79 protein-coding genes and 2 tRNA genes (1 of these 81 running past the window's edge) are annotated in these 115,343 nt (G+C 42.7%); 39 read left to right on the forward strand and 42 right to left on the reverse strand.

Annotated elements, in window-relative coordinates; genetic code table 11:
• The first annotated feature begins 286 nt into the window (after positions 1-286).
• Both EOO49_RS09200 and EOO49_RS09205 read left to right on the forward strand, forming a co-directional pair.
• Positions 287-715 carry a helix-turn-helix transcriptional regulator gene (locus EOO49_RS09200; RefSeq protein WP_290844912.1) on the forward strand — a complete coding sequence of 143 codons (429 nt, stop codon included), beginning with the start codon at positions 287-289 and terminating at the stop codon, positions 713-715.
• Positions 716-870: 155 nt separating this feature from the next.
• Complete coding sequence (locus tag EOO49_RS09205) at positions 871-2,448, forward strand: SIR2 family protein (protein WP_290844914.1); 1,578 nt, start codon at positions 871-873, stop codon at positions 2,446-2,448.
• Positions 2,449-3,289: 841 nt separating this feature from the next.
• Here the strand turns inward: EOO49_RS09205 and EOO49_RS09210 are convergent.
• The 4 genes from EOO49_RS09210 to EOO49_RS09225 all read right to left on the reverse strand — a co-directional run bounded on the left by EOO49_RS09210 (position 3,290) and on the right by EOO49_RS09225 (position 7,684).
• Positions 3,290-4,933, reverse strand: coding sequence for a M56 family metallopeptidase (locus EOO49_RS09210; RefSeq protein ID WP_290844916.1), 1,644 nt, complete (start codon positions 4,931-4,933; stop codon positions 3,290-3,292).
• The gene (locus EOO49_RS09215) at positions 4,930-5,301 is read right to left on the reverse strand and encodes a BlaI/MecI/CopY family transcriptional regulator (protein WP_290844918.1); all 372 of its coding nucleotides are present in this window, start codon (positions 5,299-5,301) and stop codon (positions 4,930-4,932) included. The genes EOO49_RS09210 and EOO49_RS09215 overlap by 4 nt, the downstream gene beginning before the upstream one ends.
• Before the next feature lie 74 nt (positions 5,302-5,375).
• On the reverse strand, positions 5,376-5,852 hold the full coding sequence (locus EOO49_RS09220) for a hypothetical protein (RefSeq protein WP_290844920.1): 477 nt from the start codon (positions 5,850-5,852) through the stop codon (positions 5,376-5,378).
• A gap of 443 nt (positions 5,853-6,295) precedes the next feature.
• On the reverse strand, positions 6,296-7,684 hold the full coding sequence (locus EOO49_RS09225) for a dipeptidase (RefSeq protein ID WP_290844922.1): 1,389 nt from the start codon (positions 7,682-7,684) through the stop codon (positions 6,296-6,298).
• A gap of 133 nt (positions 7,685-7,817) precedes the next feature.
• Between EOO49_RS09225 and EOO49_RS09230 the strand changes: the two genes are divergently transcribed.
• A tRNA-Leu gene (locus tag EOO49_RS09230) sits at positions 7,818-7,899 on the forward strand.
• An 89-nt stretch (positions 7,900-7,988) separates the two neighbouring features.
• On the opposite strand, the gene EOO49_RS09235 is transcribed toward EOO49_RS09230, so the two are convergent.
• Both EOO49_RS09235 and EOO49_RS09240 read right to left on the reverse strand, forming a co-directional pair.
• Positions 7,989-9,257, reverse strand: coding sequence for a hypothetical protein (locus EOO49_RS09235; RefSeq protein ID WP_290844924.1), 1,269 nt, complete (start codon positions 9,255-9,257; stop codon positions 7,989-7,991).
• Positions 9,254-10,255 (reverse strand): nucleoid-associated protein, encoded by a 1,002-nt coding sequence (locus EOO49_RS09240; RefSeq protein WP_290844926.1) that lies wholly within the window; start codon positions 10,253-10,255, stop codon positions 9,254-9,256. The genes EOO49_RS09235 and EOO49_RS09240 overlap by 4 nt, the downstream gene beginning before the upstream one ends.
• A gap of 295 nt (positions 10,256-10,550) precedes the next feature.
• Here EOO49_RS09240 and EOO49_RS09245 point away from each other — a divergent pair, with 295 nt between their 5' ends.
• The 5 genes from EOO49_RS09245 (at position 10,551) to EOO49_RS09265 (ending at position 20,157) form a co-directional block, all read left to right on the forward strand.
• Positions 10,551-13,142, forward strand: coding sequence for a TrlF family AAA-like ATPase (locus EOO49_RS09245; RefSeq protein ID WP_290844928.1), 2,592 nt, complete (start codon positions 10,551-10,553; stop codon positions 13,140-13,142).
• 243 nt (positions 13,143-13,385) lie between these two features.
• Complete coding sequence (locus EOO49_RS09250; RefSeq protein ID WP_290844930.1) at positions 13,386-16,856, forward strand: hypothetical protein; 3,471 nt, start codon at positions 13,386-13,388, stop codon at positions 16,854-16,856.
• A 39-nt stretch (positions 16,857-16,895) separates the two neighbouring features.
• Positions 16,896-18,269, forward strand: a complete 1,374-nt coding sequence (locus EOO49_RS09255) for a hypothetical protein (RefSeq protein WP_290844932.1) — start codon at positions 16,896-16,898, stop codon at positions 18,267-18,269.
• Entirely contained in the window at positions 18,253-18,927 is a 675-nt protein-coding gene (locus tag EOO49_RS09260) for a hypothetical protein (protein WP_290844934.1), read from the forward strand. Before EOO49_RS09255 ends, EOO49_RS09260 begins: the two co-directional genes overlap by 17 nt.
• Positions 18,928-18,978: 51 nt before the next feature.
• Positions 18,979-20,157 carry a hypothetical protein gene (locus tag EOO49_RS09265; protein ID WP_290844936.1) on the forward strand — a complete coding sequence of 393 codons (1,179 nt, stop codon included), beginning with the start codon at positions 18,979-18,981 and terminating at the stop codon, positions 20,155-20,157.
• A gap of 122 nt (positions 20,158-20,279) precedes the next feature.
• On the opposite strand, the gene EOO49_RS09270 is transcribed toward EOO49_RS09265, so the two are convergent.
• Positions 20,280-20,516 carry a helix-turn-helix transcriptional regulator gene (locus tag EOO49_RS09270; RefSeq protein WP_290844938.1) on the reverse strand — a complete coding sequence of 79 codons (237 nt, stop codon included), beginning with the start codon at positions 20,514-20,516 and terminating at the stop codon, positions 20,280-20,282.
• Positions 20,517-20,805: 289 nt separating this feature from the next.
• Between EOO49_RS09270 and EOO49_RS09275 the strand changes: the two genes are divergently transcribed.
• From EOO49_RS09275 to EOO49_RS09285, 3 genes are all read left to right on the forward strand, one after another.
• On the forward strand, positions 20,806-21,261 hold the full coding sequence (locus EOO49_RS09275; protein WP_290844940.1) for a hypothetical protein: 456 nt from the start codon (positions 20,806-20,808) through the stop codon (positions 21,259-21,261).
• Between the two features lie 22 nt (positions 21,262-21,283).
• Positions 21,284-21,775, forward strand: coding sequence for a hypothetical protein (locus EOO49_RS09280; RefSeq protein WP_290844942.1), 492 nt, complete (start codon positions 21,284-21,286; stop codon positions 21,773-21,775).
• Between the two features lie 132 nt (positions 21,776-21,907).
• Positions 21,908-22,186: a helix-turn-helix domain-containing protein gene (locus EOO49_RS09285; protein WP_290844944.1), complete on the forward strand. Its 279-nt coding sequence runs from the start codon at positions 21,908-21,910 to the stop codon at positions 22,184-22,186.
• A 122-nt stretch (positions 22,187-22,308) separates the two neighbouring features.
• On the opposite strand, the gene EOO49_RS09290 is transcribed toward EOO49_RS09285, so the two are convergent.
• From EOO49_RS09290 to EOO49_RS09315, 6 genes are all read right to left on the reverse strand, one after another.
• Positions 22,309-22,995: a hypothetical protein gene (locus EOO49_RS09290; RefSeq protein ID WP_290844946.1), complete on the reverse strand. Its 687-nt coding sequence runs from the start codon at positions 22,993-22,995 to the stop codon at positions 22,309-22,311.
• 78 nt (positions 22,996-23,073) lie between these two features.
• Entirely contained in the window at positions 23,074-23,574 is a 501-nt protein-coding gene (locus EOO49_RS09295) for a hypothetical protein (protein WP_290844948.1), read from the reverse strand.
• Positions 23,575-23,581: 7 nt separating this feature from the next.
• Positions 23,582-23,860 carry a helix-turn-helix domain-containing protein gene (locus EOO49_RS09300; RefSeq protein WP_290844949.1) on the reverse strand — a complete coding sequence of 93 codons (279 nt, stop codon included), beginning with the start codon at positions 23,858-23,860 and terminating at the stop codon, positions 23,582-23,584.
• Between the two features lie 77 nt (positions 23,861-23,937).
• Positions 23,938-24,516: a hypothetical protein gene (locus EOO49_RS09305; RefSeq protein ID WP_290844951.1), complete on the reverse strand. Its 579-nt coding sequence runs from the start codon at positions 24,514-24,516 to the stop codon at positions 23,938-23,940.
• Positions 24,513-25,820 (reverse strand): tyrosine-type recombinase/integrase, encoded by a 1,308-nt coding sequence (locus EOO49_RS09310; RefSeq protein WP_290844953.1) that lies wholly within the window; start codon positions 25,818-25,820, stop codon positions 24,513-24,515. Before EOO49_RS09310 ends, EOO49_RS09305 begins: the two co-directional genes overlap by 4 nt.
• Before the next feature lie 571 nt (positions 25,821-26,391).
• Complete coding sequence (locus EOO49_RS09315; RefSeq protein WP_290844955.1) at positions 26,392-27,936, reverse strand: recombinase family protein; 1,545 nt, start codon at positions 27,934-27,936, stop codon at positions 26,392-26,394.
• Positions 27,937-28,580: 644 nt separating this feature from the next.
• On the opposite strand from EOO49_RS09315, the gene EOO49_RS09320 reads away from it, so the two are divergent.
• The 6 genes from EOO49_RS09320 (at position 28,581) to EOO49_RS09345 (ending at position 39,129) form a co-directional block, all read left to right on the forward strand.
• Positions 28,581-31,559, forward strand: a complete 2,979-nt coding sequence (locus EOO49_RS09320; RefSeq protein ID WP_290844957.1) for a TM0106 family RecB-like putative nuclease — start codon at positions 28,581-28,583, stop codon at positions 31,557-31,559.
• A 459-nt stretch (positions 31,560-32,018) separates the two neighbouring features.
• Positions 32,019-33,245 (forward strand): ABC-three component system protein, encoded by a 1,227-nt coding sequence (locus tag EOO49_RS09325; RefSeq protein ID WP_290844959.1) that lies wholly within the window; start codon positions 32,019-32,021, stop codon positions 33,243-33,245.
• Positions 33,242-33,694 (forward strand): three component ABC system middle component, encoded by a 453-nt coding sequence (locus tag EOO49_RS09330; RefSeq protein WP_290844961.1) that lies wholly within the window; start codon positions 33,242-33,244, stop codon positions 33,692-33,694. The genes EOO49_RS09325 and EOO49_RS09330 overlap by 4 nt, the downstream gene beginning before the upstream one ends.
• Positions 33,691-35,553, forward strand: a complete 1,863-nt coding sequence (locus EOO49_RS09335) for a DUF3732 domain-containing protein (protein ID WP_290844963.1) — start codon at positions 33,691-33,693, stop codon at positions 35,551-35,553. The genes EOO49_RS09330 and EOO49_RS09335 overlap by 4 nt, the downstream gene beginning before the upstream one ends.
• Positions 35,550-36,584 (forward strand): nucleoid-associated protein, encoded by a 1,035-nt coding sequence (locus EOO49_RS09340; protein ID WP_290844965.1) that lies wholly within the window; start codon positions 35,550-35,552, stop codon positions 36,582-36,584. Before EOO49_RS09335 ends, EOO49_RS09340 begins: the two co-directional genes overlap by 4 nt.
• A 115-nt stretch (positions 36,585-36,699) precedes the next feature.
• A complete protein-coding gene (locus tag EOO49_RS09345) occupies positions 36,700-39,129 on the forward strand; it encodes an ATP-binding protein (protein WP_290844967.1) in 2,430 nt (809 codons plus the stop codon).
• Between the two features lie 88 nt (positions 39,130-39,217).
• Here EOO49_RS09345 and EOO49_RS09350 read toward each other — a convergent pair whose 3' ends face one another.
• A complete protein-coding gene (locus EOO49_RS09350; RefSeq protein ID WP_290844969.1) occupies positions 39,218-41,824 on the reverse strand; it encodes an AAA family ATPase in 2,607 nt (868 codons plus the stop codon).
• Between the two features lie 152 nt (positions 41,825-41,976).
• A complete protein-coding gene (locus EOO49_RS09355; protein WP_290844971.1) occupies positions 41,977-42,768 on the reverse strand; it encodes a hypothetical protein in 792 nt (263 codons plus the stop codon).
• Between the two features lie 164 nt (positions 42,769-42,932).
• On the opposite strand from EOO49_RS09355, the gene EOO49_RS09360 reads away from it, so the two are divergent.
• The 5 genes from EOO49_RS09360 to EOO49_RS09380 all read left to right on the forward strand — a co-directional run bounded on the left by EOO49_RS09360 (position 42,933) and on the right by EOO49_RS09380 (position 53,472).
• Positions 42,933-47,780 (forward strand): RecQ family ATP-dependent DNA helicase, encoded by a 4,848-nt coding sequence (locus EOO49_RS09360; RefSeq protein WP_290845124.1) that lies wholly within the window; start codon positions 42,933-42,935, stop codon positions 47,778-47,780.
• Positions 47,781-48,555: 775 nt separating this feature from the next.
• On the forward strand, positions 48,556-50,706 hold the full coding sequence (locus tag EOO49_RS09365) for an AAA family ATPase (RefSeq protein WP_290844973.1): 2,151 nt from the start codon (positions 48,556-48,558) through the stop codon (positions 50,704-50,706).
• A gap of 1 nt (position 50,707) precedes the next feature.
• Positions 50,708-51,697 (forward strand): hypothetical protein, encoded by a 990-nt coding sequence (locus tag EOO49_RS09370; RefSeq protein WP_290844975.1) that lies wholly within the window; start codon positions 50,708-50,710, stop codon positions 51,695-51,697.
• A gap of 489 nt (positions 51,698-52,186) precedes the next feature.
• A complete protein-coding gene (locus EOO49_RS09375) occupies positions 52,187-53,074 on the forward strand; it encodes a TlpA disulfide reductase family protein (protein ID WP_290844977.1) in 888 nt (295 codons plus the stop codon).
• A gap of 101 nt (positions 53,075-53,175) precedes the next feature.
• On the forward strand, positions 53,176-53,472 hold the full coding sequence (locus tag EOO49_RS09380; RefSeq protein ID WP_290844979.1) for a hypothetical protein: 297 nt from the start codon (positions 53,176-53,178) through the stop codon (positions 53,470-53,472).
• A gap of 169 nt (positions 53,473-53,641) precedes the next feature.
• Here EOO49_RS09380 and EOO49_RS09385 read toward each other — a convergent pair whose 3' ends face one another.
• The 11 genes from EOO49_RS09385 to EOO49_RS09435 all read right to left on the reverse strand — a co-directional run bounded on the left by EOO49_RS09385 (position 53,642) and on the right by EOO49_RS09435 (position 68,075).
• Entirely contained in the window at positions 53,642-54,124 is a 483-nt protein-coding gene (locus tag EOO49_RS09385; protein WP_290844980.1) for a hypothetical protein, read from the reverse strand.
• A gap of 344 nt (positions 54,125-54,468) precedes the next feature.
• Positions 54,469-56,247 carry a DUF885 family protein gene (locus EOO49_RS09390; protein WP_290844982.1) on the reverse strand — a complete coding sequence of 593 codons (1,779 nt, stop codon included), beginning with the start codon at positions 56,245-56,247 and terminating at the stop codon, positions 54,469-54,471.
• Between the two features lies 1 nt (position 56,248).
• Positions 56,249-56,602, reverse strand: a complete 354-nt coding sequence (locus EOO49_RS09395; protein ID WP_290844984.1) for a nuclear transport factor 2 family protein — start codon at positions 56,600-56,602, stop codon at positions 56,249-56,251.
• Positions 56,603-56,641: 39 nt separating this feature from the next.
• The gene (locus EOO49_RS09400) at positions 56,642-56,944 is read right to left on the reverse strand and encodes a GIY-YIG nuclease family protein (protein WP_290844986.1); all 303 of its coding nucleotides are present in this window, start codon (positions 56,942-56,944) and stop codon (positions 56,642-56,644) included.
• A gap of 69 nt (positions 56,945-57,013) precedes the next feature.
• A complete protein-coding gene (locus EOO49_RS09405; RefSeq protein WP_290844988.1) occupies positions 57,014-58,867 on the reverse strand; it encodes a cytochrome c peroxidase in 1,854 nt (617 codons plus the stop codon).
• A gap of 6 nt (positions 58,868-58,873) precedes the next feature.
• The gene (locus tag EOO49_RS09410) at positions 58,874-59,788 is read right to left on the reverse strand and encodes a leucine-rich repeat domain-containing protein (protein WP_290844990.1); all 915 of its coding nucleotides are present in this window, start codon (positions 59,786-59,788) and stop codon (positions 58,874-58,876) included.
• 79 nt (positions 59,789-59,867) lie between these two features.
• Entirely contained in the window at positions 59,868-63,182 is a 3,315-nt protein-coding gene (locus tag EOO49_RS09415; RefSeq protein WP_290844993.1) for an alkaline phosphatase PhoX, read from the reverse strand.
• Positions 63,183-63,433: 251 nt separating this feature from the next.
• Positions 63,434-64,306: a pseudouridine synthase gene (locus EOO49_RS09420; protein ID WP_290844995.1), complete on the reverse strand. Its 873-nt coding sequence runs from the start codon at positions 64,304-64,306 to the stop codon at positions 63,434-63,436.
• Positions 64,307-64,962: 656 nt separating this feature from the next.
• Positions 64,963-65,919, reverse strand: coding sequence for a geranylgeranylglycerol-phosphate geranylgeranyltransferase (locus EOO49_RS09425; protein ID WP_290844997.1), 957 nt, complete (start codon positions 65,917-65,919; stop codon positions 64,963-64,965).
• Positions 65,920-65,973: 54 nt separating this feature from the next.
• On the reverse strand, positions 65,974-66,912 hold the full coding sequence (locus tag EOO49_RS09430) for a mevalonate kinase (RefSeq protein ID WP_290844999.1): 939 nt from the start codon (positions 66,910-66,912) through the stop codon (positions 65,974-65,976).
• 80 nt (positions 66,913-66,992) lie between these two features.
• Positions 66,993-68,075 (reverse strand): diphosphomevalonate decarboxylase, encoded by a 1,083-nt coding sequence (locus EOO49_RS09435; RefSeq protein ID WP_290845001.1) that lies wholly within the window; start codon positions 68,073-68,075, stop codon positions 66,993-66,995.
• 108 nt (positions 68,076-68,183) lie between these two features.
• Here EOO49_RS09435 and EOO49_RS09440 point away from each other — a divergent pair, with 108 nt between their 5' ends.
• Complete coding sequence (locus EOO49_RS09440) at positions 68,184-68,660, forward strand: TspO/MBR family protein (RefSeq protein ID WP_290845003.1); 477 nt, start codon at positions 68,184-68,186, stop codon at positions 68,658-68,660.
• 250 nt (positions 68,661-68,910) lie between these two features.
• Here EOO49_RS09440 and EOO49_RS09445 read toward each other — a convergent pair whose 3' ends face one another.
• From EOO49_RS09445 to EOO49_RS09455, 3 genes are all read right to left on the reverse strand, one after another.
• Complete coding sequence (locus EOO49_RS09445; RefSeq protein WP_290845004.1) at positions 68,911-72,426, reverse strand: choice-of-anchor L domain-containing protein; 3,516 nt, start codon at positions 72,424-72,426, stop codon at positions 68,911-68,913.
• Positions 72,427-72,734: 308 nt separating this feature from the next.
• Positions 72,735-73,943: an NAD(P)/FAD-dependent oxidoreductase gene (locus EOO49_RS09450; RefSeq protein WP_290845005.1), complete on the reverse strand. Its 1,209-nt coding sequence runs from the start codon at positions 73,941-73,943 to the stop codon at positions 72,735-72,737.
• Entirely contained in the window at positions 73,940-74,617 is a 678-nt protein-coding gene (locus tag EOO49_RS09455; protein ID WP_290845007.1) for a glycerophosphodiester phosphodiesterase family protein, read from the reverse strand. The genes EOO49_RS09450 and EOO49_RS09455 overlap by 4 nt, the downstream gene beginning before the upstream one ends.
• 143 nt (positions 74,618-74,760) lie before the next feature.
• On the opposite strand from EOO49_RS09455, the gene EOO49_RS09460 reads away from it, so the two are divergent.
• A complete protein-coding gene (locus EOO49_RS09460) occupies positions 74,761-75,027 on the forward strand; it encodes a hypothetical protein (RefSeq protein ID WP_290845009.1) in 267 nt (88 codons plus the stop codon).
• A 28-nt stretch (positions 75,028-75,055) separates the two neighbouring features.
• Here EOO49_RS09460 and EOO49_RS09465 read toward each other — a convergent pair whose 3' ends face one another.
• The 3 genes from EOO49_RS09465 to EOO49_RS09475 form a co-directional block, all read right to left on the reverse strand.
• A complete protein-coding gene (locus EOO49_RS09465) occupies positions 75,056-76,537 on the reverse strand; it encodes an FAD-binding protein (protein ID WP_290845011.1) in 1,482 nt (493 codons plus the stop codon).
• 2 nt (positions 76,538-76,539) lie between these two features.
• Positions 76,540-78,162, reverse strand: coding sequence for an alpha-amylase family glycosyl hydrolase (locus EOO49_RS09470; RefSeq protein ID WP_290845125.1), 1,623 nt, complete (start codon positions 78,160-78,162; stop codon positions 76,540-76,542).
• 461 nt (positions 78,163-78,623) lie between these two features.
• Positions 78,624-79,037 (reverse strand): helix-turn-helix domain-containing protein, encoded by a 414-nt coding sequence (locus tag EOO49_RS09475; RefSeq protein WP_290845013.1) that lies wholly within the window; start codon positions 79,035-79,037, stop codon positions 78,624-78,626.
• Positions 79,038-79,199: 162 nt separating this feature from the next.
• Here EOO49_RS09475 and EOO49_RS09480 point away from each other — a divergent pair, with 162 nt between their 5' ends.
• A complete protein-coding gene (locus EOO49_RS09480; RefSeq protein ID WP_290845015.1) occupies positions 79,200-80,201 on the forward strand; it encodes an NADP-dependent oxidoreductase in 1,002 nt (333 codons plus the stop codon).
• A gap of 18 nt (positions 80,202-80,219) precedes the next feature.
• Here the strand turns inward: EOO49_RS09480 and EOO49_RS09485 are convergent, their stop codons facing one another.
• The 7 genes from EOO49_RS09485 to EOO49_RS09515 form a co-directional block, all read right to left on the reverse strand.
• The gene (locus tag EOO49_RS09485; protein ID WP_290845017.1) at positions 80,220-80,609 is read right to left on the reverse strand and encodes a DUF1398 family protein; all 390 of its coding nucleotides are present in this window, start codon (positions 80,607-80,609) and stop codon (positions 80,220-80,222) included.
• Between the two features lie 197 nt (positions 80,610-80,806).
• Complete coding sequence (locus EOO49_RS09490) at positions 80,807-82,636, reverse strand: glycoside hydrolase family 13 protein (RefSeq protein ID WP_290845020.1); 1,830 nt, start codon at positions 82,634-82,636, stop codon at positions 80,807-80,809.
• An 88-nt stretch (positions 82,637-82,724) separates the two neighbouring features.
• Positions 82,725-83,126, reverse strand: a complete 402-nt coding sequence (locus tag EOO49_RS09495) for a GxxExxY protein (protein WP_290845021.1) — start codon at positions 83,124-83,126, stop codon at positions 82,725-82,727.
• A 129-nt stretch (positions 83,127-83,255) separates the two neighbouring features.
• On the reverse strand, positions 83,256-85,556 hold the full coding sequence (locus EOO49_RS09500) for a glycoside hydrolase family 65 protein (RefSeq protein ID WP_290845022.1): 2,301 nt from the start codon (positions 85,554-85,556) through the stop codon (positions 83,256-83,258).
• Between the two features lie 129 nt (positions 85,557-85,685).
• On the reverse strand, positions 85,686-86,342 hold the full coding sequence (gene pgmB / locus EOO49_RS09505) for a beta-phosphoglucomutase (protein ID WP_290845024.1): 657 nt from the start codon (positions 86,340-86,342) through the stop codon (positions 85,686-85,688).
• The gene (locus EOO49_RS09510) at positions 86,339-87,853 is read right to left on the reverse strand and encodes an MFS transporter (protein WP_290845026.1); all 1,515 of its coding nucleotides are present in this window, start codon (positions 87,851-87,853) and stop codon (positions 86,339-86,341) included. The genes pgmB and EOO49_RS09510 overlap by 4 nt, the downstream gene beginning before the upstream one ends.
• 344 nt (positions 87,854-88,197) lie before the next feature.
• Positions 88,198-89,235 carry a LacI family DNA-binding transcriptional regulator gene (locus EOO49_RS09515; protein WP_290845028.1) on the reverse strand — a complete coding sequence of 346 codons (1,038 nt, stop codon included), beginning with the start codon at positions 89,233-89,235 and terminating at the stop codon, positions 88,198-88,200.
• A 227-nt stretch (positions 89,236-89,462) separates the two neighbouring features.
• Between EOO49_RS09515 and EOO49_RS09520 the strand changes: the two genes are divergently transcribed.
• The 5 genes from EOO49_RS09520 to EOO49_RS09540 all read left to right on the forward strand — a co-directional run bounded on the left by EOO49_RS09520 (position 89,463) and on the right by EOO49_RS09540 (position 101,082).
• Positions 89,463-92,411, forward strand: coding sequence for a TonB-dependent receptor (locus tag EOO49_RS09520; RefSeq protein ID WP_290845030.1), 2,949 nt, complete (start codon positions 89,463-89,465; stop codon positions 92,409-92,411).
• Between the two features lie 9 nt (positions 92,412-92,420).
• A complete protein-coding gene (locus EOO49_RS09525) occupies positions 92,421-94,028 on the forward strand; it encodes a RagB/SusD family nutrient uptake outer membrane protein (RefSeq protein ID WP_290845032.1) in 1,608 nt (535 codons plus the stop codon).
• An 18-nt stretch (positions 94,029-94,046) separates the two neighbouring features.
• On the forward strand, positions 94,047-95,126 hold the full coding sequence (locus EOO49_RS09530; RefSeq protein ID WP_290845034.1) for a SusE domain-containing protein: 1,080 nt from the start codon (positions 94,047-94,049) through the stop codon (positions 95,124-95,126).
• Between the two features lie 58 nt (positions 95,127-95,184).
• Positions 95,185-98,040 carry an alpha-amylase family glycosyl hydrolase gene (locus EOO49_RS09535; protein ID WP_290845036.1) on the forward strand — a complete coding sequence of 952 codons (2,856 nt, stop codon included), beginning with the start codon at positions 95,185-95,187 and terminating at the stop codon, positions 98,038-98,040.
• 120 nt (positions 98,041-98,160) lie between these two features.
• Positions 98,161-101,082: an AsmA-like C-terminal region-containing protein gene (locus EOO49_RS09540; RefSeq protein ID WP_290845039.1), complete on the forward strand. Its 2,922-nt coding sequence runs from the start codon at positions 98,161-98,163 to the stop codon at positions 101,080-101,082.
• 753 nt (positions 101,083-101,835) lie between these two features.
• On the opposite strand, the gene EOO49_RS09545 is transcribed toward EOO49_RS09540, so the two are convergent.
• Positions 101,836-103,419 (reverse strand): hypothetical protein, encoded by a 1,584-nt coding sequence (locus EOO49_RS09545; protein WP_290845041.1) that lies wholly within the window; start codon positions 103,417-103,419, stop codon positions 101,836-101,838.
• Positions 103,420-103,486: 67 nt separating this feature from the next.
• On the opposite strand from EOO49_RS09545, the gene EOO49_RS09550 reads away from it, so the two are divergent.
• Together EOO49_RS09550 and EOO49_RS09555 are read left to right on the forward strand one after the other, a co-directional pair.
• Positions 103,487-103,831 (forward strand): heavy metal-associated domain-containing protein, encoded by a 345-nt coding sequence (locus EOO49_RS09550; RefSeq protein ID WP_290845044.1) that lies wholly within the window; start codon positions 103,487-103,489, stop codon positions 103,829-103,831.
• A 149-nt stretch (positions 103,832-103,980) separates the two neighbouring features.
• Positions 103,981-104,295: a hypothetical protein gene (locus EOO49_RS09555; protein WP_290845045.1), complete on the forward strand. Its 315-nt coding sequence runs from the start codon at positions 103,981-103,983 to the stop codon at positions 104,293-104,295.
• A gap of 46 nt (positions 104,296-104,341) precedes the next feature.
• Here EOO49_RS09555 and EOO49_RS09560 read toward each other — a convergent pair whose 3' ends face one another.
• Together EOO49_RS09560 and EOO49_RS09565 are read right to left on the reverse strand one after the other, a co-directional pair.
• Positions 104,342-107,512 carry a hypothetical protein gene (locus EOO49_RS09560; protein WP_290845047.1) on the reverse strand — a complete coding sequence of 1,057 codons (3,171 nt, stop codon included), beginning with the start codon at positions 107,510-107,512 and terminating at the stop codon, positions 104,342-104,344.
• 606 nt (positions 107,513-108,118) lie between these two features.
• Positions 108,119-108,191 (reverse strand) — tRNA-Phe (locus EOO49_RS09565).
• 88 nt (positions 108,192-108,279) lie between these two features.
• Between EOO49_RS09565 and EOO49_RS09570 the strand changes: the two genes are divergently transcribed.
• From EOO49_RS09570 to EOO49_RS09600, 7 genes are all read left to right on the forward strand, one after another.
• Positions 108,280-109,011 (forward strand): type III pantothenate kinase, encoded by a 732-nt coding sequence (locus EOO49_RS09570; protein WP_290845050.1) that lies wholly within the window; start codon positions 108,280-108,282, stop codon positions 109,009-109,011.
• Positions 109,004-110,275, forward strand: coding sequence for a hypothetical protein (locus EOO49_RS09575; protein ID WP_290845052.1), 1,272 nt, complete (start codon positions 109,004-109,006; stop codon positions 110,273-110,275). The genes EOO49_RS09570 and EOO49_RS09575 overlap by 8 nt, the downstream gene beginning before the upstream one ends.
• A 12-nt stretch (positions 110,276-110,287) precedes the next feature.
• On the forward strand, positions 110,288-111,574 hold the full coding sequence (locus EOO49_RS09580) for a hypothetical protein (RefSeq protein ID WP_290845054.1): 1,287 nt from the start codon (positions 110,288-110,290) through the stop codon (positions 111,572-111,574).
• The gene (gene lptC, locus EOO49_RS09585; protein WP_290845056.1) at positions 111,574-112,125 is read left to right on the forward strand and encodes an LPS export ABC transporter periplasmic protein LptC; all 552 of its coding nucleotides are present in this window, start codon (positions 111,574-111,576) and stop codon (positions 112,123-112,125) included. Before EOO49_RS09580 ends, lptC begins: the two co-directional genes overlap by 1 nt.
• Before the next feature lies 1 nt (position 112,126).
• On the forward strand, positions 112,127-112,330 hold the full coding sequence (locus EOO49_RS09590; RefSeq protein WP_290845058.1) for a hypothetical protein: 204 nt from the start codon (positions 112,127-112,129) through the stop codon (positions 112,328-112,330).
• A 3-nt stretch (positions 112,331-112,333) separates the two neighbouring features.
• A complete protein-coding gene (locus tag EOO49_RS09595; protein ID WP_290845060.1) occupies positions 112,334-113,587 on the forward strand; it encodes a hemolysin family protein in 1,254 nt (417 codons plus the stop codon).
• A gap of 201 nt (positions 113,588-113,788) precedes the next feature.
• Positions 113,789-115,343, forward strand: partial view of a peptidylprolyl isomerase gene (locus EOO49_RS09600; protein WP_290845062.1) — the 5' portion only. Its footprint extends 503 nt past the window's final position; only the first 1,555 of its 2,058 coding nucleotides appear in the window; the start codon lies at positions 113,789-113,791; the stop codon falls past the right edge of the window.

Below are 115,343 nucleotides of genomic sequence, written 5' to 3' on the forward strand. Positions count from 1 at the left end.
TGGCAGATCGGCCCCTTAAGACCTCTTCGACACAATGGAGCTTAAAATCATAACTGTGCTTTACTTTTCTTTCCATAGGATACCCCAAAATTGTGTCTAACTTTTTGGGTGCAGTTCAATATGTGTAAGAAAAGATATTTTTAAAAAACTCACACAAACTTTCGTTTTGCGATTGCAGGCGTAAACGAATCACTTTTCCACGCGCTTCCCTATCCTGATTGTTGGTAACTTACCACCAAAGCCAACCTTCAATTTTTTTATATTTACCAAAACAAACATTTTCACCATGGAAACGCCTTCTAAATCTCACATCGGTCGTAAAATCTCCCGCATCCGTGAATTGCGAGGCATGAAACAGGAAGCTTTGGCCCAGGCTTTGGGCATGAGCCAGCAATCGATCTCGATTTTGGAGAACAGCGAGGAAGTCGATGATAAGCGTTTGAAGGACGTCGCGGAGGCGCTTGGCGTTAGTGCGGAGGCGATCAAGAATTTTTCGGATGAAGCCGTGATAAATTATTTCAACAGTTTCAACGATACGGATTTCAGCAACAGCCAAGGCATTAGTTTTGGAACCTTCGGCGCTAACCATTGCAATTTTAATCCGTTGGATAAATTAATTGAGGTTTTTGCGGAAAAGGAAAAGCTTTATGAACGTTTGCTTGACGCCGAGCGGGAGAAGAATGTTTATCTTGAGAGGATGTTGGATAAGAAATAGAGAACTTTAAAAAGTCGCTGAGGGCGACTTTTTTGTTTTATGAAAATCGTATTCTGGTAAAGACTTTTATATTTGTTTGGTAAGGGTATTGGTATTGGCCTTCCTTTATCGTTTAGCTGTGATTGCAATTCGTAACATCAACATCAAAGTCAACAATGAACATATTTTCAAATCAGTTCAAGGAGCATGTATCAAAATTCTCAACTTCTCCTTTTTTATTCGTGGGATCGGGATTTTCCAGAAGATATCTAGGACTTCCTACTTGGGAACTGTTGTTAGTAGAGGCGTGTGAAAACCTTAAATTGACAAAGCCCTATAATTTTTACAAATCTAATGGTGATTCAAACCTCCCAAAGGTTGCATCTTTAATAGGTAGTGAATTTAATGAAATTTGGTGGAGTTATCCAGAGTTCGAGAAAAGTAGAGAGCGCTTCGAAGCCTTGGCTGAAACTAAATTTTCTCCCTTGAAATTCGAAATATCTGAAATGATTAATTCAAAGACAGCTTTAATTACAAGTGAAATCGTTGAAAAGGAAATAAAACTTCTAAAAAAGATTAATATTGATGGGATTATTACCACTAATTGGGACCAATTATTAGAGCAAACTTTTTCAGATTTCAATCGGTTCATTGGTCAAGAAGAATTAATTTTTTCTGAACTATATTCTATCGGAGAAATTTATAAAATACACGGCTGTTCATCAAAACCCAACTCTCTAGTTTTAACAGAAGAAGATTATCTCAATTTTGAGGGAAGAAATGAGTATTTAGCTGCGAAATTGCTCACAATTTTCATCGAAAACCCCATCATTTTTATCGGTTACAGCCTAGATGATAAAAATATCCAGTCAATTTTGAAGTCGATAATTAAATGTCTGACTAAAGAAAAAATTGATAAACTTAAAGATCGACTGATTTTCTGTCAATGGAATCCCGATGTTACGGAAACTACAATGGTTGACAACACTATATTGATTTCGGACACGGTAATTCCACTAAAGTTAATTACTCTAAATGACTTTACTGAACTCTACACTGTGCTAGCCAATAACAAGCGCAAACTTCCAATTAAGATTTTACGCCAGATGAAAGGGATGGTTTATGATTTTGTAAAATCAAATACTTCCAAATCAAAAATATATGTTACTGACAATCTAGATGATATTGAAAATGTCCACGAAGCCGAATTTGTTTACGGTGTCGGATTGAAGGATCGTTTCGCGGAAGTTGGTATCAAAGGAATCGATTTAAAAGATGTGCTATCAGATGTCATAGTACCAAGAGATTGGGATTCATTAAAGATATCCACTTTATGTCTTCCCTTTTTGACCGGAAAGTATATTCCATATTTTAAGCATCTCAGTGCTGCAAAATTGCTCAACAGTGATGGGAAACTAGATGAAAACATTGATATTGACCAATTTTCTCCAGAATTTATAAAAAAGGTAAATGAGGTAAAAAATGAATCGTTCTATCCTACTGCGAGCTATCAAAAAAAGAAAGCAGAAATCAATAGAAATTTCCCAACATTTCAATCATTGGTAGCTACTAATAATGATTTACATATTTTAATGTACGCCCCATTACTTACGCCAAAAAAATTAGATCTAAATGACCTGAAAATCTATCTCGAAGATAAAATTCAATTGATAAATGACAGCAAACTTGGAACTCACTTCCGAAAATTAATTTGTCTTTATGACTATTTAGAGTTTAAAAACAACCATAACTAACCGCCATCAATTGAACCTTAAAAGTGTAAAAGCCTCTTGTCAATTGGGAGAAAAATCGATTTACCCGACGCTCACCGTGAAACGGAAAAAAGTTTTTCTTGTATAATAGTCCTTGTAGTAAAGGTGTAGCGCTGTTCTCGACCAGTCCGTCGAGACGAGATGGTATCATCGTGAAAAAAACTCTTCTGTAAAACAAGAATTTCCAAGCGAGCACGCCTTTTGCGCAGCGCGCAAGCAAAAGGCCAATAAATACTTCCAATCAGTTCGCGGCATCAGCGTTTTGGCGGGCACCTGACGCCTTGCAAATTCCCGCAAATGGAAGCTGTTTGAGCCACCCAAACAGAAAGTCGTTTCGAGAGAAAGTTCCGGCGAGTTCTTTCATTTGCGGAATTTGCAAGGCTGTCAGGTCGCCAAAACGGTGTAGCCGCAAGGCATTTTTGGTTCTTTTGTTGCCAGACAAAAGAACTCCCCGCCGGACAGGCGACGAAAGAAATTCAAAGCCAACGGTGGCGCAGCCGCCGCAAAAAAAAAACTCGGTGGCGCAGCCGCCGCAAAAAAATCGAAGTAAAAACAGCGCAGCTGTTTTAATCAGGATTTCAAGAGCGAGATTGGTTCCGTAAATACCAATTAAGAAAAAAACTAAAAGGTGATTTTACGGGAAAAATAGCCCGGATAACGGCAACTAGCCTTTCGCAGAAAAAACCAACTTTTTCTTAGGTTGCAACAGCGACCGAAGGAAGCTCGTTGCAACCTCTAGAAAAACTGGTTTTTTAAAGAAAGCTAGTGCCAGTTAGCCGGAAACAGCTCAAAAAAAAATCCGCTAAAACAGCGGATTCCAATGTCATTTCCCATTAACCTCCAAAGGCAAGTGATACTCGCTTTTAACAGCATTGCCACCATCTTTGGCAGGAATCCAATCAGGAGAATTCTTTATGGCGCGAACCGCTTCGACGCCAAGCGATTCCGTATCCGCTTTGACCACCGAAACATCGGTTATCTTGCCACTCGCTTCGATGGAAAATTTGATTACCAAACGCTCTTTTCCTTTGAAATTGGCGGGCGTTTTGAACTCTTTGTTGAAGAATTCGTAGAATTTTTCCATGCCGCCAGGAAAGGTTGCGGGCTCATTCGGAATCTGGGAATGCTCCTGTTTTAGGGTCGAATTTCCTTTTTCGTCGAAACTCCATTCCAGCACCTGCGGATAAGTCGTTTTCTCGAGTTGTCCGAAACCTTTTTCAGTGTAAAGACTCACCTGGTTGGGCTGCGGGAATTTCTTGGAGCGAGCGTTTTTGTGCACGATCGAACTTTGTGTCAAAACGAAGTCTGAGGCTTTGTGCTTTTTGAGCTCGCTGTTTTGGACGTGTTTTCCGTCGATCCAGACCGCGTATTGGTTGGGTTGCCCGAATTGCGCCAGTTGTTTTTCGCTGAGTTTCGTCCTTGAGATTTTTGGCGGCGGCGGCGGCAATTTCCAGATCTGGTCATTCGTGAGTTCGCTAAAGCGTTTCGTTTCTTTGGAACCGTCGGCGTTTTTGATGTGGAAAGTCGTGTTCGCATAATAGGAACCTACGCTCGAGATGTCGCGAGGAGCTGGCGGTGGCGGCGGAGGTGGCGGCGGCAAGGTTTGGGCGATTCCCTCAAATCCGAAGAAAGAGAAGAGAAGCGCAAAGGTGAGTGTCGCGCCCAGTGTTTGCGCAACTTTCCTGATTGGGGAAATGGTTTTTGTCATCATGATCATTCGTTTTTTTGTGATTGAAAAATTGAAACTGCTGGCCAACGCAAAATGGTTGGTAAAATGGGCTTTCGAAAGTAGAAGTTCCTGGTACGAAATGCTGTCGTGATTGGCGACAACGGCTTGGTCGGCGAGGAATTCGTGGTTGAGTTTTATGGTTTTTTTGTACAAGACCAACATCGGATTGAACCAGAAAATAATTCTCAGGATCTCGACAAACAAGATGTCGATCGAGTGTTTCTGCTTGGCGTGTGTGAGTTCGTGCGTAAAAAGTTCGGCCTCGATGCTGCGTTTTTGGAACTCGTGTGCGTTGACGAAAATACAATTGAGAAACGTGTGCGGAAGTATTTCGGAGTCGACCAAAACATAAGTCACGCCGTCTCGTCTCAGTGTTTTATTGCTTATGACTTGTGTCGTGATCTGCATCAGATTTCTGGCGAAGCGGATTCCGAAAAGCAAAACTCCAATCGCGTAAATCGTCCAAAGAGAAAGTTGCAGATAATCTGTCGGGTTTTCGGACGCCACGATTTGGGTTGGCTCGATCGACATCGGAACAAGCAAAGCCTGACGCGCGATTGGAACCACATTTTCGGTCTCGACGGGAATCGTCACAAACGGCATCGCAAGTGAAAATACAAGTGCCGACAAAAGGAAAAACCTGTTGAAAACGTGTGTTTTCGAGTTTTCGAGGACTAATTTATGAACCGCGAAAAGTGCGATTTGGCAAAAAACCGACGTGATCAGGAAGTTCGTCATTGCTGTTTCTTTTTGATTTGTTCGTCAATCAAAGACCTGAGTTCCTTGAGTTCGTTTTCGGAAAGATTCGTTTCTGTCGTGAAAAACGATGCAAATTGGGAAGCCGAATTGCCAAAAAAATTCTGGATCAATCCGTTGACGTGTTTCGAGAAATAGTCGTTTTTCCGGACCAGCGGAAAATATTGTCGCGAATTCCCAATTTCCTCATAACCGACAAATTTCTTGTCAGACATTCGCTTGAGCAGCGTCGCAACCGTAGTTGGCGCGGGTTTCGGCTCTTGGTAAGCTTCGAGCAATTCCTTCATGAACGCTTTTTTGAGCTTCCACAGATGCTGCATGAGTTGTTCTTCGGCGGTTGTTAGTGTCATATCAGTTCGTTATTCAACATTCGTTATTCAATATTCGTTGTTCAAATTCTCGTCCAACATTCTTTTTCAATATTTTATCGCGATAAATCCGAGTAAACGATCGGGCTGCATTGGGCAAATTTTTCAGATGCCGAAATCGGGAATTTGTGGTTTTTGAGAAATTCCGACAGCAATTCCCGAAAACGGTTTTCTTTGTATTCGGAAAGTGGATTTTTGCCGAAATCGAACAGAAAATAGTCGACAGTTCCATCTTTCTCCATGTAAATCCGGTTGAAACAGCGCGTTTTCGTTTCCCATGAAAAGTTGTTTTGAGACAGGAATTTTCCGAAATCCTCGAAGAATTTCACATAAGCTTGTTGCAATTGCTGCTGTTCCGACTCAGATTTGAAAACGGCCAGTTTCGGGTCGGAATGCACCGCGCTCTTGTAGGTTTTATCAAGTGTTTCCGATGGAACGCCCAAGGTTTTGGCCTCGCTGAATTTTAAAACCTGGGTTTGTGCTTCCGACAGAAAACACGACAAAATCAGTAACAAGAAAAGGATTTGTTTCATCTGCCATTATTAATTATTACTTATTCATTATTTCTCCCGTAGACAATGCCTTTGACCGAATCTTTCTGTTTCCAGAAACCTTGCTTTAGTCCGGCAACTGTTTTATTGAAACAAAATAAGAAACACGATAGGAAATAGGGAAACGATATTTTTCATTCTACAAACCTAGACTCGTTTCTACAAATGTAGAATAAAACTACTTACGTCCGACGACGTTGGGTAAAATTTTTGATTTGGACGGATTGTTGTTGCTTTTGAGCGATTTGCGTTAGGGATGGCAGCGGCATCCTTTTGGGCGGCGCGCTAGCAGCCGAACAAAAGATACAGCGGACAGCCCGGCGGCGGCGTATCAGAAAGAAGTGGCGGAATCATTTTTTCCCGCCGCCGCAACGCCCCAAAAAAAAATCCGCGGATGAGGCGGATTTTAGCTGTTTGAAGCAAAATTATTTGGACAATTCCACGAAATGTTTGTAAAACAGCGGAATCGTTTCGATGCCTTTCAGGTAATTGAAGATGCCGAAGTGTTCGTTTGGCGAATGGATCGCGTCCGAATCGAGGCCGAATCCCATCATGATCGTCTTGCTTTTGAGCTCTTTTTCGAACAAAGCGACAATTGGGATCGAACCGCCCGAGCGCACCGGAATCGGTTTCACGCCAAAGCTTTCGTTGTAGGCTTTTGCCGCGGCCTGGTATCCGATGGAATCTGTCGGCGTTACGTAACCTTGTCCGCCGTGATGTGGCGTGACTTTGACTTTCACCGATTTTGGAGCGATCGAAGTGAAGTGTTTCGTGAACAATTCGGTGATTTCTTCCCAGTCCTGATTCGGAACCAAACGCATCGAGATTTTTGCAAAAGCTTTGCTCGCGATCACGGTTTTTGCGCCTTCACCTTGGTAGCCGCCCCAAATTCCGTTCACGTCCAAGGTTGGGCGGATCGAGTTGCGTTCGTTGGTCACATATCCGGATTCTCCGTAAATGTCTTCGATGTCGAGCGCTTTCTTGTAGTTTTCGAGCGAGAACGGCGCTTTCGCCATTTCGTCTCTTTCCTCACGCGACAATTCCTCGACGTTGTCATAAAATCCCAGAATCGTGATGTGGTTGTTTTCGTCGTGCAATGAGGCGATCATTTTCGCCAGAATGTTTATCGGGTTGGCGACCGCACCGCCGTAAAGTCCGGAATGCAGATCGCGGTTCGGGCCGGTGACCTCGACTTCTACGTAACTCAATCCTCGCAAACCGGTCGTGATCGACGGTTGTTGGTTCGAGATCATTCCCGTGTCTGAAATCAAGATTACATCGTTTTTGAGTTTTTCCTGATTGCGTTCGACGAACCAGCCCAAACTTTTCGAACCGACTTCTTCTTCGCCTTCGATCATGAATTTCACGTTGCAAGGCAAAGTATTCGTGCGCACCATGTATTCCAGGGCTTTCACGTGCGTGTACATCTGACCTTTGTCGTCACAGGCACCTCGCGCGAAAATCGCACCGTCGGGATGGATTTCGGTTTTCTTGATCACGGGCTCGAACGGAGGCGACGTCCACAAATCCATTGGATCTGGCGGTTGCACGTCATAATGTCCGTAAACCAAAACGGTCGGCAAAACAGGATCGATGATCTTTTCGCCGTAAACGATCGGATAACCTGGCGTGTCGCAAATCTCGACTTTGTCGCATCCGGCTTCCTCGAGGCTCTTTTTGACGGCCTCGCTCATGTCGATCACGTCTTGCGAATAAGCGCTGTCGGCAGAAACCGACGGTATTTTCAGTAAATCTATTAACTCGTTGATAAAGCGATCCTTGTGCTGTTGCACGTAGGGTTTTATGTCGTCCATGAAGGATAGGATTGGTTATTCCTCAAAAGTAGCAAAAAGAAATAAATCAAATTTTTCGGCAAATCGGTTTGCAATTTCAATTCTATGCTTATATTTGCACCCACCAAAGCAGCAGAGATGTTGCCCATCAACAGCGGGTGTGGTGAAATTGGTAGACACGCCAGACTTAGGATCTGGTGCCGCAAGGTGTGTAGGTTCGAGTCCTATCACCCGCACTTTTTGAAACGCAAATTCTTAATTATCAAGAATTTGCGTTTTTTCTTTTTGGGAGTTGCCCAACCTCAGCCCAACGATGTTGAAAACTTTATGATTTAGGAGCAATCACATGATTTCGAAAAAAACTTACTGCCACCAAAATCGTCAAAGAGATCAATACGATTCCCGTGCTTGGAATATGCTCGATTGTGAGAATATAATCGATAATTGCCAAATTTGCGATATTCAATGCCCAGAAGTAGATTTCTGCAATTTTTTCCAAAATCGAAACCCTTCCGTCAAATTGGGACTTGACATCTTCAAAAAAAACTTTTTCATTTTCGTGGTCTGAAAAAAAGTTGTTCTCAATTATGAGGTTATAGTCAAACTCGAAGATTTTCTTGATTTGCTTCAAATCTTGAAATTGCAGACGCAGCAGATAACATATATAGATGCTAGTTACTGAAAGTGCGATCGCGATAAACCAGAGATAAAATACATTGTCGGTGATTTTATCGACAGCAAGTAAGCTAGCACATAATGCAATCGGCAATGCGATTATCTGTTGGGTTAATTTCCCGAGAATGTCCGACAAGTCTTTAAAAAATTTGGACTTGATGTCGCTATAGTCTTTTTTGATTTTGTCAATCGATAAATTATTGAGATAAACGTCGAAATTCAGTTTTGACTTCTCGACAATTGTGGCAAGATTTTCGAAAATGGATGCGAAACGACTTTCTTTCGGAATGTCAGACGCATATTTGATCAGGGCAACTTTCAGAAACTTTACTAAATTTTTGGTAGGCTCGTCAAAGCATTCGATGAAAGATGATAATCCATGGGAAAGGTTGATCGTCTCGCTGAATTGTGGGATTACTTTCTCATATTCAATCGTCAATCGTCCCTTTTCTGTCAAACTGACTAGTACGATTTTTCTGGCTGTTCTATTGTAAGAGTCTACGAAGTGCAGAGAATTATCAATTTCTTTCTCTTGATTTTTCAAAAATTCCTCGAACTTCAGGTAGGCGAGTATGTTTTCAAAGAAATAATTTGTGTTTTGGGGAAGGAAGTTCAAATATGTCTGCCCCTCGACAAAACTAAGTGCTTCCTTACTGCTGTAAATCAAAATGTTCGATTCGATACTAAACCCCGAGGACTCCAAAAAAAACCGCTTGCTCAGAAAGACTTTTGTTTTGAAGCTGGTTAGTAGAAATCTGAACTCGTGGGCTGTCGCATCTTTGACAATTCCCAGAGCAATTAAGCCTTTCTCAATGTCCTCATTTGGATTCATGGACAAATACGTGGAATCGGCGGAAAGATTTTCCGCCTTGTCCAATAAAGCAACAAGAGATTTATGATGTTCTAACGCGTTACTCATTCTTCTGCCCTCAATGCGGCCGCTAATCTTTCTGACTCGATTATGACCTGGTTAGGATTGTCTTCAGATGCAAAAACTTTTGTCCCCAAATCTCCTCGAGAAAATTTGAGGTTTATGCCGTCCTTGTTAATGGAAAGTTGAATGAATTTGCGCAATGCTCGTTTGTCGTATCTAAATTCGCTGTCGATGCTTATGTTGTTCAAATCTGCATACTCGCGAATTATATGGCGATTTCCATACACCTGTTCGCCAACCGTGCTGATACTTATTTCTTTTCGTGGATTTCCTCTTGCAATTTCAAAAACCATGTCTCGAACCTCATCGACAGAGTACGGCTGATTGGTTTCGTCATCGATCGGTAGTGGCAGATTGCTGATAATGTCATACAACGCTTTTGTAAATTCAGAGCTGCTCTGCAATTGAAGTACACAAATCCAGTCCGTAAAGTAGTCGGAAACTTCCTGTTGGCGAAGTTGCGTAAATGTCAAATAGTTCTGTTCGGAATTGAGGAGACGCTCATTTATACGGCATGCCATTGCCAAATGGCTAGTATCTAAATATTCGATTCTTCCAATCGTGTATGACGTGCCTTCACGTCTCAATATTTTGCCTTCAACATCTCGAATTAAAAATATCCCCACGAATGGCGTTCCGTTCGAGGTGTACTCGCAAAACAAGACATATCCTCCTTTTGCGGCAATTTTGCGGCGTATGATCTGGGCAAGATTGCCAATGGCATCCGTGGTAAAATCGATAAAATCCTGTGCAGTTCGACTTCCGACAATGTAATCATCGAATCGAACCGGGAAATATTTTCCGGGAGAGCGGTCGAATTGAGCGTTAAGGAGCTTGTCGCTGGAATAACTGCCCAGTAGCGATGAGATCAATTCGTTAGAGTCATCATCGATCGTTAGTAATTCCGTTGATGCAATAACCTCGGTGGCTTCCCTTCCAGAGGTTTTTTGTAGTTCATGGACAATAATTTTTTGGAGATTCATATCTTCTATTTGCTTGGTTTAATAGTACGGCGTTGCCGTCAAGAAAACAGAGGGTAGAATTTGTTAGTCCTGTAAATTGATGCGGTAAGGGAAAATTTAGTCGGGTTAAATTTAAATAAAAAAATTCAAGGGACTAATTATTTCGCCTCTGAACTGAGAAGTAGTGCCAAAAAGCGACCTGATCGGGTGATCGATCGAGAGAAACTGATATATTCGTTATTCCGAAACAAATTACCAGTATTTCCAGACCTTCTGAATTTCTAACTTTTAATTGCGATTAATCGCTAAATATTTTATGTCACAAATCTATCGAGGATCAGAATGGCGAAAATGGGATTTGCACTTTCATACTCCTTCGTCGTATGACTATCAAAATTTATCGGTCACGAATGAGGCTATTGTTGATGGCTTATTCGCCAATGGCATTGCCGTCGTGGCAATTACCGATCACAACATAATTGATGTTTCAAGAATTCGGGAATTGAAGAGGTTAGGGGCAGTGAGAGGGATTACCGTTCTTCCGGGAATAGAATTTCTCGCTGAGGCAAGAGGTAGTGACCCTATCCACTACATCGGGATTTTTTCTGAGGACTGCGATTTAGATTTATTGTGGGGACAACTGGAGCACAAAACTGAATTGTTCAGGATCAAAACGGGTGAGAAAAAGTTTAACGAAGTTTACTGTGTCTTGCAAGATACAGTGAATCTTATCAAGGAGTTAGGCGGCTTAGTTACTATTCACGCTGGAAGCAAATCCAACACCGTCGAAAATATTACGAATTCGTTGCCACACACCATCGCCCAAAAAATTGAAATAGCTATGGCTGTTGATTTTTACGAACTGGGAAAACCGCAGGATAAAACTGGTTACATAAACACTGTTTTTCCCGCGATTGGAAAGCACATTCCAATGATAATCGCATCAGACAATCACAACATTACAAAATACATATTGAAGGAAAACTGTTGGATAAAGGCTGATCCGACATTTGAGGGCTTAAAACAGGTTGTTTTTGAACCGAAAGAAAGAGTTCGGATTCAGGCAGGAAAGCCGCAGGAAAAATTTGGGTATCAAGTTATAGATCACGTCATCATTTCACACAGGGATTTTTCTGGTGCAAAAATTTACCTGAATCAAAACTTGAATTCCATTATAGGTGGACGGTCTACTGGAAAATCAATTTTACTCGGAGCGATTGCAAAAAAATTACATTGCGGAAAAGAGGTAAAATTTGAAAATCGGGAATACGAGGAGTACGTTGAGCAAATTGTGTCAGAGATGACGATAATTTGGAGAGATGGAATCGAGGATGATCAAAGGAATATTGAATATTTTCCTCAAAGCTATATGCACCGACTGGCCAGAAATAGTGATAAAGAGCTTGATAATTTGGTAGAGGAAATTATTACTCAAGATGAACACAAAGCGAACCTTCTCAAGAATTACGCGGATTTTAGCAGAAATAACAGCTCCGAGATAATGGCAAAGATTAGCATGCTTTTCCAAACACTTTCTGACTACCACGGAAACTTGCGAAGCGTGCGAGAAATTGGAGATCAAGCGGGAATACTCAAAGAAAGGTTAAGCCTTTCAACTCAGATTGAGGCGTTGAGGAGTACATTGCAAATCTCGGCGGAAGAATTGACAGAATACAATACTCTGGTCAACAAGTTTAACTATAATACAAATCAAATATCTTTTGCTCAAACGGAGATACTAAAACTTTCAAATCTGGAAAGACGTTCCATTACCAATGATAGCATCGAGTTTGAATTTAACGATTACCGAGATGTTTTGAAAAGTCAGATACAGTCAATATTTAATAATTTGAAAGACAGCTATCAAAAAGAGTGGTCAAAAAATATTGGATTGTTGAAACTCGGAAAAACTCACCAGATTGAGGAACTTCAAACACAGAATAATGAAATACTCAGCAATCCTCTTTATACTAAAGGGGCATCTGTTGTAAGGAATAACGAGCAGTTTCAGGACCTACAACTAAAATTGAAAGTTCAAACCGACAAGTTATTCGAGATTGAAAATCTGAAAAAAAGTGAAACAGCAATCACTGCACAGTATCACGAGATAAAGAGCTCGATAATCAGCCTTTTTCGCGATTATTATAACAACATAGTTTCCTTCCTAGACTCGCTAAGCCTTCAGTCAGAAAAACTGACAATCAAAGCAGAAGTGAAGCTTGATCTAAATCAGTACAGGTCCATTTTGCTCGCAAGTGTCAATCAGCAAAGTTCACAAGGTCAAGAAATTTCAGGTAAACCCATTGACTCTGTGGATGAGTTTTTTACCGCTGTGAACGAATTGTTCAATAGTTTGTTGAACAACAGTGTCACACTAAAAGGTGGTTACACCCCTCTCATCCTCTCTCAAAAGCTACTTTCGACAAATTTTTTCAGCATATCTTACGAAATTGTTTACGAAGACGTTTTCAAGCATATGTCGGAGGGCAAAAAGGCTTTCGTAGTACTAATGCTGCTACTCGATTTTAGTAATAAAAGTTGTCCGATTTTAATTGATCAACCCGAAGACGATTTGGATAACAGGGCAATTTACCACGAACTAGTCAAGTACATTATCAAGAAAAAGAAGCAGAGACAGGTGATCGTTGTTACTCATAATCCCAACATTGTTGTCGGGGCGGACAGCGAATTGGTGATTGTATCAAACCAAAATGGGATAAACACACCCAACACGAAAAACAGAAAATTTGAGTATGTGTCAGGAAGTTTGGAACATACAAAATTAAAAAACCAGAACGTTTTCGAAATTTTGTATTCTCAGGGAACTAGGCAACACGTTTGCGAAATTTTGGAAGGTGGCTTCGAGGCTTTCAAAAGACGAGAACTGAAATATCGAATGAACACCTAACCAGAGAGCGACTTACGATAGAATTAGTAGAATATTTTTCCAAAGGCGATCGGAATTCAAAGAAAGATAAGGTTGTGTAAAAAAATTCTCACTACACAATCTCAAGTCAAAATCTTCGTTATATTGCAACTGGTTAACCACAAACCATTCCCAAAACAAATCAACCCGATTGTTAGTAACCACTGACACATCGGTTTTTTTCCGATCGTGTCTTACTCATAAAAACCAAACATTAGTAAGCACATGGCAAAAGCAAATCAGCAGCAGACGCTGTACAGATTCCAGACACTTCGCGATCCCGAATTGACGAATCCAGAAAATAAGAACTTGCGGTTCGTATTCAATGGAAACCAGGAAGCAAGTTATTTTTATAATGCGGTTATTGACCGAGCCGACGGCATTTCCAAGTGGAAAGCTATGCAGGATGCGGCTCAGACATTCGTGCCTTTTTCCGATACGTCAGCGGGCAACGAGTTTGCTGTTGTTGGCGAGTGGCTTTCTAGAAATAGAACCACCGCGACTGCTGAGGAAATATATTTGAAAGTTGATAGTCTTTCTCCCATCGACGATCCAGTTTATTTAAATGACTTTTGGGACAACCTGTATTATCAGGTTGTACAGCACAATAACTTTTACATCAAGGAAATGGTCATGCAGGTGCTGATTCTCAACAATCTGCTTGAGGGCATCAAAGGGCTTACACAAGCCGAGGCTGAAAGAATCATTCCATCCCTCGCCAATGCTCGTGTGGTTTTGTCAGAAGAGATGTTTATAGAAAGCGGTGCAAATATTGCAGCGGTGCAAAAAGCGGCAGCAAAACCAGAACTTAAAAATTTTGGGACAAAAAAATTGAACAGGGTAATGAACATGGCTTTAGCGGAGGTTGAAATTGACCGCAATTTGATTGCCGTGAAGGAGTTGGCCAGACTTCAATCCCAATACAATAAAGATTACGACAAAGAGTATAAAGAGGCAACTGATAATTACATCAAGGCTCTTGACACGGCTTACGCAGAAGCCACGATGGAGGAACGGGAGCAAGTCGATTGTAAGGGCTGCAAAAGCAGTTACTGGATATATACTGATTTGGATTTGCCGACTTTTGATTTTGATCCGCCTGTAGAAGTAAGTCCAGAAATCCTAAAAAAAGATCTCAGCCCCGAATCATTCTATGTTGTAGAAAGCTTGGATTTGTTGAAGGAAGATACTTTCCAATCGATAATCGATGGGATTGAGATAGCGTCAAAGGCTGGCTACAAGTCTTTGTACAGTTCAATTCCGGGACAAAATAGATCATTGGTCATCGGCGGAATGACGTTCAAAAATTCTGCTCCCGAATTCGATCCTGATTCTTACCCTGATCAAACGGACATCCCGTATCTGATTTACTATTTGCCGATGACTTCAAGTCCTAAACGAGGCAAGGTAGTTATCGTGTTGCAAATGGGCTATCCGGGTGCTGATATGACCCAAGCTTCGTTCGAGGCATCATTCCCTAGCGGGGCAACAAGTTCAGGGACGTTAGAAAATACAACGGATGCAAGTCTTGCAAACATGCTCAACATCAATTTTTTCTCAAACAGCCCATATTTATCTGTTCCTGAGGTTGATAGTTCCTTCGATTTCGAAGCGGTGGTTACATTAGCGAACGGAATCCAACTTGAGATTAGCAACAATCTCAAATTAACGGGTCGTGTTAGCGGAGTCGCTAAAATTGTTAAGCAGCAATCTAGCGAGGGAACAGATCCCACTCCTGCTTTTATCCCTTCGATGTTTGGGATAAAACGACTCGGAATCGCTGATTACAAGAAAGTGGTCGCCGAGGTGTGCTGTTATCGTGAAGCAGAAGTTTCCCATATCGAGAACATCATGCAAGGCGAATTCAAGAGTAAAACGACGACGCGGGAACGCATTGAGGAAACTACCGTCACTACCGAAAGATCGACAGAAGTAGAAAACCTGACCGACACGACGACAACTGAACGTTTCGAGATGCAGACTGAGATTTCCAAACTTTTGCAAGAACAGCGGGATATGAATGCCTACGTGAAAGCAAGCTACGATGCAAAACCTTACTCGCTCGAAGCAGGTGCAGGATTTGCGTCAACCAGTTCCAGAGAGGAAAGCAATAGACAAGCCGTAACAGAAGCAAAAGAGGTCACGCAACGCGCGATGGAGCGTATCGTAACTAAGTTCCGAGAAGAAACAATTAAGAAAGTCACGGAAAGTTTCAAAGATGAAAACTCCCACATTTTCGATAATCGAGGCGGTACAGGTCATGTATCGGGCGTATATCGTTATATAAACGCCATCTACAAGAATCAAATTTACAATTACGGAAAAAGACTCATGTACGAGTTTATGATTCCTCAGCCATCTCGCTTTTATCGTTTTGGAATGGAAGAATCGAATAACAATGGGAATTCTGGTAACGCCAACAATCCTGATCCTGTTGCGCCAAAAACACTGCTCGAACTTGGCATAGAGGACGCAAGCGATCTTCTTTCCACGAATTATCAAAGCGTCGCAGCAGAATATCGCGCTTCGGTAGAGGCGATTCCTCCAATTACCGTATATGCAGGCAAGTCATATAAAGGTGAGGGTGGTAATGCGGCATCTTCATTCGAATTCAATGACATCAAGGTAGTCGAAGGCTATAAAGCCACAAAATTATATTATAAAATTTCCATGCGTCATTCAGGAAATTTCAACCTAAACGCGACAATTGTGGTGGGCAATGAATCTGTTTATGTGCCAAAATCCTCTACCGCCCCCAACGGCGGAAATAATCAAAACGGCATCGGACTTGTAACGAATGTGGGAAGTTCTTTTCCTCTACAAAATGTTAAGTATTCACAAGAAACTATACCTGTTTCACTAACCGCGTGGGACTTAGGGGCTTTCGGGTTGAATGTCTCCGTTGAGTTTACCCGAACAGATGAAGCTCTAGAAAAATGGCAGAACAAAACATACGATGCACTCGTCCTAGCATATAACGACAGACTTCGAGAATACAATGATGCAATGGCGAAGACTCAGGAAGAAGGTTCTTCAATGGCTTCAGCTAATCCACTGTTCTATCGTCAATTCGAGATGTCAACGCTCAAGAAAAATTGCATTAGTTATATTATGCCTCCAAACGAAATGGGGTTGACTTTCTATACGGGCGACAGCTTCTCGACTTTCGGGATTACCCAGTCGCAACAAATGGACACTTACGCGAGCAAAGCGAAGTTCATGGAACAAGCTTTTGAATGGGATATTATGAGTTACACTTTTTACCCATACTATTGGGGAAATCGCGACGAGTGGGTGACTTTGTTCCGATCAGAAAATGACGATCCATTATTCAGAAGTTTCATGCAAGCGGGAATGGCAAGAGTCGTCGTCTCAGTAAAACCAGGATTTGAGGATGCTGTGACGCATTACATGGAAACTGGGCAAATTTGGAACGGTGGCGAGATGCCTGTAATTGGCGATCCGTTATACTTGTCCATCGTTGATGAGTTGGCAGAACCAGAATATACGATCGAAGAAACTTGGGAAACAGTCGTCCCTACGTCTCTTATCGGATTGCAGAGAGAAGGTGTTGCTATCGATCTTGGCGGCTTGCCATGTAGCGGTGGTTGTGAAATTGATGAAGGTCCAGATGCCTTGAAGGAGAATACCAATAAACTCCCAGATCCAATCGTTGCAGAACCTTCTCAGAATTAATAATATGCCCGCGTTTTGGCGCGGGCTAAATTTTCATTTATGTTTACTAAAGAACAATTGGCGAAATGGGAGGCGGATGGGTTTGCTTTCCCCCCTGATTATAACGATTTTGCGGTCGAGACACCTGCCAAACAACTAAGTGTTTCATTTGAAGGTGCATCACGAGATAAAATTTTTTATTACGTAAACTTCGTCATAAAAGCCGTTGCGTTAAAAGTCACCAGAGCAAACTTATTCGTGTTCGAGGACGGCGTAGTCTTTAATACAGCAGTGTGGAAAGGAGTAGCAAATTTAAAACCGACAGGAACGTTTAGAGTGCAAGTCAAAATCCCTAACGCTACCATCGATAATTTAGATTCGACATTCGAATTGGGTGATTTTGAATTTAAAGGCAGTGTGGAATGCGATGGTCTTTCTGCGGTTTCTCAAGAGTTTAGTTTAAAAAATGTCAAGAAAAAGGTAGAATCACAAACCAAAGAAGATACGGTTTGCTTATGCTCAGGTGATTGGTCTTCAGATACGCTGAGAAATTTGGTCATAGAATTAAGGAAAAGAGATATACAAAAAGTTGATGCTTTTGTACCAGATGATAATGGGAATAAGCAGTACTACATGAAAGACGGAACAGTTGTGCCTAGTACTGACAGGGGCAGACGTCCAAAAGGAGCTACAGAAAAGGTTTTCACACGACCTAAAGATTTGTCAAAATATGATGAGATGGCGGGAGATGGGAAGCGATATGAAGACCGAATTTTTTTTCTGGACTCAAAAGTCAAAGATGACGCTGGAAATACCGTAGTCGACGGTATTCCTAGTAACGAGAAAACTTATCAGAAATTCGTTGCCGAACTAAACGCAGTATTCAAATCGAGAAAGATAGATGGATGTAACCAGCGAATAATTTTTTTGGCTCAAGTCTATCAAGAGTCGCTGCTATTTACAAAAACGGTAGAAGGTGGGTCGCCATCTTATCATGGCGGGAAATTATTTAAAGGGCGAGGTCTTATGCAATTGACACATGACTTCAATTACTTTGCGTATTATTCGGATGTGAAGGGCACTGATTTTTTTAAAGAGTTTATACGTCATCGCGGAGACAATTACAACATGACTGTTGCTGAATTTAAAACTCAGACAGGTGAGAAATACTTGACGGACGAACAGTATCAAGATTTCCTAGATTTTGTTCCTCAAGTCGGGCGCGATTTAAAATATGCTTGCCAATCTGCAGGTTGGTACTGGAATTTTTCAGGAGCTAGTGTTTACGCTAAAGATGATAATTTTAGAATGGTTTGTGCGAAAATTAATAATCCTCAAGCCGTCGATGATCGGAATGCGACGGTAAACGGATATACCGAACGGTCAAGATATTATAACATGTTGAAAATCATATTTGATGAAAAGAATTGTTGAAATTGGTCTTGTTATTCTGATTGTTTTTGTTGCTGGTTGTAAGGAAGAAGAATCCATTGCAGTAAAACCGTTTTATTATTTAAATATCGAATCTGATTGGAAAAGATTTTACTCAGATAAGCATGGATGCACGAAAGTTTTTTTGGAAGAATCTGTACAGGCTGGGGATTCGATTTTCTTTGGAGAAGAAAAAATTAAAAATGCGGTCAAGTTTTCAAAAAAAGTAGGGTTAAAAAATGCGATGGTCCTTCATACCGCGATATTCGCGGAAACAGTAGATCGCAAGTTTGAAAAAATAATGGATTTTCAGGATTTTTTGCCGTTGGACTCTAGTATTTCTGCTGGGTATTTAATGACAAAAAATAATTGTCGGCTGGATGACGGAATGATAATTTATAAGGGGAATTTAGAAAGTTGTCTCAAGGTCGTTGTCTACGAAAAGGACATGGGAGAAGGTTTTACAGAGACCATATTAACCTTTGTTTATATTGATGACGAGTGGCTTTTGGTAAAACGTGAAATTATCTCTACAAACCAAACTGAAAAAAGCACTTATTGTTTTGACACAATTAACCGCAATGTTGATCCTTTGTCTGCAAAGATGGTTAACATTACCCGCACAATGGTAAATGAGTTGTCCGATCCAAACTGTAGATGACATTTCGATTGAATTAAATTTTTAAATTACAGAAAAATAATGTATTATATTATGAATAAGAAAATCAGAAAACTTACTTTTTTACTTCCGTTGTTTCTATTGTTTATAAATATTTCTTGTGGCGGAAGCGATGACAGCAGTGAACATCCAAATCCACAACTCCCAGAAGTCTCAACCCTCCAACCCCAACTCGGCACAGGCTCACAAGTAACCCTGCGCGGAAGTGTAGACGACCTCCCAAGCAACACCGTAATCCTGAGAAGGGGTGTCTGTTGGGCAACAACAAACAATCCAACCATCGGTCAAGACAATTTTGTTGAAGATTCCCAAAACCAAGTCGGTGAATTTTCATTTGAAGTCTCTGGTTTGCAGGATAATACGCAATATTACGTTCGGGCTTACTGCGAGAATTCGGCAGGATTGCAATACGGGAACAGCGTCAGTTTCACTACGGGAATATCTCAGCCACTCGTCACCACGTTGGAGCCGACCACAATTTTGACGACCAGTGCGACTTTGAAAGGAAGTTTTAGCACAGCGACGCTCAGCACGGTCGGGTTTGTGTATGCGACGACACAAAATCCGACGATGAATAACGCCAACACAAGCGAATTGATGAACGGACCCGATATTTTCGATATGGACATCACGGGGCTGACTCCAAATACGGTCTACTACGTCAGATCTTTTATCAACACGAATGGCAACCTGACCTACGGCGAACAAAAACAGTTGAAAACGACAGGTTACTTCGGACCGGCAGGAGGTTACGTGTTTTATGACAAAGGAGTCACGACCGATCCTTGGAGGTATATGGAAGTATTTCCCGAAACACGCAGTTATGACATCTCGCAGACCACAGGAAGTCAGTGGGGCAATACAGGAACGTTCATTCAAACGTCTGACGCCATTGGGGCGGGACTCGAAAACTCAATAGCTATCCAAACGGGAGTTTCCCAAGCCAATTGTGCCGCGAAACTTTGCCTTGGTTTTCAGTTCACGGAATTCGACGATTGGTTTTTGGGATCGAGTCAGGAAATGTTTACTGCTGCCAAAGCGATGAGAGCGGCGGGTGTCACGCTCGGCGGCGGCTCGACTATCTGGACTTCGACTCAGGTTGATGCAACATATGCCAAGTCTGTTTGGTTCAATGGGACGAACTTTGAGATTTCCAACAGCTCGCCAAAGACTTTTCCTAATTTGTTGGTGCTGCCCATGCGGAGATACTGAGATGAAATAAAAAGTGCGGTTCAAGCCGCACTTTTTGTTTAATATGATATCGAGTTATTGAGCTTGTCGATTTCCACCCAGATATCATTGCGTCGATGAACGAAATGATGATGCGGTGGGTGTTAGTCGAAGCTGATATCTTCAATGAGTTTTGATGGGGAAACTTCCAACGCTTTGCAAAACCTCAACAGCAGATTAAAAGTGATACTCTGCTTATTCTGAAAAACTTTCCGAACCGCTCCCTCAGAACAATTTGAAGCACGAGCGAACGCTGACTTGTTGCCGTTGAATTTTACAAGGAAAAGCTTGTAAATCCGTCGGCTCAGTTCGGCTTCGAGTTCGTCGATTTTCGGCTGCATCTCGCAAAGGACGCAAACGAGAGAAGCAAATAATATTTATACACTCGTACTATAGTGCGAATTTGATATATTTGAATTTCTCAAATGCATTGTCGAAATGAAATACTTGTACCTCATCTTTTTTTTCACCCTCTCCGCAGTAAATGCTCAATGTGAACTCAGGAATCTTGTACCGTTTGATTTCGGAAGTTCGAAGTTCGTAGCTTCCGAAAATGCTCAGAAATTGGACCTGATTTACCCGAAATACAAAAATTATGAGTCGCCGAGTGAGTGGAAAAAAGAGAAATACATGAAAAATGATAGCGTCTACTTTTCCCAATTAGCAATCGACGTGAGGACGGACGAATGCTTCAGCGGACGGATCAACTACATGTCACTAAATTTCGGAGATGACAAACTTTACCAAGTCAGGATCAGTTCACAATTCGGGGGCGATCAGCTTTTGCAAGCGAAGAGTGCGTGTGCGAAATGGGTCGACATTTTGAAATCAGATTTTCCTGTGGTCGAAGATTTCAATGAGCGTGATAAAAAGACAAATGAGCAGATCAACGTGGGATCGAAGCTTACTCCAAAAAATCAACAGAACCTGACCAGACCAAAGTTTGCCACCGTGACATATCGACCATTTTACAAGAAATCTAATGACGGCAACAATCAAGTCACGAAAGAAGTTAACTATTATCTGGTGGAAGTCAAACTTGTCGACCTGAAAGACTCAAAGTACACGGTCGAGGGTTATTATTAATTCCTACGATTGAATTACGCCCATGAATCAATTCGAATATATCAAACTCGCCGAGCGAATGCAGTCCGCGAAAAGATTTAACCTAGCCAATCTATGCTTTCGGAAGTGTCTTGAAATTGATCCTGAGTATTCGATCGCGTTGAATAGCTATGCCCAAAATCTTCGGCTGAATTGCAAAAACTACCGCGATGCAATTGAGGTGTATTCGAAGCTCATACATGTTGACCCAAGTTTTAAATATGTGTTTTTCCGACGCGGCATCTGCAAAGGAAGTTTGCGGGACTTCAGAGGACAATACATCGATTACACCCATCACATCGTCTTTTCTCAGCCGCTCGCCATTGACTACGTTTCTCGAGCTTTGGTAGGTTTAAAACTCGGATGTCTCGAAGCGGTTATCAGCGATTGCCAGATCGCACTTACTCTGGATCAAAACTCTCAACCCGCCAAAAAGCTGCTTGGCGAAGCAGAAAATGCGTTGAGGAGTAAATTATTTTTTGGTTCATACACGTAAAAGCGTCGCAGTTAATTCAACGGCACGCACGCGCCCGTAAATATTCTATTTAAAATTTCTGCCATCGTGATTGATGGTACAATCACTCATTTTTAATTTTATCATCCCAGTATGCAAAACGGAATAATATTGATGGGTAAGTTTTACCCGATGCAAGGTTTAAAGGACTTTTTTGACGTATTGATTTCCCAATCAGTAAAAGAGGCGATTTCTCTGCAAACCCATCCCGCTGATGACGGTCGAGAAAATTACACGGTCAGCGATATCGCACGTCTGGTGAATCGATCTCCCGAAACGATTACTCGCCATATCAGATTGAAACTGATTAAAGCGAACAAGGTCGGCAAGTCATGGGTCATTCCTCGAGACAGCTATTTTAAATATTTGACCGCTGCCCAATCGCATTCATGATTTGAACCGAGATATGTTCCAGCCCGCGACTCCATACCCTCGCAAAAATGAACCGCCCCTTGATAGGAAACTTTATTATTTTGGGGGTATGGGGCGTACAACGGTTTGGCTTCTCCGATTTTTTAGCCTTTTTCGAATAGGTTTGTCTGCCCACATTCGTCGACCAAGTTCAGCCTGTCTTTGCGATGACGATACGTGTCCCGTATGTTGTGAGCCATTTCGAAAATTTGTTTTTCAAGAGACTCTTTGATCCAAGTCCGTTTGAGATATCGCAAGCGGAGAGATTGGAACAAAGTCGGATCGTGATCATTCAGATACCTCAGTCCCATGAAGCTCAGTAAGCGACTCGACGATTTCTGCATGGAGATGTCGATATTGGTCAATAAGCATCGTCTCTGAGGTGTTTGGTTTGACAGACCTTCAGGAGTAAGATTTAACCCTATATTAGATGGGTTAAAACTTACTCCAAACCCTTCACGAGAGCAACGCTTGGCGACAAGTTGCGAAGCAGAGAATTCCATCAGATTCTGGATTTGCTTTTTCAAGTTCTCAGAATGGAATTCAATAAGCGACCTGAACCTTTTCAGTGGTTTATCTCGCCGATTTGGAGTAAGATTTAACCAGTAGTTGAGATTCCAGTAGTCGCGTAAATTCGTTACCTGTTTAGTTGTCAACTCCGCCTCTCGGATCGTCAAATCATAATATATAATTTGACCAACCTCGTCGATGAGGTGGTGGCACAGGTTTACTAATGTATTTGGATTCACGTCTCCCATTGTCGACAGCCCAAATTTTTTTAGTCCTTCCATTCTGCGATACTTCAATTCGACACGTATGATGTTTTTTTCAGAATAGTACTGATAACCCTTGTCGTAAACTTTCAGAATCTACTGTTGGTGAGCAAACTGGGCATAATGACCGTCTTCAGATAAACTGATTCTTTTGTTTCGATGTAGCATCAGTCCACTTATAAATTGCATTGGATTGAATGGGAGTTCGACATTCATCCCAATTTCGACGTTTTGCAAATCCATTTGTCCCCTGTCGCAGCCGAACAGGGTTTCAAGATGAATTATAGTTTGCTCCAGATCAGCAAGCGTAAACGGATTGCCATTGAAACCCGTGGAATGGAATCTGGAAGGAGAATCTATTCCATTTATCGAATTCCACATTTTGTGAATACTCCCGGTAAATACGACATGTACTGTTTGCGGCTTTTTTCGCGACTCGAGAAGCTCGATCTTGCAACAATGGTAATCTGACTCAAGCGGGTAATCGAAATGCTCTCCTGTGGTCGACGAATAGCGTCCCCGAAAATCTAAATCTGGGTGATTCAGCAAATCGGCGACATTCACATCCCGGAGGTAGATTTTGACATAATCTATCATCGGAAAACTAGTTGCGGAGCTTGATCAGGCTCGATTCAACTTCCGACCGAAGAAAATATACTCTTCGTCCGATTCCTCGCGGATTTAATTTACCTGTCTTGCAGTAGCTATGCAGGGTTGAGAGATCGATGTCCAATAACTCAGCAACTTGCTTGCGAGTCAAGTACTCGTCGTTGGATTTCTTTTGGAACTTTTCAGCGAAAGATTCAAAAGCCTTGCCGATTTCCTGGCCCAATAAGATTTGGAATTCATCTTGGGTCATCGTGATAATTTTCATTGCGTTCATAGTCTTGAATTGATTATGATGCAAATGAATCTTAAGGAAAATTTAGGGATGCCCTAAAAAGATTGGTTGAGAATTGATCAAATAGAATTCAGGGCTCTCTTAACTCTGTCGACAGTGGTTTGCGAATTATATGGATGGTGTTTGTCACCAGGTTTTCCATTGATGAGCGAGTTCAAGTACGGTTGGACCGAACTTTGCTTCTCGTCCGTGAAAATGCCGATTAATTTGGCGAGTGCATTAGTCGACGCACTTAGTTGCGGCATTTTTTTTCGAATTGCATCGATGCACCCTGATTCGTTCAGGAAAATGATTTTTTCGACGATCGAAGATTTTTTCAAATCAAATATCTGCGTCCCATCGTTATCTAAATGTAATTCCGCCAAACGTTCAATTTTTAACTTCCTTTCGAGATCTACCCTTCGTTTCGTCAAAAAGTTGAGGTATCGTTGAAATTCCTTTTTTGAAATCATTTTTCTCTCGACATCGAGATTGAAGCATTCCCTGATTCGCACTTCTTCGGCCCGTATAAAATCCAATTCATTTGACATTCCGTCGATAGTCGAATCGCAGTCCATGATATTAACCAAGGTCTGGAAGAGTTCTGGGGACAAAGCTTTTTTTGCATCGTCGCCCCTCAAAAGTGATTTGTAATTCATTTCGCAATGCTTAGTCTATTGTTCCGCTCGTCGTGAAATCTTTCGTACATCACCAAAAACATATCTGCTTCCAAGTCTTTGTCCAGACGTTTATTGACGTAGGCGAGGAAAGTACTTTCCTTGCTATGACCCGTAATGTTCATCAGCAACGGCAATGGAAAAGCCGCGTAATAATTTGTCGAGAACGATCGTCTGAAACAATGCGACGATATAAGTTCGAACTTCGGAAACTTGCCGAGCTCTCTTCTGTTTGTTTTGGCATTCAATTTCTTTCCTTCCGACAACTGGGTAATCCCTGCCTGTTCACAAACCGTTTTTATCAGATCGTTTAATTTGGTGTGTGGAATGGCAAACGGAAACTCTTTCAGCAAAATCGTCTTTACCGTGGGGTCGCCAATTGGGATTGTTATGTTCTTTCCAGTTTTCTCCTGCACGAGATCAATGTAAATTCGATCGTTCTTGTGTCGGATGTTGTCAGGGGTCAACGAAAGCAAGTCTCCGCCGCGTTGACCTATTTCACATCCGATGAGCATCCAGTTTCTTGCATTGACTAGTTGAATGTCGGTCAGTCTCAGCTTGGCAATTTTTTCCAGTTCCTCGAAAGACAAAGTTTGGATGTGACGATCCTCGTCACTTTCTCGAAAATGCTGAATAGTTTTGGAATGTTTGTGGACGGCAATTTCATTTTTGTCTGCGTCGATGCAAACCGACTTCAACATATCGAGAATTTTGCCTGTATAATTCACGGTATATTTTTGATCTTCGAGAAGCCAAGTCGTGAAGGCTTCCACGAACGGATTGTTTATTTCGAGAAATTGAATTTTCCGCCTGATTACTGCTTCGTAGCGGGTCATGAGGTTTCTGAAAATGGTGTAATTTTTAACCGTGTTTTTACTCAGCCCAAGTTGAATTTTTCCCCCTCGTTTTACTTTACGAGTAGCCGCGTTATCTAAAATATATTGTACGTGGTTGATGAGAATGCCTCTGTCAACAATGCTGATCCTGTTAAAACATGAACCCACGCATTGCTCAAGCCAGTACGCATTTACGACGATTTCACTTGATTGCGCCTCGTTGAATTTGGAATAAACGAAACTCTCCAATTCTTTCAGGCTGTTATGAAGTGCCTTGTTTTCCGCTGTATTTTTTTTCGGGAATGGCTCTTTCGTACTCCAATCTTCTGGAAGTATCGTGAATCCAGTATTTACCTCAAAAATTTCAGCCCGGCTAATAGATAGTCGGATTTTGATTGAGACTCGTTTGTTTTGTGCTTTGGATCGAATTCTAAATTGGACGCTTGCCATACTTACTGATTTTTGCCAAAGATATTTACCTGATGAATTATTTGCCCAACGGTTGCCCAACCACTTATCAACACTAATCAATCTTAAACCATTTACCCCAATCTAGCCTCTTACAGAAAATAAATCAAATTATTGATTATCAATATATTGCTTTTTTATAACGTCTAACAAAAATCGTTGATAATTGGATGAGGTTGGGCAATAGGAGTGTAGGTTCGAGTCCTATCACCCGCACTTAAGGAGATACTGTTTAATAGTATCTCCTTTTTTTTTGACAATAAAAATCTATGACACAAACAGTTACTGTTTAGTCATTTTAGTTCGATTTTTTTTACTGTTTAAAATCCTTACAGTCGTAAGAACTATTTAAAACCCTTTGTTTATGGTGGTTTTACAGCTTTTTTGCAAAGTTCGATTTCTCTTTAGAGTTCCGGTGTTTTTCGCCTCTTCAGGCTTCTTGCGATTTATCGATATCAGATAAAGAAAGTCTAATATAATAGCCGCTTCACCATCATTTACCTCCATGCCATTTTTCGCTAACATCGCTATTGCCCTGTTAACTGAAATCCTTCTATCTATAAAATTCATATTTACTGTTTTTTGTGCGTTTTTTTGATGTTAATATTTTTGATAGTGTACCGTTCAATTCCAAAGAGATGTCTCCTGTTTGGGGATTAACCTTAACGGGTGGAATTAGATTGACAAGATGTTTTTTATTTGCTGTATCCAAACTTGAGAAACCTTTAAAGATATCTACGAATGGTTTGCTTGCCAATTGGCTTTGCTCTTCAATGCTCTTTAATTTGATATTGATGTCCTGCAGTTCACTTTTCAAGTATTTAGAATTGGCCAGGCTCTCTTTTTTTAACTCGCTATAATCATCATATTTCAGTGTATCCACTACAAATAACTTCCGGGCTTTGGAAAGGAATGAATTCTCCTCATTTAGCTTTATTGTCACCATATTTCGGTCATGTAAGTACTTTGCTTTTTGTGAATTTGTATTACAGTCTTCTAAAATGATTTTTAATAACCCAATTGCTCCATTGGAAAGCACAAGCTGTTGCAGCTTGCGTTGGTAACAATCATTGAGGAAAAGGGCGCTAATTCTTGTCTTGCATCTTCCCTGACAATGATAGTATGAATACTTTTTTGTAGATCCTTGGGAAAAGCTTCCGCTTAGTTTCCGTCCGCAAAGAGGGCATGTTAAAAATCCCCTTAGAAAAAATGTCGATTTGAGAATATCAGTTTTAGCTGTAACTTTTCTTTTTGTATTAATGATATGCTGGACTTCATTAAACAATGTTTCCGATATCAATGGATCGTGGGTTCCTTTTACCATTTGCTGTTCTTCTGAATTGAATTCTACCGGAATAAGTCCACAGTAAACAGGATTATGTATGATCCTGAAAAAATGAGATCGGGAACATTTCAACCCTTTATCATAAGCCATATTCCGGACTTTCTCTATTTTATGGATGTTTTTTGCAAGCTGATGGAAAGCCCAGCTTATAATTTCTGCATCTGGCTGTTTAGGAGCAATAATTTTTCTGCCGTCAACAAGCGTCATATTGATGTATCCTATAGGAGCTTTATTAGGGTACCTGCCCATTAGTTTTGCCCGACGAATACCATTTGCGGTATTTAGAGCCCTCCTGCTGTTTTCTGCTTCCGGTACAGATAGGTAAACGGCAAGCATGACCGTACTTTCAGGAACAGAAAAATCTATAGGTTGATCAATAGCCATTGCTGTGGTACTGTGTTTTCGAAGTATTCCTATCATCTCATAGGCAAGTTCAATATTTCGGCTAAACCGATCCCATTTAATGAAAAGTATACTTTTTCCTTCCTTTGACTTGTTTTTAATTACCGTTATTAACTTTTTCCATTCAGGCCGGTTGAAGTTCTTGGCCGAGAAGTCTTCACGATAAATACCCTTTACCTCTATATTGTTAAATGCACAATATTTTAATAACCGGTCTTCCTGTTCGGGCAGGGAATATCCTTTCCTTTTTTGCTCGTCTGTACTGACCCGGATATATAAATACGCTGATGTAGTGTGAGTATACATACCTTGATTTTTAAATTTAACATCATAAATTCCTCCTAAGGGCAAACACCTTTTTTTAAAGATTATTCATACTTGTGATAATTTGAATACAGCTTGCTTTTTAAAATCTAAATCTTACAGGCGTAGATGAGAATTTTCATCTTGTTATTGCAAGGCACGGAATAATTTAAATTTAGTATACTTCACTGCACAATCAAAAACTAAGCTTTTTGTAGCTAGTCCGACACTGCCACTTGAACAACATATTGTGGAAAGTGATTCTAAGATTATCTGTATGATGGGAAATATTTACTTGCTAATTCTGAGCCAGTATGAAGAAGAAAATATAATTGATTTTCAAACATCATGTAACTTTTAATGAGTTGGTTTTCAATAGTCAAAGTTACAATAAAATACAAAAACAGCAAACAGTGGAGTACATCATATTATCCTTCATCTTGACTAGAAAAACAATTCAGTCATAAAAAAAGCAGCAATATTGTCTTTAACTTTAATGGCCGTAATAAAGGGTAAGAAACTTTTTATTTTACTCCATATTTATGAATAAGCGGTATGAAACCGAACTGGAAAATATTACAGGCCATGCAGTATTGTCCATACAAAGCATGGCAGATAAACAGGGATCCTGGAGACACCGCAGCTATCCTCTGCAAAAATTTCAGCCATAGATAAAATTGCATTGACAGCACATGCTTTCTTTTTATCCGAATACAGGTAAAAAAGTCAGCCATTTAAATATATTGAAAGGAAAAGAAAACCTTTCAATCCAAATTAAACCTTCACTAAAAGCTGAAAAACTGCTGGCTGACACGAAAAGGATTCTTGAAAGTGATGCGCCTGTTTTTTATAAAAACAAGCATTGTCCCGAGTGCCAGTTTTGGGAAACCTGCCACCAAAAACTAAAAGACAAAGACTGCATCAGCCTTCTAGGGAGCATCTCTCCTAAAATTATAGAACGATACCACAAGAAAGGTATCTTTAAAGTCCTGCAATTATCCCATCTGTTCCGTCCAAGAAGGCGTAGCCGACGCAAGCCGAAAATTGCTTCCAATTACTTGTGGGAGCTTAAGGCACTGGCGATACGTGAACAGAAGACCTATGTTATGTATACGCCCGATATTGAAGATATATCAGAAGCTATATATTTAGATTTTGAAGGCCTGCCTGATGAAAGATTTATTTATCTGATTGGAGGAATAGTCCATTTCGCGGATAAGCCTGATGAAACATTTTCTTTCTGGGCCGATAGCAGGGAAAACGAAAAGGAGATATTCCGAAACCTGTTTCGGCTTTTGAACCAATATCCTGACCTTCCTGTCTATCATTATGGAAGCAATGAAACCAAATCATTAAATACTATTGTACAAAGGTACGGCACACCTTTTAAGCAGGAATTTACACGTCTCCAAAAAAGGATGGCAAACCTGCTTTCCTATCTGAGAACTTCTGTATACCCACCAACCTACAGCAATGGGCTGAAAGAATTGGCGCATTTTCTAGGATACGGCTGGGCAGAAAATATTGATGGACTGCAAAGCATTGTCTTGCGAAAGCAATGGGAAGAAACTAAAGATCCCGTGATAAGGGGAAAGTTGATGCATTATAATCTTGAAGACTGCCAGGCATTGGGAATAGTGTGCAGCTGGCTTCATGATCTTACAATTAATGCAAATCCTGACAAGGTACTTGCAGTGGCTTCCATGAAAAAGCTGAGCCCTTACAAATTCCAGGCAAATCTGAATTTTGGAGAAGATTATGATATGATCAGCAAGGCTGCTTATTTTGACTATCAGCAGACAAAAATCTATTGGCGCAATAAGAAAACAGCTCCCTTATCATCTAACACTTCTGAAAAAGAATCAGGCATACATCCCGGAAAGGGCGTTATGGGCTGGCAGCCCGGAAAGGCAAATGAAGTCGTAATTGCAAAGCCGCTGCAGAAATGCCCCGGATGTGGGTCTTCTAAAGTTTATTATCTCAAAAACACGATGCGGTCGTTCAAACAGACCGATATAAAATTTACCTCATCAGGTGTACGCCGTCATGTTGTTGAGTTTAAATCGACTCAAGGGAAGTGTGGCAAATGTGGAATAAAATACAATAATGCCATCCTGAAACGGATGCGATATGGAGACAACCTTTTGGCATTAATAACTCAAATGTATATAAGCTACCATATAAGCAGCAACATGATTGCAAAAATGATAATGGATCAATACCACATCTGGATAAGTCCCATGTATGTAGTAAGCAGAAAATATAAATGGTGGCTCCAGTGGGAGCCCGAAGTAGACTATTTATGGAAAATTATATCAAAGAGTCCTGTAATCCATATTGACGAAACTACAGTAAAGCTGACAAAAGACACGGGCTATGTTTGGGTATTTGCAACATCGCATACCGTATTTTATCATTTCACATTAACCCGCGAAACAGAATTTCTCAAAGAATGGCTAAAGGATTACAAGGGCATTATTATCACTGATTTCTTCCCTGGATACGATGCGCTGAAGCTTCAGCGGCAAAAGTGCCTGATACACCTCATCAGGGATTTTAATGATGACCTGCATAAGAATCCATTTGACGAAGGATACAAAAATCTTATGGATGCTTTCAGCAAGCTGCTGGTTAAGATAATTGCTACGATAGACAAGTACGGCCTTAGTCGCAAGCACCTTCAAAAGCATCTGGGAGAGACCGAGGAATTTTATAAGACCTATCTATCCATCGAATACAGAGGTGAGCTCTCCATAAAATACTCAAAGCGCTTGAAAAAGCATTGGGATGAATTATGGGTCTTCCTCAAACATGATGATATTCCCTGGAATAACAATAATGCTCAGGCGGCAATCAAGGCATTTGCACAGCACAGGCATAATGTGAATGGCAGGATCCGTGAAGGGAAGCTCATTCAGTATCTTAAGATGCTTAGCATTGCCCAGACATGCCGATATAGAAATATTCCGTTTCTCGATTTTTTACGTCGCAAGGCAGGTCTTTGGGAGAATGTCCCGCCGGATTTTCTGCCATTTCTCCAAGCGCGATTATATGTCCGCCGGTTAAAATTTACCCGAAAGAGGCAATGGAATGAATGGCTAAAATCAGGAAAGCGGCCGGCTTTTATACCCGCATCGCCTAATTCAACGTACAAAAAGACGGGATGGACTGACTGGCACGACTGGCTTGGCTTCAAATTCCTCCCATTTGAAAAGGCCAGAACCTATATGAGAAGACTGGGCCTGAAGAATCGCGATGAATATTGGGCATGGCTGCGAAGTGATAAAAAACCAAGCTCAATTCCCTATTCTCCTGAAAAGGAATATAAGCACACTGGATGGATTGATCTTGGTGATTGGCTGGGCACCGGAAATACCGGAAAACAAAGAAAGAAAAGAATGACCTACGGACAGGCGAAGACATATATTCAGGCAGTAGGTATCAAGACACAGCATGAATTCTTTGCATGGAGGAAAACGGACCAGCGGCCTGAAACGATGCCTCCCGGCCCCAACAAAGTTTATTTTGAATTTGAAGGCTGGGGTGCATTTTTGGGAACTGGCAGAATTGCCAACCAGAATAAGAAATATTGGAGTTATGAAGAAGGAAAAAAGTTTCTAAAACCATTACGGATTATTCCGCAAAACGTTTCAGGGAATTATGTGCAGTAGGAATAAATACCGAAAGATATACCCAACAATCCATACGTATTTTACACTAAACAAAAATCATGGATAAGCTTTCCTGATTTTTTTGGAAAATAAATTATGTTTTATATACGAGATAAATAATTTCTAATACGCTACCAATAGAGATACTTTCTCTATAAAATAAACGACCTATAGCTTTGAAGCGTTATTTAATAATATCTTATATGTCAGTAATAGACTAGAATTGATATATAACGGATTAAATTTCACATAAAATAAACTTACTATGAAATACTTTACAAGTAAATTTTGCGACGATCTTTTAATCACATCATTTTGTCAAACCTAAGTCTATTGAATAAAATAGTTTAAAAAGGCTATAATTAATAAAGAATTTTCTTAATTTTAACATCTAATTTTATTGTTTTATAAAATATTTCAATTTTTCGATTATTTCATTACATAATTAATATCATATTGATGTCAGATAAATTAAAAATCCATGAAGAACACACAGCCGGTCCTCAACTCATAGGGTTTGATTATCAGATTTTTTATTTTTTATACCTCTCCTTGGATTTGAGCCCGGGAGAAAAGCTTGGATTTGAAATTCTTGATGATATTCATATTGAGTTTCCAAATGGAAATTTAGAATTGTTGCAGATGAAGCATACAATCCAAACAAATGCATCTGGTGAAAAAATAAATCTTACTGAAAGAGATTCTGATTTATGGAAAACAATCTCCAATTGGATTGCGTTTGTAAATGTAGCAGCAGATTCTGAAAAATATATTCTAAATACTTCATTTACTATCGTCACCAATAAATCTATTGACAGTAATACTTTTTTGAAAAACCTTGCGAAACTTCAAGCTGGCGAGATCGACATAAAAGAAATGAATATTTACATTTTAGCTTTGTCTTCAGGAACTTCTGATGATATTTTAAAAGAGAAAATAAATCAATTAATAAAATTGAAGCAAAAAGTCAAAAAAAGTTTTTTATGTAAGATTAATATAGTGTCAGATCGGGAAAATATTATCTCACAAATAAAAGGCAGAATCCATAAATTAATCAGAAGGGAGGAGAGAGTTGATGATGTTTTTAATGCTTTTTATACAAATATCCAAGTTGATAAATTCCTAACTATTGCCGGACGAGGGAAGTTTAGTATCACTTTTGAAGATTTCTCAAACAAATACAAAACTTGTTTCGATTTTGCATATGCTTCTAACAATCTTCCCATTAGAAACCTACCATTAATTTTTCCTGACAAGTTAAAGGAACAACTGTTTATAAAGCAACTAATTGAAATCGGTGAAACTGACCTGGACGAAGAAATTTTAAATTATACTACAGCGATGCTAAAATTCTTTAATCAGGTTAAAGATTGGGTTAATGAAGGTGATTTACTGGAAACGGATAAAGCAAGTTTGGATAAAGATGCTATTTTCAGATGGCAGCGCATTTTCAAAGAAAAATATAGGGAAATCAAGAAAAAAATATCAACAGGAACGTTTAGTGACGACCTTGAAGAAGAGATAAAAGAAATCGCAATTGCATGCGTTAATGAAATGCGAAGGGAAAAATTAAGTATCAAGAACAATGAACTTACAGAAGAATTTAGTAATGGTCAGTTTTATCTGCTTTCAAACGAGCCTGTAATAGGATGGCATCTGGATTGGGAAAACAAGTATAAGCAATGAGTAAAAGCTATTATGTATATAACAATGAAGCAATCGCGTCATTGGTATTGGAAAAGGCATTACGCCTCTTAAATGAAATTGAAATTGCGAGATTTTTGCTCATCCTACCAATAGTTCTCGAAGACAGGATAATTGTCAAGATGAGGACAGGTAGTTTTTCCGATTTTGGAGAATTCGTTGGTAAGCACCCTGCACTTTTTGCAAATTTTAATGACCGCTATCTCGATCTCATTCCTATTTCTATCAATTCACTAACACTTCTCAAAGAAATGGGAGTCTTGACGACAAGGAGAGACAAAATTTTTTACAATGCAAATCATACTGATTTTTCGAAACCACTATTAAGCAATAGATTGGAAAATATATCAGGTCAAATGCAAAATTTCATCAACCTAACCTCAGACTATGAAACGAATACATTATATAAAATACTAAAAATAAGATTATGAAATTTAGGCTCAACAATATTAAGCTATGGTTTAAAAATGAATCAAAGCCTAAAATCTATAAGTTCCTTCCCAATAAAATTAATGTCATAACCGGGGACGCAACGACAGGCAAAACAAGTTTTTTAAGTGTTATTGACTACTGTCTGCTATCAAATAAAAACAGGATAATTGAAAAAACTATAAACGAAAACGTCTTGTGGTATTTAATTGATTTTCATATTAATGGAAAGAACTTTGTTATTGCAAGAAAAGCCGCCAACAGCGGAACTGTGTCATCTGAAATTTTTTTTTCTGACACTGGAGAGCAACCTGAATTTCCATATGCCAATGCCACAATTGATGAATTAAGAGAAATACTAAATACAGAGTTTGGGATATCCACATCTGAAGATTACCTTTTAAATAATCTAAAAACCTTTAGCTACAGACAATTTTTGCTTTTCACATCCATATCGGCCGATATAATTATTACCACAAATAATTATTTCGATCGAAGCTTTTATGAAATAGATACTGATGAGACTCTTGAACAGATATTGCTGATGGCAATTGGTGTTGACAGAATGGAGAATATGAAAAATAAGAAGAAATTAGATGATTTAAATAAAGAAATAGCTTCTGTAACTAGACGGATTAATAGCGAACGCAAGAAAAAAGAAAATATAGATTTAAGCTTGTTTGCCCTTGTTCGGGAATGTAAAGAAAATAATCTTCTTAATCCTGATTTTGATACCACACCAATCGAGACTACTAAGATTTTAAGTGGAATTGTGGAGGAATATACTGTATTAGCTGACAACGAGAAAACGTTCTCTGCTATCGATGGATTAAATAAGCAAAAAAGAGAAGTAAGTCGTAAAATCAATTCCATTGAGAGGTACAAAAAAGAAATTGCCGATTACAATAATAACTTATCCAGTTACGAAGACAGCTTAAAACCAATTGAATACATTAATGAAAACTTCAATGAGATTATAAAATCTCATGAAGTTTTGCTTTTTGTAGGTGAGCTTGAGAAATCCTTATCAGATATAAAGCGCAGCTATCTTAAATCAGATTTTAAAACATTTACATTACAGGAAGATCTGGAAGCCTTAAAACAAGAACAGCAAAAAATCGTAAAACAAATTGCAGATCTCCCAAAAGTAAAGCCAACATTTTCAAGCGAAGCTAGTAAATACATTTTTGTGGGTACTATTAAGCAAAGACTCGCGCAAATTGAACAGCAGAGAAACAGTATTACAACTACAGAAGTAAAAGAGTTGGAACGGCTTGTAAAGGAGTCTGAAGCACTAGAATCATTAATAAATGATATTGATAGTACGAAATTTGTGATGAGCGAAGAACTTGACAACGCGATACAAAGAAATTATGACCTTGTCAATTCTATGCCAAATTATGACGGCTATAAAATCCGTTTTTCAATTGAGGATAAATTTTTGAAATTAAAAAGCCCTTCTGAGCTTTTCGAGATTGAAACTGTCGGCAGCTCATCCAATTACATGTTCCTGCATCTCTGTTTTTACCTTGGATTGCATGAACATATGATAAAAGTAGAACAGAAACATGTGCCACAGTTTTTATTTATTGATCAGCCCAGTTTCCCATACTATTCCGGTGAGGGAGATGTAAAAAATAACGATAAGGCTAAACTTTTAGATGCCTTCAGCCTTCTCAATTCATTTTTAAAATATATAGTCGAGGAACTGAAAAATGAATTCCAGATTTTTATGGTTGAGCATGCTCCTAAAGAGTATTGGGAACAAAATGATATGGAATATTTCCATACAGTTGACGAATTTACTGGAGGGAATGGCATGGTGCCTTTATATGTACAATTAAATAATGATCCTTCATGAAGATTTCAATAGAGCACATTAAAAAAATGGCAATTCATTATGTGGGAAATAAATCAAGGGGCGAAGGGGTTAAATTCTCACAAGTTGAGACAGACTTTCAAAATGCTGAAACAAGTATTTTGCAGCAGGCTAAAAATGCCTTCAACTTTGACCAGTTCCATGAGTTCTTTTATACTCATAATATTAGCCTTAATCCATTATACAGTTTTGTAGAAACATTGTTTTCCGATAATGAAAGATTAATTGAAGTATCTCAAAGCATTGTGAGCCATCTGTATGATCAAAGTACACATGCTAAAGTAAAAAGTGGAGAATTATATGTGCTATATTTCAAGGACTGTCTGGTGGAAGATGAAATCACTGATGCAATTGGTATTTTTAAATCGGAAAATAAAGATTCTTTTTTAAAAGTAAATCCTTTGCCTGATAGTTTTGAGATTGAGAGTTTGCAGGGAATAAATATTAACAAACTCGATAAGGGTTGCCTGATTTTCAATACAAATAAAGAAAATGGATATTTGGTGTCAGTGGTAGATAACACAAACAAAACTAATGAAGCACAATATTGGATAAATGATTTCCTTCATGTACGTCCAAGAAAAGATGGTTTTTACAATACGCAAAATGCGATGTCTCTATGTAAAAAATTTATAAGTGAAGAACTCCCTACTAAATTCAATATATCTAAAACGGAACAGGCTAATTATTTGAATAAGTCTGTAGATTTCTTTAAAGAGGAAAAGACTTTTGAAATTGAAGATTTTTCTAAAAAGGTTATACATGACCCTGAAATTACTGAAAGTTTTAAAAGCTATAAAAACCGTTTTGAAAAAGAACAAGGTTTTGAGATTGCAGATAATTTTTCGATATCAGAAACTGCCACAAAAAAACAATCGCGAATTTTTAAAAGTGTTCTGAAATTAGATAAAAATTTTCACATCTACATTCATGGTGACAAAGAATTAATAGAAAAAGGTATTGATGAAGGTGGAAAGAAATTCTATAAGATTTATTATAAGGAAGAAAGTTAGTATTGAGATCAATTTTGATTCAAGATTAAATATCATTATAGGTGAAAATGATTGCTAAAAGAAAGATAGAAATATTCTTATTTTTAATATTCAACTAATCAACAAAATTTACACCATGACTGACGATTACAAAGACGAATATCTTCTGCGATTACAAAAAAGTATAATTTTTAAGACACTTGTCGAAAAGACCAATGATAAAGATAAGGAAGTGCAAATTTTGGTTGATCATGCCGTTTCATATGCTTTTCAACGTACAAAAACAATTGTTAAACATATGGGGGAATATACCCTGCATGATGGCGACCATTTATTCCGTGTCCTAAATCTTATGGAGAGATTACTTGGGGTAAACATCATTAAAAATATGTCAGCACCTGAATTAATGCTACTTATTCTTACTGCATTTTTTCATGATATTGGAATGGCTCCGGATGAACGGGAGGTAATTGCATGGAAAAAAGTTTGGGACAATTATCCTGAGCTTGACGGAACTGAAGAAACAGTCGCCTATGAAGCCTTTAAACGATTCTACGATTCAAGACCTGACCAACAAATCATTATTCAACGATTTATCAGTCAGGGCAAGACAAACCAAGCAGAAACAATTAAAGGTTATTTAATTAGTGAATATATTAGGCAAACCCATGCAAATCGTGCAAGAGACATCATCGCCAAGGATTGGGATGGGAGAATTTTATTCCGTGACTGTGATCTTACTGTCGAACTAGCTCAATTATGTCTCAGTCATAATGAAGATGCCCTTAAACTTATGGATTTTGACAAAAATTATCTTTGTGCCGCTGAGACCTTCGCATGTCTTCCTCTTGTTGGTGTTATTTTGAGACTAGCTGATATTTTGGATTTTGATTCCAAAAGGACTCCCGCCATTCTGTACTCTCATTTGTATGTTAGAAATCCTGTCTCACTGGCAGAATGGAATAAGCATAGAGCTGTTGAATCTTGGGAAATAAGTCCCGAAATAATCCAGTTTAGCGCGCGTTGTACACACCCTGCTATCGAAGCATCCATTCACGAATTCTGCAATTGGATTGATCATGAATTGACTCTTTGCAATAATATTGTTACTGCTCTGAACGAGTTTAATTATAAAAGAGGTAGAGAAATCTCCGTAAAATTTCCCTTCAAAGTTGATCGTGAGAAAATACAGACAAAAAAAGACATTCACAATGAACCACAGTATATTTATCGTGATACTCAATTTAATTTGAGTAAAAGGCAAGTAATCGATTTGCTGATGGGAACGAAATTGTACGGAAACCCGCAAGTTGCATTGCGTGAATTATTACAAAATTCTATCGATGCCTGCCTTCTTAGAGCGGCGCAGGAAGAAAAATGGGGTAACAATTACGAGCCAGAAATATCAGTAAAATATTATGTGGATGGCGACAGTACTGTTCTTGAAGTTACAGACAATGGTACTGGAATGGATCAATATATTATTGACAATTACTATTCAAAAGTAGGTTCATCATTTTACAAATCCACAGACTTTTACAATCTAAAGTCGGAATCTAATGCTGATTTTACCCCAACCTCACGTTTTGGGATCGGCATCTTGTCATGCTTTATGGTTGCAGATACCCTTATTGTAGACACTAAGCGAGTTAAGGCCTCACATTCATATAGTGACGCGCTCAACATTACGGTCGAAGGACAAGAAAGCATTTTTTGGATCAAGAAAGGAACTCGTGAGACACCTGGTACAACGACCAAATTATTATTGCGTAAAAATAAAAATCCTTGGGACGACCTCTCTGAAACAGAATTTATAAAATCCGTAGAAACTGTCATACCGAATCCTCCATTTAGAATCAACATTCATACTACTAGTGCATCTAGTGTTAGGGATGAAAACAGCTTTAAAGAGGTAACTGCGATTACTCTTAAAGACTACTCCTGGCGTGAACATGAAAATATAAAATTGATTGAAATTACTTTAGACACCAAGGATAAAGGAATTGTAGGCTCAGTGACTGCAGCTGTGCTGGAACGCCACGGAATGCCGGTAAGTGAAATTGACCTAAAGTTAAAGCAAGTCATGATTGAAGGCGAGACATATAATCTTGAGAAAAGCATAAAAATAGAAGTCAATTCAATCAAAGAGAAAGCAACAACAATAAGTATTGATGAAAATGGTGAAATTGACCAGAGTGATTCAACTAGCGAATACTCCCGTTCTCGCTCCCGACTTTCTTTACATGGAATCGAAGTCCCTTCTTCTTTGTTTCCTGATTCTTGGTCAATGAAACACAATCAGGTCAAATTGTCTTGGCCGTTTCCTCTTATATTAGTAATCGATATTTGTGGCACACGTGACCTAGATATGAATTCAGCTCGCACCGAAATAATTATGAGTGAGAAGTGGCTCGACTTTGAGGAAGAATTATCTTTTCAGGTTTGTGATCAAATTGCCAATTCTGTAAGTGATGAATATTGGACTGAGTTAAAAGCCCTATTTATTACTCAAACAAAAAATGAGACTTTCTTGAGGGGTCTAAATAAGGTTGAAAAAATTAAATAAGTGTAGCCTTTTAATTTAAAATGCTAAAAACATGAAATGACCAATACAAAAGCAATTATATCGGTCAATTACACGGTTTAAAAAATTATCAGTTTAACTGCACACGTAGTTTTTTCACTTTCGCATTAATAGCATCAAACCTTTGGATTTCTTCTTGTAAGCCTTCAATTGTTGGCTTGATGAATTGGTATTTGTCACTGTGCGAGTGTCCCTCCATGTATCTGCAACATTGATAAAAACTATCAACAACTTCTTCACGGATGGTATCGTCAAACTTGATACGCGCCAAACTGTCAACACTTACACGCTCCTCGAAACGTTGAACAACACCATTAAATAGATTAAAGACAACCATCGCTTCGTAGCTTGTTCTTAAAGCTGCAAAACCATTTTTAAGGTTTTGCTCGCGATCCGCTGGTTGAGCAGCCTTTGCCACAATCAATTGAGCCTGTGCCTTGCCGGAGGTTTTATATTCTTTCTCGTACGATGGCGTATTTTTGAGCCAAATTTTGCCCGGCGTTTTTCCGTCCTCATTTTCAATCCAGTGGCAATCATGTTCTACACTTTGTTCATTAGCATGGGAGATAAGAGCCGCCACAAAAGCAAGATCATGCGTGAAGACAGCAACTTGTTTGCCTTGTGCAATTTCCGTGACGCGGAAAGCAATTTCACTCTTGCGGTAATCATCTAGAGATGTCACAGGATCATCAAACACAAGCCCCCTATTGATTTCAGACATTTGCATTTCTGCGAGGAAATCCGCAATAGCTATAACTTTCTGTTCACCTTCGCTCAAAACCGCATTCGGGTTTCTCCCTTTCAATCGTAGTTGGCGGTATGACTTTCCAGCCTGCCCCGTGTGGCTAATTTCGATACCAAAATTACCGTTAAGCTTCTGACATTCGCTATTGAAGGTATCGACATACTTTTGATTAAAATACTTGTTCGATAGGGTCTTTTCCGTTTCAGTGATTTTTCTTTTAGCAAAATCGGCTTTTCTTGCTTTTTTGACCCACACTAAAGTTTTTACAAAGTTCTCCAGCGTTTCAAAATGAGCATTGAACTTTTCTTTGTGTTCGAGCAATGTTTTTGCTGCAAAAAGCTTAGCAAGCTCTGTTTTTTCCGTTCCATCTTCAAGTGTTTTTATACCCTTATCGATTTTATCCGTCAAAATACCATGTACCACAACAGAGGTTTGCACCGATGAAAGATCAGACGCTTTCTTTGATATTATATTGGTAATTATCTGTTCCGAGAACTTTTTATGCTCGCCCAAAGCTTTTTTGAGGGTATCCAATTCCGCAGGATGGTTACTTAAAAGCCAAGTTGACAGGACATTATCATCAGGGAGCAAATCAAAAGAAAATTTCTCGTATTTTTCTTTTAATTTACCCAAATCTGTAGCAGCAGTAGCCGCTTCTTGTTCCGCCACGCTTTTGATAAACTGAAAGCAATTTGCAATCAGGTCTTGCGCATCGTCGGATAGTGGCTGGTGACATAGGAGGCAGTTGTCATCATCTTCAGGATAGGCATTAGGGTCTTCTTTTTGCTTTTTGGCAAATGCGTCTGCCGCAACGATAAGTCCTTTCCATTCAACTGTACCAATGCCTTCGATCTTATCGGTCTTGAAGTTCTCAATACCTTCTGCCTTCGCGGTCGCTTCTTTTGCGACAACGTCGGCAATCTTATCGTTTATTGCTTTTAAACTTTCAGGCGTAAAATATGCGTTCAAGAGATCAATAGCCTGTTTGTTTTCTCCAAGCAGCCTCTTTATGGTTTGAAGGTTGGTTATTTCTTTGTCTTTGCCTGTCGAGGCCAGCAAAAGTTCATCATAAGATTTTTGTAACGCTGCTTTCTGCACCGTATCTTCTTCCGAGTAAGGCACATACTTTTTAAGGTCATCTGTTTTCGTGTTTGCTGATAAACCTTCAACGAAAGTTTTAATCTCGGAATCGCCTTCAAACCAAAGCCCGTATTGATTAAGCGGAGATTTGCTGGCAACATCCGCAGCGAGCCTTTGTTCAAGCTGAATAATCGCATCCGTGTAATCTGCGAAAAAACTCAATCCCGCTGGACGAAACTCAAATTCGTTTTTATTCTCCAAATGCTTTACAACACTCTTACCATCAAAAACAGCGAATTGAGCAAACTCTGGCGCTTCCTGATTGGCTGGGTATTCCAAAGGAATATCCGTACTCGCAGAAGAAAAAGTCAATTCTGCCTTGATGTCTTTATGTCCGTGATCGATATGGACATTTGATAAAATTTCTTCGGGAGATTTTGAATAGAAAATCCTTTTGAGTAGGCGGATATAACCTGATTTACCAGACCCGTTTGCACCGTAAATGATGGTCAGGAATTTTGAAAACTCAATAACCTGTCCTTCAATCAAGGCATTTACACCTTCAACTTTTTTAAGTTCTTTTAAAATAAGATCTGTTTTGTAATCAGATAGATCGCCTGCGGTGTAATTAATTTCAATCAGCGTTCTTGTGGACTTGTTGATAAGGTCGAGCTCTTCAAGGAGAAATTTATAAGCGGTTTCAATCACGTCGTCGTTGACTTCGTGGCCGTCCAAAATTTGGGCACCAAGATACTTTGCCCAGTATGGGAGCGCGTCGGCAAAACGCTTAACTTCACTTTCTAAATTCTCTACTGTTTCTTGTATTTTGCTCTTCTCGTAGTTGTTCCTCATATTCTTCCATTGTGTTTGTATTGCATCATCAAGTATCTTCATATTCCCGCCACAATAAGAAAGAGCATCGACAATAAGTTATTTACAAATTTAACATTTTAACATGTATAATTATTATAATATTATTAAAATTTTGAGTTTATTACTTTATATTATTTCAAGTAATCAAATGAAAAACCGCCGTAGTACTTCAGCATAAGCTTATTCATTGCAAGCTTCATTTTTTCCTTCTCTTCACCTTCCTGCATACCGTCGTATTCTCTTGCGTAATCACTGAATAACTTCTGCGTAAAATCTCTTTTAGGGTTCAATAGTCCCGCAGCAACATCGTATAACTCATAATCCTTATAATTGCCAATAATGCCTCTTTTTGATTTTAGATATTGATAGGTTTGGTCGCTGGAAAAATTATAGGTATCGCGCAAACCATTGACGATCTGAGTAAGATATTGAGGGCTTGGCTTTGTGTAAACCTTTATTATTGCTTCGTCAGTTAAAGTCAAAACTGGAATGTCATCTACTTGGCCTAAATATAAAACCATGCCATACCAGGAAGGGTGTTTGAACACTGTGCTACCTTCTGAAATCGCTTCGTCGATATTAATTTCTTCTATTGGATTGCCTCCTGTTTCCCAGCGTGCCACGTGATTAAATTGCTCTTTTGTAATCAGGTACAGTTTTGCGAGTGTTTTCGTCTGCGCGCTCGGCTCACGATCAATAAATGCAACGCCGCCGTTTTGCCACTGAGTCGAACTTCGTGCAAAAACCAATTCATGCTGCAATTCAAATAATTGTTCTTTTTGTGGTAAGCTTGTATCATTACAAGGTTCACAAGCTTTTGTGCTACCTGACGAATTGCCGCCTTGGATATAATGTATAAATCTGCCACTGGATAGATTCGAGCCGTAAACTGCATACCAAACCAAGTTATTTTCGCTTTCCATTTGTTATTTGTTTATTTTGTAGCTGTCAATGGCGATAACTTGATTTAAAAGATCTTTAAATTTACGAATTAAATGTTAAATTAGCATCCTATCATGCTCGCTATTAAATATTTGTGAATTTTATAGCCAGATAGATAAACAAAACCATAATCTTGTTGAGTTTAATGCTAATAGATGAACAAAATTATACCCGTTTAATTACATTCATTGACACCGAAATTGAACCAAACAAAGGTAAGATCCTTGATATAGGTGCAATTAAAGGAAACGGTAGTCAATTCCATAAAGCATCTTTAGGAGATTTTATCCAATTCCTTCAAGGTGATGATTATGTGTGCGGGCATAACATTTTAAATCACGATATAAAATATATAGGTAAAGCAATTTACGATGTTGGTATTAACCCTCAAAACATAATTGATACTCTATACCTATCTCCCTTACTATTTCCCACAAAGCCTTACCATGCGTTATTAAAAGATGATAAACTTCAGACTGAAGACACAAACAACCCATTAAACGATTCTATTAAGGCACGAGATTTATTCTATAGTGAGGTTGACGCTTTTTGGCAAATTGATGAAACACTTAAAGAAATTTTTTATCTCCTTTTAAATCGTACAAGAGAGTTTGAAACTTTTTTTCGGTTTGTAAATTACCGGAGCATGAATCCTGATACAGAAGCTCTGGTTAGATTAAAGTTTTGTAACGAAATTTGTGAAGATGCAAATCTAACCGAAATAATAGCTGAACATCCTATTGAGTTGGCCTATTGCCTGGCATTAATTAATTCATTTATAACCCATAAAACGGCTCACTCCATTACACCCCCATGGGTTCTAAAGAACTTCCCTAAGGTAGAGCGCATAATGCTATGGTTACGAAGTAAACCTTGTATAACCGGTTGTAATTACTGTAATAATGCCCTTGACATATACAAAGGATTAAAAAAATTCTTTGGTTTCGATTCATACCGGACTTATGGTGGCGAACCGCTTCAGGAAAAAGCTGTAAAGGCAGCGGTGAATAATAAGTCGGTTTTGGCTGTTTTTCCAACAGGTGGTGGAAAATCAATTACATTTCAGGTTCCGGCTCTGATGAGTGCTGAAAATTCAAAAGGGTTGACCATCGTAATTTCCCCCCTTCAGTCGCTAATGAAAGACCAGGTTGACAACCTCGAAAAGAATGGTATAACTGAAGCTGTTACCATTAATGGACTATTAGATCCTATTGAAAGAGCCAAGTCGTTCGAAAGGATTGAAGATGGTTCTGCATCTATTCTGTATATTTCTCCTGAATCATTGCGCTCAAAGACTATCGAGAGGCTAATTTTAGGCAGGAAAATAACCCGTTTTGTAATTGATGAAGCACACTGTTTTTCATCATGGGGGCAAGATTTCAGGGTCGACTATCTATACATCGGGGATTTTATAAAACTAATTCAGGAAAAGAAAAACCTAGAGGATGGTATACCGGTATCGTGCTTTACCGCAACGGCCAAACAGAAAGTAATTGAGGACATACGGGATTATTTTAGCGAAAAATTAGCGCTGGATCTTGAAGTTTTTACTTCAAAAGCATCAAGGACTAATCTTCAATACAAGGTTTTTGAAAAGCAAAATGAAGAAGAAAAATATTTAACAGCCAGGGATTTAATCGAAGAGAAAAACTGTCCAACGATTATCTATGTGTCCCGAACGAGAAAGGCTTATCTGCTTGCTGAAAGGTTAGCAAATGATGGTTTTAATGCAAAACCATACCATGGAAAAATGGATAAGCAGGAGAAAACCAAAAACCAAGATGCCTTTTTAAATGGTGAAACACAAATTATGGTAGCTACTTCCGCATTTGGTATGGGAGTAGACAAAAAAGATGTAGGCTTGGTTATTCATTATGAAATCTCAGATTCACTTGAAAACTATGTGCAGGAAGCAGGACGCGCAGGCAGGGATGAAAATATCTCAGCTGATTGTTTTGTACTTTTTAATGAAGAAGATCTCAGTAAGCACTTTATTCTGCTGAACCAGACCAAACTTTCCATAAAAGAAATCCAGCAAGTATGGAAAGCGATAAAAGATATTACAAAATTCCGTTCTAAAGTATCTAATTCAGCATTAGAGATTGCCCGCAAAGCGGGTTGGGATGATAATGTGGTAGAAATAGAAACGCGCGTAACTACCGCAATTGCTGCTCTTGAAGATGCCGGATATCTTAAACGTGGACAGAATATGCCCAGGGTGTTTGCTAATAGTATTTTATCTAAAACTGCCCAAGATGCCATTGATAAAATAAACACTTCTGAAAAATTTGAAGAAAAACAAAAAGAGCACGGCGTACGTATTATAAAGAAACTGTTTTCAAGTAAAAGTAGAAAGCAGACCACCAATGAAACCGCCGAATCAAGGGTAGATTATATTAGTGATCATTTAGGTATTGTAAAAGAAGAGGTCATTAATGTGATAAACTTGCTGCGTAAGGAGAATATCCTGGCTGATGTAAAGGACTTGACCGCATTTATAAAGAAAGCAGAAAATAAAAACCGCTCCCTTTCCATTTTAGAGACATACAGTAAAATTGAAAACTTTTTACTTCCGGTTTTCAAAGAAGAAGAAAGTATCTTTCATTTGAAAGAATTGAACGAAGAGGCTGAAAAAAATGGGTGTGATGGTGTAAATACCAATAGGCTGAAAACAGTAATTAACTTTTGGTCTATTAAAAACTGGATTAAGAGGAAAAACTTAGAACATTCTAAAAATCACATTACTTTATACTGCCTTCAAAGTAAAGAGCAGCTAAAAGATAAGCTTGAAAAGCGCCATGAGCTTGCAACATTTATCGTTGAATTCTTTTATGATAAAACCATCATTGAAACTATAAAAGATCAGGAAGATAAAGATGATATTTTGGTGGAGTTTTCGGTACATGAACTAAAGGCTGCTTATGATAATAGCTTTAGCCTTTTCAAAAAAGAAATAAGCATTGATGATATTGAAGATACGCTGTTCTATCTTTCACGAATTGAGGCAATAAAGATTGAAGGCGGTTTTCTTGTCGTGTATAACCGCTTAACCATTGAGCGAACTGAACAAAATAATAAAAAGCAGTACACTAAAGACGATTATCAAAAGCTCAGTCAGTTTTACGAAAGTAAAGTCCAGCAAATTCACATTGTGGGCGAATATGCCCAAAGAATGATTACCGATTATAGAAATGCACTTCAGTTTGTGGAAGATTATTTCCAACTCAATTATAGTTCTTTCTTAAACAAATATTTTAAAGGCAGCAGACAAAATGAGATCAAGCGAAATATTACCCCTGCAAAATTCAGGCAGTTATTCGGGGAACTGTCCCCTACACAGTTGAAAATTATTAATGATAACGAAACACAGCATATAGCTGTTGCTGCCGGTCCAGGCAGTGGAAAAACAAAGGTGTTAGTCCATAAACTGGCTTCGCTCCTGTTAATGGAGGATGTTAAGCATGAGCAGTTACTGATGCTGACATTCTCAAGGGTGGCTGCTACCGAATTTAAAAAGCGTTTACTAAAACTGATTGGCAATGCCGCAAACTTTATTGAGATTAAGACATTTCATTCTTACTGTTTTGATCTTTTGGGTAAGGTCGGCACTTTAGAAAAATCGACAGATATTTTAAACACTACAGTTGAAAGGATTAAAAATGACGATGTTGAGGCCAGTAAAATTACAAAGACCGTTTTAGTTATTGACGAAGCTCAGGATATGAATGCAGACGAGTTCGCTCTTATTAACGCATTGATGGAGCAGAATGAAGAAATGAGGGTTATTGCTGTGGGAGATGATGACCAGAATATTTATGAATTTAGGGGCGCGAGTTCTAAATATCTTGAACAGTTCATTTATTACAACAAGGCCATAAAACATGAATTGGTTGAAAATTACCGTAGTAAAAGCAATCTGGTTGCATTCTCAAATCAATTTGTCCGACAAATTCATCACAGGTTAAAAGAAACACCGATTATTGCTAATCAAACTGATAATGGAAAAATCAAGGTTGTTAGGTATCAAAGCAATAATCTGATTACACCTCTTGTAACTGATATAGCTAATGCAGATCTTTCCGGAACTACATGTGTGCTCACAAAAACGAACGAGGATGCTATCAAAGTTGCTGGACTGCTTTTAAAGAATGGCATTATGGCAAAACTGATACAATCTAATGACGGTTTTAGTTTGTATAATCTTGTTGAAGTCCGGTTTTTACTGGATAAAGTAGATTTGGGAGCTGATATTTACACAATCAGTGATGAGGTTTGGGACAATGCTAAACGAGCGCTACTCAACACCTTCCGTAACAGCAATAAATTAGAAATCTGCCTGAACATCATCAAAGATTTTGAAACCACTAATCCTTACAAAAAGTATAAATCTGATTTAGAAGTTTTGATCCGGGAATCTAAATTGGAGGATTTTTATAATGAAAATGGCGAAACTATTTTTGTGTCAACTATTCATAAAGCCAAAGGAAAAGAGTTTGATAATGTATTCCTTTTGCTTGAGAATTTTAATCAAGCTACAGATGAAGCTAAGCGGCAATTATATGTAGCTATGACAAGGGCTAAACGCAATCTAAATATTCATTTAAATACAAACTTTCTCAATCATTTGGTTGCGGAAAATCTTGAAGAAATAAATGATTTTGAGATTTACGCTGCACCTGATAAAATTGCTGTACATGCAACTTTAAAAGATATCTGGTTAGACTATTTTATCAACAAACAAGTTTTAGTTTCCCAACTAAGCTGTGGAGAAATGCTGAATGTTAAAGAAGATGAATGCTTAAATTCGAATGGACAATCCGTGTTGAAATTTTCAAAGCGACTCATTGAGAAAATTGAGGAAATGAAGTCAAAACACTATGAACTAAAAAGTGTAAATGTCAATTTCATATTGCATTGGCTTAAGGAAGGAGCTTCGCAGGATATCAAAATAATCTTACCTGAGCTTTATTTTGAAGCTATTGGGCATAAGTGAGATTCTGTTGGGACTAAGTCATCATTGTCCATTAGGTAGGATGGGAATCTGCAGATATGGCTGGCTTTCGAGCTCTTTAGCGATCGGGGCGATTAGCATAATAACATTATTGCGAACAGGATCTTCTTATTTATATGAGGGCTTTCTGCATAAATATTTTGGTGCTGATATTGTTGATAAACTAAATAATTATGTATCCGTTCACGAATGTAAAGTGTTCACGTTTTCGTGAACATAAATATAAAGTGAACAAGATAGACAAGTAGAACATCAATCAACATACAGAGGTGGGTTTGGATCCCTTCCTGATACTCCACTAGTCTTTTTTAATAACAATTCGGCTTCAAACACTAATTAATTACACATATTCAAGCAAAGAAAATGAGGCTCTACGATGCATTTCTATCGCTAGGAATGTTAAGTAAACGCTCTAAATCTTCTACAAAAAAGTTCGACATTAGTTCGGGGATGGCTACTTAAGTCTTTAATGCGATATAATTATTTCACTCAAAAGCCTCAAATCTTCCAGTAAATGGTTCGAGTTTTGTAACTATCTGGCAATTAAATAGATACTGTTCAATAGTGTTTACTTTTTTTGACATAAATTGTAAATAACATTCTTATATCAGTAATTTTGTTACCTAAAACCATAACAAAGAAATGATTTTTGAAATTACGCACAATACGTATTTATACTGGCTTTTGCTTTAATGACTTTATTTAACTTTGGTCTCGATAGAAAGAATAAAATAATAGTACCAATCAAAAAAACTTTATGAGTGGATTTAAATTTATTGCCATTAGACCCTTAGTTGGATGTTATGAAAAATTTTCAAAGAATTTAATTAAAGGTAAAATCTATAAATTCTACCAGGAATTTGATTTTTATGATAAAGACAATAAATTAATTTATAATGATAATTATGTAATTAATGATGATAATGAGCAACTAAAAAATGTTGAAGTTAATTCAATAATAAAAAACACTTCAGTCCCCAATAATCTATATAGCAATTCAGATGGTGAACTTGAAATTAGTATATCAGCAATCGTTGGAAAAAATGGATCTGGCAAAAGCACATTATTGGAATTGTTATATGCTCTATGCTATTTAATAGCTACTGAAAAAGGTATACTTCAAAATCACAGTGATTTAAGTAAGTTTATTAATGGAAAAGGAATTAATCATAATAATCTTTTCAGTAAAATTAATCAGGTACAAGATGTATATGATAATCTAAAGGTGGAATTATTTTATGAGATAGATGAAGAATATTTTTCTGTCAGATTTGAAAACCATCTTTTATTACATAGAATAATTTCTGGTAATAAAAGTAAAGATATTTTCAATGATAGTTATTTCGATTCAGAAGGCCTTCCTAGAAAATTCTCATACATTTATGATAAGTTATTCTTTTACACTATATCTATAAATTATTCCCTTTATGGTTTAAATAACGAAAATGAAAGTAATTGGCTTCATGATTTATTTCATAAAAATGACGGATACCAAACCCCTTTAGTAATTAATCCATTCAGGCAAAAGGGAAATATTGACATTAATACAGAATATCATCTTGCTCAATCTAGATTGTTCGTCAATATTGTTAATGATAACTTTACTTTACGTTCCCCTTTAAACAATAAAAGTATAGATGTAATTTTATTTACACTTGATTTCAGTAAATTTAACACATTAGGAGTTCTTAACATTGATAATGTAATAGATCAATTTAAAAAAGAATACGGGTTAAGTGATAACAATTTCATAGTCAATGTCTACAATTCATTATATAGAGATAAAAAATACAGAATTAAAGAAATTAATCTGGAAAGAATTCAACATATTGATCTACTAGCAAAGTATATTTATAGAAAAGTCTTTAAAATAGCCATGAATTATGAAGAATATCATGAACATTTTGAAGTAACTGATGGAAATAAACCCATACCTACAATTAGAAGTTTTTTTAAACAATTACTTAAGCTTCAAAATGACAAAAGCCATATTACTCTTAAGTTAAGACAAATATTAAATTCCGTAAGATTTAATATTTTAGCCGATGATGATTTTAGTAAATGGATTGAAGAAGAAGACGACTATGAAAAAATATTAAATAAAATCAAGAAATTCTATTTTAAGATTAGTGTTGAAGATTTCATCAGGAGAATTAAAAATATAAAAATCGAATATCCGGATTTTGAAGTTAAAGAACTTATTCCTGCTGCATGCTTTATTCCTAAATTTGGGATAAGAAATAATGAATCCATGGGTTCTGTTGCTAATTTTGAAGATTTAAGTTCGGGAGAACAACAATTTATCCATTCTATACAATCAGTTCTATATCATATTTCCAATTTAAATTCAGTATTTTATTCTCCAACTGATAAAATTAAATACAATTATATAAACTTGATCTTAGACGAAATAGAATTATACTACCATCCAGAATTCCAGAGAAAATTCATTTCAGAATTACTTTATGGCATTAGAAATCTAAAAATTGAAAATATAAGAGCAATAAACATTTTATTTTCAACTCACTCTCCATTTATTTTATCTGATATTCCACACCAAAATACTCTGAGGCTTAGAGACGGAGATTTCTATTTATTTTCAAATATTGAGAAAACTTTTGGAGCAAACATTCATGACCTATTAGATAACGATTTCTTTTTAGAAGACGGTTTTATGGGAGAATGGGCTCAAATTAAAATTAAAAGTTTGATTGAATATTTAGATAACGACAAAAAATCATTCTTTCCTGAAGAATGGGACAAAGAAAGTTCTTATCAATTTATTGAGATAATTGGGGAACCAGTTTTAAGAAATACTCTTAGAGATATGTATTTTAAAAAATTTGACGATGAAATTGAAAATGAAATAGCGAGATTAAGACTTATACAAGACAAAAACATCAAATGACATGATTGCAATTAATACTCAAATTATTGAAAATGCTATTTTATCTTTCAAAAAAGAAATTGAAGATGATTATAAACTTACTTTACGACAGTTAGAAAAGGATTACAGGTCATATTTCAAAGATTTTTCACGGAATGAACAGGTTTTTTTTAGAAAATTTTTGTATTATACAAGAGACCATAATATTATAATTTTATCAAATTCCGAGATTGAGAATATCAAAAATTTAATTGGGGAAATCCCAAAATCTCATTTCAAAAAAAACATTAAAAACAAAATCATTTCTTTAAAAGATTTAATAAACAATACACTAAATTATAAAAATAAAAGAGATTCTTTTTATCCAAAATATTTTCAACACATTGGTGTCAAATCTTGCATATACTGTAATTCTCAACTTACAGTAACAATTGAAAAGACTATTCATTTAAAGACAAAAATCAACAATGAATTTATTGCTAAATTTCAAGTTGACCATTTTTACCCAAAAGATAAATATCCATATTTAAGCATCTCATTATATAATTTATATCCAACATGTGCCTCATGTAATAATTCAAAAAAGATTACTGAAGTAACTTTTAAATTATATCAGGACACAGTGTCACCCTCAAAATATAAATTCAAACTTGATTTAAAAAGTAAAGCTAAATTTCTGACTAGTAGAAATGTAAACGATATAGAATTTGACTTTGTTGATCCTGAAAAGCCAGATAAAAAAATCGCTGTAAAAGGGTCTTTTGAAGACACTTTTCAAATTAATGGTATATATAAAACACAAAAGGATGTAGCTGAGGAAATTATTTTAAAATCTCAAATCTACAACAAAGCTTATAAGAAGAAGTTAATAAATTCATTTCCTCACATATTCAGTAATAAAAATTTAGGTAACCGAATAATTTTAGGTAATTACTGTGAACCCGAAGAAATTCACAAGAGACCATTGGCTAAATTTATGCAAGATATTGCTGAAGATACTGGATTAATTTAAAAAAAATATCATCAATTTCTACTTAAGAATTCTTTCAAATTTCACTTTTTGATTTAAGAGACTTAAACCTCCTTTGGGCATGATAAAATAGTTATACATTGTTAGCAACGCTAAGAAATCAATATCTCACTCAAAAGCCTCAAATCCTCCAGCAAATGGTTCGAGTTTTGTACTATAAGGTGCACGAAAAGCCTCTCATTCGGGAGGCTTTTTCTATTTCCATTTTTTTTATTTGGGCGTTGCGGCGCGAACTGAGAACTGTCGTTGCGACTGCCAATCGAGAAAGCGCCGCCAGGCTGTCCGCTGTAGCCGCGAGCCAAAATCCGCGTTTTTCATCGGGCCAAACGAGCTTCCTGCGGTCGCTGTTTCGCGACGTGAAAAACTGCGGGTTTCGGCTCACGGGCTGCCGCTTCCATCCTTAACGCAACGGCGAATTCCATATCTTGCAATCGATTCCCGCATCGGGTTTTGCCCAACAAATCGGCTATTATGAAGATTTTCCTGTTTTCGGTATTTTTCGTTCTATGTCAAGTCGGCCAGGCGCAATCTGAGGAAAAGGCGATCAAAGAACTTGAACAACGCCACGCGAGGACGAATTTCGTGCGAGATTCCATTGGGAACCACATCCGGAAATACAACGACGAGATCGCCTTGCAAAAAGACAGTTCCGTTATAGAAAAAATGGATTTGTCGAGAGACTCGCTCTGGAACATCTCCGACCAAAACGACATAGAAGAACTCAAAACCGACATCGCTTACTGCAAGCAAAATCCAAGTTGCCAATACAGTTTCAGTCTTGTCGCTTCACAAGTGGCGAGACAACCGGGCAAGAATTTTTACGACGATTTCGTGACAATCTCCAAAAATGCGTCCGAAGAAATCAAGAAAGGAGAAACCTGGAAAGCGATGTCAGAAAAGCTCGTTTATTTCAAACAAAGCATGGTGGGAAGCGCCGCTCCAAAGTTTTCGGGCGTCGACGTTTCGGGACAAAATATCTCGCTTGACGAATTCGCCTCGAAGAAATATGTGCTGATCGATTTCTGGGCGAGCTGGTGCGGGCCGTGCAGGGCGGAAATTCCATTCCTGGACGCGTTGCGCGAGAAGTATAAGGACAAAGGTTTTGAAATCGTCAGCATTTCGATAGACGAAGATCTCGACAAATGGAAATCGGCGATCAAAAAGGAGCACATTGAAGATTGGAGACATTTTTCCACCGTCCAAAACAACTCACCGGCCAAAATGGACTATTTCGTGAACGGCGTGCCCCACAAAATCCTCATCGACAAAACCGGCAAGATTGTCGGAAAATGGAAGGCAAGCGGCGAACGTAATAAGAACGAACTTAAAACACAGCTGGAACAAATCTTCGGATTCTAAAAACCAAAATCGGCCAATCCGAAAATCGTACAACTGGAAAATATTTATCTGTAACTGGTTTTAACACAGCGCACTTACTTTTGCGCAAAACAGCAAATCCCATGAAAGCGCAGAATTTGATCCTGAGATGCAACGATTGCAAAATGCCGAATGAAAAGGAGTTTAACGAGTTCGTGTTCCAGCAACTCGACAACGCCAACGTGAATTATTGCGGAACGACGTCCGCCGAATGTAACATAAGCCATCCGTCAAGCGGAGTCTTGCTCAATTTCCACTTCAAGCATCCGTTCGAAATCGACGAGGAAAGCGCCATCGAAAAAGTGACTTTGGCCTTTTACAAAAAACAAGTCGAGCGAATCAAATCGAAAAAAGGGGAAATCGATATCTTCTTATCCTAAACTCGAAAGTCTGCAATTGCAGGCTTTTTTTAATTGCCGATAGTCCGGACCGTCGCGCCCTTCCGGAGATTGTTACGCTGCCGAACAAAAACGAAGTGGCGCGAAAAGAAAAACTTCTTGCCTAGAACAAATGAGTACTCAAAATGCCTGTCGGCGGTCGTTGCCTCACTTAGAAATATGGCATTTCGCCATTATCTTCTCCATTGTTATTCAATTTCATTTCTTTGAATATCTTAACTAACTGAGCGCCTTGTTCCGTTACAATGGATGGAATTTTTATGTTCTGGGATTGTTCACTTCCTCCACACGCGGCGCAGAATTCATAATAACCTATTATCTTTTTCTGTTTGTAAAACAGCAGGATATGTCTTGGGTAATAACAGTCGGCCAAAGTGCCAATTTCCGGTGGCGAAAACAGGACTTTGAAAATTTTATAGGATTGATCTGCATTTAAGCTTATGTCATCGACAAACTTTGTATTCTCAATTTGCAGGTCGTTATCCGTAAATTTTAATGCTGCGGTTCTATGGTGATTATATGAGACTAATCTGATAGCGTCATATTGATTGATGAATATCGATACTTCATCATTTTTTTTATTGCAAGACAAAAAACACGCAGCGAACAAAAAAGGCAGTAAGGCTTTGAACATAACTTGATTTTAGTATTTACAACGATCGATAACAGATTTGTTCCAGTATATCCAAGCCACGACTCGTGATCTATTCCCGATGCTCGCTATCATTTTTATGGAGTTCCGGCGTCGCCATAATTCTGGACATGAACACATCGTGCCTTTTGTGCGATAGATTTTAGTAGCATACCAAATTCCGAAAACCAGCGCGATTGCCAGGATAACAATGCAAATCAACAATCTCGTGGTTGATGGATTCGGTAAGTAAATAATCCCAGAGACGAACAGCGCAAACAGTACAGGCGAGGCCACAATTTGCAGCCAACCCACGATTTCCGTTATGCGTTCGAAAATTCTTGACATCACATTTTGCTTTTTATCCAATTGTCGATCTTGCGTTCCAAAAGTGCCAACGGCATCACGCCACTTTCCAAAATGCGAGCGTGGAATTCCTTGATGTCGAACTTTTTACCCAATTCTTTCTCGGCTTTTTTGCGCAACTCGATAATTTTCAATTGGCCGATCTTGTAAGACAAAGCTTGTCCCGGCATCGCCATGTAACGCTCGACTTCCATCACGATTCCATCGGCAGGTTCGGCTTCGTTTTCCATTTTGTATGCAATGGCCTGTTCGCGCGTCCAACCTTTCCAGTGCAAGCCAGTGTCGACGACAAGTCGCGTGGCACGTAGCATTTCGCTTCCCAACATCCCGAAATATTGAAATGGATCGTTGTACAAACCAAGTTCTTTCCCAAGACTTTCCGTGTACAAAGCCCAGCCTTCACCTTCGGCTCCAAACCAAGCGAATTTCCTGAAATCGGGCAATTCCTTGTTTTCCTGCTGTAGTGAAATCTGGAAATGATGCCCTGGAATCGCCTCGTGCAGGAACAGATCCTCGTCCGCATAATAATTGTAGTTTTTCACATCGGGAATCGGAACATAGAAAATTCCAGGTCGCGAACCGTCGGCGGCGCCTTGAATGTATTCTGCCGAAGCCGTTTTCTCGCGGAAAGCTTCGGTGCGACGAATCTCGAAAGGCGTTTTGGGCTGAAGCGAAAAAAACTTGTCGACGTTCGGTTTGATGATGTTGTGGATGCGCTCGAAATTGGCGATCACTTGTTCGGGCTTTGTGAAAGGCTTGAGTTCTTTTCGCTCGCGCACGTAGTTGAAAAAATCCTTGATATCGCCTTTGAAACCTACTTGTTGCTTGACTTTTTCCATTTCCGCACGCAATCTCGCCACTTCCTTGAGTCCGAGTTCGTGGATTTGGTCGGGTGTCATGTTCGTGGTCGTCGTCCATTGTTTTACGTAAACTTTGTATGCTTCTTTCCCGAAAGGCAATGCGCCGTAACCGCTGGTTTGGCGAGACGCAGGCAAATATTCGTTCTTGAGGAAGTCGACCATTTGTTTGAACTTCGGTTCGAGTTTTTGCGAAATTACATCAGAATAAGCTCGCGTGATTTCCTGTTTGGTCGCATCCGAAAAATCTTTCGGCATCGATTTGACCGTCGTGTAAAACAGATTTTTTTCGACAGTTCCGGTAATCATCTCCTCGAATTGCGGAATCACTTTCGCGGTCAGCGATTTTGGCAGAACGACTTTTTGTTCCAGACCTTTTTTCATGTAAACCATGGCCGAATCCATCCAAACGGCATATTTTTCCATTCGCGCCAAAAAGTTGCGATAGTCTTTTTCGGTCTTGAACGGTTGCGCCGATTCTCCGCCGGCCAATTGCGCCATCGTAAGCGGCGTTCCGTAAAATTGATTTATCGGGATCAGGTTCGTTTTGTGTTGCAGCAGTTCCAAACCGACTTCCGTTTCCCAGTCGATAATGTCATAACTGATCTTTTCTTCAGATGAAAGTCCTGTCGTATCCACATTTTTGAGTTCTGACTGATAATTCTCGAAGAACTTTTTCTGTTCAAGCCGATACGAATCTGTCATCTCGAACGCAAGTTGGTCGTTGTATTCGTTCTGTCCGTTCAGGGTCGCGTCCAAAGGATTCAACTTGTTCTTGTCGTCGAAATAACTCTTGGTCAACGCTGAAAAATCCATATCCTGTTTTTGCTCCGATTTTTTGCAATTCACGAAAACTGCGGCCACAATCGCCATTACTGAAATCCTGTAAACTATCTTTTTCATATTATCCGTGATAAACGCGTGAGGCGACAATTTTTCCGTTTTCCACTTCGAGCACTTCGGCGACCAACAAATCGTCTTCGCCTTCGAGTTCGCGCACGTATTCCATAAACACCTGGCGTTCGTTCGCGGTCAATGCTGTGATTTTATAGAAAAGCGTCGGCAAGCGATCGAAAGCGTCTTGCCACCAAGCGCGCATGGCGTCTTTTCCCGTAACCAGTCCGTTTGTTTCGGGCTGTCGGATTTTTAGTTTCGGGCTATAATGTTTGGCATCGTCGTGGTAAAGCGACAGCAGGCGCTCGAGATCTTTGGCGTTGAAAGCGTCCATCCACTGAACGGCGATATTTTCTACGGACATTTTAAGGAATTTGAAATTTCCCTAAAAGTACAAAAATGTTCAAGCCGCGTGCACATCGGAATCCAACCACAAAAGTTCGTTGAGGCAAGGATTGGCGCTCATGATGAGTTGCCACTTCTGTCGCTCTTTCCACTTCTTGATATCGCGCGCCCTGTTTTCGGCCAACGCGATATTTTTGAACGTCTCGAAATAAATCAAATGAGCCGGTTGCATGTCTCTCGAAAACGCCGAACAAGCGATCTGTCGGTGTTCGTTGAGTTTGTCGGATAAATCATCTGTCGCGCCAACATATAGATAGGTGCGCGTCGCATTGGTCAAAATGTAGAGATAAGAAAATTGCATGGCGTATAACTTTTGAGGCAAGTTACAGCGATACAATTTTTGTCGATTACAGAAAATCTGTAAAAAATGTTAATGTTTTGTGGCGTACGGATTGTCGTTCAAAGCAGTGAGGAAAGCGATAATTTGTTTGATCTCTTGGTCGCTCAGGTCAAGCGCATCGCCCGAAAGCGTCTGGTTTGTGACAGACAATCCCAAACCGCTTCCGCCGCCTTTGTTGTAAAAATCCATGACTTGTTCGAGCGTCGAATAAGCACCGTTGTGAAAATAGGGCGCGGTCAAAGCGCTGTTGCGAACCGTCACGGTCTTGAACGATTGGTTGTAGATCCAAGCGGTTTTTTCGGTAGCCGATTTGTTCGAAATCCTACCCAAATCGGCATCGGCCAACTTCGTGCCCGGATTTTGCTGCAGGCCCAAAACCTCGCTTTCGTTCTCGTTGAACAAAGGCGGGACCAAGCCCGAAAAAGTAGGAGCGAAGTGGCAAGTGGCGCAATTTGCCTTTCCCATGAACAGATTGAAACCCTTTTTCGCGTCAGCAGAAAGTTCGTCAGATTCGCCCCTGACATACTTGTCGAAAGCGCTGTTGTGCGATTGAAGCGATAAAACATAAGACGACAAAGCCTTTGTGATCGCCTCGCGGTCGGTGATTTTTTTCTTGAAAGCCTTTTTCGCCAAATTCGAATAAGCGGTGTTGGCGTTTACTTTTTCGAGAATATATTGGTATTGTGTGTTGAATTCGTCTTTGTTGAAAAGCACGTGTTCGGCTTGCTGTTCGAGTCCGAAGGCGCGCAAATCGTAGAAAAAACGGTCGGCGTAAACTGCATTCAGAAGCGTCGGCGAATTTCTCAGCACGGTTTTTCCAGAAACGTTGCCTTGCGATTTCGGCTTTCCGTCGGTGAACGCCAATTCCGGATTGTGGCAAGTCGCACAACTCATTTTTGCGTCCGAACTCAACGAATTGTCATAAAAAAGTCGCTTTCCGAGTTCTTGCAAGGCTGCGTTGTTTTCGGCCGGCGTCAATTCCGTAAAGAAATAAGGATTCAGGAAATCCGAAGCGAAAATCGACTGGCTTTTCGGATTCCAAGATGAAAATTGTTGTAGATCGACATCGGGATTTTTGGCCAGTCCGGTTTGCCCGAGTGCTTTGTACAAAGGATCGACGTGCTGTCTGAAAAAAGTCAGCCGGTCGAAAGTCTCAAAATCAGGATTCGATTTGAGATACGAAATCGCCTTTTCAAAACGCGAATCGATGTCAGCATAAAATTTCTGGTCGGATTGTCCGCGGAAAAACGCACGCATTCCTTCAAGAGAAGCGACAGATTCTGCGATTCCGTTCAAAGTTCCCGGCGTGTCAAAGCCCGAAACGCCAAGCGAAAAAATCCGGATGAGTTGCAATCGCATCGCATCGACTTCAGAAAATTGGGCAAAATTGCGCTGTTTCAAACCGCGGTGCAACATGCCGTAACTCGACAGCAATTTCTGGGAAACGACCGCGAGTTTGCTGCGTTCTTCGGCCAATTCGGCATCGTTCATTGCGGCCATTTCGTCCAAAACCTGCAAGCCTTCGGGATCTTTGATACTTGTCACGTTCCCTTCGGATTCATTTTGCAGCAAAGGCGCGCCGTTGAGATAACCTGTCGTGAATTCGGGATAGTAGAACGCGAGATAAAACTCGATTTTCTTGTATTTCAGACGCGTCTCGGCAATCGTCTTGCGAACGTTTTCGCCCGATTTCGGCTGTTTGTGGAAAGCGCGCGCGGCTTCGTCCAAAGCTTTTACGGATTGCATCAGATCGTCGGTCGCATCGGACACGAAAGTGTTCACCGGGCGATATTTTTCATCGGACACAAACGAATTGGAACTGAACCAAAGCGTGGCGATTCCGGCGAAAAACAGCAATAACAATAGGAGGTCTTTTTTTGGCATGACAAATCAATTTGCGATTATGCGACAGTTGGGCAAAGCTTTTTTGAGACGTAAAATCTCGTTTTTTGAAATCGGATTTCCGGTCAGGATCACGGTTTTGAGTTTGGAATTCGACGGGATTTCCAGCGGAAGTTTCGCAATGTCGTTTTGGGACAAAATCAGCAATTCAAGATTATGCATCCTGAAAACTTCTGAAGGAATTTCAGCAATCACATTATGGCTCAAAGTCAGTGATTTCAAGGCTTTCAACTCGAAAATTGCTGTCGGGAGCAATCGCAGTTGGTTGAATTCGAGATTGAGGATTTCAAGCGATTTGAGTTTGTGCCAACTGCCGTCGATCTCGTAAAATTGGTTGTAACCGAGATTGAGCGAACGCAGCCTTTTGAGGTCGAAAAATCCTGCGGGCAAAGCGTGCAATTGGTTGTATTCGAGATCGAGAACCGAGAGTTTCTTGCAACTCCCTATTTGCGTAGGAAGCGCCGTCAACTGATTGGCCGACAAGTGCAAATCCTCGAGTTTCCGGAGTTTCCCAATTTCATTCGGAAGTGAGGTCAGGTAATTGTTCGCCAGATCGAGACGCGTCAACTTGCCATATTTTCCGACGTCTGACGGAACGTATTTGAGCGCGTTGAAACGGAAATCGAGCACTTCGAGCTTGGTGAGTTCGAACAGCGAAGGTTCCCAGAATTCGACGAAATTGTTCATGAGGTTAATGAACCGAAGTTCGGTGAGATACTTGATTTGCGTCGGAACGAAAAACGTCTGCGTGTCTCGCAAATTGAGTTGTCTCGCCTTTGGATTATCGGCGAAAGCCTCGCTCACAGACGTATACATTTTTCCGGCATCGGCCGATGGATAACGGGTTTGGGAAAAGCAGACGCAACAGATCAGCAGCGAAATTCCCATTGAGATTCTGGACATTTTCATGAAATTTATAAAACGGAAGTAGGGGAAACCTCAATTTCCCCTGACTTGCCATTTTGTATTCGAAAAATGATTCTTATTTGGTCAAAACCTTGAACGATTCCTGTTTTCCGTCGACTTCGAGTTTCAGAATGTAGACCGATGCTTTTTTGATGAAAGCCGTAACGTCGAGTTCGAGGCGTTGCGATCCGTTTTCGATCGTGACATTATCCGAGGCATAAACTACTTTTCCGGTCAAATCCACGAGCTGGACTTTCGCTTTTCCAACCGACGCATTGGCCAATTCGATGAAAAGTTGTCCGCCTGTCGGATTCGGGTACACGCGGTTTTTGTTTGCGGCCGTAATGTCTTCCACCGACAATCCGATGTGGTTTTCGTTCGAGAACACAAGAGAAGCCGATGCGTTGATCGTGACTTGGTTTTCTGTCGCGTCAATTTGTGGCGCATTCGAAGCGTCCGGATGTTGGATCGAGAAAAATCCGTAAACATGGTCTGGAGAAAAATTCAAACCTGTCGGTTCAGAACCTGCCGGCATCGAGCCCCAAAGTTTCACGCGTGGCTGGCTTTGGTTGTGATCTGGCGTGATCATCCAGATGTAGTTCAGTCCGCCGTCTTGGCAAACCCAGAGATTTCCGCGATCGTCGAAAGTCAGGTTGTCGTTTCCGTCGCCCCAAGGTTCGGTGAAAGTGCCGTTTGCCGTTTCGATTCCGTACGATTTTCCGCCTGCAAAAGTCTGGAATTCAGAAATGGTCATGCCATTGTCCTTGAAATCGTAGATGCGGTCGTAGCCTTTTGCCGTGAAGTAGATTTTTCCCGTAATCGGATGGATTTCGACGTCTTCCACACCATTGAAACTCGTTCCTCCGACTGCCAGCGCGACGCTGTTCAGGTTGTTTCTGTCGGCTTGCGTATCGTTCGGAACTTCAATCCAAACGCCAGTTGAGCTGCTGGGATCTTGTCCGGAAAGCGGCAAATTGAGTTTCAGCACGTAAACCGTTCCATTGCGCAAATCGCCCGGCGTGTCCATGATGTACTTGTAGACGCAGTGTGTTCCGCCGTCTTCTCCGTAATAAGCGGTCGTTCCGTCGTTTGAAATCACGACATTTTCGTGGTTCATGCGTCCCATTGCCCAAAGTTTCTCCTGTCCGTTTCCGTAATCGCGCACTTTTGCCGTTTCCGGATCGATTTCAACAAGCCAGCCCACGTCCTGATAGCCGTCAGCATTACCGTCGCCGGCGTTCGTAGATTCTTCGGCAGTGACGACCGTTCCCCAAGGTGTTACGCCGCCCGAGCAGTTACGGGTCGTGGAAACCAAAGTGTTGTTGTAGAAATCCACGGCTCTTGAATCGGTTACGTTCCAAAGATTCGTCGTCGCGTTAAGGTTCAGGTTCAGGATCGAAACGCCTCCCGGTGTATTTTCGTGGTTTACCGACAAATAGCCGTTCGTGCTGCTGTTGTTGATCCCGATGTAAGCCGTGTAATCGTGCAAGCCAGGAACGGTTGCGATATTGGCTTCGGTCATCGTCATGTAAGCGTCGCCTTGCTTGAACAAAAGCTGGAATTTGTGTTCTGTCGGATAGATCAGAACAGGAGTTTGAGCCGTTGGTTGGATCGAGGTAAAGCAACTGATGTGGTCGTCGTTGCAATCGATCGAAAGGTCTTCGAAGTTTTTGAGATACAAGTCAAAACGCATGTCAGAACTTGTCAAGGCGTCGTTGTGAAGCTCGACCGCGATTCGGTTTACGCCTTGTACCAAAGCCGTCTTCGGAACAAAATACGTCTGGTAGATGTTCTCGTCTATGTTGTTGACATTGCTCAAGGCCAAAGTCGAGTAGGAAACCGTTCCTGTTGGAAGGTTGGAACGCACGACCTCGATTCCGTTCACGTAAATTATCACGCCGTCGTCGCGACGCACGCCAAGTTCCAGCTGAGTGGCGACATCGGCCAAATCAACGTTGAAATCCTTGACAAAATAACTCGTCGGATATTTGTTTGAAGCATCCGATCCGAAAGAAATCACGGTATTTACAGGATCGCCATACCCGAACGGTGCATAATTGTGACTCCACGTCGACACGTCATTTGATGCCGAATGCCAGTTTTGTCCGTCGAAATTCGTTCCGCTATCGGAATATTTCCATTGTGAATCCTTGGCGATCGGGAAATCAGTGACAACATAAGGATCAGGTTCGTTTGATTCGGGCAAACCTTCCACGATTACGTTCAGACGCGTATCTGAACTCGAGGCACTTCTTTGGTGCAATTCGATCGCGATCACGTTGTTTCCGTCGACCAATGTGTTTGGAACGGTGTACTCGTTCCAGGCTGTTTCGGCCGCGCCGTCGATCGTTTCGGCAGAATAAGAGTTGTAAGTCACCGCTCCGGACGGCATGTTCGAACGGATCGCCTCGACGCCATTGATGTAAACGATAACGCCGTCGTCGCGCATGATTCGGAATTTCAGCATATCGAACGCTTGCGCGGACGGAACGTTGATGTTTTTTCGGAAATAGTAAGTCGGATATTTATTCGAAGCACTTGGCCCGAAGGACAAAGTCGTCGCCATGCCCGGATCGCCGTAGCCAAGTGGCGCGTTTCCGCTCAACCAATTCGCATCGTCATAAGTTGACGCTTGCCAGGCCGTTCCCAAATCCTCTCCCAAATCGTGGTATTTCCAGGACGAATTTTCGGCAACCAAAACCGGATCGATTTGAGAAAGTCCGTCGAGTTTTACGTCCAGGCGAATGTCAGAACTCGAAGCGCTTCTTTGGTGCAGTTCGATCGCAATCACGTTTTGTCCGTTTGTAAGCAAATTCGGGATCACGTAATCGTTCCAGGCAGTTTCGGCGGCTCCGTCGATGGTCTCGGCAGAATACATGTTGTAGGCAATCATTCCCGTAGGCATATTCGAGCGGATCGCCTCGACGCCATTCACGTAAATCACGACACCATCGTCTCTTTGTACCGAAAATTTCAGATCATCGAAAGAAGCGCCGTTGGCAATGTCGATGGTTTTTCTGAAGTAATACGTCGGATATTTATTGGAAGCACTCGGCCCGAACGTCAAAGTCGTCGCCATGCCCGAATCGCCGTAGCCAAGTGGCGCATTTCCGCTCGCCCAATTCGCGTCGTCGTAGTTCGATTCTTTCCAGGCCGTGCCCAAATCCTGGCCTTGGTCGTTGAATTTCCAGCCGCTTCCGGCCGCGAAGATGTTGGTCTCGATTGGATCGAATGCGGTCGTTGCCGCGATTTTCGTCGCTTTGGTAGTTGCGGCGACTTCGGTTTTTTCGACCGGCTTTGGCATCGTGTACGAGAACATCCGTCCTGACGCGTATCCAAAAGCACCCAAAATCGAAAAAGCCGTTCCTAACAGAAGTACTTTTTGTTTCATTGCAGAAATTGTTGGTTTGTTTTCTGCAAAACTACTTCGTCAATATGACTGGCTCACGAAGTCGCGGTTATCGAATCTTTATCGATTGGACGCTTTTTTAAATCGGGGTTAAGCTTGTAAGTTGCTGGAAATAGGCGCGTTTTGGCTTTCGGAAACATTGTGGTAATGCGATCCGGAATTTTCATAAACTTCGCGAAACACAAGGGTAACTTTCTAGTTTCGACGAACGGCGATTGCCAAAAGTTGTCGGTTTACCCGTTTTTGAGGTTGATGACTTCTTGTTCGGTAAGCAATCTCCAATTTCCTCTCGGAAGGTTCTTTTTGGTCAATCCGGCGAAGAAAACGCGGTCGATGCGAAGCACGTTATAGTTGAATTTCTCGAAAATCGCGCGAACTACTTTTACGTTCGAAGTGCGCAATTTGAGTCCGATTTCGGTCTTTGGCTCGCCTTCCACATAAGTGATCTCGTCTATATACAAACGGTGTTCGTCGAGTTGCACGCCGCCGGCAATTTTCTCGAGATCTTCGAATTTGAGGTTTTTGTCGAGTGACACTTGATAGATCTTGAACGATTTCTGGTTCGGTTTCCCGAATTTCACCACCATATCGTTGTCGTTCGTGAAAAGCAACAAACCTGTCGTCGATTTGTCCATTCTTCCGATAGGTTTCAGGTTCGGAACGCCGCTTCCGCGAACCAGATCGAGCACATTGGCCGATCCTTTCTCGTCATCGCCCGAAGTGCTGAAGTTTTTCGGCTTGTTCAAAAGCACGTATTCCTTGCGCTCCGGAGTGATTTGCACGCCATCGAAGTTCACAACGTCGCCCGGTTTTACCTGGTAACCCATTTCCACGACGACTTGCCCGTTCACTTTCACGTTGCCCGACGAGATGTAGATATCGGCATCGCGTCTGGAGCAAACGCCTGAATTGGCGATGTATTTGTTGAGTCTGATCTCGTCTGAAGTCTTTTTGGCCGGTTTGGCTTCGGCCTTTGGTTTCACAGGCTTTTGCGAACGTTTTTGCAACGCAGGTTTGGCATCGCCCTTGGGCTTTGAGTAATTCTTGCGCGTCTCGTTCGACTTGCTTTTGTCGAAACGTTTGTTGTTTTTGTTCGGCTTGTCCATGTGAAATTTTTTGCAAAGATACGTAAGAACAAGCGATTTATGGTCAGAAGCTTTTTCCGGCTGACCGCTACTAGCTTTCTTAAAGACCGCGGCTTTTGTAACGCGCCCCAAGAGCTTCCGTTGGTCGCTTTGGTTCGCGAACAAAATCAGGCGGTTTTTCGCGAAAGGCTAGCCGCTTTCATCCGGGCTAGGCAATCGTTCGAAATTCAATTGTTGTGTTCGTGGTACAATATTTAAAGGTCAACGGCTGTCAGTTTTTCGAACCCAAACGAAAACAGCGATCAGCGAAAAGAAAACGATTCCAATAACAAAATGAGTTTTGGCTGGCACGTTGTGGGACGATGCCAAATATAAAAGCCATATAAATCCTATGGCGAGAACGAAAAGGCCAACAAGTATCGATAGAAAAAGTTTCATTGGTTGATGTTCCGGAAATTTAACAATTATTACAGATTTTCTGTATCGTGGCAAAGTGTAAATTTCGTAGGGATACATTCGCCCCTTCCCTGAAGGTAAGATCGGCATTTCCGAAATATCTCGTTTACATAAAAAATGTACTTTTTGTTAAAAGTTTTATCTGAACCTATTCTCTTTTTGGATTGTAAAAAGATTCGACATTTGAGTAACGAATGATGAACAACGAATAACGAAGTTTCTTACATCCCAGAAAGCAAAATCTTTTTTCCATGCCACAAAACGCTCGGTTCGATAAGCACGATGCAGAAAACGCCAGCCACAATAATGAATTTAAGCCAGTTGTGAAGTGCGAGGAATTGCTTTCGGCGGTCTGACCGCCATAGGAAAATCACGAAGAACAGCAGGAAAGTCAGACACATATAGAAGTAAATGTCCATATAGCCGACGTCGAAAAGTTCAATCAGCGCGTAAACCGGAACAACGGTCAGTAAACACAAAACCGTGATTATCGTCTTTGAAGTATTTTCGCCGTAAACGACAGGAATCGTCTTGTAATCTGTGGCGAAATCGCCTCTGAGGTTTTCGAGATCTTTGGTCATTTCTCGAATCAGCAGCAGCAAAAACAGGAAAGCCGCGTGTGAAATGATGATCTCGAGTTGGTTCGCACGAAACATGCTGTGCGGATCGAGTTTTCCGAAGTAAAGCAAAATCCCAAAAAACGGGGCGACAGCAAGCAAACAAGCCGTCAAATTCCCGATTATCGGATACTTTTTCAACTTGTGCGAATAGAACCAAATCACGAAAATGTAAACGGCGTAAAACAACGCAACGCGCCATGAAACAAGCCATCCGACAAAAACCGCCACAAAATTCGCCGAAAAATAGACGTACAATTTCGTCTTTTGGCTCACGAGTCGATCGAGCATCGATTTTCTGGGTCGGTTGATCAGATCTTTTTCGGAATCGTAAAAATTGTTGATGATATAACCCGAAGCGATCGCGATCGAAGACGCCAAAACCAGCAGAAAAAGGTTGCTGTCGAGCAAGACCTTCAAAGCCGGCATTTCGGGTGGCGACAAAATAAAAATCGCGCCGAGGTATTGCGCCAACGCGATCACGGGAATATTGTAGCCGCGAATCACCGAGAACATGCTCACGATTTTCTTGAGGAGCAATTTGTTCTTGCGGTTGAGCATAAATTGGGTTTTAGTCAAAAGTCCGTCTGACTTTAAACAGTTGACATTCAACTTTTAGAATTGGTAAACGACCTCGAGTTTGTAGTCTTTCAGGGCATTTTGCGCTTTCTCCAAATCTTCGGTAAAGCCCAAGATGTAACCGCCGCCGCCAGATCCGCAGAGTTTTAGGTAGTAATCGTTCGAGTCGATTCCGTGTTGCCAGATTCCATGAAATTGCTCGGGAATCATCGGCTTGAAATTGTTCAAAACGACCTTGGAAAGCTGTTTTGTGTTGGCGAACAACGATTTCATGTCGCCACCAAGAAAGTTCTCGACGCACAAATCAGTATATTTCACGAATTGGTTTTTCAACATCGCGCGGAAGCCTTTGTCCTTGAGGTTTTCCATGAAAATGTTCACCATCGGAGCGGTTTCGCCCACGATTCCCGAGTCGAGCAAAAATACGGCTCCGTGTCCGGTCGCTTTTTGGGCAGGAATTCCCGTGGCTTCGATATCTTCTTTGGAGTTGATCAAAATCGGGATGCTCAAATACGAATTCAATGGGTCAAGTCCGGAACTTTTTCCGTGAAAGAAAGATTCCATGTGTCCGAAAATCGTTTTGAGCGTAAGCAATTTCTCACGCGTCAAATTCTCGAGCACCGTGATTTTGTCCTTCGCATATTTGTCGTAGATCGCCGCGACCAAAGCGCCGCTTGAACCCACGCCATAACCTTGCGGAATCGACGAATCGAAATACATTCCTTCAGCGATGTCGTGATGTAATTTCTCGATCTCGAACTGAACCAGATTCGGATGCTCTTTTTGGAGATTTTCCAGATAGAACACAAATCGGCTCAAACTCGCGTTCGACGCTTTGGCTTCGTCAGACAATTCATCCGAAACCTTGAGCGCGCCGTTGTAGAAATTGTATGGGATAGAAAGTCCTTTGGAATCCTTGATGATTCCGTATTCCCCGAAAAGAAGGATTTTTGAGTAAAATAACGGTCCTTTCATTTTGTTTTGGTGTTGTGGAAATAACGCGGTTTTGTCCGTTTTATTTATTGTAAAGGTACAGAATTATAAATCTCGAACTTTCAAAAGTTTTGTGCGCCTGAACCAATGCGGTCACAAATGTACTCTCCGTTTTTGCAATGTGCAACCAATTCATCCTTAATAAATTGCAAAACTTTTTCACCGACATTTTCCGGATAGAGAACGTGGACGTTTGCACCCGCGTCCAAAGTGAAACAAACCGGCGTGGCAGTTTCACGTCTGAATTTCCAGATTTTGTTGATGATTTCCAGAGTGTTTGGTTTCATCAGAATGAAATAGGGATTCGAAGTCAGCATCATTGCGTGCAAAGTCAAAGCCTCGCTTTCCACGATTGAAATAAATGCTTCGAGATTTCCCGAAACCAAAGCGTTCTTGATTTTCGACAGATTCTCGTGCGCCTGTTCAAAACGTCTTTCGGCAAACGGATGTCTGAACATCAAATCGTGTCCGACTGTACTCGAAACTTCTTTTTGTCCTTTTTCAACAAGCAGAATAGTGTCCTGATAGTTTTTGAATTGCTGATGGATTTCAAACGGGAATTCAACTCCGAACAAATCGGAACTCCCGGGAATTCCGGCGTGTTTTCCCCAAACGACGACTTCGCCTTTGACGCTTCTGCAAGCGCTTCCCGAACCAAGTCTGGCCAAAAACGACGCCTTTTTCCAAAAATAATCATCGGTCATCGCCGGGTTCAAAGTCTTTTCCAGACTCATCAAATTCACGCTCAAAGCCGCCATTCCGGAAGCCGAAGATGCAATTCCCGAAGAATGCGGAAAAGTATTTCGCGTGTCGATAGTAAAATGGAAATCTTTCAAAAACGGCAAGTAAGTCTCTACCCTTTGAAAAAACTTGAGGATTTTTGGCTTGAAATCTTCCTTCGGACTTCCCTCGAAAAGCAAGTCGAAAGCGAAATTCCCGTCGTTTTCACGCTTGTGGAATTCTAGTTCGGTAACCGTTTTGCAAGCGTCCAAAGTAAAGCTGATCGAGGGATTCGCAGGCAATTGCGGCTCTATCTTGCCCCAATATTTCACAAGTGCGATGTTGCTGGGAGCGCTCCATTCAAAGCGACCCGATGCTATAGAATTCGAATATTCTTTGGGAACGAAATCGACGTCTTGCGTCATAATTTAATTTTTTGTGCAAAGATAATAAGCAGACGGCAACCTTAACTATTCTTAACTTCTTAATGGCTCAAAAAACCTAACTTTACTTGGTAAAACAGCTTTTAAAATATGAACAAATTCGTCAAAATGGCCATAATGGTCGCGACCTGTCTCGGAATCGGCTACATTTCAGGAGAAGTCACGCGAACCGCGATCACGACTTGGTACGTCACCATTGAAAAACCGTCGTTCAATCCGCCAAATTGGATTTTCGCCCCGGTTTGGAGCGCGTTGTATTTTTTTATGGGCGTCGCCGCGGGCTTGGTCTGGGCGCGCATTGATTTCGAAAGAAACGAGGTCAAAAAAGCGCTCATATTCTTTTTTATTCAACTTGCGCTCAACGCTTTGTGGTCGTATCTTTTCTTCGGACTCCAAAATCCGTTGCTGGCGCTGGTCGAAATCGTGCTTTTATGGCTTATGATTTACGAAACCTGGCTCAAATTCGGACGGATCAACAAACTGTCAGGCTGGCTTTTCGTGCCATATTTGCTTTGGGTTGCTTTCGCGGCCGTGTTGAACGCATCCATTTGGTATTTGAACAGATAGTTTTGGGCGTGCCGGCGGCCGGGAAAATCCGCAGTTGCGACTTCAATCGGCGTCGGCCGCCGTCAGGCTGGACGGCACTCGCTTTTTTGCCACGGGCTCAAGGCCAAACTACGAACGCTGTTGGGCAAAAAGAGCTTAGACAATGCCGTCATCCTTCACGCAATTTTGTTTCCATCAAAACCGATCTTTCCAAAATCAAAAAATCCCCTCCGAACCAACGAAGGGGATTTTTTCATAATAACGATATTGTTTATTCAACAACCAATTTCCTGACAAGTTTTTTGTCGTTGCTTGTCGTGATTTCCACGAGATAGATTCCGCTCGACAAGCTGCTGATATCGACATCGGTTTGTGTAAGGTTGTTTACCTGAGCGTTCAGGACTTTCTTGCCAAGCAAATCGTGAACTGAAATCCGCGAAAGCGTTTCGTTCGTCTCGACGATATTCACCGTGAAAGAACTCTTGGCGGGATTTGGGAACAAAGTCACGTTCGAACTGCCGAATTCTCCAGCCGATAGCGCATCCACGAAAGTGGTATAAAAAGTATTGGTAACAATGGCAAGATTGCTGTCGAACACGATTTCTGCCGTATTCGGAATGACGTCACCCGTAACGAATCCCGGCTTTACCTTGACTTTGAAGAAAATGAATCCTTTTGACAACGCATCGTTCTCGAGTTGTCCCGGCAACATGATGTACTCGAAATTCCAGCGCACCAAATTGCCTTTGCGATACATGGTGTAAGTGTGGCTTGAGTTCATCATCACGACAGTGTTCTCATTGAGTTTCGAATCGAGCACATCTTGCACAACGACCTGAATCGCGCTGGCCGTTCCTATGTTCTGGAAATAAATCGTGTAATACAAATATTCGTTGGCGCTGAACGTATTGATGTCGATCTGCGCGCCGTGAGCTTCCACGACCATATTCGGATCATAGGAATTGATGACAACCTGAGCATTCGAGAATGTATTATTTGTCGCATCAATATCGTTTGAAACACCAGAAACACTTACCGTGTTGGTCAAAACGTCGTCCATATTGACAATTGGCGGATCTGGAACTGAAAGCGTAACGACAATCTGGCGTGTTTCGTTAGGAAGCAAATCTGCGAAAGCGAACGTGAATCCGTTGGAATTTGCAACAGTTCCCGCTTGAGAAATAGCTGTGATCGAAACCAGCGCATCTTTCGCAAAAGTCAAAGTGCCAGATGCTGGCGCGATTCCGTTATTGGTGTAATAAACGATATTTTGGTAAGTCAATCCTGGTCGCGGCTGACTCATCGCTACGATACTTACGGCGACATCGTTGTAAGGCGTCGTGAGTGTAATCGGGAAATTCACGATTTGGGTTCCGCTTCCTGTCGCAACGGAAAGATCGTCATAAGAGGCCGAAACCGAATAATAAGCAGCATAATCAGACTGGATTTCAAACGACAAATCGTAAACATTCACCGAATTTTCATCATAAAGGTCATGGCTGCCAAACGGAGAATAAACCTGTTCAGGATCGGCGAGATTGTTCTTGTCGACGCTGAAAGATCCGTGGGTGAAATAATCTTCGTCCGAATCTTTTACTCCATTGGCGTTTTCATCCACAAAGGCCACGAGCTGCAACCTGTCGCTGCATTGAGGCGGACCCGACGTAAAACTTCCGGCTTCGATGAAAACCGCAGAGTCATACTGCGAATCAGAACGATCGGCAACAACCAATTTGATGTGGTAAGGATGATTCGGAATCACGGTAGCCGAAGCCGTCATGACACTGGTCTGACCGATGAAGTTCGTCGCGGAATCGTAATTCGGCATTCCAAAGTAAGTATCGAAATAACCCTCGTTCACAGAAGCGCAATTTGTGTTGTATTCGCCGTCGCGGATCGTCACCACAGAAACCGGATCCTGAGTGCCCGGAACGACTGCGATATTCGTGGTTATACCCGTCTCGAGATCGGTCAGCAGGAACGCAAAAGCATCGGCGAAACTACATTGGAAAGTTCCGTATTCGTCTGAGGCGAAAAGGAAATTGAAGCTCATGAAAGCGTTTAGCGCCGTGAAATCGAATTCGAGTGAAGTCGCGTTCAGGGAAGTCATAGGCGTTCCGATTGCCGCAGAGATTATGGTCTCAAGTTGCGTGTCGCCCGGCCAGCCAATTCCTCCGTCGCTCAAAGCCGAGGTATTCGGACCCGGAATATTGTCGGCATTTCCGGTACTAAGCACGATTCCGGAAGTCAGTGGAAACGTCGGGTTCGTGTTTTGGAAAAATCCGATGCCGTTCGTACTGGCGAAATTCGTGCCCGTGCTCGAAGTGATATTGCTCACCTCAAGGCAAGGATTGTCGATCAGAACGTTGTTGACGAGTCCGGAAGCATCGTAAAGTGTGGTATTTACCGAAAGCGGATTCGAAGTCGGAGTCAAAGTCACGAACGACGCCGGAATCGCAAGTCCCGGAAAAACCAGATCTTCGCAAATGCTGCTGATGCTTACGGTATACAAAGTGCTTGCGAACAATCCGGTAATTGTATACGACGGACTGTCAACTGTCACAGTTTGCCCATTGTATTGTATCGACCATTGCGTGGACGACCCGTTCGGTGTCCAGTTCAAGGTAGCTGAAGTCGCTGTGATATTCGAGACTACAGGGTTTGACGGCGGCTGGCAATCAACGCCGACACCGCAGGTCACATTGGCGATCCATCCTGCGTAATTTACGGCTGAGTCACTTCTGAATTGAAACGTGAGACAACCATCGGCGCTTGAAGACTCGAACGGCCCCGGAAGCGTCGTTCCCCAAAATCCGCCAGATAATCCACCGGGCGCATTTCCCGGACCGTTTCCGCTTAAAATCTGCGGAGCCGAAGTCGTACTTCCATTAAATACATAAAGCGGATCCCAACTGTCTTCGGTACTGAAACTCGTGAATGTCACGCGCACTTTTTCGCCCGGAACGTCAGGACAAATCGTCGTGACCGTATTATTCCCATTCGGATAATTGGCAGACTGTCCGCCCGGATCGGTAAAAGTCGAGCCGCAAGTAGGAGGCGCGGCCGTCGTGTAAGCCGTAATCGGTGCGCTCCAATCAGAAAACACATTATCGTCACACGAAGATCTCACATAGAAATCATAGCAAGTGTCAGGTGAAAGTCCGGTTCGCACAAAAGGATGCGCAGTTGCTGAAACACCTTGCGAGCTCGACGTTGGCGCGGGCGTTCCACAAGGCGTCGCATAAACCTGCCACGAATTCGAAGTGGAATAACTCGACCAGTCGAGCGTAACCGAGTTCGACGTCGCAATGCTAGTTTGTACGCCAGACGGCTGGATACAAGCCGATGCAGCAATACAGTTCACGTTGGCGATCCAGCCGGGATTGTCGACAACGCTGTCGGTTCTGAACAAAAACGTGAGGCAACCGTCTGGGCTTGTAGCGATAAATGGTCCGGGAAGTGCCGTTCCCCAAAATCCGCCAGAAAGTCCACCGGGTACATTCCCCGGCCCGTTTCCACTCGAAAACTGAGGCGACAAAATGGAGTTTCCGTCGAAGACGTAAAGTGCGTCGAAATTCGGTTCGGTGTTAAATAAACTAAAAGTGATCGTGACAATATCTCCTGGATTTTCAGGACAGATCGTCGTTGTTTCGTTGGCGTTGTTGGGGTAATTTCCGCTTCCGCCAGAATCTGTAAAAGTCCCGCCGCAAACGGGATTTGAAGTCTGGGCGATTCCGACTACAGATAAAAGTGAAACAAAAAACAAGTGGAGTAGTTGTTTTTTCATTGGCGTTGTGTGTGTTTTTTGTAGGGAATCTCAAATGTATTGATTTGCAAATTGTTAAACAAGCGTTAAACTAATTGAAACAAAAAAAACCTTTCCGGCTAGAGAAGGTTCTTTTGCCTGCAAAGGATTTTATTATCTGCTGAGGAATTTCAGCGTAAGTGCAACACCGTTTTTGGTCAGAATTTTCATCGTGTAAATAACTGTCGAACATCCGAAACATTTCCATCCGAAGGATTCTGGAAAACATTCGAATCAACCTTTAATATTATCCAAAATCATTTCTGGAAATATCGAAAACCTCATGAACGTTAGCTGATTGACTTCGCCAGAATAAAGCCGCCGGTCCAGGCGTTCTGGAAATTGAAACCGCCCGTGATTGCGTCAATATTGAGGATTTCTCCCGCAAAATAAAGGTTCGGAAGCAATTTGCTTTCCATGGTCTTGAAGTTGATTTCCCTGAGATCGATTCCGCCGGCCGTTACGAATTCTTCCTTGAAAGTACTTTTTCCGTTTACCGAAAATTTGCATTCGGTGAGTTGTTTCGACAGATTCTGGAGTTGGATTTTCGAAAGATCGGCCCATTTCATATCCGACGGGATTCCAGATGCGACAACCAAACTTTCCCAAAGTCGGTTCGGGAATTCGAAAGGCGATTTCGACGCCACGGTTTTCTTGGGCTGATTTTGCTTGAGTTCGCGCAGGATTGTTTCGGCTTCATCTGAATCGATAAGATCGAGCCAATTCACGGTAATCCCGAATTGGTAGTTTTTATCGGACAAAGTTCTCGCGCCCCAAGCCGAAAGTTTCAAAATCGCCGGGCCGGACATTCCCCAATGCGTGACCAAAAGCGGTCCGCGCGATTCGAGTTTCGTTCCGTTGACCAAAACCGAAACCTTGGCCGAAACGCCGGGCAAATCCTTGATGCGACTGTCTTTGATGTTGAACGTGAAAAGCGATGGCACGGGCTCGACGATCGAATGTCCCAAAGTTTCCAGCATTTCCCAGATTTTGGGATTGCTTCCGCTGGCGAAAACCAACTTCTGACACGAAAATTGCTCGTGTTGCGTCTCGACTTTCCAATGCTTTTCTCCCTGAAAGACAGACTGCACGCTTTGTCCCGTCAAAATGTCGATTTTGCTCTTTTTGGCCGCGTCCATAAAACAGTCGATTATGGTTTGGGAAGAATCCGATATCGGGAACATGCGCCCGTCTTCTTCGATCTTGAGTGCGACGCCGTGTTTTTCGAACCACTCGATCGTATCGCCCGACGCAAAAGTGTGGAACGGACCGCGCAGTTCTTTTTCGCCTCTCGGATAAAACGTCACAAGCTCGTTCGGATCAAAACACGCATGCGTCACATTACAGCGTCCGCCGCCGGAAATCCTGACTTTCGTGAGCACTTCTTTCCCTCTTTCGAGTATCGCGATCGTTAGTTTCGGATTGTTTTCGGCCACATTTATCGCCGTGAAGAATCCGGCCGCTCCACCGCCAATTATGAGTATGTCGTAGGTTTTCATGCGCGGTCGGGAAAATCGGTTATAATGCCGTCAATGTTGAGGTTTTCGATTCTTTTGATGTCTTCGGGTTCGTTCACGGTCCAAACGTAAAGCTTGAGGTTTTCGGCTTTGATTTTCGCAATCGAAGCTTCGTCCACCAAATGAAAATAAGGATGGAAAGTCTCGGCTTTGACCGATTTCGCGAATCCGATGGCCAAATCGAGATCGGTTTCGGTCAAAACGCCAAGTGGAATTTTCGGGTTGCGGTTCCTGATTTCCTGCAAAGCTTTCCAGTCGAAGGACGAAACGAGAAAATGTTCATAGTTCCAATTTTTGTCCGAAACATAGTTTTCGATGAGGTCGCAAACGGGAAACGTCGCGGCTTCGGCTTTGATTTCGACGTTTATCAGACAGCGTTTGTCCACAAAATCGAAAACTTCGGCAAGCGTCGGGATTTGGTGTTGCAAGTCGACTTTCAACTTTCGGATTTCGTCCAAAGTCAAATCCTCGATTTTTCCGGAAACGCCAGTCAGGCGATCGAGATGTTCGTCGTGGAAAACGATGATCTCATTATCGGACGACAAAAACACGTCGAGCTCGATTCCGTCGGCGCCCATTTCAAGCGCTTTTTGGAAAGCCGCGATCGTATTCTCTGACACATAACCTTTTGCGCCGCGATGTGCGATAACTTGCATGGAGGATTTTTGGCAAATGTACGTTTTCAAAGGCATCGCATCCAAAAATGTTAAAAGTGAGATTGTACAACAAGGGCAATCTAATCTGTAAAACCTGACAGTTATGCCACCACTATTTTTGCATAAACAAAAACACTCAAAGTATGCAACTCACAGCAATGGCGCTGAATTTAATGATCTCGGAGCGAGTTGATCAACGCGAAAAATTCGCTGATGCGATGAAGCAGATCGTCGATTCCGAGTCTCAAGATTCGCATTTGGCCGATGTTTTCAAAGGCCATCTCGTAAAACACATCGATCGCGTCGTCGAAAAACCGAACTGTTCGAGCCGAAGCATTTTATTCGCTCTTGCCGATTTTTGGAACACTTTCTTCAAGATGAAAGTGCAGAATCCGAAATTGGCTGCCTGACAAATTCGCCCCGTTGGATATTTGGGAGCTAACGGTAATGCGAATATAATTTATTGTCGAAAACACCTTCAGGGTCGTATTTCCGCTTGAGCGCAAAAAACGCGTCAGCTTGCGGATAAACGCTTCTGAAGGTTTTTTTGTCTACGTGAAGCCGATAAGGCAAATAATAAGTGCCGTGATTTGAGATCGCTATCTTTACCAATTTTTGGGTCAATTTCCGCATCGCGATTTCCTGTTCGTCCGTCTTTTTTTGGTTGAACAGAAACACGAATCCGAACACATTTTCGCGGGCGTAATTCAGGTAACTGTCGTTGTCTCTGTAAACATTTCGGATCGTGATGTTGAGCAGGTCGATTTCCGGATCGGGCAAAACCGACTTCAATTTCTCTATGTACTTATCGAAATTCCGCTCCGGAATAAAATACTCCTGCAAAATGTCGGTCGAGCCGGAATCCTTGTTCTCGATCAGACGCACGTCGTCGTTGAGAATCTCGTTTCTCGAAATGTTCGCGTCGGCCGTAAATTCACCCAAATTCGTCTCCAAATCCCAACGCAGCCTTTTGCCGTATTCGCTGTCGACCGAGCTTCGGAAAACCAGACGCTTGACCTCGGTGGTTTTGGAAGCCGGTTTTTTCGGGTTTTTCACCAATGATTTTCCCGTCGAGCGGAAGACGTTTAGCGTGGCATTCTTGAGGAATTGCTTGTCGGAAACGTTGAGTCGTCCAAAGACCAATTTTACGTTCTGATCGTCGGACGCATATTTTTTGAAGTACGGCAAATAGTCTTTCGCAGGCAGTTTGTAGCGCGTGAAACTCATGTTTTCGTTGTCGACGACCTTGAGTTTTACATCGAGAATGATTCCGAAAAGGCCGTAGCCGCCAATGACCAGACTGAAAAGTTCGGCGTTTTCCTGACGACTGCAAGTCACGATTTTTCCGTCAGACTTAAGAAGCGTAAACGAAACGACGCTCGAGGAAATTGGAGGAGAATCTTTTTGCCAACCGTGTCCGTTCACCGAAATCGATCCGCCTATCGAGAACGAACTGAAAGCCTGCATCACGGCCACCGATTTGTCGAATTTGTCGAGATAGTTGATCGCGTCTTCCCAAAGCGCGCCCGATCCGATCGTGAGAATGTCGGTTTTCGAATCGAAGGACATTTGGTTGTAAGGCCGCATGTTGACTACGATTCCATCGCGAAACATCGTGTGTCCGCCCATGGAATGTCGCGCTCCGGCAATCGAGATTGGCTTGTGGTTCTTTTTGGCGTAGGCGCGAAGCGCTTTCAGTTGCAAAACGATACTGTCGGGCGATTTTTCGACGTTGACTATCGAATCGATCCTGGTCAGGCTGAGTTCGCTCGCATCATTCGAAAAGCCTTTCGGAATCGGGAGTTTTTGTCCGTCTTCACCAAAAGCGGTTTTGGCTACGAAAACAATCGGAAACGAAAGAAAAAGGACGACAATTGCAATGCCGCCCCAAATTATTTTCTTCCGAGATAGTTCTTTCACGGTTATCGTTTTTCGAGAAGTACGATCGTAAACGGCGTATCAAGCTCGATTTCGCCATATTTTACGGTCACGTCTTTCCCCGAATAAGCGTCGCGAAGTCGTGTGGAATCCTTGAAAACCGATGAAACTTTGAGTTTTTTCTTTCCGACGGGCAAATCCAATCCTACGATCACGACGTCTTTGATCGTGCCATTGTCGAATCCTCGGCTGAACAAATACGGATTCCCGGACAAAACCCTGTGAACTCCGGCTCCGATCGAAACGTGTCGCTTGCGGAATTTCCCGAGTTTCTGCCAATGTTCCAAAACGTTGTTTTTGTCCTTGTTCGACGGAATTTCGTCCCAATTCATGAAAGAACGCAAAGTAGCGTCGCCTTGAGCGCCTTCTATGATAAGCGGTCGCGCTGTTTCGTCTCCGTAATAAACCTGTGAAATTCCGGGTGAAAGCAGCAATTTCGTTCCGGCTTCGTGGCTTCTGAGACGTTTGGAATCGAATGGATTTCCGTCGTCGTGCGAGGCCAGATAATTCAGGACCGTGTAGCCTTCGAGCGCGTTGTTGAGTTTCTCGGAATATTTGTTGAAGACGAATTCGTTGGTTTTTTCGGCGTCCCATCTGAACTCGAAATTGATCAGTCCGTTGAAACCGTTGTCGAAATAGTTGACTTTCTTGTCTCCGAAGCTGTAGTCTTTTCCGCCCGAAATTCCGTAGCCGTAAACTTCGCCAACCGTAAAGAAGTCGTTGTCGTCAAGTACTTTTTCAGGATTTTTCTGTTTCCATTCGGCGAAAGCGATGTTGCACTGCGATTTGAATTCGCCCCAAACTTTCTCGTCAGTGTGTTTTACGGTGTCAGCTCTATAGCCGTCAATTCCGAATTCGCGCACATAATCTGTGAGCCATTTGATGATGTAGAATCGCGGCGCGCGCGGATAACCCGTTTTCTTGAAGAAATCGTCCAGCTCTTTCATCTCCTGTTCATAACGGCCTTCCGATTTCCATTTGGCGACAAGTGCCGGCGGAAGCTCGACGTCTTGGTCGCTTTCAGTCAAGACATCGGGAAGATTGGCGACCAAAGTACACGCGGTCGTCGAATCGAAAGATTTGTAGTCGCATTGCGGGCCAGTCCTGACCCAATCGCTTGGCCAAACCGGATCTTTGTCAGTGACCGGACCGGTGTGGTTGATAACGGCGTCGAGCAAAATTCTTATGCCGTGGCTGTGCGCGACTTCTACGAGTTCTGCGAGGTCTTTCGACGTTCCGAAATTCGGGTCGATTTTAGTCCAGTCTTTTGTCCAATAGCCGTGGAAGCCGTAAGTCAGGCCTTGACCTTCGTCCACACCGCCGTGGATTTGCTCGACAATCGGCGTTAACCAGATCGCGTTTATCCCGAGTTTGTCGAAATAGCCTTCCTCGATTTTTTGGGTAATGCCTTTGATATCGCCTCCTTCGAAACCTCTCAGTTTTCCAGTGGGTTGGTTGCGCTCAAAATTCACGTCGTTCGACTTGTTGCCGTTGTTGAAACGGTCGACAAGCAGAAAGTAGAGATTGGCGCCTTGCCAAATGAATGGTAATTTCTCTTTTTTATCTTGGTTTTTCGGTGCGGTTTGCGCCTCAAGTGTCGTGCTCATAGTCATCGTGGCGATCAATGCGCAGATTAGCGTTCTCTTCATTTCTCTGGTTTTTCGCCGTCCGCAAGGTAGACTTTGGGTGCGGGTTTGGCGTTTTTGAATTCAGCCGAAAAATTACGGATTTTCCACCAATTGGCGGCTTGGGATTCGGGTTGATTTTTGGCTTGGAACTATTTGGAGTCAGAAATGTGCCGATTTTGGTTCGAACCTTGTTTTAGGATTTTTTACAGATTTCCTGTAAACGGTGCGTTTCGGAAATCGCGATCTTGTCGTAGGGAAGGGGCCGGTGTTTATCCCTACAAAAAGAAACGCCACTTTAATTACAGAAAATCTGTAAAAAATGTTAAATCTTTTAGTGCGGATTTGCTGTTCCAACATTTTTCACTTGGGCTGTTTGCGCCGAAGTTTACGACAATCTTAAAAGTGGTGCCTGGCAAAGTGGCAAAATCGGACACTTGCACTTATCGATTATTTTGAAGCTCCTTCATCTTTGTATTGATAAACTTTTGCTTGTCTTTTTTTACTTCTTTCAACATCGCTTTTCGTTCCGGTGGGATCGCAGAATATTTTTCGGCCCACAAATTTATTTCGATCATCAAGGGCAAGAGGTCGATCCCTTTTTGCGTCAGTCTGTAAAGCACTTTGGCCTTGCTGTCCGGATGGCTTGATTTGCTGATGATTTCGTTTTCTTCAAGCGTTTGAAGCCGTGAAGCCAAAATGTTGGTTGCGATTTTCTCTTCGGATTTCAGGAAATGTCCGTAAGTGCATTGTTTGGCGAACATCAAATCGCGAACAATCAGCAACGACCACTTATCTCCCCAAATATCAAGAGAACAACTGACTGGGCAATCTGATCTTTTTTTGTCGTTTTTCATAATTCGATTTCAAAAAAGCACTTGCAAATTAAAAGTTATTCAATAGCTTTGTACTTGCAAATAGCAAGCGAATTTACGTATAAATTACCGCAAAGTAAAATTGGCTTTCGACCTCGTCGATCCGAAGCCATCGGCAAATTAGTTATGACAAAAGTTTCCCACATGAAAGCATACATTATAAATAGTTACAGCAAAAGCGAGCCGCTTCAGTTGACAGAAATTGCACGCCCGGTTTTAAAGGAAAATGAAGTTCTGATCGAAATTCATTCGTCGAGTATCAACCAATTGGATGCGAAATTGAAAAGTGGCGCATTTAAGCAGTTATTGCCGTATAAGTTTCCGTTGATTTTAGGACACGATTTTGCTGGTACGGTCGTGAGCGTCGGCCAGAAAGTTAGCCGATATAAGATTGGGGACGAAGTTTTCGCGCGTCGGGCCGATTTTCATATCGGCTCTTTTGCAGAATTTATAGCTGTCAACGAAAACGATCTGGCGCTAAAGCCGAAAAATGTCTCGTTTGAGGAAGCCGCTTCTATTCCATTGGTCGCTTTGACGGTATGGCAGGCGTTCGTTGAAAAAGCGAACCTCGGGAAAAACCAAAAAGTTTTTATACAGGCAGGCTCGGGCGGCGTGGGTACGATTGCGATCCAATTGGCGAAATATTTGGGCGCATCCGTCGCGACGACTACAAGTGCTGAAAATTTCGGATTGGTCAAGAGTTTAGGAGCAGACATCGTTATCGACTACAAAACGCAGGATTTCGAAACGCTTTTAAAAGACTACGACCTTGTGCTGAACAGCCAGGACGAGAAAACGCTCGGGAAATCGTTTGGTATTTTGAAACCGGGTGGAAAAGTCATCTCGATTTCCGGTCCGCCGGATGCGGCTTTCGCTAAAGAGATCGGGTTGTCGTGGTTTATGAAAGCCGCCATTTTCGTGCTTGGCATAAAGGTTCGGAAGCAGGCCAAAAAGCACGACGTCGATTATTCGTTCTTGTTCATGCGAGCCAATGGAGAACAATTGTCGGAAATTGGAAGACTGATCGAGATCGGCGCTATTCGTCCCGTGATTGACAAGATTTTCCATTTTGAAGAACTGAACGAGGCAATGCGCTACGTGTCTAGCGGTCGCGCCAGAGGAAAAGTAGTCGTGAAGGTGAAATGACCGATGCGATTTGCGGCGCTATTCCGCAATTTTCTCAGTAAGCACTTTGTTTCCCGCAAAATCAAAGTAAGTGCAAGTCATTTCTTCGAGATCGCAAACCCATTTCGCGATGCCCGACTTGGCGCAGTTGACACAAAAAGTCATGTAGTCGGTTTTGGCGTTTTGGTGTGATTTCAGGTCGAGTCGGAATTGGTTGGAATCGAGTTCTTTGGCGATTTGGAGCTTTGGAAATTTAGGTTCGGAAGTCGTTTTGAAGTCATTTTTTCCGAAGTAGTTCGTGTGGCTGTCGCACGCGAAAGTCTCGAAAGCTCGCACGCCAAGGTTTTTGATTTCGCGAATGTAAGCGGGAAAGTCTGCGCCTGATTTGACTTTGTAATGTGCGGATTCGATTTGTGCGATGGTGAACATTTGGTCAGATTTTGATGTTGGTGCGAAACCTAGCCCGGATTTTAGCGAATTAGCCTTTTGCAGAAAAACCGCGTGTTTTGCGCTTTTGCGGAAGCGACCTAAGGAAGCTCTTCGCAAAGGCTGCAAAACCAGGTTTTTCAAGAAAGCTAATCGCGGAAGCCGGAATTTGCTTCCCAATAAATATAAAACTTGCGGAACTATTTCAATTCCAGGATCCACGCGGTTTTAGGGGCGATCGAAATGTCTTGTTTGAGGTTGATCGATTTGCCCGAAATGACATCGGTTCCCGTTGCAAAATTCTTGATTCCTTGTTGGAAACGCGCGGTTTTGAAGGTTTGAGCCTTGTCGGAATTGTTGATCACGACCATGATCGTTTCTTTTTCGTCGTAGCGAAAGTACACGTAAACGTTGTTTTCAGGGATGAATTGCAGCGTTTTCCCGTTGTGGATGACCGATTTCGATTTTCGCCAGTTGAAAAGTTTGGACGAGAAATCGAAGTAGGATTTTTCAGACTCATTTCGACCCGATGCCGTGAAAGCGTTTTGGGCGTCGCCTTTCCATCCGCCAGGAAAATCACGTCTGATATCGCCGTCGCCTTTACCTTTGTCGCCTTGCATGCCAATTTCAGATCCGTAGTAAATTTGCGGAATTCCGCGTACTGTCGAGATTAAGGTCATCGCCATTTTATAGGTCGCAAGATCTTTGTAGCGCTGGTTGAAGCGTTGCGTATCGTGGTTTTCAGCAAAGACGAGGATCGAGTTGATGTTCGGATACAAAAAGTCGTTGGCGAAATTGTCATACATCTTGATCATGCCTTTGTCCCACGAACCTTCAGATTCGTTGAACGCGCTTTCGATCGCATCGTGCAAAGTGAAATCCATGACAGACGGCAAATAGGAATTGTAACTCTGGATCGCCCCGATTTTCGAGTCTTTTTGCCAATAGGCCATTTGCGCCTGATCGTGCATCCAGACTTCTCCGACGATGTTGAAATGCGGATATTCGTCCGTAATCGCTTTCGTCCATTCGGCAATTCCTTTTTTGTCGCAGTACGAGTATGTATCGACGCGGAATCCGTCCAAATCTGCATATTCTATCCACCAGATCGCGTTTTGTGTCAGATATTTCACGACCATAGGATTCGATTGGTTCAAGTCTGGCATCGATTTCACGAACCAGCCGTCGACGCAAAATTTCTTGTCGATTTCGGAAGCGTTCGGGTCGAATTGCGTCGTCATGCGATAGTTGCTTTGGGCATAACCCGGAAATTGGTGCAGCCAGTCGTAGCTTGGCAAGTCTTTTACCATCCAATGTTCGGCGCCCCAATGGTTCGTCACGTAATCCAGGATCAACTTCATGTCGCGTTTGTGCAGTTCAGACGAAAGTTTTAGATAGTCGTCGTTCGTGCCGTAACGCGGATCGATTTTGTAAACATCGGTTTGCGCGTAACCGTGATAGGTGCCGCGAGGTTCGTTGTCTTCGCAAAGTGGCGTGTTCCAGACTGCGGTCGCGCCCAGGCTTTGGATGTAGTCGAGGTTTTGGATGATGCCTTCGATGTCGCCTCCGTGACGGCCGTGGTCGTTTTTCCTGTCGGATTTCTCTGTGGTTTCTGATGAATTGTCGTTGGATGGATTTGCGTTGGCGAAGCGATCTGGCATGATCAGATAGACCAGATCGGAAGAATCGAAACCTTGCCGCAACGCCGAATTTTGCTTGCGGGCTTTGACTTCGTAGGGTTTTGTGAATTTGGTTTTGCCTTTTTCCGAGAACTCGAAAGTGAGTTGCGACGCGGGAATGTTTTTGGTGTCTATCGTCACGAACAGATAGTTGGGATTTTCTGTTTTGGCGACGTTCGTAATGGGGACGTTTTTGTCTACTGAAACTTGGTAGGACGAGATGTTTTTGCCGTAGAATAGGATTTGGAGTTCCGGGTTTTTCATTTCGGCGTACCAGAATGGTGGTTCGGTTTTTTGGAGTTGTGCCGATGCGACCGTGAAAGCGAAAAGGAGGAGAAGTAGTTGTTTCATTTTAAAACCGTTAAGGAATTAAGGTTAGTTAAGACAGAAGACTTCGTCTTCCTTGGAAGCATTAAGAACATTAAGTCCATTAAGCGCATTAAGTTTCAAATTCGTAGAATTTGTTGACAAGCGGAACGTAAGATTTGACAATATTCGTAGTGTTGAAGTTGATCAGTAAGCCTTGAGGGCATTTAAGCAACTTCATGTAGGTAAGCAATTGTGCTTCGTGAATTGGTAGCAGCGCCTCGACAGCTTTCAATTCCAAAACTACCAGGTCGTTCACCAATAAATCTACCTTGAGCCGATGTGAAAATACTAGGCCATCGTAAACAACCGAAACAGGAACCTGTCTCTTGACAGAGAAACCTATCTTTTCCAACTCATACTCCAGACACTTTTCATAGATGCTTTCTAAAAGACCAGGGCCTAATGCCTTATTGACGCTGATTGCACATCCAATAATCGTATAAGATAGTTGCGATATTTCATCTTTTCTCATGCGGACAAGAAAAGAATAAACCATTAAAGGCAATTACAGAAAATCTGTAAAAAATCTTAAAAGACGAAGGCTTTCAATCTTAATGAACTTAATGTTCTTAATGCCTTTAATGGTTCAAAAAATTGAAAACTAAACTGTTACAAGCCCATTAGGCTCAACAGTAACACTTTGCCCATTGACGAAAACGGTAATCTCATCGCCGCCTTCCAAAGCAAAATCAGTCTTGTCAGTATGAACGGAAACCTTCAAAACCTGCCCACGGAAATTGATCTTGAAAGAATACCCATTCCATTCCTGAGGAATTCTGGGCGAAAAATGCAATTGGTTGTCCTTGACGCGCATTCCGCCAAAACCTTCGACGATACTCATCCAGGTTCCGGCCATCGAAGTGATGTGCAAACCTTCTTCGACCTCTTTGTTGTAATCGTCCAAATCGAGTCTTGAAGTTCGCAAGTAGAACGTGTAAGCCATTTCCATCTTGCCTAAAGTCGCCGCCTGAATCGAGTGGACGCAAGGCGAAAGTGAACTTTCATGAACGGTATAAGGCTCGTAAAAATCAAAATGGCGCTCCAGTTCTTCGGTCGAGAAATGATCTTCGAAGAAGTAAAAACCTTGAAGCGTATCGGCTTGTTTGATGTATGGCGAACGAAGGATGCGATCCCAAGACCATTTTTGGTTGATCGGACGCTGGGATTTGTCCAAATCGTGCACTTTCACCAATTCCTTGTCCAAGAATCCGTCCTGCTGCAAATAAACCTCATGTTCTTCAGAATAAGGGAAATACATCTTATCGGCGACATCTTTCCACTTCGAGATTTCTCCCAAAGTCAAATCGGCTTTGGCCAAAATTCGATCGTAGTCAGTTGTATATTCAGATGAAACCTTCTCCAATTGTTCCACCGTGTAATCAATACACCATTTGGCCAGATAGTTCGTGTAGAAGTTGTTGTTGACGTTATTTTCGTACTCGTTCGGACCGGTTACGCCCAAAATCACGTACTGGTTTTTCGCAGTCGACCAAGTCGCGCGTTGTTGCCAGAATCTAGCTATGGCAATCAAAACCTCTAGGCCTTTTTCGGGAACGTAAGAATAATCGCCGGTGTAACGAACATAATTGAAGATCGCAAAAGCAATTGCGCCGTTTCGGTGGATTTCCTCGAACGTGATTTCCCATTCGTTGTGGCACTCTTCGCCGTTCATGGTCACCATAGGATACAAAGCCGCGCCGTTCGAGAACCCAAGTTTCGCGGCATTTTCGATGGCTTTGTCGAGTTGGTTGTAGCGGTAAACCAATAGATTTTTCGCCACTTCCTGATCTTTGGTCGCCATGTAGAACGGAATGCAATAGGCTTCGGTGTCCCAATAGGTCGATCCGCCGTATTTTTCTCCGGTAAAGCCTTTCGGGCCAATGTTCAGGCGCGAATCTTTGCCAGAATACGTCTGGTTCAACTGGAAAATATTGAATCGGATGCCTTGCTGCGCTTTCACGTCTCCGTCGATCGTGATGTCGCTCATTTCCCAAACTTTCGCCCAAGCTTCGATTTGGTTCAGCAACAATTCCGAATAACCTTTGGCTTTCGCCGATGCGATCACGGAATCAGCGGCGGCGACAGTGTCGGCATGATTCGTCGAAACGGCATAACCACCGATTTTCTCGATAGAAGCGGTCTGATTTTTCGAAGCAGAAACCGTATAGGTAAATTGAATTTTAGCGTCTGATTTTTCTACGTTTTCCGTCTCGCCCGACGCTTTTCCGTCAACCGAAACAACGCTGTTCATAAACGTCGTCGCAGTAAAATGCGTCTTGAAAGTACGAGCGGTCACAAAAGCATTTTCGCCTTTTTGTTCCACCGAAAGCGGTTCCCAGAATTTCTCTTCCCAGTTCGCGTCTTCGTTGTGTACGCCCGCGTCCACATAAGGTTTGAACACAATTTTAGCATCGTTGTTCAAAGGTGTGATGTCATATTTTATGATTCCGGCTTCGTCGAGATCGGCACACAAAAAGCGTCTCACGTTCACCGAGATTTCGGTTCCATTCTGCAGTTTGGCTTCGAACGAACGATTGTACCAACCTTGTTGCATGTTGAGTTCGCGTTTGAAGTTCTTCACTTCCGCGCAAGCGTTGAGATCGAATTCCTCACCGTTGATCTCGATGTCGATGCCAATCCAACTGGGAGCGTTCAAAACCTTGGCGAAATATTCCGGATAACCGTTTTTCCACCAGCCCACTTTTGTCTTGTCCGGATAATAAACGCCGCCAATATAACTTCCCTGGAATGTTTTTCCGGAGTATTTTTCCTCGAAATTGGCGCGTTGGCCCATCGCTCCGTTTCCTATGCTGAAAAGGCTTTCGGACGATTTTACCCTGTCGCGCTCAAATCCTTCTTCAATGATCGACCAATTGTCTGGTTTGATGTAATCCTGATGCATTTGTCTTTTCTTTTTTATCGAAAGCGGTCAGATAGAGGTTGCCGATGGTCGCTTTCGGGTTACGATTTACTGATGATTGTGATTGATGATTTTCGGAATCCTGACTCCGATATGTTCTGGTTTTGGGTCCTATTTGTTGATTAGCGTGTCGATGAAACTCAGGTCGATGTTCACGAAATCCGGGAAAATGTACTGCGCTTTGTTGAGCACTTTTTCTTCCCCGATTCCCACAGATGTCATTCCGGCGATGTTCGCGGCGTCTATTCCGGCGAACGAATCCTCGAACACGATCGAATCTTCGTTGGCGATCTTGAGTTCATTGGCCGCACGTACGAAAACTTCCGGATCCGGTTTGGCGTTCGTCACGTCATTTCCGTCTACGATCACGTCGAAATAATCGAGAATTCCTGTTTTTTCAAGGATGATTCTCGCGTTCTTGCTCGCTGATCCAAGCGCGATCGGCTGACCGTTTTCACGCAAATAGTTCAGGACGTGCATTACGCCGGGAAGAATTTCGCTCCTGTCCATATTCTTGATGTAGGACAGATAATCCTCGTTTTTCTGTTTGAGCCATTTGTCCTTGTCTTGCTGCGAAGCTTCGGCATTTCCGAGCTCGAGGATGATTTCAAGCGAACGGACGCGGCTCACGCCTTTGAGCCTTTCATTGTGCTCGGGCGTAAATTCGATTCCCAATTGCTCGGCGATTTTCTGCCACGCCAAGAAATGGTATTTGGCCGTGTCAACGATTACGCCGTCGAGGTCGAATATGAATGCTTTTTTGTTCATTCTACTGTAATTTTCGTGCCTTCATTGACACGGAGTGTTAAGAACCCGGAGATGATCATCGAAATTCCGCCGATGATCAACGCATAAATAGGTTCGTCGTTAAAGAATTGTTTTACGATAAAGCCAAGAATGGTCGCGGCAACGATTTGCGGAATGACCACGAAAAAGTTGAAAACGCCCATGTAGTAGCCCATTTTCGCTGCCGGAAGCGATCCGGAAAGCAAAGCGAAAGGCATGGACAAAATACTCGCCCAAGCGATTCCGACACCAACCATAGGAAGCAACAGCAGCATCTTCGATTTGATGAAATAAACCGCGATAAGCCCGATTCCGCCGGCAGTCAACGCCAAAAGATGTGTCATCCTGATACCGAAGCGCTTGGCCAAAACCGGAAGCAAGAAAGCTACCAAAGCCGCGACGCCATTGTAAACGGTAAACAAAACCGGAACCCAGTCGGCGGCGTCGTTGTAAAGTTTCGAGGTTGTATCCGAAGTGCCAAAAACGTGTCCGGTGACGGCTTGTGTGGTGTAAATCCACATCGAGAAAAGCGCGAACCAAGAGAAAAATTGCACCAAAGCGAGTTTTTTCATCGTCGTGGGCATGTTCAGCATATCGGTCAAAATGATCGTGAAACCGTTCTTGACCTGTCTTTTTCTCAAGGCCGATGTAATCATGAAAAGCGTGCCGATAACGATCAATCCGACAAAAAGAATGTAAAGCTCTTTAGTCAGATTCGTCTCGTAAATGTAAGTGGTTGCGGCAGCGCCAATTCCCGTCATCAAAGCGCCAACGCGAAATTGCTTGCTTCTGTTCGCAACCGTTTCATAATCCTCGATCTCGGCATTTCCAAGCGCGAGCCGCTCTTGTTCCTCAAAAGCGTGAAGTTCGTCCGGATGGTACTCTTTTGTTTTGAAAACCGTCCAAATCACTGCCAACAGGAACACGATCCCGCCAATGTAAAACGACCATTTCACCGAATCCGGAATGATTCCGGGAGCGGCGGTGTTCGAAATATCAAATACGTTCGCGAACAAATACGGCAATAACGATCCTACGACAGCGCCCGTTCCGATAAAGAAACTTTGCATCGCGAAACCTTGCGTGCGCTGACTTGCGGGCAAATTGTCACCCACGAAAGCACGGAATGGTTCCATCGAGATGTTGATCGAGGCGTCCATGATCCAGAGCGTTCCGGCGGCGATCCAAAGTGTCGGTGAATTGGGCATGATGAAAAGCGCGATCGAAGACAAGATCGCCCCGATCAGGAAATACGGTCGGCGACGCCCGAGCTTTGTCCAGGTGCGGTCGCTGAAATATCCGATAATCGGTTGAATGATCAAACCCGATACCGGAGCGGCAATCCATAAAATGGGGATTTCATCTACTTTGGCGCCCAAAGTTTCGAAAATGCGCGATGTGTTGGCATTTTGAAGGGCGAATCCGAATTGTATTCCCAGGAAGCCGAAACTCATGTTCCAAATTTCCCAGAAACTTAATCTACGCTTTTCCATTATCGTAATTTAAGGTGTACGATAAGCGCACGGCTTATCAAACTTGTTTGGTTTCGAAGCAATGTACAAGCTTGATAATCGGGTCAAATATAAGATTTTATCTTTTCGGATTCGGAAATTACGAAGACAAGCCACTATTACAACGTTTGCGTGTTGAAAACTTTGGATGTCGGATTGTCGAATCGTCAAATCGTCAGATGATGGGACAGAATTGGATTTGCCGACAAAAAAGCGGAAAGAGTTGTCCTTCCGCCCTAAATAATGGTGCTGGTCTTTTATCGGACTTTGTTTTTCGGTCAAACTTCGGGTTTTTCCAAAAATCTGAAAATCCGCAAATCAAAAAGTTAGATCCTTTTAAATGCTCTCGTCGATTCGCGCTCGACCAAATGCGTCTCGACGACTTCGGTTTTATAGTGTTCTTCGGTTTCTTCTTCTTCGGATTCAAGGCGTTCGATGAGCATTTTCGCGGCTTTTCCGCCCATTTCGATTCCGTCCTGGCTCACGGTCGTGATGCTTGGGGACGAATATTTCGAGATGATTCCGTCAGTAAACCCGATAACCGAAATGTTGTTCGGAACGTCCAATCCGACCTTTTTGGCACCTTTTATCGCGGTCACGGCAAACAGTTCGTTTACGGCGAAAACCGCGTCGGGCTTGGTTTTGGAAATGAATTTCTCGATTGGTTCTGCACAATTGTCTATGTCCTCGATTCTCAGGATCAGATCTTCGTCCACATCGACATCATTTGTCCTTAGCGCTCTCAAATAGCCGTCAGTCCTCAGTTTTCCTACGCTCACATAGTCAACTGTCGTGATCAGCGCGATTTTCTGGAAGCCATTGTCGATCAGTCTTTGGGTGGAATCGTAGGCCGCGCGGCTGTCGTCGATGATGACTTTGTCGCACAAGATGTCGTTTGTGACGCGATCGAACATGACGACGGGCATTCCTTGGTTTATCACCTCTATAATATGGTGGAAATCGCCTTTCGATTGGGTTTCTTTCGAAAGCGACATGATGAAACCGTCGATCGATCCGTTGGCGAGCATTTCCATGTTGATGACTTCCTTGTCGAACGATTCGTCCGAAAGGCAAATGATGACGTTGTACCCGAATTCGTTGGCGACTTGCTCGATTCCACTGATCACAGTGGCAAAAAAGTGGTGGACGATTTCCGGAATTATGATCGCCAGGGTTTTGGTCTTTCGGTTTTTGAGGCTTAACGCGATGTTGTTTGGTTTGTAGTTATAGAGTTTCGCGAAAGCCTGGACTTTGAGGCGCGTGTCTTCGGAAATTTCGGGACTGTCGCGAAGCGATTTCGAGACCGTTGAAATGGACACATCCAGTTCTTTTGCGATTTGTTTAAGGGTGATCTTTCTTTTCATGTTAAGAAATTAGAAATTTTAATTTTCGGAAATTGGGGTTGGTGTATTTGTAAAAATGGCAATAAGGCCTTGTCAATGCTGTCATTATGGGAAAGTTTTCAACACGAAAACGTTTGCGCGAACCTTTCTGGTAGGGTGTTACGAAATCGTATGAGATTTTACTTAATTTTAACATTCGAAGTAGTGTACAAGCTAAACAAACAGATTTTTTAACTCAAACAAAATGTATGAAAACAATTTACAAAAAGTTGTTCATTTTCCTACTGCTTTTACCTTTTGGGGTACTTGCCCAAAGCGTTAAGGGAACGGTGAAAGAAAAGGCCACTGGCCAGCCGTTGCCCGGAGTAAACGTAGTAGTTCAGGGAACATCTAACGGTGTTTCTACCGATTTCGACGGTAATTATACCTTAAATAATGTAAAGAAAGGCGACAAAATCGTTTTTTCTTACATCGGATTTAAGGATTTGGTCGTCGATTACAACTCTCAAGCCGATATTTCCGTAAGTATGGAAGAAGATGCAAATCAACTTCAGGAAGTAGTGGTGCAAATCGGGTACGGTACTGTTAAGAAAAAGGACGCTTCGACCGCTGTTACGACCGTGACGGAAAAGGATTTCCAAAAAGGTCCTATCGTCGCTGCCGATCAGTTGATCCAAGGACGTGTGTCTGGTGTTCAGGTAACTACAGGCGGCGGTGCTCCGGGCGAAGGTTCGACAGTGCGCATCCGTAGCGGCTCGTCATTGAACGCCAATAACAATCCACTTTATATCATCGATGGAGTAGCTATCGAAACTGGTGGAGGTGGAGCGATTGGAGGTCGTAACCCATTGGCTTCGATCAATCAAAACGATATCGCCAGCATGACTATCCTTAAAGATGCGGCAGCTACCGCAATTTATGGGTCGAGAGCTTCCAATGGTGTCATTATCATCACGACCAAAAAAGGAAAGGCCGGAGATATGAAGGTTACTTACAACGGTAACTTTCAGGTGAGCCAAGTTTCTGAATATGTAAACGTGATGACAGCCAACCAATTTCGTTCGTTCGTGAACCAATACGGATCGGCTACCCAAATCGGTCTTTTGGGCAACGCTAACACAGATTGGCAAAAAGAAATTTACAGAACTGCAACTGGTACTGACCACAACGTGGCGGTTTCCGGTGGAACAGATTTGATCAATTATCGCGCCTCTGTCGGATACACTAACATGAACGGTATCTTGAGACAAGACAATTTCGAGCGTTCTACGATCGGTGTCGCAGTGATCGGTAATTTCTTCGACAAACATTTGCGCGTTGAAGTAAACAACAAATCGACGGTCAACCACAATGATTACAGTAACAGAGATGCGATCGGTGCGGCTGTAAGTTTTGATCCTACCCAGTCTATCTACTCAGGAAACGACAACTTCGGTGGCTATTTCCAATGGCTGCAGGCGGGCGGAACTTTCGAACCTAACGCGAACCGCAACCCGATTTCGATGTTGAAACAGAAGCACAACTTCGGAAACTTGTTCCGCAGTATCGGAAATGTTCAGGTCGACTACAAAATCCACGGTTTCGAGGAGTTGAAATTGGTCGCTAACGCCGGTTACGATTACGCAACAGGAAGAACTTACGGATCGACGGACGAAGATTATGTCGTTACCGGAGAGCAAGGTACATATTACGCAAACCGCGAGGAGAACAAGAACATTCTTATGGACTTGTATTTCAACTACAACAAGACATTCGAATCCATCAACACTAATCTTGACGTAACCGGAGGTTATACTTATCAGGATTTCAGATACAATCCGCAAAACTCATTTTTGGATGCCAACGACATCCTTCAATTCAGCGGAATTCCGACACGTTTGAACCTTCAATCGTTTTTTGGAAGAGCGCAATTTACGATTGCTGAGAAGTATACATTGTATGGGTCGATGAGAGCAGATGCTTCATCCCGCTTTACAGAAGACAACCGTTGGGGATATTTCCCATCTGCTTCTGCGGCTTGGCGCGTGAGCAACGAGAGTTTCCTCAAAGACAGCAAAGTTGTCAGCGATCTTAAACTTCGTGTCAGCTACGGTATTACAGGACAACAAGATACAGGTGAGCGTTATCCGTCTGTTCCGCTTTACACGACTTCATTTGGAGGAGCTTCTTATCAACTTGGCTACGATGCGGCAGGTAACCCTGTTTTCGTAGACACTTATAGCCCGAAGGCTTACAACCCGAATCTTAAGTGGGAAGAAACCACTACGTTCAACGTTGGTGTAGACTTCGGATTGTTCAACAATCGCTTGACAGGTACGGTAGATGCTTACAGAAGAAAGACCAAAGATTTGATTCAGTATGCTCAAAACCCACAAGGTGTAAACTTTGCGAACTTTGCATTCTACAATATCGGAGATCTTGAAAACAAAGGTCTTGAAATCGCTTTGGACGTTTATCCGGTCCGCAATGACAAAGTGACATGGAGAGTTGGTGGTAACGTTACTTTCCAATCTACGGAAATCACGAGTTTGAGCAATTCACCGGTTCCGTCATTCGACGGGTACGATCAGACTGCCGTAGCAGGAGGTACAGGGACTTTTATCCAAAATAACCAAGTTGGATTTGCACCTTATTCATTCTATGTAATGGAACAGGCTTACGACACTAACGGTGCTCCTATCTACAACCAATTCGTAGACCGTAATGGAGACGGAATCGTAAACGGAGACGACAGATATCGTTTCCACAAACCTGCCGCCGATGTATTCTACGGATTCAATACAGACGTGACTATCGGTAATTGGTGGTTCTCTTCAAGCTTCCGCGGAAGTGTTGGAAATTATATCTATGACAACATCAACTCGCAACGCGGTAACCTTTCGGTCCTGCCAGGAAACGGATTGTACCTCGTAAACGCGATGCCACAAGCTGCTACAACCAATTTCCCACAACCACAGTACCAATCTGATTTCTACATCCAGGATGCGTCTTACTTGAAATGGGATAACGTGACGCTAGGCTATACTTTTAAAGATGTATTTGAAAAAGGAAGCACGATGCGCTTGACGGGCGCTGTCCAGAATGTCCTTATGATTACAGGATACAAAGGGATTGATCCTGAGGTTACCAACGGAGTAGACAACAATCTTTACCCACGCCCAAGAACTTACACATTGGGTCTGAACATTAATTTCTAAAAAAAAGTTATGAAAAAAATTAGTATTAATCTGATGAGAGTAGGGGTTTTGGCCCTTTCCCTTTCATTGACTTCCTGTTTGGACGAGCTCGATCAGTCGAATCCGGCTACTAGCGACAGTCCATCGGTAGATCAGCTTTACAGCAATCCGGCGGCCTATAAGCAAACGCTTGCAAAATTGTATGCAGGATTGGCTACAACAGGTCAGCAAGGACCTGCCGGAAGTCCTGATATTTCCGGAATCGACGAAGGTGCAAGCCAGTACATTCGCGGTTATTGGCTAATGCAAGAGCTGACCACGGACGAAGCGGTGATCGGATGGAACGATAACACCATCAAAGATTTCCACTACCAGACTTGGGGTGCGGCAGACGGTTTCATCAATGCGACCTTCGCCCGTCTTGACTTCCAAATCAAGAACTGCAACGAGTTTTTGCGCCAAACTACAGATGAGAAAGTGGCTGCAAGAGGTGTTACCGACGCTACTTTGTTGGCAGACATCAAGACCTACAGAGCTGAAGCACGTTTCTTGAGAGCCTTGAGCTACTGGCATTTCCTCGATCTTTTCGGAGGTCGCGTAGGCTTGGTTACCGAAGACGATCCAACTTCATACTTTCTTCCTGAGCAAGTTACCGCTCAAGTGATGTATGACTTCATCGACAGCGAATTGACCGCAATCGATTCAGATCTGAAAGCGCCGCGTTCAAACGAATATCCTCGTGCAGACCAAGCGGCAGCATGGATGTTGAAAGCGAAATTGTACATGAACGCCAAACAATACATTGGTGTCGAGAAGTACGTTGAAGCAATGCCTCTTTTGACCAACATCATTGGTGCAGGCTTTACTTTGGCTGCTAATTACCAAGACTTGTTCTTGGCAGACAACGACCACAACGGTGCGCAGAACGAGACGATTTTCGCAGTGGCCTATGACGGTTTGAACACCAAAACTTATGGTGGAACGACTTTCTTGGTACACGCGCCAATCGGAGGATCGATGGTGCCTGCTGAATTTGGCGTGAATGGAGGCTGGGGCGGTGTCCGCACAACTTCGGCTTTTGTCAATAAATTCCCTAACGCTCTTACGGACAACGATTCCCGTTCGAATTTCCATTCAGAAGGACAAACGCTTATCATCAATGATATTGCCAACTTCACAGACGGTTATGCAATTGAAAAATGGAGAAACGTAGACATTAGCGGAAACGCCGGATCTGATGCAGCGGGAGATTTTCCGGACACAGATTTCATCATGTTCCGTCTGGCGGATGCTTACTTGATGTATGCTGAATGCGCAGTTCGCACAGGACAAGATGTTGCCGGAGGTGTAACTTATGTAAACAACGTTCGCGCACGTGCTTTCGGAAATGCTTCAGGAAGTGTTACAACAATCGACCTTAACTTCCTTTTGGATGAAAGAGCGCGCGAATTGCATTGGGAATGTCACCGTCGTACAGATTTGATCCGTTTCGGAAAATTTACGGGAGGTTCTTATTTGTGGCCTTGGAAAGGAAATACGCCAAACGGTTCTCCGACGCCAAGTTTCCGCAAGATTTTCCCAATCCCGTCTAACGCGATCGGAGCTAACCCAACCCTTACTCAAAACCCAGGATATTAATAAAATATAGCTAACAAGATGAAAACAATTAAAAATATTTTCGTGGCCATGATTGCGGTTCTTGCCGTATCGTGCTCGCAAGACGACGTTGAAAACAGACCAGTTGTCACTCCACTCGATGCTCCGGTTCTGACAGCTCCGGAAGAAGGAAACAGCTACACACTTAGCCCTGAAAACATGGAGTTGCTGGCAGAGCGTTTCGTTTGGAGCGCAGCTAATTTCGGGGAAGGCGTCATTCCTAGCTACGATGTCCAGATCGACTTCGCAGGCAATAATTTCGCATCTCCTCAAATCATAGGATCTACGAACGGATCCATGCAATTGGCCGCAACCACAAACGTGTTGAACACAGCACTTCTTAACTTGGGAGCGACACCTTTCGAGAGCGCCAACTTCGAAGTTCGCGTAAGAGCTTACGTTGGTCAGCAGGAAATCGTGAGTAACGTAGTTGAGATGATCATTTCTCCATACACGACAGAAGCTCCAAAAATGTACGTTGTTGGAAACTTCTTGGCCGCAAGCGGCTACGGAAGTGACTGGGATCCTGCTTCTGGCGTAATGATCGCGGCTCCGGCTTATGGAACAACAAACTTTGAAGGATTTGTCTACATGGCAAATGCTACTCCTGAGTTCAAGTTCCTTCCTACAAACACGTCTTTCGACGGAGATTACGGAGATGACGGATCATTCGCGGGAACTCTTGTACAAACCGGAGAATCCAACATCACGGTTGCTGCTCCAGGTTACTACTACGTAAAGGCTGACACGAATGCATTGACTTACTCGGTACAGCCTACCTCATGGGCGGTTACAGGTTCTGCGACACCTGCAGGATGGCCTGACGCTGGAGCCGGTATCAACGACTACGATATGACTTACGATCCGGCGTCTAAAAAATGGACGATTTCACTGGCTTTGACAGGCGGACAAAAAATCAAGTTCCGTGCAAACGACGATTGGGCTTTGAACTTTGGAGGAACAACAGATGGTTTGAGCTTCAACGGTCCGGACATCGACGTCGCTACCTCAGGAAACTACCTTATCACGCTAGACTTGAGCAATCCAAGAGCTTACACTTACTCGCTTACTGCGAACTAATTTTTAAAGTTTAACAAAAAGGGCTCTTTAACCGGAGCCCTTTTTTCACTTTTCAGACATGAAGAAAATCTATTATTTACTTATCTGGGCGATGGGATTGATGACGAGTACGGCGTTTTCCCAGGTAACAACAACTCCATCTCCGCCAGAAGCCAATGGGCCGGTCACGATCTTTTTCGACAAGGCAGGCACAGGATTGGCAACTTACACGGGAACCATTTACGCCCACACCGGACTTACGGTAAACAGCGCGACATGGCAAAACGTGATAGGAAGTTGGGGCAACAATACCACGCAACCCGCTTTGACATTAGTGTCGGGCACGACCTACAAATTGGAGATTACGCCAAACCTGTACCAATATTACGGGGCGAGCACATCCAGTTCCATTTCTCAAATTTCGGTAGTTTTCAGATCGGCCACCGGCGCGCAACAAACTTCCGATTTCTTTATTCCCGTCGGAGCATTCCAGGCAACCCTGACCGCTCCGGTCTTGAACAGCACCACGATCGTGAACTCGGGCGGAAGCCTTGCAATCGCGGCGAACAATACAAACGGTACGGCCACTTATACTTTGTTGGCGAACGGAACAAGTATCAACACGGCTACAACCGCGAATTATTCCTATACCGATACGAACATTACGTCGAACAAAAACTACGAATTGCAAATCACGCAAGGCGGAACAACACACACGCGCAGATTTTCTGCGGTGGTGAATCCCGGAACAGTTACCGCTTCGGTTCCCGCGGGCATGGTTGACGGAATCAATTACAACGCATCCGATGCCACAAAAGCCACTTTGGTACTCACGGCTCCGGGCAAAGATTTCGTTTACGTAGCAGGAAGTTTCAACCAGTGGAATCCGACATCGGCTTATGCCATGAAAAAAGACGGTTCCACCGGAAAATTCTGGCTGGAGCTTTCGAATTTGGCCCCGGGTCAATATGCTTACTATCAATATTGGGTTGTGGATGCCACGCCAACGACGAACTCTCCGGCATTCGTGAAAACGGCCGATCCTTATTCGACATTGGTTGTAAATTCTTACGACGATCCTTACATTCCGGCGGCGAATTATCCGAACATGCCGGTTTTTCCGACAGGACAAGATCGCGACGTCACGGTTTTGCAAACGGGACAAACGCCTTACAACTGGCAAGTCACCAATTTCACCAAGCCTAAAAAAGAAGATTTGGTGATCTATGAAGTCCTGATCCGCGATTTCGACGCAAACCGCAGCTACCAGAATCTCATCGACAGAATCCAGTATTTCAAGAACCTGAACATCAACGCGATCGAGCTTATGCCGGTCATGGAATTCGAAGGGAACGAAAGTTGGGGTTACAACACGTCCTTCCACATGGCGCTTGACAAATTCTACGGATCGGCTGCGAAGCTCAAAGAATTCGTAGACGTCGCGCACCAAAACGGAATCGCGGTAATCCTCGACGTCGCGTTGAACCACGCCTTCGGAAGAAACCCGATGGTTCGTATGTGGATGAAAGATCCGGACGGAGACGGCTGGGGCGATCCCGCTGCCGACAACCCATATTTCAACGAAGTGGCGAGACATTCTTACAGTGTAGGAAGTGACTTCAACCACGCATCGGCCTTGACCAAAGAATACGTGAAACGCGTCCAGAAGCAATGGATCCAGGAATTCCACATCGACGGTTTCCGTTGGGATTTGACAAAAGGATTCACGCAAAACTGTACGGCAGCTGACGAAAGTTGCACAAACGCCTACCAAGCTGACCGCGTTGCCATCCTAAAAGATTACGTCGACTATTCCTGGAGTCTCGATCCTACGCACTACGCGATTTTCGAGCACTTGGGAAGCGATTCCGAAGAACAGCAATGGGCAAATTACCGCCTGACCGAATCGCCTGCAAAAGGTGTGATGATGTGGGGCGAAATGTACTATCAGTACAGCCAGCTGATGAAAGGTTTCCCAACAGACGGTGACATTACCAGAGTCGGTCACGCTGCTCACGGATTCACGGGCAAACGCCTTATCGGATATCCGGAAAGCCACGACAAAGAGCGCATGATCTACGGAGCGATGACTTACGGAAACGGCGCAGGATCGAATCCGCCGCTTGGCAATTTGAACAATTCCCTAGGAAGAATGTCTTCGATTGGAGCGACCTCGCTTTTGGTTCCGGGTCCGAAAATGATCTGGCATTTCGCCGAATTGGGCTACGACGACTCGATTTACCTTTGCGGAAACGGAACGGTAAACGACGAATCTGCAACAATTGTAGGCGACTGTAAACTCGATACGAAAGTCCAGGAACAATGGACAAACAACTGGCTCGGAATAACCGAACGCGCGGCAATCTACAACAATTACAAGAAAATGATCGGACTCAAGATCCAGGAGCCGGTTTTCGAAGGTAATTACGCCATCAGCACTGACGGAAACAACATCCGCCAAAGAATCTACATTTACGACGACGCTTTGCCAACGACAGAGTTGAAGAACGTCGTGGTTTTGGCCAACTTTTCGGTAGCGGCACAAAACGTGAACCCTAGTTTTCCATACACGGGAACTTGGTATAACTTGATGGACAATACGTCGATTTCGGTGACGAACGCAACTGCCACGATCTCGATTCCGGCCGGACAATTCCGCGTTTACGGAAACAAAAACGTGACTTTGGCCACAGACGAGTTCGACACCTTGAAAGATGTGGTGCTTTTCCCGAATCCGGCAAACGACGCTTTCGGAATCACCGCTGACGCAGAATTGGTGCAGATCTATTCGGTCACAGGCCAATTGGTCAAAACGTTCCAACGTCAGGCAATGGGTTACCTTTACTCGGTAAATGATTTGAACAGAGGAATTTATCTGGTAAAAATTACCGATTCCAACAAAAGGGAGAAGACCATGAAACTGGTCAAACAATAAATAATTTCGAGTTAGTTTTAAGTTAAGTTCAAGGCCTTTCTTCGCGAGAGGCCTTTTTTTATTTCTTAAAGCTAACCAAAAGCCGAAACGATTTTTTTAACATTTGGCTATATTTGGTCTATGAACGCGCGAATCAAAACCATAGTACTCAAAAGCCTGAAATGGCTAGGAATAGGAATCGCATCGATTTTGTTGCTGCTGTTTCTTATCCCGATTTTGTTTCCGGGACAATTGGCCGATCAGGTCAAAGCCTTCGCCAACAAAAAGCTCAAGGGCGAACTCAATTTCACCGAAGCCAACATTTCGTTTTTCAACCATTTTCCGTCTTTGACCGTGACTTTGGAAGATTTCTCGCTCAAAGGTTCGGCTCCGTTCGAGAAAGATACTTTGCTTGCCGCCGATGAAGTTTCGTTCGGGATCAACCTCAAGCGACTCATTTTCGACAGCCAGATCAGCATTGACGAGATTTATGTCGACAATTCGGTCGTGAATGTCATGGTGAATAAAGCCGGACAGGCGAATTACAACGTTTATGTGTCCGAAGACAAAGAACCAGATCTGGACACGGTTTCAAATACGTCACTCCGTCTGGATCGCATCGACATTTCGCATTGCCGACTCAAATATGACGATCAATCGGCGGGAATTTTGGTTTCCGCCCAAGATTTCAACTACCTGGGAAAGGGAAATTTCGACCAGAACGTTTTCGATCTTGAAACCGATGCCGACATCAAGAACTTCGATTTCGTCTACAACGGCGAACCTTATCTGCAAAAGAAAAACGTGAGTGCCGAACTCGTGACACGCATCAACACCAATGCCTTGACATTCGCTTTCCAGAGAAATGACCTCAAGATCAACCAACTTCCGATTGATTTTAAAGGCGAACTTGCGATTCTCAAAAGCGGTTATGTGATCGATGTGCGCGTTTCGAGTATGGGAAGCAATCTCAAGGATTTGTTCACGGCGCTTCCGCCTGAATACGTGACTTGGCTCGAAAGTTCGAAAGTCAAGGGCGACATCGATTTGCTTTTGATGTTCAAAGGCCGATACGACGCCGCCACGAAGCGTCAGCCATCGCTTTCGTTCAACACGAGAATCACCGACGGTTATATCGAATACAAAGACGCGCCTTTCCCGACTTCTGACATCGATCTCGATTTTGCGGCAGTGCTTCCGGCGTTGAACACCGACAGTTTGTCGATCAAACTCAATTCGCTTAGGTTCAAGCTCGGAAAGGAATATTTCAAGGCGTTCGTCGAAACCAAAGGGCTTGACAATATGTTGGTCAAAGCCGATATAAAAGGAAAACTCGACCTCGAGGCACTCGACAAATCGCTTGGTCTGAGCAATCTCGACATGAAAGGAAAACTCGATGTAAACGTCGAATCGAACGGCTATTACAATGCCGCGAAACGTCTTTTCCCGAAAACGAAAGGTCGCGTATTGTTGCAAAATGCGTGGTTGAAAACCGAATATTATCCAAATCCCATTTCCGATATCAATTTCGACATAAACGCGTTGAACAACGACGGAACGCTAAACGGAACGACAGTGGTGATCAAACCCGCGAATTTCACGTTCGAAGGCAATCCTTTCCATCTTGACGCCCGCGTTTCCAATCTCGACGACGTGATTTATGACGTGAAGGCGAAGGGCGTGATCGACATCGGGAAAATCTATAAGGTTTTCAGGCAAAAAGGCGTCGATGTAACTGGTTTTATCAAGTCGGATGTTCGGTTGAAAGGCCGACAAAGTTATGCCACGACCGGAAAATACTCGAAACTCGATAACTCCGGAACGCTTCTTATCCGCGACATAAAAGCGTCGATGGAAACGTTTCCGAAACCGTTTTTCATAAGCGAAGGCAGTTTTGTGTTCGACCGCGAAAAGATGAATTTCAAGAAGTTTCTGGCCACTTACGGACAATCTGATTTTGCGCTTAACGGAAAACTCATCAACGCCATCAATTATTTGTTCGAGAAACGCGGCACATTGCACGGCGATTTCAAGCTCGATTCGAAATACGTGAACGTAAACGAATTCATGGCTTTGGAATCTGGAACGAATACCGATAAAAAACCCGAGATCGAAGCCGAGAAAAAGGCAAGTCCGCAGGCCTCGGGCGTGATTGTCGTTCCTACGAACCTCGACGTTTTCCTTACGACGAACATTAACAAAGTTACTTACGACAAATTCAATCTCGAGAACATCGAAGGCACGGTCGGCGTGAGCAAAGGACAGGTTTTGTTCAAAGGCACGCAACTCGATATCATTGGTGCGACATTGAATCTCGACGGAATGTACGACGACGCATCACCCAAAAAAGCCGGTTTCGATTTGCGTTTCCGGGCGCGCAATTTCGACGTGAAACGCGCGTTCAACGAAATCGAGATGTTCAAGGAACTGGCGACTTCTGCGGGAAAAGCCGAAGGAATCATTTCGGTCGATTACAAACTCAACGGTGAACTCGATGCCAACATGAATCCGGTTTATCCATCGCTTGAAGGCGGCGGCGTGGTGACTTTGAAGGCGATAAAAATCCGCGGGCTCAAGATGTTCGGAAGCATTTCTGACAAAACCGGCTCTGACGGACTCAACGATCCCGATTTATCGCGTGTCGACATTAAAACCAACATCAAGAACAATGTAATCGAAGTCGAAAGAACGCGCATGAAAGTTGCCGTTTTCCGACTCCGATTCGAGGGAAAAACGAGCTTCGACGGACAATTGGCGTTGCGGATGCGACTTGGTTTGCCGCCGTTCGGACTCGTCGGAATCCCGATAGCGATCACCGGAACACACGAAGATCCAAAGGTGAAAGTGTTCAGCAAAACCACCGAAGCTGTCAAGGAAACGCCGTTCAAAGGAAACAAAACCATCGACGATTCCAAGGGAAATGCGACGCCGGCCAAGACTTTGGTAGATAAAAAAGAAGCGTCCGACGAAAAGGAAAAGTCCAAAGACGAGAAAAAATCCGACGCTAAAAAAGAGGAGGACAAAAAGAAATCCGATGCTAAAAAATCCGAAGACAAGCAATAGTCGTTTCGATAGCAAATAACAGACAACAAACCGAAAGCCACCAAAAAAGCTTTCGGTTTTTTTGTGTCGGATCAACCGCAGATTCAGGAATTTATGTGGCGAACCGGAATAAAATTCGCGAATTTGCGGTTTAAATAGGTTTGGAAATTTGACGCGAGAGAAACTTGAATCAGTCATGCATTTGTGCATTCGTAGCTTGATTATTTTGGCCACGAATGCACGAATAAAAATCAGCCGCGAATTCATGTGACGAACCGAAAGCAAATTCGCGAATTCGCGGTTAAAATCGGTTTGGAAATTAATTATTTTGGGCCACGAATACACGAATACACGAATAGAGAGTAGCCGCGAATTCGCCAATTCATGTGATGAACCGGAATAAAATTCGCGAATTCGCGGTTTAAATAGGTTTGGAAATTTGACGCGAGAGAAACTTGAATCAGTCATGCATTTGTACATTCGTGGCTTGATTATTTTGGCCACGAATGCACGAATAAAAATCAGCCGCGAATTCATGTGACGAACCGAAAGCAAATTCGCGAATTCGCGGATAAAATCGGTTTGAAAAGTTGAGGCGAGAGAAACTTGAATCAGTCATGCATTCGTGCATTCGTGGCTTAATTATTCCAGCCACGAATGCACGAATAAAAAATTAGCCGCGAATTCGCGAATTCATGTGACGAGCCGAGAAAAAACTCGTGATTTAAAGGCAAAACAAGGATCATCCGAAGCAAATATCCGAGGCAAAAAAAATCAACCTAGTTTTTCAGAAACCATGATTTTCTTCAAACCCTCGGCGATCGACTTCCAGAACATATTGTAAAACGATTTGTCTTTTTCGCGTTCTACCTCGATTTCAGTGCGTTTCACCTTTTCCTTGGTGTCGTTTTTCACGAAAAGATTCGCGACGCCAGACAGAAATCTGTTCTTTTTCTTGCGGTCGTTTTTCTGGAAAACCGTCACTTTAAGATCATCGTAATTGATTCCGAAAGTCCCTTTCGAGCCGTTGTCGTTTCCGCGAAAATCAAAATAAACCTCGTCCAGAATGCCTTTCGCGCTAAAGTTCATATAAGGTTTGCTGAATTGCTCCAGGCGCTCGACCGGAAAACTCAAAATGCTTCCCTTGATGTGAAAGCCGTCCGATTTATCGAGCACATTCAGCGTCCAATTTGCTTTGAGCGGCGCTACGTCCATGAATTTGGCGTCTATCAGAATTTGTACATCGGGTAACTTTTTCTGTTCGAATCCGCTGTAAACGTGCAATGCCGTAAGATTAAACGGGCTCCAACGCAATTTTCCGGGCGCGACGTCGTTGTTCTGTTCTTCGTATTCGAGAACCGAATTCCGAACGGCCAAAGTATCGACGCGCAAATCGAAATTCATGTCGCGCAACAAGGCGTTGTAAAGTTTTTTCTTGCGCAGATCGTCGGTTTTGCGCTTGTCGCGGTAAATGTTCGCATTCACGCGATCAAGTCTGACAGTTTTGGAGTGCACGAACAAAGTGTCGTCTTCGCGAAATCCCCACGAAAGTTGTTCAAGACTCAATTTGTCGACTTTTATGTTGTACATATCGCGTTCGGAATCGATGGATTTCAAGAAATTGACCCGGCTCATGTCGCACAGATATTCGAGTTTGTCGACAGAAAAACCAGCATTCGTAGTACTGATTTTTCCGCATCTCACGTGATATTGCAAATTGGGTTTGTAGAAAACGCTGTCGCAGGAAAACGCGTAAGTTTTATACGAAAACGGCACTTTCCGCTTGAGTTGTTTGTCGTTTATGCCGATTCCGGTGAGTTCAGCCGAGATATTGTTGGCGCGCAGCATCGGTTTTTCGTTCTTCGGATACAAAATCGTAACGTCGCCATTGTTCAGTTTTACTTCGGATACATTGATAATGTTCTCAAAAGGCTTCACGACATCCGAACTCAAACTTTTCGAGTAATTGATTTTTGAGTCGTCTTTCTTGTAAAGCGTTACTGTCGGCTTGTTCACGACGATTGCCGAAGCTTTTATCCTATCCGAAACAAGCAAACTCCAAATGCTGAAATGTTGCACTTCGATCGATTTCACCGTCGCGTAAATACCTTGTTTGTGAAGCGTGTCCTTTAGTGCGGCCTTTGGAACGACGGTAATGTCCGAAGCTTTTATCGTGGCCGTGAGCAACGAAACGTGCAGGTTTTTGTAAGTGATGAAATAGGGCGATTTGTTCTTTTCGTTGATGATTTTCGGCAGTTCGTTGTTCACCCAATAGTAGTTGAAGTAAAGTCCGAAGGCGGAAATTACGAGGATTAGCGCGCCAAAACTGATGAGAAATCTCTTGAGCCATTTGTTCATACAATTAAATTAATCAATAATGCCGACAGGTTTGGGACATTGTGATATTTTTACGAAAATGATTTTTATGAAGACATTCCTCAAAATAGCGGCCGTTATGCTTTTGCTGATTTCGGTTCCGACGCTGGCGCAAAGCAAATCGGTCACAATAAAAACGAACATCAATTGCGATCACTGCAAGCAATGCCCAAGTTGTGGCGGTAAATTCCAGAAAACACTTATAAAGGAATCGGGAATTCAGATGGTGATTTTGGACGAACAAAAAATGACGCTCAAAGTTACTTACAACTCCAAAAAGACAGATCCGCAAGCCATAAAAGTGGCCATAAGTAAATTGGGCTATGACGCCGATGAAATCAAAGCCGATCCGAAAGGTTTCGAACAGCTCGACAGCTGTTGCAAGCCGGGTTGACAAACCGTAATATTTTTAACATTCGGCTGTGAGGTCGCGTCAACAAACGAACTTCGCGTCCTGCGAATGGGTTTATCTGTAACTATTGAATGTTATCCGATAAAAATCCCAAAGCGATTGTTCCTAGCTTGGTAAAAAGGCCAAAAGCTATGAATACACACACGATAATCCTCAAATGCAAAGGCAACAAAATGCCCGATCTTTCACGCCTGGAATCGTGTTTCGACGCGATCATGGAAAATCCGCAAATCGAATATTTCGGACGCAACGGAAGGCGGCTTTATTCGAATCCGAAAGCGATCATGGAAAGCCTGAACGGAAAATTCTTCCTTCAGTTTTCTTTCAGGCACTTGTTGCAACTCGACAGCGTGCACGCTTTCGCCATCATAAAATCGGCGCTAAAGAACAAAATGGTTCGCAAAATCAGCAACGAAGGTGACGCGCTCGAAGTCATTCTTCCATAAAAAAGACCTCGCGCAGGCAAGGTCTTCTTCGTGCTCAACAATCGATTTATTTTTTCGGACTTTGTTTTCTTGAGTAGTTGATAGCCGATTCCGGAAGGCGCTCGAACCTTACGTTCTGTCCGTCGAAGTGGATCGATTTTCCTTCTTTTTCCTGTTCGGCATTTATTACGTCTATCATTTTCTGGTCAAAATCGCTCGCCATTACGGTTGTTGAAATCTCGACGCCGTTCTCAAAACCATTCTGCGTTCCGACGGCGACCCAATTGAAGCTGGCATTGCTCGTGCCCGAGCCATTTTCGGTTACATAAAATCCTTGAGTCGTCACGCGGCTCACGAAAACGCCTTTGGTTTCCTGGGTTGGCGTCACCGTGACATTGATCGTTTCGGGATCGCCCACAGATTCGGAAAAACTTTTCTTGAAAGGAATAAAAACCGTCCCGTTTTGCAGTTGTCCGCGACCTCTTGTCATTACGTCGATTTCAGTCGATGTCGGAACGTATGTCGCCGTTCTTTCGGATGAACCGTTGTCGGTAAGTTTTACGATTGGTTCGTTCACGATGGTTTTTCCTTGGACGTAAGCTCCGAATTCGCGTCCGTGCGAGAACATTCCATATTCAGAACCCGCGATGTAGCCGCCCATGAATCCGCCTCTGATGCCAAGCCCGATATTGTTGTTGGCTTTTTCTGTTCCGATGTTTTTCTGTGCGAAACGATTTCCGTTGTTCGTCAACGCGATTCCGCCAATGGCGCCGGCTCCGTAAACGCTGTAAAAGATCCCCGACGCGCCTCGGTAACCCAAAATCCCAAAGTTCGAATTCCCGCCAAAACCAAGCACGCCGCCCGACGTATCCGGAATAGAAGTGCCGGAACCAACCGGAAGAATATCTCCGATGACGCCGTATAAAAACGAATTCTGTGTGATGCTTGTCGTGGGAACGCGCGATCCGAAGTTGCCGTAAACGCCACTTGACGCGCCTTGATTCGCAGTGTTGTACGAACCGCCGCTGAAACCGATTCCCGGCGTCAGCGAGTTGTTTTCTCCCAAAACGCCTGCCGCTTTCCAGTTTCCGGCCGCTGTTTCGTCGATCACGCCGTGAACTCCTATCGGAATAAACGCTGTTGTCGATCCGTCGGCTTGACCGACAACGCCTTCATTGCCTTTCACGTAAGTCGAAAGCGAGGTTTTCGTCAGGCCGACAAGCCCGTAACCAGTATTGTTCGAAGCGCCCAAAACACCTATTCCGGCCGCATCCGCATAAGACGCAAAACCGCGTTTGGCAGTAGCATTTCCATAACCCGTAAAATTGGTATAAGAAGTGGACGAAGTGTGAACCGAAACCACATCGCGCGAATCTTCGCCGCTCGCTTTACCGAAAACGCCCACGCCCTGAACGCGAAGGCCGTTTGCCGGAGCCGCGTTCGCCGGAGCAAAAGTCGCACCGATAGTCACATTCGAAGTCGTTCCCATTCTCAAACCTTCGGCTCCGTTCGTGCTCAAAGACAAAACGTCCGCCGCCGGACTGAAAAGACCTGTGTTTGTGTCGGTCGCAAATGAATAGAACGGAAGCAAAGCCGTTCCCAAAGCCAAAGCGTGAACTTGGTCGGCGTTTGGAATTCTGAGCTTTGTCGTGCCGTTCGTCGCAAAATCGAGATTGTCGGGATTCGAACTGAAAACGCCCGTATTAGTGTCGGTTTGGAACGAATAAACAGGAAGCGCTGCCGTTCCAAGCGAGTACGATTGCAATTGTCCGTTGTTGGCATTGCTGATATTCCAGCGATCTGCCGAGCCGGTTTTGATGCGCAGGTCAGCGGCATCGGTCGTTCCTACAAAATTCGTTCCCGGAAGCGTCCCGGCATTTCCGGTTGTCGTCCAGTCGTTGTTGAAACCCGTAGCGACTTTCACCCAGACGGCTCCGTCCCAATAATAATAACTCGGAACGACATTGTTTGGCGCAACGCCCGAAGTTGCCGTATTGTAAACCATTTCCGAAACAGTCGGCAAAGTCAATGGCGATGCGGAGTTTGTAGCAGTCAAGGCAACTCTCGGAATCAAAACGCCTTCGGTCGCGCTGTTCACGTCGAGCATCGCATTTGCCGTCGCGGCTCCAATCACGAAACGTCCGGCGTTGTCGAATCTCGCTCTTTCGGTGCCATTCGTCGTCACCGAAAGCGCATCTGCCGACGGGCTGAAAACGCCGGTGTTGGTATCCGTTTGAAAAGAATACGACGGAAGAGCCGCCGTTCCCAGCGAATACGATTGCAATTGGCCGTTGTTCGCGTTGCTGATGTTCCAGCGGTCAGTGCCGTCGGTTTTGATTCTCACGTCGACTGCATCGGTCGTGCCGATAAAATTAGTGCCCGCGACCGTTCCTGAATTTCCGGTCAAAGCCCAGTCGTTGTTCACTCCCGTGGCGAGTCTTATCCAGGATGCGCCGCCCCAATAATAATATCCGGGCGTAACATTAAAAGGTGCAGTTCCGGCGTTTGCGTTGTTGAAAACCATTTCAGAATTCGTGGGCGTCGTAAGTGGCAAAGCCGAATTGGTAGCCGTCAAAGCGACCCGAGGAATCAAAAGGCCTTCGTTGGCGCTGTTCACGTCGAGCATCGCGTTTGCCGATGTCGCGCCAACAACCAGACGTCCGCTGGCGTCGACCCTTGCGCGCTCAATGCCGAAAGTCGCAAAACCGATCGCATCGGCGGACGGACTGAAAATTCCAGTATTAGTGTCCGTTTGGAAAGAATATGCGGGAATTGGCGCGGTGCCGAGTGAGTACGACTGCAATTGGCCGTTGTTTGTATTGCTGATGTTCCAGCGGTCGGTGCCGTTGGTCTTGATGCGCACGTCGATTGCGTCAGTGGTTCCGATGAAGTTCGTGCCTGCGACCGTTCCGGCATTTCCGGTCAGCGCCCAAAATGTATTGGAACCCGTGGAAAGCCGAATCCAGGTCGTTCCGTCCCAATAGTAATAGCCGGGCGTGACCTGGTTTGGGCCTGCCGCCGAAGTCGTCGTGTTGTAGACAAGTTCAGAAACCGTGGGCGTCGTTACCGTCGCGACGTTCGTTGCCGCAAGCGCGATCCTTGGGATTAGCAATCCGTCATTTGTCGAGGCGATGTCGAGAGCGGCAGTTGGGGAAGTAGTGCCGATTCCGACCTGGGCCAGCGAAATGTTTCCAATAAAAAGAAGAATTAGAAAACTTCTGTAAGTAATCGTTTTCATAAGCGATAGCATTTGGGTAATTGTTCGACACAACCCAAAATTTCCATCGAGTGAAGATTAAAATAGCGATAAAATGTTTTCGAAATTGTTGATGTTGAGCATTGTATTGATAGAGTTGGGTTGTGCACTACTAATTTACGGTTAAGTCGATTCGAAAGTTGTTAATAAATCGCTTTTTGAGAATATTAATAAATAATTAAGAGTTGTTGGCCAACGGTTTTCTGAGAAATTCGGCTAAATTTTACCATTTATTTAACTCGGAAACAGGCGTTTTGGGCAAAAATGGTTAGCTAAAGTTTTGATGCGCATTTTGGCTGAGCGACAGGATTTTTGTAGCTGGAGGCCGATCGCACTAGTGCCGAAGCTGTATGTTCGTCAGATTGCCTAGCCCCGATCGCAGCGGCAGCCCCGAAGTTTCGCCATCGTGATTTTGCCGCAGTTTGCAGAGCGACCGAAGGAAGCTCCTGCAAACGCGTGCAAAAACCGATTGGGAAACGAGGGCTACAGCGCAGAGCGGGAATAAGCTTCAAAAAATACTGAAGAAAAAACGTCGGTTGGTTACCGACTGAAAACAAAAAAGCCCAAACTAGATGTTTGGGCTTTAAGTGGTACCTCCAGGAATCGAACCAGGGACACATGGATTTTCAGTCCATTGCTCTACCAACTGAGCTAAGGTACCGTTGCTGATGCGGGTGCAAATATAGAACGATTTTTTATTTGTGCAAAAGAAATTTTTCGGAAAAAATCTATTCGTACTTTTGCGCCCGATGGTACTTACAATCGATATAGGAAACACGCGAACCAAAGGCGCTGTCTTTGAAGGTAATGCGGTTTTGGAGCAGTTCGTGACTCCGGAAAAAGAATGGCAAAATAAAGTTTCAGAAATTTTGGATTTGTATCCGAAAGTGGACGATTTGGTCGTTTCTTCGGTCGGAAAAACGCAAATTGAGCACCTCGAGAACTTCAAAAACCGAGTAAAAATCCATTTCATTTCCCACGAATCGAAATTTCCTTTCGTCAATTTGTATGAAACGCCCAAAACTTTGGGTATCGACCGCATGGTTTTGTCGGCTGGCGCGGTGCTTCAGTTTCCAAAGCAAAATAGATTGGTTATCGATGCCGGAACTTGCGTCACCTACGATTATATAGATGAGGATGACAACTACCTCGGAGGCGCGATTTCCCCGGGAATCAGGTTGCGTTATGAGGCGTTGCACGAGTATACCGCGAGATTGCCTTTGCTCGAAAGGGAAATTCCGTCTGGCGACATCGGAAATTCTACTGCCCAAGCTATACATTCTGGCGTTGTAAACGGTGTCGTGAAAGAAATCGACGGCTTCGTAAATTCCTGGACAAGTGGACGATCAAACTTTATCATTATTTTAACTGGGGGCGATGCGCTTTTTTTGGCTGGGCAATTAAAAAATATCATCTTTGCCAATCCAAATTTTCTGTTAGAAAGTTTAAACCAAACATTTCAATTCAGCCTAAATGATTAAAAAAATTCTGGTAAGCGCCTGCTTGCTGCTGTCATTGATTTCCTTTGCACAGGAAGGCAGTTATTCTCCTTACTCTTTTTACGGAATTGGCGACCAACGTTTCAAAGGCACTGCCGAGACTCGCGCCATGGGCGGATTGTCGATTTTCGCAGATTCGATTCACATCAATTTACAGAATCCGGCGTCGTTTGGATCTTTGAAATGGACTAGTTTTTCAGTAGGAGGAACCAACTCGTGGGCAACTTTGAATACCGAAGATCGCGAGGAAAAAGCCAAGCGATTCACTTTGGATTACCTCGCAGTCGGACTTCCATTCAAAAAAGGCGGGATTGCTTTCGGTTTGATGCCTTACACTTCTGTTGGATACAAAGTACAAAGTCTCCAGACACAAATTCCAAGCCCGGGCGATACGACCAGGATCATCAACAGGTTCGAAGGCAACGGCGGAATCAACCGCGTTTTCTTGGGCGGAGGTTACGAAATCACAAGCAATTTGAGAGTGGGAGTAGACGTGAATTTCAACTTCGGGAAAGTAGAAACGACCTCTCTGGCGCAAGCCGAAGGAATACAGTTCGGGACACGCGAAATCAACGAATCGCGTTTTTCGGGTTTCAGTGCCAACATAGGCGCGATGTACGAACGCAAAATCAGCAAAAAACTCAAAGGATTCGCCGCGGCGACCTTTACACCACAGACAGATTTGCGCGCCGTCGGATACCGGAATATCGCAACGGTCCAAATCAGGCAGATTGGCGGAGTCGCCATCGTAGATCAGGACACGATTTTCAGCGACAGGGTAAGCAAATTGAAACTTCCGTCGAAATTCTCGTTGGGATTCGGATTGGGCGTGCCCAGAAAATGGCAGGCCGGAGCCGAAGTCACGTTCACGGGAGCAAAAGATTTACAGAATCGCGTGTCCGATTTCGGGAATGCGAGATTCGAGAACGCAATAAAATATTCCATCGGAGGTTATTATATTCCAAACTACAACTCGTTCAGCAGTTATTGGGACAGAGTCGTGATCCGCGCAGGCGCACGCTATGAAAACACCGGATTGGTCCTGAACAACCAGAAAATCCGCGATGCGGCCGGAACGTTGGGCTTCGGAATGCCGATTCCGGGATTGATGTCAAATATCAACGTCAATCTGGAATACGGAAAACGCGGCACGAAAGCCTACGGACTCATTGAGGAAAACTACGTCAACGTCGGAATCGGGCTTTCTTTCAACGACCGTTGGTTCGTGAAACGCCGTTACGACTAAAAAACAACTTTTATGAAAAGTACGTTTCTTGCATTGATCGCCTTTTTTGGCATCGCGATGGCTTCGGCCCAAAACAATCCCGAGAAACAATGTAAGGCTTTGCAGCGCTCGGTTGACAGTCTCGTCAATACAAACGATGCGGAGAAAGCGTACGCCGTCTGGCTGAATCTTCGCAAGGTTTGTCCGAACAATGAAAAGACGTATACGACAGGATTCGATCTTTTGCGCCTTCGGATACAAAAGTTGAAAGACGACGAAAAAACGGCCGGCGTCAAGGAATTGCTGAAGCTTTACGACGATTTCAACAAAAACGTTCCCGCGAACACGAGTCCGGTTTTGATGAACAAGGCTATGGCTATGCAAAAGTACAAGGCCGCGCCTGACGAGGAAATCTACAATTTGCTGGATATTGCGTATTCCAAAAATCCGATGGCTTTCGCCGATACAGATGCGATTTACTTGTATCACAAACTGTATTACGACAAGTTCAAGGCTGGCGACAAGACAATCACTCCAAATAAAATCCTTAGAAAAACCGATGATTTGGTGGCACACGTCGAGAAATTGACGGTTGCCGACGAAAAGTCGAAAAAGGCGAACGAAAGACTTGCCAGAGCGCTGCGCAATCTCGTGAAAGACGTTTCGACCTGCGAAAATCTCGATGCTTATTACGGGGAAGTTTTCGAAAAGAGAAAATCCGATACGCTTTGGTTGGCGGTCGCTTTAGATGCTTTGGCCGAAAACAATTGCCGAAACAGCAAACTTTTCCAGCAGGTCACAGACTTGCAACAAAGCACGAAACCTTCGGCGAAGTCAGCTTACAACGCAGGATCGGCCGCTTACCAGAAGGCAGATTTCGCGAACGCGGCCAAATATTTCATTCAATCTGCGGAACTTTCCAAAGATCCGAGTGAAAAAGCCGATACCTATTTCACGTTGGCCTCGACGATTTACGTCGGACGAGACAAGGCCAAACAGAAGGAATTTGCGTTGAAAGCGCTCGAAGTCAAAAAGGATTATGCAAAATCATATATTTTGTTGGCGCAACTTTACGCAGAATCCGGATCGGAATGCGGAAAGTCGGAATTCGAGAAAAAAGCGTTGAATCTGCTTGCGATCGAAACTTTGAAGAAAGCGATTTCGGTCAACAAAAACATGGGCGGACTCGACAAGGTGATCAAATCTTACGAGAAAAAGGCGCCGACCCAAAAAGAGATCAAAGACGCCAAGATGGGCGGAAAAACCGTACATTTCGATTGTTGGATAAATGAATCGGTACTCATTCCGGAGGCAAAATGATGCAATCTTTCCTAAATAAAATCGGCGTTTTTGGCGTTCTTGCTTTTACTCTCGCGGCTTGCGAAGGGAATTTCAAGGAAGTGCAAAAGCTTGGTTTTTCAGAATTCACGCCAAGCGGTGAAGCCGACGATTTCAATCTCAAGTACACCGATTCGGGCCGCATCACATCGGTTTTGATCAGTCCGAAAATGCTCGATTACGCCACGGCGCGCTATCCGTTTACCGAATTTCCGAAAGGCATAAACGTCACTTTGTACGACAAAAAAGGTGCTAAAACCTACGTGACTTCCAATTATGCCGTGCAATACAAAAACACTGACATGATCGATCTTCAGGGCAATGTCAACATTTGGAACGACGAAGGTTCACGCCTTCAGACCGAACAATTGTACTTCGATCAAAAAAACGAGTGGTTTTTCACCGAACAAAAATTTAAATTTACCGATCCCAAAGGTGTTTCCTATGGGCAAGGCATCGATTTCAGCAAGGATTTCAAGATCGTGAATTCACAGAAAATCTCCGGGCAAATCGAAAAATCAAACGACTTCTAACATGAACGGATATTTTAAACTGGTTCCATTTGTCTATCTTGCCGCGGCGTTGTTTTTCCTGTATTCGGCCTATGCGAATTACAATGAACAAATGGAAAGTTGGTGGATTTGGCTTGCGCTTTCAGGACTTTGCGTGTTCATGTTTTTCTTCCGCAGACGTTTCGCCAAGAAATTCATGGATCAGAATCAGCAGCCAAAAAAATAAGCTATGGAAGTCAGTATCATCATAACCAGCCTGATACTGGCGGCGTTTTTCTCGGGAATGGAAATCGCCTTCATTTCCTCGAACAAGATTTACCTTGAGATCGAGAAGCGGCAGGACGATTTTTTGTCGCAGATTTTGTCCAAACTCACAGAAAAACCTTCGAAATTCATCGCTTCGATGCTGGTCGGGAACAATCTCGCGTTGGTCGTTTACGGATTTTTTGTCTCGCGATTGATCCTGAGGTTGATTCTTCCTTATGATTTGACCGTCGCGTCGAATTTGCTGATCCAGTCGGCGATCGCTACGATTGTAATTGTCTTTACTTCTGAATTCCTTCCGAAGGTTTTCTTCCATATTTACGCCAACAGCCTGATTCGCTTTTTCGCGCTTCCGGCTTACGTTTTCTACAAGATTTTCTATTATGTTTCGTCTGGCGTGCTTTGGTTGTCCGATGTCGTTCTAAAGAAGTTTTTTAGAACGGGAAGCGATCCGGTTCAGGTTTTTTTCAGCAAAGTCGAACTCGGGAATTTCATAACGGAGCAGATGAGTTCGGTCAACGAGAACGAGGAAGTCGATTCGGAAATTCAGATTTTCCAGAATGCGCTCGATTTCTCCGAGGTCAAGGCGCGCGACATCATGACGCCAAGAATGGAGATTTCGGCCATCGATCTGTTTGCGCCGATTTCCGAATTGAAAGCGCTTTTCATCGACACCGGATATTCCAAAATTCTCGTCTACCAGGATTCGTTGGACGATATAGTCGGCTATGTGCATTCGTTCGATTTGTTCCGAAAACCGCGCACTGTCAAGTCTATAGTGATTCCGGTGGAATTCGTTCCGCAGACCATATATATTAAGGACGCGATGGATCAACTCACCAAAAAGCGCAAGAGCGTGGCGGTCGTTCTCGACGAATACGGCGGAACTGCGGGAATCGTGACCATGGAGGACATCGTCGAGGAACTTTTTGGCGAAATAGAGGACGAACACGATGAGGTCGAACTATTGACCGAAGAAAAGCTCGACGAAAGTACTTGGCTTTTTTCTACGAGACACGACGTCGAATATCTGAACGAAACCTACGATCTCGAAATTCCGGAAGGCGATTCTTACAGCACGCTAGGCGGTTTCATCGTCAATTCGGTGAACGAGATTCCGCAAAAAGGCCAACAGCTTTCCATCGGCAAATTCCGGTTTTCGATCGAGGAAGCGACCGCCAAGAAAATCGTGTTGGTTAAGATGACGGTTTCGGCCTGAAATCGATTCCAGCTTTTTTATTTCCGACTTCGAGACTTTGTTATTCCGACAATTTCGGCATCCGCGGAAGCGCAATCCATAGCCATATTTTTCGGCTGCGAAAAGAAAATCCAACTTTGAAAGCAAATATTCCGCTCAACTTATGGTTATTAAATAGATAATTGTATTTTCGCAAACTGAATTAAAAATCAAGAGTATAAAATGGCAGTTTTATCTAAAATCAGACAGCGTTCACTGCTGCTGATCGGAGTAATCGGATTTTGTTTGTTGGCCTTCCTGATCGGTGATATTTTCACGAGCGGAAACCTAAATCTTGCATCTAAGGATGTGGGTAGCGTCAACGGAAAAGACATCACTTTTGACGATTTCCGAGTGAAAGTGAGCAACGTAGAGAAAAGCGGACAAGGAATGAGCGCGACACAAGCGTCAAACCGTGTTTGGGATCAGGAAATCGCGATCACTTTGCTTACCGAAGAATTCGAAAAATTGGGAATCCGCGTAGGCGAAAAACATATTTTGGAGGCGTTCAAGAACGATCCGCAAATTGGGCAGAACCCAATGTTCAAAGGCGCTAACGGCGAATTTGACGTGGCGAAACTAAGCGAGTTCATCAAGACGAATCCAGATGCCGCACAAGCAATCAAAGACCGCGAAAAAGATGCGGTTTTGAACGCGAAATATTTGGTTTACAACACTTTGGTAAAAGGTGGATTATTCGTGACCGAAGCAGAAGGAAAATTCAAATACGAAGCCGAAACGACAAAAGCGTCTTTCGATTACGTGGGTGTTTTGTTCTCGACCGTGAAAGACAGCGATGTCAAGATTTCTGACAGCGAACTTACAGATTACATGAAAAAGCACGAAAAGCGTTACAAGAGCGACGAAAACCGCGAGCTTGAATACGTTTTGGTAGCCGACAAACCGTCTGCAGCTGACGAATCCGAAGTTAAAGGTGAAGTGGACAAGTTGCTTACTTCCACTGATTCTACCGGAAATTTCCGCACGACAAAAAACATCGGTGATTTCGTAAGCCAGAATTCCGATATTCCTTTCGATACGACTTACATCGCCAAGAAAGACTTGCCAACCGCTCACGCCGAGGCTTTGTTCAATCTTCCGGCAGGCCAGATCTACGGACCGTACATGCAAGGTGACTATTACGCAGTAACTCGCGCAATGGGACGAAAAGCCGGTGCAAACGCCAAGGCTAGCCATATCTTGATCAGCTGGGAAGGCACGCAAGTGAACAAACGCGAAAAGCGTACGAAGGAAGAGGCAAAAGCGAAAGCCGAAGCTTTGTTGGTTCAGGCAAAAGCGAATCCAAGTGGTTTTGCGATGTTGGCCATCACGAATTCTGACGATTCTTCTGCCAATCAAGGTGGAGATTTGGGCTATTTCGCTCCAGGGCAAATGGTTCCGGCGTTCAACGATTTCGTTTTCAAGAATCCAATCGGAACAATCGGTTTGGTTGAAAGCCAATTCGGATACCACGTAATCAACGTTACAGACAAACAAGACGCCGTGAAATTGGCTACTATCGCCAGAAAAATCGAGCCGTCTGATGCCACGACCGACGCCCTTTACCAAAAAGCGGTAAAAGTCGAAATGGAAGCGAACGACAAAGATTTCGCCACTGTTGCCAAAGCAGAGAAATTGGAAGTTGTTCCAAGCGTGAAAGTAAAAGCGATGGACGAATACTTTGGAAATATCGGAGCACAACGCGCAATCGTGCAATGGGCTTTCGGAGCTAAAGTAG

Origin of the sequence: Flavobacterium sp. (genome assembly GCF_004295795.1) — a bacterium.
Lineage (GTDB): Bacteria > Bacteroidota > Bacteroidia > Flavobacteriales > Flavobacteriaceae > Flavobacterium.

Coding starts and splice junctions, on each gene's coding strand:
- EOO49_RS09200 (WP_290844912.1), top strand. CDS start 287: ATGGAAACGCCTTCTAAATCTCACATCGGTCGTAAAATCTCCCGCATC.
- EOO49_RS09205 (WP_290844914.1), top strand. CDS start 871: ATGAACATATTTTCAAATCAGTTCAAGGAGCATGTATCAAAATTCTCA.
- EOO49_RS09210 (WP_290844916.1), bottom strand. CDS start 4,933: ATGACGAACTTCCTGATCACGTCGGTTTTTTGCCAAATCGCACTTTTC.
- EOO49_RS09215 (WP_290844918.1), bottom strand. CDS start 5,301: ATGACACTAACAACCGCCGAAGAACAACTCATGCAGCATCTGTGGAAG.
- EOO49_RS09220 (WP_290844920.1), bottom strand. CDS start 5,852: ATGAAACAAATCCTTTTCTTGTTACTGATTTTGTCGTGTTTTCTGTCG.
- EOO49_RS09225 (WP_290844922.1), bottom strand. CDS start 7,684: ATGGACGACATAAAACCCTACGTGCAACAGCACAAGGATCGCTTTATC.
- EOO49_RS09235 (WP_290844924.1), bottom strand. CDS start 9,257: ATGAGTAACGCGTTAGAACATCATAAATCTCTTGTTGCTTTATTGGAC.
- EOO49_RS09240 (WP_290844926.1), bottom strand. CDS start 10,255: ATGAATCTCCAAAAAATTATTGTCCATGAACTACAAAAAACCTCTGGA.
- EOO49_RS09245 (WP_290844928.1), top strand. CDS start 10,551: ATGTCACAAATCTATCGAGGATCAGAATGGCGAAAATGGGATTTGCAC.
- EOO49_RS09250 (WP_290844930.1), top strand. CDS start 13,386: ATGGCAAAAGCAAATCAGCAGCAGACGCTGTACAGATTCCAGACACTT.
- EOO49_RS09255 (WP_290844932.1), top strand. CDS start 16,896: ATGTTTACTAAAGAACAATTGGCGAAATGGGAGGCGGATGGGTTTGCT.
- EOO49_RS09260 (WP_290844934.1), top strand. CDS start 18,253: ATGAAAAGAATTGTTGAAATTGGTCTTGTTATTCTGATTGTTTTTGTT.
- EOO49_RS09265 (WP_290844936.1), top strand. CDS start 18,979: ATGAATAAGAAAATCAGAAAACTTACTTTTTTACTTCCGTTGTTTCTA.
- EOO49_RS09270 (WP_290844938.1), bottom strand. CDS start 20,516: ATGCAGCCGAAAATCGACGAACTCGAAGCCGAACTGAGCCGACGGATT.
- EOO49_RS09275 (WP_290844940.1), top strand. CDS start 20,806: ATGAAAAATGATAGCGTCTACTTTTCCCAATTAGCAATCGACGTGAGG.
- EOO49_RS09280 (WP_290844942.1), top strand. CDS start 21,284: ATGAATCAATTCGAATATATCAAACTCGCCGAGCGAATGCAGTCCGCG.
- EOO49_RS09285 (WP_290844944.1), top strand. CDS start 21,908: ATGGGTAAGTTTTACCCGATGCAAGGTTTAAAGGACTTTTTTGACGTA.
- EOO49_RS09290 (WP_290844946.1), bottom strand. CDS start 22,995: ATGGAAGGACTAAAAAAATTTGGGCTGTCGACAATGGGAGACGTGAAT.
- EOO49_RS09295 (WP_290844948.1), bottom strand. CDS start 23,574: ATGATAGATTATGTCAAAATCTACCTCCGGGATGTGAATGTCGCCGAT.
- EOO49_RS09300 (WP_290844949.1), bottom strand. CDS start 23,860: ATGAACGCAATGAAAATTATCACGATGACCCAAGATGAATTCCAAATC.
- EOO49_RS09305 (WP_290844951.1), bottom strand. CDS start 24,516: ATGAATTACAAATCACTTTTGAGGGGCGACGATGCAAAAAAAGCTTTG.
- EOO49_RS09310 (WP_290844953.1), bottom strand. CDS start 25,820: ATGGCAAGCGTCCAATTTAGAATTCGATCCAAAGCACAAAACAAACGA.
- EOO49_RS09320 (WP_290844957.1), top strand. CDS start 28,581: ATGCTTTCTTTTTATCCGAATACAGGTAAAAAAGTCAGCCATTTAAAT.
- EOO49_RS09325 (WP_290844959.1), top strand. CDS start 32,019: ATGTCAGATAAATTAAAAATCCATGAAGAACACACAGCCGGTCCTCAA.
- EOO49_RS09330 (WP_290844961.1), top strand. CDS start 33,242: ATGAGTAAAAGCTATTATGTATATAACAATGAAGCAATCGCGTCATTG.
- EOO49_RS09335 (WP_290844963.1), top strand. CDS start 33,691: ATGAAATTTAGGCTCAACAATATTAAGCTATGGTTTAAAAATGAATCA.
- EOO49_RS09340 (WP_290844965.1), top strand. CDS start 35,550: ATGAAGATTTCAATAGAGCACATTAAAAAAATGGCAATTCATTATGTG.
- EOO49_RS09345 (WP_290844967.1), top strand. CDS start 36,700: ATGACTGACGATTACAAAGACGAATATCTTCTGCGATTACAAAAAAGT.
- EOO49_RS09350 (WP_290844969.1), bottom strand. CDS start 41,824: ATGAGGAACAACTACGAGAAGAGCAAAATACAAGAAACAGTAGAGAAT.
- EOO49_RS09355 (WP_290844971.1), bottom strand. CDS start 42,768: ATGGAAAGCGAAAATAACTTGGTTTGGTATGCAGTTTACGGCTCGAAT.
- EOO49_RS09360 (WP_290845124.1), top strand. CDS start 42,933: ATGCTAATAGATGAACAAAATTATACCCGTTTAATTACATTCATTGAC.
- EOO49_RS09365 (WP_290844973.1), top strand. CDS start 48,556: ATGAGTGGATTTAAATTTATTGCCATTAGACCCTTAGTTGGATGTTAT.
- EOO49_RS09370 (WP_290844975.1), top strand. CDS start 50,708: ATGATTGCAATTAATACTCAAATTATTGAAAATGCTATTTTATCTTTC.
- EOO49_RS09375 (WP_290844977.1), top strand. CDS start 52,187: ATGAAGATTTTCCTGTTTTCGGTATTTTTCGTTCTATGTCAAGTCGGC.
- EOO49_RS09380 (WP_290844979.1), top strand. CDS start 53,176: ATGAAAGCGCAGAATTTGATCCTGAGATGCAACGATTGCAAAATGCCG.
- EOO49_RS09385 (WP_290844980.1), bottom strand. CDS start 54,124: ATGTTCAAAGCCTTACTGCCTTTTTTGTTCGCTGCGTGTTTTTTGTCT.
- EOO49_RS09390 (WP_290844982.1), bottom strand. CDS start 56,247: ATGAAAAAGATAGTTTACAGGATTTCAGTAATGGCGATTGTGGCCGCA.
- EOO49_RS09395 (WP_290844984.1), bottom strand. CDS start 56,602: ATGTCCGTAGAAAATATCGCCGTTCAGTGGATGGACGCTTTCAACGCC.
- EOO49_RS09400 (WP_290844986.1), bottom strand. CDS start 56,944: ATGCAATTTTCTTATCTCTACATTTTGACCAATGCGACGCGCACCTAT.
- EOO49_RS09405 (WP_290844988.1), bottom strand. CDS start 58,867: ATGCCAAAAAAAGACCTCCTATTGTTATTGCTGTTTTTCGCCGGAATC.
- EOO49_RS09410 (WP_290844990.1), bottom strand. CDS start 59,788: ATGTCCAGAATCTCAATGGGAATTTCGCTGCTGATCTGTTGCGTCTGC.
- EOO49_RS09415 (WP_290844993.1), bottom strand. CDS start 63,182: ATGAAACAAAAAGTACTTCTGTTAGGAACGGCTTTTTCGATTTTGGGT.
- EOO49_RS09420 (WP_290844995.1), bottom strand. CDS start 64,306: ATGGACAAGCCGAACAAAAACAACAAACGTTTCGACAAAAGCAAGTCG.
- EOO49_RS09425 (WP_290844997.1), bottom strand. CDS start 65,919: ATGCTCAACCGCAAGAACAAATTGCTCCTCAAGAAAATCGTGAGCATG.
- EOO49_RS09430 (WP_290844999.1), bottom strand. CDS start 66,912: ATGAAAGGACCGTTATTTTACTCAAAAATCCTTCTTTTCGGGGAATAC.
- EOO49_RS09435 (WP_290845001.1), bottom strand. CDS start 68,075: ATGACGCAAGACGTCGATTTCGTTCCCAAAGAATATTCGAATTCTATA.
- EOO49_RS09440 (WP_290845003.1), top strand. CDS start 68,184: ATGAACAAATTCGTCAAAATGGCCATAATGGTCGCGACCTGTCTCGGA.
- EOO49_RS09445 (WP_290845004.1), bottom strand. CDS start 72,426: ATGAAAAAACAACTACTCCACTTGTTTTTTGTTTCACTTTTATCTGTA.
- EOO49_RS09450 (WP_290845005.1), bottom strand. CDS start 73,943: ATGAAAACCTACGACATACTCATAATTGGCGGTGGAGCGGCCGGATTC.
- EOO49_RS09455 (WP_290845007.1), bottom strand. CDS start 74,617: ATGCAAGTTATCGCACATCGCGGCGCAAAAGGTTATGTGTCAGAGAAT.
- EOO49_RS09460 (WP_290845009.1), top strand. CDS start 74,761: ATGCAACTCACAGCAATGGCGCTGAATTTAATGATCTCGGAGCGAGTT.
- EOO49_RS09470 (WP_290845125.1), bottom strand. CDS start 78,162: ATGAGCACGACACTTGAGGCGCAAACCGCACCGAAAAACCAAGATAAA.
- EOO49_RS09475 (WP_290845013.1), bottom strand. CDS start 79,037: ATGAAAAACGACAAAAAAAGATCAGATTGCCCAGTCAGTTGTTCTCTT.
- EOO49_RS09480 (WP_290845015.1), top strand. CDS start 79,200: ATGAAAGCATACATTATAAATAGTTACAGCAAAAGCGAGCCGCTTCAG.
- EOO49_RS09485 (WP_290845017.1), bottom strand. CDS start 80,609: ATGTTCACCATCGCACAAATCGAATCCGCACATTACAAAGTCAAATCA.
- EOO49_RS09490 (WP_290845020.1), bottom strand. CDS start 82,636: ATGAAACAACTACTTCTCCTCCTTTTCGCTTTCACGGTCGCATCGGCA.
- EOO49_RS09495 (WP_290845021.1), bottom strand. CDS start 83,126: ATGAGAAAAGATGAAATATCGCAACTATCTTATACGATTATTGGATGT.
- EOO49_RS09500 (WP_290845022.1), bottom strand. CDS start 85,556: ATGCATCAGGATTACATCAAACCAGACAATTGGTCGATCATTGAAGAA.
- pgmB (WP_290845024.1), bottom strand. CDS start 86,342: ATGAACAAAAAAGCATTCATATTCGACCTCGACGGCGTAATCGTTGAC.
- EOO49_RS09510 (WP_290845026.1), bottom strand. CDS start 87,853: ATGGAAAAGCGTAGATTAAGTTTCTGGGAAATTTGGAACATGAGTTTC.
- EOO49_RS09515 (WP_290845028.1), bottom strand. CDS start 89,235: ATGAAAAGAAAGATCACCCTTAAACAAATCGCAAAAGAACTGGATGTG.
- EOO49_RS09520 (WP_290845030.1), top strand. CDS start 89,463: ATGAAAACAATTTACAAAAAGTTGTTCATTTTCCTACTGCTTTTACCT.
- EOO49_RS09525 (WP_290845032.1), top strand. CDS start 92,421: ATGAAAAAAATTAGTATTAATCTGATGAGAGTAGGGGTTTTGGCCCTT.
- EOO49_RS09530 (WP_290845034.1), top strand. CDS start 94,047: ATGAAAACAATTAAAAATATTTTCGTGGCCATGATTGCGGTTCTTGCC.
- EOO49_RS09535 (WP_290845036.1), top strand. CDS start 95,185: ATGAAGAAAATCTATTATTTACTTATCTGGGCGATGGGATTGATGACG.
- EOO49_RS09540 (WP_290845039.1), top strand. CDS start 98,161: ATGAACGCGCGAATCAAAACCATAGTACTCAAAAGCCTGAAATGGCTA.
- EOO49_RS09545 (WP_290845041.1), bottom strand. CDS start 103,419: ATGAACAAATGGCTCAAGAGATTTCTCATCAGTTTTGGCGCGCTAATC.
- EOO49_RS09550 (WP_290845044.1), top strand. CDS start 103,487: ATGAAGACATTCCTCAAAATAGCGGCCGTTATGCTTTTGCTGATTTCG.
- EOO49_RS09555 (WP_290845045.1), top strand. CDS start 103,981: ATGAATACACACACGATAATCCTCAAATGCAAAGGCAACAAAATGCCC.
- EOO49_RS09560 (WP_290845047.1), bottom strand. CDS start 107,512: ATGAAAACGATTACTTACAGAAGTTTTCTAATTCTTCTTTTTATTGGA.
- EOO49_RS09570 (WP_290845050.1), top strand. CDS start 108,280: ATGGTACTTACAATCGATATAGGAAACACGCGAACCAAAGGCGCTGTC.
- EOO49_RS09575 (WP_290845052.1), top strand. CDS start 109,004: ATGATTAAAAAAATTCTGGTAAGCGCCTGCTTGCTGCTGTCATTGATT.
- EOO49_RS09580 (WP_290845054.1), top strand. CDS start 110,288: ATGAAAAGTACGTTTCTTGCATTGATCGCCTTTTTTGGCATCGCGATG.
- lptC (WP_290845056.1), top strand. CDS start 111,574: ATGCAATCTTTCCTAAATAAAATCGGCGTTTTTGGCGTTCTTGCTTTT.
- EOO49_RS09590 (WP_290845058.1), top strand. CDS start 112,127: ATGAACGGATATTTTAAACTGGTTCCATTTGTCTATCTTGCCGCGGCG.
- EOO49_RS09595 (WP_290845060.1), top strand. CDS start 112,334: ATGGAAGTCAGTATCATCATAACCAGCCTGATACTGGCGGCGTTTTTC.